This is a genomic window from Nocardioides sp. URHA0032 (assembly GCF_000620645.1).
In the GTDB taxonomy this organism is placed as follows: domain Bacteria; phylum Actinomycetota; class Actinomycetes; order Propionibacteriales; family Nocardioidaceae; genus Nocardioides.
Window position 1 is genome coordinate 111,503 of the sequence record NZ_KK211159.1, and the last position, 114,559, is coordinate 226,061.

The 114,559-nt window shown below is 71.8% G+C and carries 110 protein-coding genes, 3 tRNA genes and 2 pseudogenes (2 of these 115 cut by a window edge); 56 read left to right on the plus strand and 59 right to left on the minus strand.

Annotated features, from left to right (window positions below; translation table 11 throughout):
- From N538_RS0114235 to N538_RS0114265, 7 genes are all read left to right on the plus strand, one after another.
- On the plus strand, positions 1-77 hold the 3' portion of the coding sequence (locus N538_RS0114235) for a CoA-acylating methylmalonate-semialdehyde dehydrogenase (RefSeq protein ID WP_028637840.1). 1,417 nt of this gene lie to the left of the window's left edge; 77 of the gene's 1,494 nt are visible here — the last part of the coding sequence; the start codon falls outside the window, past its left edge; the stop codon is at positions 75-77.
- Positions 78-88: 11 nt separating this feature from the next.
- Positions 89-1,396, plus strand: coding sequence for an aspartate aminotransferase family protein (locus N538_RS0114240; protein ID WP_028637841.1), 1,308 nt, complete (start codon positions 89-91; stop codon positions 1,394-1,396).
- Positions 1,383-2,786, plus strand: coding sequence for an NAD(P)/FAD-dependent oxidoreductase (locus tag N538_RS0114245; RefSeq protein ID WP_028637842.1), 1,404 nt, complete (start codon positions 1,383-1,385; stop codon positions 2,784-2,786). Before N538_RS0114240 ends, N538_RS0114245 begins: the two co-directional genes overlap by 14 nt.
- A 102-nt stretch (positions 2,787-2,888) precedes the next feature.
- Complete coding sequence (locus N538_RS0114250) at positions 2,889-3,689, plus strand: family 16 glycosylhydrolase (RefSeq protein WP_028637843.1); 801 nt, start codon at positions 2,889-2,891, stop codon at positions 3,687-3,689.
- A 13-nt stretch (positions 3,690-3,702) separates the two neighbouring features.
- Entirely contained in the window at positions 3,703-4,278 is a 576-nt protein-coding gene (locus tag N538_RS0114255; protein ID WP_028637844.1) for a GNAT family N-acetyltransferase, read from the plus strand.
- Complete coding sequence (locus tag N538_RS0114260; RefSeq protein ID WP_028637845.1) at positions 4,265-4,900, plus strand: MBL fold metallo-hydrolase; 636 nt, start codon at positions 4,265-4,267, stop codon at positions 4,898-4,900. Before N538_RS0114255 ends, N538_RS0114260 begins: the two co-directional genes overlap by 14 nt.
- A complete protein-coding gene (locus tag N538_RS0114265; RefSeq protein WP_231496225.1) occupies positions 4,897-5,643 on the plus strand; it encodes a DinB family protein in 747 nt (248 codons plus the stop codon). Before N538_RS0114260 ends, N538_RS0114265 begins: the two co-directional genes overlap by 4 nt.
- Here the strand turns inward: N538_RS0114265 and N538_RS27505 are convergent.
- Together N538_RS27505 and N538_RS0114275 are read right to left on the minus strand one after the other, a co-directional pair.
- Complete coding sequence (locus tag N538_RS27505) at positions 5,544-6,068, minus strand: GNAT family N-acetyltransferase (protein ID WP_051549299.1); 525 nt, start codon at positions 6,066-6,068, stop codon at positions 5,544-5,546. The two genes, N538_RS0114265 and N538_RS27505, sit on opposite strands and share 100 nt — an antisense overlap.
- A complete protein-coding gene (locus tag N538_RS0114275; protein WP_051549300.1) occupies positions 6,065-6,913 on the minus strand; it encodes an alpha/beta fold hydrolase in 849 nt (282 codons plus the stop codon). The genes N538_RS27505 and N538_RS0114275 overlap by 4 nt, the downstream gene beginning before the upstream one ends.
- Positions 6,914-6,977: 64 nt before the next feature.
- Here N538_RS0114275 and N538_RS25520 point away from each other — a divergent pair, with 64 nt between their 5' ends.
- Both N538_RS25520 and N538_RS0114285 read left to right on the plus strand, forming a co-directional pair.
- Entirely contained in the window at positions 6,978-7,631 is a 654-nt protein-coding gene (locus tag N538_RS25520; RefSeq protein ID WP_051549301.1) for a TetR/AcrR family transcriptional regulator, read from the plus strand.
- Complete coding sequence (locus tag N538_RS0114285; protein WP_028637848.1) at positions 7,628-8,254, plus strand: class I SAM-dependent methyltransferase; 627 nt, start codon at positions 7,628-7,630, stop codon at positions 8,252-8,254. The genes N538_RS25520 and N538_RS0114285 overlap by 4 nt, the downstream gene beginning before the upstream one ends.
- Here the strand turns inward: N538_RS0114285 and N538_RS0114290 are convergent, their stop codons facing one another.
- Both N538_RS0114290 and dnaB read right to left on the minus strand, forming a co-directional pair.
- Positions 8,255-8,650, minus strand: coding sequence for a VOC family protein (locus tag N538_RS0114290; RefSeq protein ID WP_028637849.1), 396 nt, complete (start codon positions 8,648-8,650; stop codon positions 8,255-8,257).
- Complete coding sequence (gene dnaB / locus N538_RS0114295; protein ID WP_028637850.1) at positions 8,650-10,065, minus strand: replicative DNA helicase; 1,416 nt, start codon at positions 10,063-10,065, stop codon at positions 8,650-8,652. Before dnaB ends, N538_RS0114290 begins: the two co-directional genes overlap by 1 nt.
- A gap of 466 nt (positions 10,066-10,531) precedes the next feature.
- Here dnaB and N538_RS0114300 point away from each other — a divergent pair, with 466 nt between their 5' ends.
- The 3 genes from N538_RS0114300 (at position 10,532) to N538_RS0114310 (ending at position 13,650) form a co-directional block, all read left to right on the plus strand.
- On the plus strand, positions 10,532-11,878 hold the full coding sequence (locus N538_RS0114300) for an MATE family efflux transporter (protein WP_028637851.1): 1,347 nt from the start codon (positions 10,532-10,534) through the stop codon (positions 11,876-11,878).
- A complete protein-coding gene (locus N538_RS0114305; RefSeq protein ID WP_028637852.1) occupies positions 11,875-12,411 on the plus strand; it encodes a hypothetical protein in 537 nt (178 codons plus the stop codon). Before N538_RS0114300 ends, N538_RS0114305 begins: the two co-directional genes overlap by 4 nt.
- Before the next feature lie 78 nt (positions 12,412-12,489).
- Positions 12,490-13,650 (plus strand): hypothetical protein, encoded by a 1,161-nt coding sequence (locus N538_RS0114310; RefSeq protein WP_028637853.1) that lies wholly within the window; start codon positions 12,490-12,492, stop codon positions 13,648-13,650.
- A gap of 206 nt (positions 13,651-13,856) precedes the next feature.
- On the opposite strand, the gene rplI is transcribed toward N538_RS0114310, so the two are convergent.
- The 4 genes from rplI to rpsF form a co-directional block, all read right to left on the minus strand.
- A complete protein-coding gene (gene rplI, locus N538_RS0114315) occupies positions 13,857-14,303 on the minus strand; it encodes a 50S ribosomal protein L9 (RefSeq protein ID WP_028637854.1) in 447 nt (148 codons plus the stop codon).
- Positions 14,304-14,317: 14 nt separating this feature from the next.
- Entirely contained in the window at positions 14,318-14,554 is a 237-nt protein-coding gene (gene rpsR / locus N538_RS0114320) for a 30S ribosomal protein S18 (protein WP_028637855.1), read from the minus strand.
- A gap of 205 nt (positions 14,555-14,759) precedes the next feature.
- The gene (locus N538_RS0114325; RefSeq protein WP_028637856.1) at positions 14,760-15,311 is read right to left on the minus strand and encodes a single-stranded DNA-binding protein; all 552 of its coding nucleotides are present in this window, start codon (positions 15,309-15,311) and stop codon (positions 14,760-14,762) included.
- 111 nt (positions 15,312-15,422) lie between these two features.
- Entirely contained in the window at positions 15,423-15,713 is a 291-nt protein-coding gene (gene rpsF, locus N538_RS0114330) for a 30S ribosomal protein S6 (RefSeq protein WP_028637857.1), read from the minus strand.
- Between the two features lie 235 nt (positions 15,714-15,948).
- On the opposite strand from rpsF, the gene N538_RS0114335 reads away from it, so the two are divergent.
- Both N538_RS0114335 and N538_RS0114340 read left to right on the plus strand, forming a co-directional pair.
- Positions 15,949-16,746, plus strand: coding sequence for a deoxyribonuclease IV (locus N538_RS0114335; RefSeq protein WP_028637858.1), 798 nt, complete (start codon positions 15,949-15,951; stop codon positions 16,744-16,746).
- A complete protein-coding gene (locus tag N538_RS0114340; protein ID WP_028637859.1) occupies positions 16,743-17,156 on the plus strand; it encodes a VOC family protein in 414 nt (137 codons plus the stop codon). The genes N538_RS0114335 and N538_RS0114340 overlap by 4 nt, the downstream gene beginning before the upstream one ends.
- 17 nt (positions 17,157-17,173) lie before the next feature.
- Here the strand turns inward: N538_RS0114340 and N538_RS0114345 are convergent, their stop codons facing one another.
- The 5 genes from N538_RS0114345 to N538_RS25535 all read right to left on the minus strand — a co-directional run bounded on the left by N538_RS0114345 (position 17,174) and on the right by N538_RS25535 (position 22,623).
- Positions 17,174-17,470 carry a hypothetical protein gene (locus tag N538_RS0114345; RefSeq protein WP_028637860.1) on the minus strand — a complete coding sequence of 99 codons (297 nt, stop codon included), beginning with the start codon at positions 17,468-17,470 and terminating at the stop codon, positions 17,174-17,176.
- Positions 17,471-17,507: 37 nt separating this feature from the next.
- Entirely contained in the window at positions 17,508-19,949 is a 2,442-nt protein-coding gene (locus N538_RS25525) for a CHAT domain-containing protein (RefSeq protein WP_155992109.1), read from the minus strand.
- Positions 19,950-19,956: 7 nt separating this feature from the next.
- Positions 19,957-21,300: a S8 family peptidase gene (locus tag N538_RS25530; RefSeq protein ID WP_197025350.1), complete on the minus strand. Its 1,344-nt coding sequence runs from the start codon at positions 21,298-21,300 to the stop codon at positions 19,957-19,959.
- A 235-nt stretch (positions 21,301-21,535) separates the two neighbouring features.
- Complete coding sequence (locus N538_RS0114360; protein ID WP_028637861.1) at positions 21,536-21,997, minus strand: hypothetical protein; 462 nt, start codon at positions 21,995-21,997, stop codon at positions 21,536-21,538.
- Complete coding sequence (locus N538_RS25535; protein WP_231496226.1) at positions 21,994-22,623, minus strand: RNA polymerase sigma factor; 630 nt, start codon at positions 22,621-22,623, stop codon at positions 21,994-21,996. Before N538_RS25535 ends, N538_RS0114360 begins: the two co-directional genes overlap by 4 nt.
- A gap of 166 nt (positions 22,624-22,789) precedes the next feature.
- Between N538_RS25535 and N538_RS0114370 the strand changes: the two genes are divergently transcribed.
- Together N538_RS0114370 and N538_RS0114375 are read left to right on the plus strand one after the other, a co-directional pair.
- Positions 22,790-23,926, plus strand: coding sequence for a lipid II:glycine glycyltransferase FemX (locus N538_RS0114370; protein ID WP_028637862.1), 1,137 nt, complete (start codon positions 22,790-22,792; stop codon positions 23,924-23,926).
- Positions 23,923-24,978, plus strand: coding sequence for an alanine racemase (locus tag N538_RS0114375; RefSeq protein WP_028637863.1), 1,056 nt, complete (start codon positions 23,923-23,925; stop codon positions 24,976-24,978). Before N538_RS0114370 ends, N538_RS0114375 begins: the two co-directional genes overlap by 4 nt.
- Here N538_RS0114375 and N538_RS0114380 read toward each other — a convergent pair.
- Together N538_RS0114380 and N538_RS0114385 are read right to left on the minus strand one after the other, a co-directional pair.
- Positions 24,939-26,384, minus strand: a complete 1,446-nt coding sequence (locus tag N538_RS0114380; RefSeq protein WP_028637864.1) for a glycosyltransferase family 87 protein — start codon at positions 26,382-26,384, stop codon at positions 24,939-24,941. The two genes, N538_RS0114375 and N538_RS0114380, sit on opposite strands and share 40 nt — an antisense overlap.
- Positions 26,385-28,691, minus strand: a complete 2,307-nt coding sequence (locus tag N538_RS0114385; RefSeq protein WP_028637865.1) for a transglycosylase domain-containing protein — start codon at positions 28,689-28,691, stop codon at positions 26,385-26,387.
- Between the two features lie 160 nt (positions 28,692-28,851).
- On the opposite strand from N538_RS0114385, the gene N538_RS25540 reads away from it, so the two are divergent.
- Together N538_RS25540 and N538_RS0114395 are read left to right on the plus strand one after the other, a co-directional pair.
- Positions 28,852-29,478: a PadR family transcriptional regulator gene (locus N538_RS25540; protein ID WP_036570650.1), complete on the plus strand. Its 627-nt coding sequence runs from the start codon at positions 28,852-28,854 to the stop codon at positions 29,476-29,478.
- Between the two features lie 27 nt (positions 29,479-29,505).
- Positions 29,506-30,597 carry an inositol-3-phosphate synthase gene (locus tag N538_RS0114395; RefSeq protein WP_028637866.1) on the plus strand — a complete coding sequence of 364 codons (1,092 nt, stop codon included), beginning with the start codon at positions 29,506-29,508 and terminating at the stop codon, positions 30,595-30,597.
- A gap of 65 nt (positions 30,598-30,662) precedes the next feature.
- On the opposite strand, the gene N538_RS0114400 is transcribed toward N538_RS0114395, so the two are convergent.
- A complete protein-coding gene (locus tag N538_RS0114400) occupies positions 30,663-31,892 on the minus strand; it encodes a phospholipase D-like domain-containing protein (RefSeq protein WP_028637867.1) in 1,230 nt (409 codons plus the stop codon).
- Between the two features lie 1,878 nt (positions 31,893-33,770).
- On the opposite strand from N538_RS0114400, the pseudogene N538_RS29705 reads away from it, so the two are divergent.
- The 3 genes and pseudogenes from N538_RS29705 to N538_RS0114410 form a co-directional block, all read left to right on the plus strand.
- Positions 33,771-34,487, plus strand: a pseudogene (locus tag N538_RS29705) (immune inhibitor A domain-containing protein); the annotation flags it as partial.
- 909 nt (positions 34,488-35,396) lie between these two features.
- Positions 35,397-36,032, plus strand: a pseudogene (locus N538_RS29710) (PKD domain-containing protein); the annotation flags it as partial.
- 149 nt (positions 36,033-36,181) lie between these two features.
- The gene (locus tag N538_RS0114410) at positions 36,182-37,183 is read left to right on the plus strand and encodes a hypothetical protein (protein WP_028637869.1); all 1,002 of its coding nucleotides are present in this window, start codon (positions 36,182-36,184) and stop codon (positions 37,181-37,183) included.
- A gap of 62 nt (positions 37,184-37,245) precedes the next feature.
- Here the strand turns inward: N538_RS0114410 and N538_RS0114415 are convergent, their stop codons facing one another.
- Entirely contained in the window at positions 37,246-38,664 is a 1,419-nt protein-coding gene (locus N538_RS0114415; RefSeq protein ID WP_036570653.1) for a CCA tRNA nucleotidyltransferase, read from the minus strand.
- A gap of 100 nt (positions 38,665-38,764) precedes the next feature.
- On the opposite strand from N538_RS0114415, the gene N538_RS0114420 reads away from it, so the two are divergent.
- From N538_RS0114420 to trxA, 7 genes are all read left to right on the plus strand, one after another.
- Positions 38,765-40,897 carry a DUF6049 family protein gene (locus N538_RS0114420; protein WP_155992110.1) on the plus strand — a complete coding sequence of 711 codons (2,133 nt, stop codon included), beginning with the start codon at positions 38,765-38,767 and terminating at the stop codon, positions 40,895-40,897.
- Positions 40,894-42,558: a murein biosynthesis integral membrane protein MurJ gene (murJ, locus tag N538_RS25545; protein ID WP_036570657.1), complete on the plus strand. Its 1,665-nt coding sequence runs from the start codon at positions 40,894-40,896 to the stop codon at positions 42,556-42,558. The genes N538_RS0114420 and murJ overlap by 4 nt, the downstream gene beginning before the upstream one ends.
- Positions 42,559-42,604: 46 nt before the next feature.
- Positions 42,605-44,446 (plus strand): protein kinase family protein, encoded by a 1,842-nt coding sequence (locus N538_RS0114430; protein WP_028637872.1) that lies wholly within the window; start codon positions 42,605-42,607, stop codon positions 44,444-44,446.
- Positions 44,447-44,456: 10 nt separating this feature from the next.
- A complete protein-coding gene (gene sigM, locus N538_RS25550) occupies positions 44,457-45,137 on the plus strand; it encodes an RNA polymerase sigma factor SigM (protein ID WP_036570659.1) in 681 nt (226 codons plus the stop codon).
- Positions 45,138-45,200: 63 nt separating this feature from the next.
- Positions 45,201-45,893 (plus strand): hypothetical protein, encoded by a 693-nt coding sequence (locus tag N538_RS0114440; RefSeq protein WP_155992111.1) that lies wholly within the window; start codon positions 45,201-45,203, stop codon positions 45,891-45,893.
- Between the two features lie 82 nt (positions 45,894-45,975).
- Positions 45,976-46,986 carry a thioredoxin-disulfide reductase gene (gene trxB, locus N538_RS25555; RefSeq protein ID WP_036570662.1) on the plus strand — a complete coding sequence of 337 codons (1,011 nt, stop codon included), beginning with the start codon at positions 45,976-45,978 and terminating at the stop codon, positions 46,984-46,986.
- Positions 46,987-47,086: 100 nt separating this feature from the next.
- Positions 47,087-47,413 (plus strand): thioredoxin, encoded by a 327-nt coding sequence (trxA, locus tag N538_RS0114450; protein ID WP_028637874.1) that lies wholly within the window; start codon positions 47,087-47,089, stop codon positions 47,411-47,413.
- A gap of 96 nt (positions 47,414-47,509) precedes the next feature.
- On the opposite strand, the gene N538_RS0114455 is transcribed toward trxA, so the two are convergent.
- Positions 47,510-48,163, minus strand: a complete 654-nt coding sequence (locus N538_RS0114455; protein WP_028637875.1) for a GNAT family N-acetyltransferase — start codon at positions 48,161-48,163, stop codon at positions 47,510-47,512.
- Between the two features lie 61 nt (positions 48,164-48,224).
- On the opposite strand from N538_RS0114455, the gene N538_RS0114460 reads away from it, so the two are divergent.
- Both N538_RS0114460 and N538_RS0114465 read left to right on the plus strand, forming a co-directional pair.
- Positions 48,225-49,439: a pyridoxal phosphate-dependent aminotransferase gene (locus tag N538_RS0114460; protein ID WP_028637876.1), complete on the plus strand. Its 1,215-nt coding sequence runs from the start codon at positions 48,225-48,227 to the stop codon at positions 49,437-49,439.
- A gap of 11 nt (positions 49,440-49,450) precedes the next feature.
- A complete protein-coding gene (locus N538_RS0114465) occupies positions 49,451-50,191 on the plus strand; it encodes a lysophospholipid acyltransferase family protein (protein WP_028637877.1) in 741 nt (246 codons plus the stop codon).
- A 61-nt stretch (positions 50,192-50,252) separates the two neighbouring features.
- Here N538_RS0114465 and N538_RS0114470 read toward each other — a convergent pair whose 3' ends face one another.
- From N538_RS0114470 to rpmH, 8 genes are read right to left on the minus strand one after another with little or no spacing between them, the layout of a single operon-like run.
- Positions 50,253-51,191 carry a ParB/RepB/Spo0J family partition protein gene (locus N538_RS0114470; RefSeq protein ID WP_028637878.1) on the minus strand — a complete coding sequence of 313 codons (939 nt, stop codon included), beginning with the start codon at positions 51,189-51,191 and terminating at the stop codon, positions 50,253-50,255.
- Complete coding sequence (locus N538_RS25560) at positions 51,188-52,291, minus strand: ParA family protein (RefSeq protein ID WP_036570665.1); 1,104 nt, start codon at positions 52,289-52,291, stop codon at positions 51,188-51,190. The genes N538_RS0114470 and N538_RS25560 overlap by 4 nt, the downstream gene beginning before the upstream one ends.
- The gene (gene rsmG, locus N538_RS0114480) at positions 52,288-53,004 is read right to left on the minus strand and encodes a 16S rRNA (guanine(527)-N(7))-methyltransferase RsmG (RefSeq protein ID WP_028637879.1); all 717 of its coding nucleotides are present in this window, start codon (positions 53,002-53,004) and stop codon (positions 52,288-52,290) included. The genes N538_RS25560 and rsmG overlap by 4 nt, the downstream gene beginning before the upstream one ends.
- 4 nt (positions 53,005-53,008) lie before the next feature.
- Positions 53,009-53,569 (minus strand): Jag family protein, encoded by a 561-nt coding sequence (locus tag N538_RS0114485; RefSeq protein ID WP_081790494.1) that lies wholly within the window; start codon positions 53,567-53,569, stop codon positions 53,009-53,011.
- Positions 53,562-54,527 carry a membrane protein insertase YidC gene (gene yidC / locus N538_RS0114490; RefSeq protein WP_231496260.1) on the minus strand — a complete coding sequence of 322 codons (966 nt, stop codon included), beginning with the start codon at positions 54,525-54,527 and terminating at the stop codon, positions 53,562-53,564. The genes N538_RS0114485 and yidC overlap by 8 nt, the downstream gene beginning before the upstream one ends.
- Before the next feature lie 37 nt (positions 54,528-54,564).
- Entirely contained in the window at positions 54,565-54,858 is a 294-nt protein-coding gene (gene yidD, locus N538_RS0114495) for a membrane protein insertion efficiency factor YidD (RefSeq protein WP_028637882.1), read from the minus strand.
- Positions 54,855-55,214, minus strand: a complete 360-nt coding sequence (rnpA, locus tag N538_RS0114500; RefSeq protein WP_028637883.1) for a ribonuclease P protein component — start codon at positions 55,212-55,214, stop codon at positions 54,855-54,857. The genes yidD and rnpA overlap by 4 nt, the downstream gene beginning before the upstream one ends.
- Before the next feature lie 32 nt (positions 55,215-55,246).
- Positions 55,247-55,384, minus strand: a complete 138-nt coding sequence (rpmH, locus tag N538_RS0114505) for a 50S ribosomal protein L34 (protein WP_028637884.1) — start codon at positions 55,382-55,384, stop codon at positions 55,247-55,249.
- Positions 55,385-55,908: 524 nt separating this feature from the next.
- Between rpmH and dnaA the strand changes: the two genes are divergently transcribed.
- The 11 genes from dnaA (at position 55,909) to N538_RS0114560 (ending at position 67,738) form a co-directional block, all read left to right on the plus strand.
- Positions 55,909-57,441, plus strand: a complete 1,533-nt coding sequence (gene dnaA / locus N538_RS0114510; protein ID WP_231496227.1) for a chromosomal replication initiator protein DnaA — start codon at positions 55,909-55,911, stop codon at positions 57,439-57,441.
- A gap of 376 nt (positions 57,442-57,817) precedes the next feature.
- Positions 57,818-58,957, plus strand: coding sequence for a DNA polymerase III subunit beta (dnaN, locus tag N538_RS0114515; protein WP_028637886.1), 1,140 nt, complete (start codon positions 57,818-57,820; stop codon positions 58,955-58,957).
- A 29-nt stretch (positions 58,958-58,986) separates the two neighbouring features.
- On the plus strand, positions 58,987-59,889 hold the full coding sequence (gene gnd, locus N538_RS0114520; protein WP_028637887.1) for a phosphogluconate dehydrogenase (NAD(+)-dependent, decarboxylating): 903 nt from the start codon (positions 58,987-58,989) through the stop codon (positions 59,887-59,889).
- Positions 59,890-59,903: 14 nt separating this feature from the next.
- On the plus strand, positions 59,904-61,019 hold the full coding sequence (gene recF, locus N538_RS0114525; protein ID WP_028637888.1) for a DNA replication/repair protein RecF: 1,116 nt from the start codon (positions 59,904-59,906) through the stop codon (positions 61,017-61,019).
- Positions 61,009-61,536 carry a DUF721 domain-containing protein gene (locus N538_RS25565; protein ID WP_231496228.1) on the plus strand — a complete coding sequence of 176 codons (528 nt, stop codon included), beginning with the start codon at positions 61,009-61,011 and terminating at the stop codon, positions 61,534-61,536. Before recF ends, N538_RS25565 begins: the two co-directional genes overlap by 11 nt.
- Positions 61,537-61,795: 259 nt before the next feature.
- A complete protein-coding gene (gene gyrB, locus N538_RS0114535) occupies positions 61,796-63,922 on the plus strand; it encodes a DNA topoisomerase (ATP-hydrolyzing) subunit B (RefSeq protein WP_028637889.1) in 2,127 nt (708 codons plus the stop codon).
- Positions 63,923-64,069: 147 nt separating this feature from the next.
- A complete protein-coding gene (gene gyrA, locus N538_RS25570; RefSeq protein WP_231496261.1) occupies positions 64,070-66,727 on the plus strand; it encodes a DNA gyrase subunit A in 2,658 nt (885 codons plus the stop codon).
- Positions 66,727-67,245 (plus strand): DUF3566 domain-containing protein, encoded by a 519-nt coding sequence (locus N538_RS0114545; RefSeq protein WP_028637890.1) that lies wholly within the window; start codon positions 66,727-66,729, stop codon positions 67,243-67,245. The genes gyrA and N538_RS0114545 overlap by 1 nt, the downstream gene beginning before the upstream one ends.
- Positions 67,246-67,384: 139 nt before the next feature.
- Positions 67,385-67,461: transfer RNA gene (locus tag N538_RS0114550), tRNA-Ile, on the plus strand.
- Positions 67,462-67,508: 47 nt separating this feature from the next.
- Complete coding sequence (locus tag N538_RS29345; protein WP_231496229.1) at positions 67,509-67,634, plus strand: DLW-39 family protein; 126 nt, start codon at positions 67,509-67,511, stop codon at positions 67,632-67,634.
- A 28-nt stretch (positions 67,635-67,662) separates the two neighbouring features.
- Positions 67,663-67,738, plus strand: a tRNA-Ala gene (locus tag N538_RS0114560).
- A gap of 75 nt (positions 67,739-67,813) precedes the next feature.
- Here the strand turns inward: N538_RS0114560 and N538_RS0114565 are convergent.
- The 3 genes from N538_RS0114565 to N538_RS0114575 are packed head-to-tail and all read right to left on the minus strand — an operon-like array spanning position 67,814 to position 70,095.
- On the minus strand, positions 67,814-68,590 hold the full coding sequence (locus N538_RS0114565; protein ID WP_028637891.1) for an MBL fold metallo-hydrolase: 777 nt from the start codon (positions 68,588-68,590) through the stop codon (positions 67,814-67,816).
- Positions 68,591-68,629: 39 nt separating this feature from the next.
- A complete protein-coding gene (locus N538_RS0114570; RefSeq protein ID WP_028637892.1) occupies positions 68,630-69,379 on the minus strand; it encodes a sterol desaturase family protein in 750 nt (249 codons plus the stop codon).
- Positions 69,376-70,095: a FadR/GntR family transcriptional regulator gene (locus tag N538_RS0114575; RefSeq protein ID WP_028637893.1), complete on the minus strand. Its 720-nt coding sequence runs from the start codon at positions 70,093-70,095 to the stop codon at positions 69,376-69,378. Before N538_RS0114575 ends, N538_RS0114570 begins: the two co-directional genes overlap by 4 nt.
- Before the next feature lie 74 nt (positions 70,096-70,169).
- Between N538_RS0114575 and N538_RS0114580 the strand changes: the two genes are divergently transcribed.
- Genes N538_RS0114580 through N538_RS0114595 form a run of 4 tightly spaced genes read left to right on the plus strand, consistent with a single transcriptional unit; the run spans position 70,170 to position 73,078 of the window.
- Positions 70,170-70,913: an SURF1 family protein gene (locus N538_RS0114580; protein WP_028637894.1), complete on the plus strand. Its 744-nt coding sequence runs from the start codon at positions 70,170-70,172 to the stop codon at positions 70,911-70,913.
- Positions 70,914-70,917: 4 nt separating this feature from the next.
- Entirely contained in the window at positions 70,918-71,262 is a 345-nt protein-coding gene (locus tag N538_RS0114585; protein ID WP_028637895.1) for a DUF3817 domain-containing protein, read from the plus strand.
- On the plus strand, positions 71,259-72,086 hold the full coding sequence (locus N538_RS0114590) for a patatin-like phospholipase family protein (RefSeq protein WP_028637896.1): 828 nt from the start codon (positions 71,259-71,261) through the stop codon (positions 72,084-72,086). Before N538_RS0114585 ends, N538_RS0114590 begins: the two co-directional genes overlap by 4 nt.
- On the plus strand, positions 72,083-73,078 hold the full coding sequence (locus tag N538_RS0114595) for a 1-acyl-sn-glycerol-3-phosphate acyltransferase (protein ID WP_028637897.1): 996 nt from the start codon (positions 72,083-72,085) through the stop codon (positions 73,076-73,078). The genes N538_RS0114590 and N538_RS0114595 overlap by 4 nt, the downstream gene beginning before the upstream one ends.
- A gap of 12 nt (positions 73,079-73,090) precedes the next feature.
- On the opposite strand, the gene N538_RS0114600 is transcribed toward N538_RS0114595, so the two are convergent.
- Positions 73,091-73,708 carry a hypothetical protein gene (locus N538_RS0114600; RefSeq protein ID WP_028637898.1) on the minus strand — a complete coding sequence of 206 codons (618 nt, stop codon included), beginning with the start codon at positions 73,706-73,708 and terminating at the stop codon, positions 73,091-73,093.
- A gap of 163 nt (positions 73,709-73,871) precedes the next feature.
- Between N538_RS0114600 and N538_RS0114605 the strand changes: the two genes are divergently transcribed.
- A complete protein-coding gene (locus N538_RS0114605) occupies positions 73,872-74,381 on the plus strand; it encodes a peptidylprolyl isomerase (protein WP_028637899.1) in 510 nt (169 codons plus the stop codon).
- Between the two features lie 2 nt (positions 74,382-74,383).
- A complete protein-coding gene (locus N538_RS0114610; protein ID WP_028637900.1) occupies positions 74,384-75,313 on the plus strand; it encodes a rhomboid family intramembrane serine protease in 930 nt (309 codons plus the stop codon).
- Between the two features lie 368 nt (positions 75,314-75,681).
- Here the strand turns inward: N538_RS0114610 and N538_RS0114615 are convergent, their stop codons facing one another.
- Positions 75,682-76,140: a cell division protein CrgA gene (locus N538_RS0114615; protein WP_028637901.1), complete on the minus strand. Its 459-nt coding sequence runs from the start codon at positions 76,138-76,140 to the stop codon at positions 75,682-75,684.
- 51 nt (positions 76,141-76,191) lie between these two features.
- Between N538_RS0114615 and N538_RS25575 the strand changes: the two genes are divergently transcribed.
- A complete protein-coding gene (locus N538_RS25575) occupies positions 76,192-77,013 on the plus strand; it encodes a DUF881 domain-containing protein (protein ID WP_051549307.1) in 822 nt (273 codons plus the stop codon).
- On the opposite strand, the gene pknB is transcribed toward N538_RS25575, so the two are convergent.
- From pknB to N538_RS0114655, 7 genes are read right to left on the minus strand one after another with little or no spacing between them, the layout of a single operon-like run.
- Positions 76,973-78,757, minus strand: coding sequence for a Stk1 family PASTA domain-containing Ser/Thr kinase (gene pknB, locus N538_RS0114625; RefSeq protein WP_028637902.1), 1,785 nt, complete (start codon positions 78,755-78,757; stop codon positions 76,973-76,975). The two genes, N538_RS25575 and pknB, sit on opposite strands and share 41 nt — an antisense overlap.
- Positions 78,754-80,088 carry a serine/threonine-protein kinase gene (locus N538_RS25580; protein WP_051549308.1) on the minus strand — a complete coding sequence of 445 codons (1,335 nt, stop codon included), beginning with the start codon at positions 80,086-80,088 and terminating at the stop codon, positions 78,754-78,756. The genes pknB and N538_RS25580 overlap by 4 nt, the downstream gene beginning before the upstream one ends.
- Positions 80,085-81,557 carry a peptidoglycan D,D-transpeptidase FtsI family protein gene (locus tag N538_RS0114635; protein WP_028637903.1) on the minus strand — a complete coding sequence of 491 codons (1,473 nt, stop codon included), beginning with the start codon at positions 81,555-81,557 and terminating at the stop codon, positions 80,085-80,087. Before N538_RS0114635 ends, N538_RS25580 begins: the two co-directional genes overlap by 4 nt.
- Before the next feature lie 19 nt (positions 81,558-81,576).
- A complete protein-coding gene (locus N538_RS0114640) occupies positions 81,577-82,980 on the minus strand; it encodes an FtsW/RodA/SpoVE family cell cycle protein (RefSeq protein ID WP_028637904.1) in 1,404 nt (467 codons plus the stop codon).
- Complete coding sequence (locus N538_RS0114645; RefSeq protein ID WP_051549309.1) at positions 82,980-84,317, minus strand: PP2C family protein-serine/threonine phosphatase; 1,338 nt, start codon at positions 84,315-84,317, stop codon at positions 82,980-82,982. The genes N538_RS0114640 and N538_RS0114645 overlap by 1 nt, the downstream gene beginning before the upstream one ends.
- A 6-nt stretch (positions 84,318-84,323) precedes the next feature.
- Entirely contained in the window at positions 84,324-84,803 is a 480-nt protein-coding gene (locus N538_RS0114650) for an FHA domain-containing protein FhaB/FipA (protein WP_028637906.1), read from the minus strand.
- Positions 84,804-84,805: 2 nt separating this feature from the next.
- Complete coding sequence (locus tag N538_RS0114655) at positions 84,806-85,510, minus strand: FhaA domain-containing protein (RefSeq protein ID WP_028637907.1); 705 nt, start codon at positions 85,508-85,510, stop codon at positions 84,806-84,808.
- A 200-nt stretch (positions 85,511-85,710) separates the two neighbouring features.
- Between N538_RS0114655 and N538_RS0114660 the strand changes: the two genes are divergently transcribed.
- A tRNA-Leu gene (locus N538_RS0114660) sits at positions 85,711-85,794 on the plus strand.
- A gap of 400 nt (positions 85,795-86,194) precedes the next feature.
- Here N538_RS0114660 and rfbA read toward each other — a convergent pair.
- Entirely contained in the window at positions 86,195-87,100 is a 906-nt protein-coding gene (gene rfbA, locus N538_RS25585; RefSeq protein ID WP_051549310.1) for a glucose-1-phosphate thymidylyltransferase RfbA, read from the minus strand.
- A 39-nt stretch (positions 87,101-87,139) separates the two neighbouring features.
- Positions 87,140-88,138: a dTDP-glucose 4,6-dehydratase gene (gene rfbB, locus N538_RS0114670; RefSeq protein WP_028637908.1), complete on the minus strand. Its 999-nt coding sequence runs from the start codon at positions 88,136-88,138 to the stop codon at positions 87,140-87,142.
- A 66-nt stretch (positions 88,139-88,204) separates the two neighbouring features.
- On the opposite strand from rfbB, the gene N538_RS0114675 reads away from it, so the two are divergent.
- Positions 88,205-89,494: a lipopolysaccharide biosynthesis protein gene (locus N538_RS0114675; RefSeq protein ID WP_028637909.1), complete on the plus strand. Its 1,290-nt coding sequence runs from the start codon at positions 88,205-88,207 to the stop codon at positions 89,492-89,494.
- Here N538_RS0114675 and rffA read toward each other — a convergent pair.
- The 7 genes from rffA to N538_RS29055 form a co-directional block, all read right to left on the minus strand.
- Positions 89,436-90,581, minus strand: coding sequence for a dTDP-4-amino-4,6-dideoxygalactose transaminase (gene rffA, locus N538_RS25590; protein ID WP_036570679.1), 1,146 nt, complete (start codon positions 90,579-90,581; stop codon positions 89,436-89,438). The genes N538_RS0114675 and rffA overlap by 59 nt on opposite strands.
- Complete coding sequence (locus N538_RS0114685) at positions 90,574-91,329, minus strand: hypothetical protein (RefSeq protein ID WP_028637910.1); 756 nt, start codon at positions 91,327-91,329, stop codon at positions 90,574-90,576. The genes rffA and N538_RS0114685 overlap by 8 nt, the downstream gene beginning before the upstream one ends.
- Complete coding sequence (locus tag N538_RS0114690; RefSeq protein ID WP_028637911.1) at positions 91,326-92,327, minus strand: glycosyltransferase family 2 protein; 1,002 nt, start codon at positions 92,325-92,327, stop codon at positions 91,326-91,328. The genes N538_RS0114685 and N538_RS0114690 overlap by 4 nt, the downstream gene beginning before the upstream one ends.
- A gap of 28 nt (positions 92,328-92,355) precedes the next feature.
- Positions 92,356-93,882, minus strand: coding sequence for a glycosyltransferase family 39 protein (locus tag N538_RS0114695; protein WP_155992113.1), 1,527 nt, complete (start codon positions 93,880-93,882; stop codon positions 92,356-92,358).
- A gap of 281 nt (positions 93,883-94,163) precedes the next feature.
- Positions 94,164-94,610 (minus strand): PTS sugar transporter subunit IIA, encoded by a 447-nt coding sequence (locus N538_RS25595; RefSeq protein ID WP_036570683.1) that lies wholly within the window; start codon positions 94,608-94,610, stop codon positions 94,164-94,166.
- Between the two features lie 13 nt (positions 94,611-94,623).
- Positions 94,624-94,962 carry a hypothetical protein gene (locus N538_RS29050; protein WP_028637913.1) on the minus strand — a complete coding sequence of 113 codons (339 nt, stop codon included), beginning with the start codon at positions 94,960-94,962 and terminating at the stop codon, positions 94,624-94,626.
- A 71-nt stretch (positions 94,963-95,033) separates the two neighbouring features.
- Complete coding sequence (locus tag N538_RS29055; protein ID WP_051549311.1) at positions 95,034-95,420, minus strand: ATP-binding protein; 387 nt, start codon at positions 95,418-95,420, stop codon at positions 95,034-95,036.
- Between the two features lie 79 nt (positions 95,421-95,499).
- Here N538_RS29055 and N538_RS29060 point away from each other — a divergent pair, with 79 nt between their 5' ends.
- Genes N538_RS29060 through N538_RS0114725 form a run of 3 tightly spaced genes read left to right on the plus strand, consistent with a single transcriptional unit; the run spans position 95,500 to position 99,293 of the window.
- A complete protein-coding gene (locus N538_RS29060; RefSeq protein WP_197025351.1) occupies positions 95,500-95,811 on the plus strand; it encodes an STAS domain-containing protein in 312 nt (103 codons plus the stop codon).
- 10 nt (positions 95,812-95,821) lie between these two features.
- Positions 95,822-98,050 (plus strand): SpoIIE family protein phosphatase, encoded by a 2,229-nt coding sequence (locus tag N538_RS0114720; RefSeq protein ID WP_028637914.1) that lies wholly within the window; start codon positions 95,822-95,824, stop codon positions 98,048-98,050.
- A 10-nt stretch (positions 98,051-98,060) separates the two neighbouring features.
- Complete coding sequence (locus N538_RS0114725; RefSeq protein ID WP_028637915.1) at positions 98,061-99,293, plus strand: FAD-binding protein; 1,233 nt, start codon at positions 98,061-98,063, stop codon at positions 99,291-99,293.
- 129 nt (positions 99,294-99,422) lie between these two features.
- On the opposite strand, the gene N538_RS0114730 is transcribed toward N538_RS0114725, so the two are convergent.
- Together N538_RS0114730 and N538_RS27515 are read right to left on the minus strand one after the other, a co-directional pair.
- The gene (locus N538_RS0114730) at positions 99,423-100,832 is read right to left on the minus strand and encodes a phospholipase D-like domain-containing protein (protein ID WP_028637916.1); all 1,410 of its coding nucleotides are present in this window, start codon (positions 100,830-100,832) and stop codon (positions 99,423-99,425) included.
- A 71-nt stretch (positions 100,833-100,903) separates the two neighbouring features.
- Positions 100,904-101,845: a class I SAM-dependent methyltransferase gene (locus N538_RS27515; RefSeq protein WP_051549312.1), complete on the minus strand. Its 942-nt coding sequence runs from the start codon at positions 101,843-101,845 to the stop codon at positions 100,904-100,906.
- Positions 101,846-101,954: 109 nt separating this feature from the next.
- Here N538_RS27515 and N538_RS29715 point away from each other — a divergent pair, with 109 nt between their 5' ends.
- Entirely contained in the window at positions 101,955-102,077 is a 123-nt protein-coding gene (locus tag N538_RS29715) for an SUMF1/EgtB/PvdO family nonheme iron enzyme (RefSeq protein WP_155992203.1), read from the plus strand.
- Between the two features lie 32 nt (positions 102,078-102,109).
- On the opposite strand, the gene N538_RS25615 is transcribed toward N538_RS29715, so the two are convergent.
- From N538_RS25615 to N538_RS25630, 9 genes are all read right to left on the minus strand, one after another.
- Positions 102,110-102,664: a potassium channel family protein gene (locus N538_RS25615; RefSeq protein WP_155992115.1), complete on the minus strand. Its 555-nt coding sequence runs from the start codon at positions 102,662-102,664 to the stop codon at positions 102,110-102,112.
- Between the two features lie 178 nt (positions 102,665-102,842).
- On the minus strand, positions 102,843-104,183 hold the full coding sequence (locus N538_RS25620) for a hypothetical protein (protein WP_155992116.1): 1,341 nt from the start codon (positions 104,181-104,183) through the stop codon (positions 102,843-102,845).
- Between the two features lie 22 nt (positions 104,184-104,205).
- On the minus strand, positions 104,206-104,799 hold the full coding sequence (locus N538_RS25625; protein WP_051549315.1) for an HdeD family acid-resistance protein: 594 nt from the start codon (positions 104,797-104,799) through the stop codon (positions 104,206-104,208).
- A 54-nt stretch (positions 104,800-104,853) separates the two neighbouring features.
- Positions 104,854-107,403 (minus strand): LuxR C-terminal-related transcriptional regulator, encoded by a 2,550-nt coding sequence (locus tag N538_RS29535; RefSeq protein ID WP_269320358.1) that lies wholly within the window; start codon positions 107,401-107,403, stop codon positions 104,854-104,856.
- Positions 107,404-107,515: 112 nt separating this feature from the next.
- On the minus strand, positions 107,516-107,929 hold the full coding sequence (locus tag N538_RS0114765; protein ID WP_028637918.1) for a DUF7144 family membrane protein: 414 nt from the start codon (positions 107,927-107,929) through the stop codon (positions 107,516-107,518).
- A gap of 48 nt (positions 107,930-107,977) precedes the next feature.
- Positions 107,978-110,623 (minus strand): helix-turn-helix transcriptional regulator, encoded by a 2,646-nt coding sequence (locus N538_RS0114770; protein ID WP_081790497.1) that lies wholly within the window; start codon positions 110,621-110,623, stop codon positions 107,978-107,980.
- 103 nt (positions 110,624-110,726) lie between these two features.
- Positions 110,727-111,212, minus strand: coding sequence for a DUF1269 domain-containing protein (locus tag N538_RS0114775; RefSeq protein ID WP_028637920.1), 486 nt, complete (start codon positions 111,210-111,212; stop codon positions 110,727-110,729).
- 2 nt (positions 111,213-111,214) lie between these two features.
- The gene (locus N538_RS0114780; RefSeq protein ID WP_028637921.1) at positions 111,215-111,709 is read right to left on the minus strand and encodes a DUF1269 domain-containing protein; all 495 of its coding nucleotides are present in this window, start codon (positions 111,707-111,709) and stop codon (positions 111,215-111,217) included.
- A 53-nt stretch (positions 111,710-111,762) separates the two neighbouring features.
- Positions 111,763-112,314, minus strand: coding sequence for a TM7S3/TM198-like domain-containing protein (locus tag N538_RS25630; RefSeq protein WP_051549316.1), 552 nt, complete (start codon positions 112,312-112,314; stop codon positions 111,763-111,765).
- Between the two features lie 29 nt (positions 112,315-112,343).
- On the opposite strand from N538_RS25630, the gene N538_RS0114790 reads away from it, so the two are divergent.
- Entirely contained in the window at positions 112,344-112,634 is a 291-nt protein-coding gene (locus N538_RS0114790) for a hypothetical protein (RefSeq protein ID WP_028637922.1), read from the plus strand.
- Here N538_RS0114790 and N538_RS0114795 read toward each other — a convergent pair.
- Positions 112,618-113,700, minus strand: a complete 1,083-nt coding sequence (locus tag N538_RS0114795; RefSeq protein WP_028637923.1) for an AI-2E family transporter — start codon at positions 113,698-113,700, stop codon at positions 112,618-112,620. The two genes, N538_RS0114790 and N538_RS0114795, sit on opposite strands and share 17 nt — an antisense overlap.
- 86 nt (positions 113,701-113,786) lie before the next feature.
- On the opposite strand from N538_RS0114795, the gene cls reads away from it, so the two are divergent.
- Positions 113,787-114,559, plus strand: partial view of a cardiolipin synthase gene (gene cls / locus N538_RS0114800; RefSeq protein WP_036570691.1) — the 5' portion only. It continues 718 nt past the right edge of the window; the window shows 773 of its 1,491 coding nt (coding positions 1-773); it begins with the start codon at positions 113,787-113,789; its stop codon lies beyond the right edge, outside the window.

Genomic DNA, 114,559 nt, shown 5'->3' on the forward strand with positions numbered 1-114,559 from the left:
GCAAGGTCGTCACCACCCGGTGGCCCGACCCCGCCACCGCCGGCGGCCTCGAGCTCGCCTTCCCCAAGAACCACTGACAGGAGCCGACATGAGCACCGCCTTCGAGCTGGACCGCAAGCACGTCTTCCACTCCTGGTCCGCGCAGGCCGAGATCACGCCGATGGTGATCACGGCCGCCCGCGGCTCGTACGTGTGGGACGACGAGGACCGCCGCTACCTCGACTTCTCCAGCCAGCTGGTGTTCACCAACATCGGCCACCAGCACCCGCGCGTGGTCGCCGCGATCAAGGAGCAGGCCGACCGGCTCTGCACGATCGCGCCCCAGTTCGCGAACGACCAGCGCTCCGAGGCCGCCCGGCTGATCAGCGAGGTCGCGCCGGACGGCTTCGAGAAGGTGTTCTTCACCAACGGCGGGGCCGACGCCAACGAGCACGCCGTCCGGATGGCCCGGCTGCACACCGGCCGCTTCAAGGTGATGTCGACGTACCGGAGCTACCACGGCGGCACCCAGACCGCGATCAACATGACCGGCGACCCGCGCCGCTGGGCGAACGACACCGCGACCGCCGGGACGGTGCACTTCTTCGGGCCGTTCCTCTACCGCTCGGAGTTCCACGCGACCACCGAGGCCGAGGAGTGCGAGCGCGCGCTCGCCCACCTCGCGCGCACCATCGAGGCCGAGGGACCGGACACGATCGCGGCGATCATCCTCGAGACGATCCCGGGCACGGCCGGCATCTTCGAGCCGCCGCCGGGCTACCTCCCGGGCGTCCGCGAGCTGTGCGACCGGCACGGCATCATGCTGGTCCTCGACGAGGTGATGGCCGGCTTCGGCCGCGCCGGGTCCTGGCTGGCGCTCGACCGGTACGACGTCGTACCGGACCTGATCACGTTCGCCAAGGGCGTGAACTCCGGCTACGTGCCGCTCGGCGGCGTGATCATCAGCGACCCGGTCGCGGAGACGTTCGCGCACCGCCCCTACCCCGGCGGCCTGACCTACTCCGGTCACCCGCTCGCCACCGCCGCGGCGGTCGCGACGATCAACACGATGCGCGACGAGGCCATCGTGGAGAACGCGGATCGCCTCGGCCGTGAGGTCCTCGGGCCCGGGCTGGCCGAGATCGCGGCGCGACACGCGTGCGTCGGCGAGGTCCGTGGAGTCGGTGCGTTCTGGGCGATCGACCTGGTGACCTCGCAGGAGACGAAGGCGATGCTGTCGCCCGGCGCCCTCAACGAGGTGGTCGCCGCCTGCAAGTCGGCCGGGGTGCTGCCGTTCTCGAACACCAACCGGATCCACCTGGTCCCGCCGTGCACGATGAGCGACGAGGAGGCCCGCGAGGGCCTGGCCATCCTCGACGACGCGCTCAAGGCCGGCGACCAGCATGCGCAGTCGTAGCACCGTCTACGAGCGACTCGCCCCTCCCGCCGCCGTCGTCGACGCCGCGCTGGCACCGAGCCGGCACGCGGTGTTCTGGCTGGAGGACGCACCCGGCACGTCCTACCCGGCGCTGACCGGCGACGGCAGCGCCGACCTGACCGTGGTGGGAGGCGGCTACTGCGGGCTGTGGACCGCGCTGCTCGCCCAGCGGCGCAACCCCGGCGCGCGGGTGGTGCTGCTCGAGGCGCAGTCCGTGGGCTGGGCGGCGTCGGGGCGCAACGGCGGCTTCTGCGAGGCGAGCCTCACGCACGGCGAGGACAACGGCCGGTGCCGCTGGCCCGCGGAGTACGACGTCCTCGACCGGCTCGGCCGGGAGAACCTGGACGCGTTCGAGGCCGATGTCTCCTCGCTCGGCCTCGACTGCCAGTTCGAGCGCACGGGCGCGCTGTCGGTCGCGGTCGAGGAGCACCAGGTCGAGTGGCTGCGCGAGTCGCCGGACTTCCTGGACGCGGCCGCCGTACGACGGGAGATCGACAGCCCGCTCTTCCTCGCCGGGGAGTGGGACCGCGAGGGCTGCGCGCTGGTGCACCCGGCCCGGCTGGCCCGCGAGCTCGCCCGGGTCGCCGCCGGCCTGGGCGTCGAGATCCACGAGCGGACGACGGTCACCTCGCTGGAGACGCCTGCGCGCGGGCCGGTCCGCGTCGGCACGCCGGGTGGCACCGTCACCAGCGAGCGGGTGGCGCTGGCGACCAACGTCTTCCCGTCGCTGCTGCGCCGGACCAGGCTGCTCACGGTGCCCGTCTACGACTACGTCCTGATGACCGAGCCGCTCACGTCCGCGCAGCTCGCCTCGGTCGGGTGGGCGAACCGGCAGGGCCTCGGCGACCTGGCCAACCAGTTCCACTACTCCCGGCTGACCGCCGACGACCGGATCCTCTGGGGCGGGTACGACGCCATCCACCACCGCCGCGTCGACGGCGCGCACGAGGAGCGGCCCGCGACGTACCGTCGCCTGGCGTCGCACTTCCTCACGGTCTTCCCGCAGCTCGAGGACGTGCGGTTCAGCCACCGCTGGGCCGGCGCGATCGACACCTCGACGCGGTTCGCGGCGTTCCACGGGCTGACGGCCAAGGGGCGGGTGGCGTACGCCGCGGGCTTCACGGGTCTCGGCGTGGGCGCGACCCGGTTCGCCGCCGAGGTGATGCTGGACCGGCTGTCCGGCCTCACCACCGAGCGCACCTCGCTGGAGATGGTCCGCCGCAAGCCGCTGCCGTTCCCGCCCTCGCCGGTCGCGGACCTGGGCATCGAGCTGACCCGCCGGTCCCTTGACCGGGCCGACCACCGCCAGGGTCGCCGCAACCTGTTCCTCAAGACCCTCGACCGCGCCGGCCTCGGCTTCGACTCCTGACGGGTCGTCCGCCTCTCGCGCGTGAATACGCCACCCTCAGGCGGACGACCCGAGATCGCCGGTTTGACTGACCCGCGGTGCCTCGACGTACCTTGGGCGACCATGAGCTCGACGCACCGCCTCCGCCGTACCCTCGCGACCCTCGGCACCGCCGCCCTCGTGGCCACGCTCGCCGCTCCGGCCCAGGCGCAGCCCGCACCGGGCCCGGTGCACGCCGGCAGCGTGTACGGCTGGGGCAAGGCGCCGGTCGACTACCGGTTCGTGGGCCCGCTCAAGCACAGCCAGTGGCACGTCTCCGGGCCGGGCGCGGTCCGCAACCAGCACGGCATGCTGACGCTGAACACCGCGAAGCGCGGCACCGTGAGCGCCACCCAGGTCACCAAGGGCCACGAGGTCGGTCGCTGGGAGATCCGGCTGCGATCGCGCCAGTACGGCCACGGCCACCAGAACTACCGCGTGATGACCGAGCTGGTGCCCGCCGGCAAGCGCCCGGAGTACTGCGGCGCGAACAACATCGCGCTCGAGGCCTACACGCCGAACAAGACGATCGTCAGCCACTACATCCGGACCCGCCCGCACAACCGCTACATCATGCGCAAGGGCCTGGGGCTGCACAACGACCAGTGGCACACCTTCGCCGTCGAGGTGACCCGCAAGCGGATCTCGTGGTTCGTCGACGCCCACGTGGTCAGCACCGAGAAGCGTCAGGACGCGCTCTCCGGGGTCCCGTTCGCGGTGCGGTTCACGATGCTCGCCGAGGACGGCAAGCGGATGAACCAGGCCCGCATGCAGATGGACTGGCTGCGCTACTGGACGCTCCGCAAGCCGAACCAGCGGTCGACCACCGCTCCGCACCCCGCTCTCGGCACCTACAAGGACACCTGCGCCGCACGCCACAAGTGAGCACAATGGCGCGGTGACCCAGGACCTCAGCGCCGTACCCTGGCCGATCCGCACCGCCCGCCTCACCCTTCGCCCGGCCACGCCCGACGACGTCGACGCGACCTGGGCGTTCCGCCAGGATCCGGCGGTGTGGGAGTGGCTGACGCACCGGGTCGAGGACCGCGAGGAGTACGCCGGGGTGTTCCTCGCCGAGGACCGGCTCGCGTCCACGCTCGTCATCGAGCTGGACGGGGAGGTGGTCGGCGACCTGATGATCCGGATCGAGGACCCCTGGGCCCAGGCCGAGGTCGTCGAGGAGGCGAAGCGGACGCAGGCCGAGCTCGGCTGGGTCGTCGCGCCGCCGTACGCCGGCCGGGGCGTCGGCACCGAGGCGGTGGAGGCTGTGCTGGAGATCTGCTTCGCCCACCTCGGCCTGCGCCGGGTGACGGCGCTCTGCTTCGCCGACAACACCGCGTCGTGGCGGCTGATGGAGCGGGTCGGCATGCGTCGCGAGGCCTACAACGTCCGCGACTCCCTGCACCGCGACCGCGGCTGGCTCGACGGCATGGGCTACGCCCTGCTGGCGGAGGAGTGGCGTGCGCGTCGATGACGTACGCCGGGTGCCCCTCGGCACCTTCACCCGGCCCGCCGAGGAGACCGGCGGCGCGCCCCGGGTCGAGGTCGTCAACGGCTACCTGGTCCGGCACGACGCCGGCCTGGTGCTGCTCGACACCGGCATGGGACGCGGCGACGACGAGACCGAGGCGTGGTACCAGCCGCGGCGCACCGACCTGCGCGACGCGCTGTCCCGCGCGGGTGTCTCGCTCGACGAGCTCGTGCTGGTCGCCAACTGCCACCTGCACTTCGACCACTGCGGCGGCAACCCGCTGCTCGGCCCGACGCCGGTGCTGGCGCAGCGGCGCGAGCTCGCCACCGCGCGAGCAGGTGGCTACACGTTCGAGCACCTCCTCGAGGGGGTGACCTACGAGCTGCTCGACGGCGAGGCATCCCCCCTCCCTGGACTGCACGTCGTCCCGACGCCGGGCCACGTCGACGGCCACCAGTCGCTGGTGGTCGAGTGCGACGACGGGTCCGTCGTGCTCGCCGGGCAGTCGCACGAGCACGCGGTCGACTGGACCGCGCCGGACCAGCCCGGGTGGATGGCCCGGCTGCTCGAGTTCGACCCGAGGCGCGTGGTGTTCGCGCACGACGACGAGGAGTGGTGCCCGTGACCGAGGAGTTCTACCGCAGGGACCTGACCGGAGCGCGCGTCGAGGAGGTGGACCTCAGCGACTCGTGGTGGCGCAACGTCTACCTGCGCAACGTCGTGATGCGCGGCCTGTGGCTCGAGAACGTCGACATCGACGCGGGCATCCAGAACGTGACGATCAACGGCGTCGACATCGGCCCCCTGATCGAGGCAGAGCTGGACCGGCGGGACCCCGACCGGGTGCTGGTCCGCGCGGAGACCGCCGACGGTTTCCGCGCCGGCTGGGAGATGACCGAGCGTCGCTGGGCGGCCACCATCGAGCGCGCCCGCGGCGTACCGGAGGAGATGCTCCACGAGCGGGTGCGGGACGAGTGGTCGTTCATCGAGACGCTGCGGCACCTGGTGTTCGCGACCGACGCCTGGGTGCTGCGTGCCTACCTCGGCGACCCCTGGCCCTACGATCCGCTCGGCCTGCCGTTCACCGAGATGGAGGACATCCCCGGGATCCCGAACGACCCGGATGCGCGGCCGAGCCTGGACGAGATCCTGGCCGTCCGGGAGTCCCGCTTCGCGGTCGTCCGGGAGGTGCTGGCCGGCCTCACCGACGAGCGGCTCGCCGGGACGACCCAGCCGGTCGAGGGTCCCGGCTACCCGGCGCCCGAGCGCTACCCGGTCACCCGCGTGCTCGGCGCGATCCTGACCGAGGAGTGGCTGCACCGGGAGTACGCCGAGCGCGACCTCGCCGTGCTCGTCGCGAACGTGTAGGTCACGGACGGTCCGTCCAGCACCCGCAGGGCGTTCGGCGCCTGGTGGGCCACCAGCCGCGCGACCGCCTCGTTGCCGGCGCCGCTGTACGCCTCGATCCGGGTGATCCCGTGGGCGGCCGCGTCGTCGACCAGGGCCTGCGCGAGCGCCGTACCGATGCCGGTGCGCTGGTGGGCGTCCGCGACGACCAGCGCGACCTCGGCGGCCCGGCCGGCGCGGACCCAGAGCCCGTGCGCGACCACCTCGTCGCCGGCGAAGGCCAGCAGTGCGCCCTCCGGGGGCAGCAGGGCGCGGACCAGGCTCGGGCTCGGCTCGCCGATGCCGGTCTGGAAGCGCTGGTACGCCGAGTCGCGCGACAGGCCGCGCAGCAGCCCGTCCAGGAGCGCGAAGTCCCCGGGGCCGGCCGCGCGCACGTCGGGGGTCACCGCGGGCTCCCGTCGAGGAACGCGACCACCTCGGCGACGACGCCCGGGTCGCCCAGGATCCGGGAGTGGCCGAGCCCGCTAGTGCGGACCAGCTCGCCACCCGCGGCGACGAGCACCTCGGCCTGACGGACGTCGACGACCCGGTCCTCGGCGTCGTGCACCACCAGCAGCTCGCGTCCCGGCACCGGTGCGACCGAGAAGCGCGCCCAGATGCCGTCGTCCCCGTCGAAGTACCGGCGCTCGATCGCCCGCCGCAGCTCCCGGTTCACCGCCTCGCCGGCCCCGAGCTCGGCGCAGAACCCGTCGGTCAGGTAGCCGAAGTCGCCCATCCCGCTGATCGCGGCCACCCGGCCCGCCGAGACCGCGTGCAGCGCCACCGGGACGCCGAAGGAGTGGGCGACCACGCCCGCGAACCCGCCGTACCGCCCGGCGAGGGCGCCGATCACGACCTGGTGGTCGAGGATCGTGCGGACCGGGCCGGGGCTCGCGCCGTGCGCCCACGCGTCGTACGACACCGGGCTGTAGCCGTGGTCCAGGAGCGCGGCGACGAGGCCGGCGAACCGCGAGGCGCGAGACCCCCAGCCGTGCACGAGGAGCACCGGCCGCTCGCCATCGCCCCAGGAGTACGCCGTGACCCGGCCGCGGTGGTCGACGTACGAGATCGTCGCCGCGTCGTGGACGGGGCGCTCGGACGTGCGCACCGACCCGGGCCGGCCCGGGCGGCGCCAGAGCTCGAGGGCGACCCGCCCGGCGAGCCGCGGGGAGACGCGGGCGGTGGCGTCGAGCAGGGCACCCGCCCGGGCGTGCGCGGCGGGCCGGGCCGGACGCGTCTCAATCTGTGTCATAATACGAACGATCGTACTATTTGTTTGTCCTGTCAAGACGATGCCGCTCACTAGGCTGGGGACGATGACCGACCAGCTCGCCGACGCCGCCGGCACCACCGCCGACCCCGCCGACACCGACGGCCGGGTCCGCCGCGGGGACCGCACCCGACGGCTGGTGCTGGGCCGCGCGGTCGACGTGGCCTCGGTCGACGGGCTCGAGGGGCTCTCGATCGGGCGGCTCGCGACGGAGCTGTCGATGAGCAAGAGCGGCCTGATCGCGCACTTCGGCAGCAAGGAGCAGCTCCAGCTGGCCACGATCCGGGCCGCCCGCGCGATCTTCGCCACCGCCGTCGTCGAGCCGGCGCTCCGGGAGCCCCCCGGCCTGGGCCGGGTGCGCGCGCTGCTGGACGCCTGGCTGGACTACTCCAGCGACCGCCGCTTCCCCGGTGGCTGCTTCTTCGCGCGCGCCACGCACGAGTTCGCCGCCCGCCCGGGCCCGGTGCACGACGCGCTGGCCGCGGCGGACACCGAGTGGCTCGCCCTGATCGCCAGGACGATCGCGGAGGCCCAGGCGGCCGGCGAGATCCGCGCCGACGTCGACGCCGACCAGCTCGCGTTCGACCTGGCGGCGTACCTCGACTCGGCCAACCTGCGCTCGCTGCTGCTCGGCAGCTTCGCGGTCTACGACCAGGCGCGCGCGGCCCTGGACCGACGGCTCACCGAGTCGGCCTCGTGACCGGCGAGTCGCCCACCGAGCGGCAGCGGCGCGTCTGGGACAAGGCGGCGCCGGCGTACGACCGGCAGATCGCGTTCTTCGAGCGGATCTGGTTCGGCGGCGGCCGGGACTGGCTGGCCACCCGAGCGCAGGGCCGGCTGCTCGAGGTCGCCGTCGGCACCGGCCGGAACCTCGGGCTCTACCCGCCCGGGGTCGCGGTCACCGGCGTCGAGCTCAGTCCGGAGATGCTGGCGATCGCCCGGCGGCACGCCGCCTCGCTCCGGTTGGACCTCGACCTCCGCGAGGGCGACGCCCAGCGGCTGCCGTTCGACGACGCGTCGTTCGACACGGTGGTCTGCTGCCTCGGGCTCTGCACGATCCCCGACCCGCGCCGCGCGCTGGCGGAGATGCACCGCGTCCTCGTCCCCGGCGGCCGGCTGCTGCTGCTCGACCACGTCCGCAGCACCTGGCCTCCGGTGTACGCCGGGCAGTGGCTGCTCGAGCAGGTCACCGGCCGGACCGCGGGCGAGTACTTCACCCGCCGCCAGCTCCCGCTCGTGGCGGAGGCCGGCTTCGAGCTCGTCGAGTCCGAGCGGCTCAAGGCCGGGTCGATCGAGCGGGTCCACGCGACGAAGCCGGCGTGATCACAGCTCCTGGAACAGCGTGAGCTGCAGGTCGGCCGGCGCCTCGAGCCGTGCGTTGAGGGAGTCCCACGGCGTGCGGGTCGGCGGCGCGACCAGCTCCGCGCCGCCGTCCACGAGCCGCTCGGTCGCGGTCGCCACGTCGGCGACCTCGAACGCGACCCGCAGTCGCGGTGCGACCCGGCTGCCGACCTCGACGTCGTCGATCATCTCGACCTGCTCGCGGTTGGACAGCTCGAGCGTGGCCCGGCCGACGTCGAGGATCGTGACCTTCTCGCCGCCCTCGCCGTGCACCTGCAGCTCCTCGGTCGCGCCGAGCACGTCGCGGTAGAACCGCACGGCCTCGTCGTAGTCGTCGACCTCGACGACCAGGCGCATCTGGAGCGGACGTCCGGCCATCAGTGCGCCATGTCCACGAACCGGGAGTAGTGGCCCTGGAAGGCCACGGTGATGTCGCGGGTGGGTCCGTTGCGGTGCTTGGCGACGATCAGGTCGGCCTCGCCGGGGCGGGTCGACTCCTTCTCGTAGACGTCGTCGCGGTGCAGCAGGATCACCATGTCGGCGTCCTGCTCGATCGAACCGGACTCGCGCAGGTCGCTCATCATCGGGCGCTTGTCGCCGCGCTGCTCGGGGCCACGGTTGAGCTGGGACAGTGCGATGATCGGGATGCCGAGCTCCTTGGCCAGCAGCTTGATCTGGCGGGAGAACTCCGAGACCTCGAGCTGGCGGGACTCGACCTTCTTGCCCGACGTCATCAGCTGGAGGTAGTCGATGACCATCAGCCGCAGGTCGTGCTTCTGCTTCAGCCGCCGCGCCTTCGCGCGGATCTCCATCATCGTCATGTTCGGCGAGTCGTCGATGAACATCGGAGCCGACGACACCTCGCCCATCTTGCGGGCCAGCTTGGCCCAGTCGTCGTCGTTCATGTTGCCGTTGCGGATGTGGTTCAGCGGCACCTTCGCCTCGGCCGAGAGCAGCCGCATGGTGATCTCCGAGCGCGTCATCTCGAGGCTGAAGAACGCCGAGGTCAGGTTGTTCGCGATCGACGCCGCCCGGCAGAAGTCGAGCGCGACGGTCGACTTGCCCATGGCCGGACGCGCGGCGACGATGATCATCTGGCCGGCGTGCAGCCCGTTGGTCAGGTCGTCGAGGTCGGCGAAGCCGGTCGGCACGCCGTACAGCCCGGCCTCGCGGTTGGAGATCGCCTCGATCTCGTCGAGGACGCCGTCCATGATGTCGCTCAGCGGCGCGTAGTCCTCCGACGACCGCTTGTCGGTGATCTTGTAGACCTCGGCCTGCGCCTCGTCGACGATGTCGTCGACCTGGCCCTCGCCGGCGTACCCGATCTGCACGATCTTGGTGCCCGCGTCGACCAGCCGGCGCAGGATCGCCTTCTCGCGAACGATCTCGGCGTAGTAGCCGGCGTTCGCGGCGATCGGCACGTTCGCCGAGAGCGTGTGGAGGTACGGCGCGCCGCCGATCCGCTGGAGCTCGCCACGGCGCTGGAGCTCGGCGGCCACGGTGACCATGTCGACCGGCTCGCCGCGGCCGTAGAGGTCGAGGATCGCGTCGTAGACGGTCTCGTGCGCGGGCCGATAGAAGTCGACGCCGCGGATCGTCTCCGTGACGTCGGCGATCGCGTCCTTGGAGATGAGCATCGCGCCGAGCACGGACTGCTCCGCGGCCATGTCCTGCGGCGGCGTGCGGTCGCCCGGGCGGGTGGGGCGCTCGCCGGGGGCGTACGCCGCCGGCCCGTCCCCCCAGTCGTCGTACGACGCCTCGGGACCGCCCCGTGCATCCTGCTCGACGCTCAACCTGGCCCCCTCGACCGACCTGCTCGATCATGTGTTCGACTACGGCAGCGCCGAGGCTAGAGACGACCACCGACACCCGACCGACGACGGGCCGGACGCTACGTGGGCCGGGCCCGTGTGCGACAGTGCCGTATCCACACCCCCCTGGGTGCCTTGGGGATAACCCGCGGATCGGCGTGGAGGACACGCCGACAGCTGTGCACAGCTTGGGGAGCGCTCTGTGGACAGAGCCCCCACGCACGGGTCTCGCACCGCCCTGACCTGCGGAAACGCTCGCTCACAGGTGTGGACCGAAAATACCCGGGCAGGAATTCGCGTTCAGGTGCTGGTCACCTGGCGGCCATCTGGCAGTTTGTCGACTTACCGTGGACAACCGAGTTTTCCCAGCGTTGTCCACAGATGTTGATAACTAGTCCTGTATCGACCATGGACGCTTGAACACTGCTTACCATGACTAGGAGGGTCCGTGGCCGACGCCCGGGACCGGGAGATCGTCCGGCTCGCCGTCCCGGCGTTCCTGGCGCTGGTGGCCGAGCCGCTGTTCCTGCTCGCGGACGCGGCCATCGTCGGTCACCTGGGCACGGCCCCGCTGGCCGGCCTCGGCATCGCCGCCGCCGTGCTGCAGACCGCGATCGGGGTGTGCATCTTCCTCGCCTACGGGACCACGGCGAGCGTGGCGCGGTTCCTCGGGGCCGGCGACCTGCGCGGCGCCCTCGCCCACGGGATCGACGGGCTCTGGCTGGCGGTCGGCATCGGCACGGCGGTGACCGTCCTCGGAGTGCCGCTGGCCGAGCCGCTCGTGCAGCTGTTCGGGGCGTCCGAGCAGGTGACCGGCCCGGCCGCGACGTACCTGCGGATCGCGTTCCTCGGCACCGTCCCGCTGCTGCTGATGCTCGCCGCGACCGGCGTGCTCCGCGGCCTGCAGGACACCCGTACGCCGCTCGCGGTCGCGGTCGGCGGCAACGCCCTGAACGTCGTCCTGAACCTGGTGCTCGTCTACCCCGCGGGCCTCGGCATCGCCGGCTCCGCGCTCGGCTCGGTGATCGCCCAGGTCGCCAGCGCGACCGTCTTCGTGGTCGTCGTGGTCCGGGCCGCGCGGCGGCACGGTGCGCCGCTCCGGCCCGACCTGCCCGGCATCCGGGCCGCCGGGCGCTCGGGCGTCCCGCTCGTGGTCCGCACCATGACCCTCCGGGCCGCGCTGCTCGTGACGACGTACGCCGTCACCCTCGGCGCGACGGGCACGCGGGAGCAGGAGGTCGACCTCGCGACGCACCAGCTCGCGATGACGATCTGGACGTTCCTCGCCTTCGTGCTCGACGCGATCGCGATCGCCGCACAGGCGATCACCGGCCGGGCGCTGGGCGCCGGCGACGTCACCGGGACCCGCGAGCTCACCACCCGGATGGTCCGCTGGGGCGCGGTGAGCGGCGTGGTCACCGGGCTGCTCCTGGCGGCCGCGAGCCCGGTGCTGGGGCGCCTGTTCACCGGTGACCCCGACGTCTCCGACCTGCTCGTCCCAGTGCTGCTCGTCGCGGCCCTGGGGCAGCCGGTCGCGGGCGTCGTGTTCGTCCTCGACGGCGTGCTGATCGGTGCCGGCGACGGACGCTACCTCGCGATGGCCGGCCTGGTGACCCTGCTCGCCTACGCTCCGGTGGCCCTCGCCTGCGGCGCCGCCGACGCGGGCCTGGTCGCGGTCTGGGTGTCGTTCTGCGCGGTGTTCATGGGCGCCCGGCTCCTCGTGCTCCTGCACCGCCAGCGCGGGGACGCGTGGCTGGTCACCGGTGCCGGCCCCGCCCGTAGGGTGACGCCGTGAAGCCGCTCCAGTCCGTCGCGATGGGCCTGGTGATCGTGGCCCTCGTCGCCCGGCTCGACGGTTACGACCTGCTGCCGGACCCGGTCGGGTGGGCCCTGGTCCTGCACGGCGTACGCCGGCTGCCGAACCTGCCCTGGCCCGGGGCCGTGCGGTTCCTGTGCTGGCTGGCGCTCGTCGTCTCGGTCTTCCTGTGGTTCCCGGCCGTCCCGGACGCGCTCGCCGACACCGACGCGTCGCTGGAGTGGGCGGGCTCGCTGCCGCAGGTCGCGGCGGTCGGCACCGTCTGCGCGGCCCTCGCCCGGCTCGCGGAGGAGGCCGGGGACCGCCGGGCGCGCGCCTGGCTGCGCACCGCGTGCACCCTCGTCGTCCTCACCGGGATCGCCCCGGCCGTCGTGCTCGCCGCCGAGCCCGGCGCCGTCGGCGCGATGCTCACGCTCGGCGTGGTCACGATCGTGCTGGTCATCGTGCTGCTGTTCCGCTACGCCGCCCGCCCGTGGGCCGTTCCGCTGGTGGACCAGACCAGCACGGGCTGACCGGGTTGGCCGACGTACCCCGCGGGCAGACGGTCCGTTGGGCGGGTGGGAGCACCGTCTGAGATCCAGGGAGGGTCCATGCCTGCGTACCGTCGTGCCGCCGCGATCGGCACCGTCGTCCTCGCCATCGCCGCCGGACTGGTGGCCGTCTCGCCCGCGGCCGACGCGGCCGACCCGTGCTACAGCGAGAGACAGCCGACCGGTCCGCTCGGGCTGCCGAGCGGGGCCGGCTGCGACGACACCGTCCCGCCCGAGACGACGATCGACAGCCCGACGCTCAGCACGCCCTGGCTCCGCTCGACCAGCGTGACGATCGCCTTCCACGGCGCCCACCCGGACGCCGACACCGACGCGATCGGCTACGAGTGCCAGTTCTACGACTCCGTCAGCGCTCCGACGACCTGGCAGTCGTGCACCTCGCCGTTCACCCAGGAGGGGCTCACCGAGAACGGCGCGACGCCGTACACCTTCCGGGTGCGGGCGGTCGACACCCTGGACGACGCGCACGACCTGACCACCGACGCGTGGCCCTACACGGGCAGCACCGACGCCCCCGACCACGACCAGACGCCCGCCCAGCTCATGTTCACCGTCGACGCGACGGCCCCGAACACCTTCGGCTTCCTGCGTACGTCGTACCCCGACGAGTCCGGCTTCGACGGGCCCATGCTGGTCGAGCCGAGCGCGCAGCTACGGCTGCAGAGCACGCAGGGCACGTCGTATCGCTGCAGCCTCAATGGCAAAGCGGTCGCGTGCAACGACGGGCTGACCACGCTCCGCAACCTCACGCCGGGCGGCAAGCGGTTCAGCGCGGCGGCCGTCGACCCGGCCGGGAACGTCGACCCGTCACCGTTCGTGCAGGAGTTCTTCGTGCCCCGCAACCTGGCCCTCGGTGACGCCGACCGTGCGTCCCGCGGCGACTGGCGGCGGTTCCGGGACCCGGGCGGGTTCGGGGGCGACTACCTCGAGACCTCGACGTACGGCGCGGTGCTGAGCTTCCCGGTCCGCAACGTCCGCGAGATCCAGCTGCTGGCCCCTGCCGGCCCGCAGCTCGGGCGGGTGGAGATCCGCGTGGGCCGGGGCCGGTGGTACCCGGTCGACCTGCACAGCAAGGACCCCGCGAAGCTGAAGGTCTACGCGGTGCGCGATGCGATCAGCGGGCTGCTGGCCGGCACCCTCCAGGTGCGGGTCGCCTCGCACGGCAAGCCGGTCCGGGTGGACGCCGTCTCCGCGCGCTAGGTGTACCCGGTACGGCGCGGTACGGCGCGGCACGCAGCTGCAACGCGGGGTCATGGACGCTGCACACGGCTCATGCGGGCGCTACAGCGAGGGTAACCCCGCGTGACAGCGATCGTGGCGCCACCGGAAATGGCGACGACCCGCCCGACGGGGTCGGGCGGGTCGACGGCCTGGTGCCGCTGCGCTGCAGGAGCCGATGCTCCGGGTCAGGCCGGGATGACGTTGAGGGCCACCGTGGCCGACACGTCGTCGTGCAGCTTGACCGACACCTCGTGGGCGCCGAGCGACCTGATCGGGTTCTCGACCACGATCGTGCGCTTGTCGACCTGCTCGCCCGAGGCGTCGGCGAGGGCGCCGGCGATCTCGGTGACCGTGACGGCGCCGAAGAGGCGGCCGCCGGAGCCGGCGCGCACCTTCACGCTGACCGGCTGGGCCTCGAGCTTGGTCTTGATCTGCTCCGCGTGGTCGAGGTCGCGGACCGCGCGCGAGGCGCGGGCGGACTTGATCGACTCCACGGTCTTCTCCGCGCCACGCGTCCAGCGCAGCGCGAGGCCACGCGGGACGAGGTAGTTACGGCCGTAGCCGTCCTTCACCTCGACGACGTCGCCGGGAGCACCGAGACCGGTGACCTCCTGGGTCAGGATGAGCTTCATCTCCGTGCCTCCTCTCAGCGACCGGTCGACGTGTAGGGCAGCAGGGCCACCTCGCGGGCGTTCTTGACGGCGGTCGCCACGTCGCGCTGGTGCTGGACGCAGTTGCCGGTCACCCGACGCGCGCGGATCTTGCCGCGGTCGGAGATGAACTTGCGGAGCAGGGCGGTGTCCTTGTAGTCGACACCGGTCGCCTTCTCCTTGCAGAACTGGCAAACCTTCTTCTTCGGCTTGCGAATCACTGCCTTGGCCATTGTGGTGCTTCCTCTCTAGAAGCCCGGCCCCACGAGTGGGTTGAGTGCCGGAATGGTTGAGGGTGTTCGGATTTCTTGGTGGTGGATCAGAACCGAGCTGGTCTCGATACGCGCGTCCGGACTTCGCTTCGCTCAGTCGGCGCTACTCGAGCTGGCCGCCGATCCGTCGCTCGCCTCGCGCCTTCGGCGCGAGCCGGCGGGCGACTCAGAACGGCGGCTCGTCCGAGCCGGCGCCCGGGGCGCCCCACGGGTCGTTGCCCGCGGGAGCCTGGCCGCCGGACGGTGCGCCGCCACCTTGGGAGGCAGCGGGCGTCGCCCACGGGTCGTTGCCGCCACCGGACTGCGGACGGGACTGCCCGCCGCCGCCGGAGTAGCCACCGCCGCCGCCCGAGCGGGAGGCGCGGGTGACCTTGGCGGTCGCGAACGCGAGCGCGGGACCGACCTCGTCGACCTCGAGCTCGATGACCGTGCGCTTCTCGCCCTCGCGGGTCTCGTAGGAGCGCTGCTTGAGGCGGCCCTGCACGATCACGCGCATGCCGCGCTGCAGGGACTCGGCGACGTTCTCCGCGGCCTGCCGCCACACCGAGCAGGAGAGGAACAGCGCGTCGCCGTCCTTCCACTCGTTGGTCTGACGGTCGAAGGTGCGCGGCGTCGACGCGATCCGGAAGTTCGCCACGGCTGCACCCGACGGGGTGAAGCGCAGCTCCGGGTCGTCGACGAGGTTGCCGACCACCGTGATGACGGTCTCGCCTGCCATGAAGAGCTCCTAAGGCTTGGTTCTGATCAGAGTCGTCCGACCACGTCCGCACATCGTTGCGTCTCGCACCGACAGGCGGAAGGGCCGATCCACAGGACGGAGTCCTGGGGCTCAGTGCACGTCGGGCCGGATGACCTTGGTGCGCAGGATCGACTCGTTGAGGGTGAGCTGGCGGTCGAACTCCTTGACCGTGGCCGGCTCGGCGTTCAGCGTGATGACGGCGTAGATGCCCTCGGCGTTCTTCTTGACCTCGTAGGCCAGGCGACGCCGGCCCCACACGTCGACGGACTCGACGGTGCCGCCGTCGGTACGGATGACGTTGAGGTACTTGTCGAGAGAGCTCTCGACGGTCCGCTCTTCGATGCTGGGATCGAGGATGACCATCACTTCGTAGGCACGCACAGCGGTCTCCACCTCCTCTGGACTCGGGCGGCCACGGACTCTCCGTGGCAGGAGGGCGATGCGATTCCGTACGGCGAGCCGCACGGGTCCCCTGCGAGCACCCGTCGGTGGGCGCGGAAACAGAGAACGCCCAAGATTAACAGCGCCACGACGCGCCCACACAATCGCTGCCACGCAGGCGTGGACAGCGTCCCGCGGGTCGGGACCACGTCGAGGCGGCGCCTAGGCTGGCCGCATGAGCATCGCGATCGGCGCCCATGTCGACCAGACCGACCCGATCGCCGAGGCGCAGGCGCGCGGGATGTCCCACGTGCAGTTCTTCCTCGGCGACCCGCAGGGGTACAAGGGCCCCGAGTTCCGGTACGCCGGCGGCGCGGACGGCCTGCGTGCCGACGCCGAGGCCGCCGGGATCGGGCTGTACGTGCACGCGCCGTACATCGTGAACGTCGCGACCACGAACAACCGGATCCGGATCCCGAGCCGCAAGCTGCTCCAGCAGCACGTGGACGCCGCCGCCGCGATCGGCGCCCGCGGCCTGATCGTGCACGGCGGCCACGTGAACAAGGACGACGACCCTGCGGTGGGCTTCGACAACTGGCGCAAGGCGATCGAGGCGGTCGACCTCAAGCTGCCGCTGCTGATCGAGAACACCGCCGGCGGCGACAACGCGATGACCCGCCACCTGGACCGGATCGGGCGGGTGTTCGACGCGATCTCCTCGACCGAGCAGTTCGACCTGGTCGGCTTCTGCCTGGACACCTGCCACGCGCACGCCGGCGGCAACGCGCTGGAGACCGTGGTCGAGGACGTCCGCAGCCTCACCGGGCGGATCGACCTGGTGCACTGCAACGACAGCCGCGACGAGTTCGACTCCGGCGCCGACCGGCACGCGAACCTCGGCGCCGGCAAGGTCGACCCCGACCTGCTGGCCGCCGTCGTGCGGGACGCCGGGGCGCCGGTCGTGCTCGAGACGCCGGGCGGTGCCGGAGAGCACGGCGCCGACGCCGACTGGCTCGAGGAGCGGATCGGATGACGTCCCGGATCACCGAGCTCAGCGTCGACTGCGCCGACCCGGCCGCGCTCGCGCGGTTCTGGGCCGCGGTCCTCGACTACGTCGTGCTCGACGAGGACCGCGACCTCGTGGAGATCGGACCGGCCGGCCGCGAGGACGCGCGGCTGCTCGCCGAGGTCCGCTCCGGGCCGGTCCCGCCGACGATCTTCTTCGCGCGGGTGCCCGAGGAGAAGGTCGTGAAGAACCGGGTGCACCTCGACATCTCCCCCGTCGACACCGACCGCGACGCCGAGGTGGCGCGGCTCGAGGCACTCGGCGCCCGGCGTACCGACCTCGCGCCGCCGGAGAAGAGCTGGGTCGTGATGCTCGACCCGGAGGGCAACGAGTTCTGCGTCCTGCGCAGTCTCGCGCCCGAGCACTTCTCCTTGTAGGCCTCGGGACCGGCAGCTCAGCCGACGAGCACCAGCAGGTGCCTGACCTCGCCCGAGCCGGGCCGGTCGACCCGACTGCGGACCAGGCGGAGCGGCTGCGGCCCCTCGCCCTCCCCGTGGAACACGAGGAAGTGGAAGCCGTGGTCCCCCACGTCGAGGGGCACCAGGTGGGCAGGCCGGTCCTCGACCTGCCAGCGGCTCAGGCCGAGTCCCCGGCGGCGGAACCGGACCTCGAGGCGACTGCCGGCCGGCAGGCGCACGATCTCGCCGGGCTTCGGGTCACGCAGGATGCGGTGCTGGATCGTGATGGGCATGTCTTCGAGGAGCGACCCCGACCCGCCCTGATACCGGTCAGCCGAAGCACACGAGCGGCACCGGGGCGGTGTCGGCCGAGACCGCGGGCACCGCCGCGGCGAGTGCGACCGCAGGGTCCACCCCGGCGACGAGCTGCTGGTGGACCGTCACGAGGACGTCGTACGCCGCCCGGTCGTTGACGGCTGCCGCCGAGGCGATGACGCGGCGCGCACCCGCGTGCAGCCAGGCGGTCGTCATGCCGATCAGCTCGTCCCCCCACCGGACCGTGGAGCGACCGACCTCGCACGCGGACAGCAGGACGACGTCGGGCACCTGGCGGAGCTGGTCGATGTCGTAGCCGAACCACGGGCCGTCGGCGAGCTGGAGGCCGGAGAACATCGCGTTCTCGGAGCTGTGCCGGCCGTGCGCGGCGACGTGGAGGACGTCTACCGTCGACGCGAGCTCCGAGACGGCGCCGGCGGTCGCGACCTCCCCGGTCAGGAGCCGCGCGCCGTCCCACTCCTTCGCGGCTGCGGTGACCTCGTCCTCGGCACGGGCGACCCGCGGACCGGCGACGAGGCCGGCCGTGGCCGAGCGCAGCGGCGTCGTTCGCCGGGCCAGCCAGCTGGTCGCCGACTGCGCGACCGTGACGGGACGACCGGTGAACCCGGGCAGCAGCGTCCACGGCACCCCTGCGAGCACCCCGGACGGCGTGAGGACCACCGCTCGCTCCCCGACCGCTGCCAGCAGCGGCTCGACGAGGGTGGCCGCGATCCCGGCGAGCCGACCGGCCAGCTCCGCTCGCACGAACCCGGCCATGGCCTCGGGCAGCTCGGCGGCCGCCATGTCGAGGTCCGGCAGGAGGCCCCCCAGGAGCGCGTCGACCTGTGCCCGCCCGCCGAGGTCGAGCCGGGTCACGTCGTCGGACGTGGCGACCAGCGCGACCACGCGGTCCGCCGCGACGACGTACGCCACGAGCGCCTCGCCGTCGAGGGCCGGCCGCAGGGCGTCGAGGGTCACCGGGTCCGCGACCTCGCCGGAGCCCCGGTGCTGCCAGGCCCGCTCCCGCACCCGTTGCCGCAGCTCGGCCTCCCGCGCCGGGTCGCGCTGCCCGCCCTCGGCGACCATCCCCCGCAGCTCCGTCAGGTCCGCGACGATCTGCTCGTCCTCCGGCGCGCGCACCGGCTGCACCCGGCTGGCGAGCATCCGCGCCCGCTCGGACCACTCGAAGAGCACCTCCGGCCGCCGTGACTCCACGGCCAGCGCGAGTCCACGCGCCGCGAGACGTACGCCGTGCCCGGCCACGCCGGTCTGCAGGTCGAGGGATCCGAACGAGCTCTGCCAGGAGTGAAGAGCCGTCAGCCCCGTCCGGAGGTGCTCGAGAGCCCGTGTCGGGCGGCCCCGCGCGACGTCGACCTCCGCGCGGACGTCGCAGTCGTCGATGCGCAGCGCCAGGGGCGCCGCTGTCCCCATCGGAGCGCCCAGTCGGACCGCTGCTCCGTCAAGGTCTGCGCGTCGGGCGAGCACCCGAATCGCGTCGAGCTCCGCCGACCGGACCCGCCACGGCAGTCCCAGCCCGCTCAGCTCCTCGGCGACAGCATCTGCGGTCGCAACCAGCCGAGGAGCGGTGCCTCCCAGCGATACCTCCGCCGCCACCACCTGTGCCTCGGCGCGCGCCCTCCACACGTCCGACGACAACGCCCGGAATCGCCGGCGGGCGCTCCTGGCCGCGGTGAGGGCGACCCGGGCGTCGAATGGCTGGACATTGATCGCCAGCGCGAGCTCTGCCTCCGCCTGACGTTGTCGCATCCGTCGCCGACCGTAGTCCGCAGCCGCTCGATGCAGGAGACGAACCCCTTCGCTGACCAGCCCCGCGGCGAGCAGGACCTCGGCACGATCCTGCTCACAGGTGGCCTTGACGACGGGGCTCACCGGTTCGAGCACCACGTGCGCCTGCTCCATCGCCCTGAGGGCGCCGACGAGGTCCCCGGCGAGGAAGCGGGCGTAGCCGAGGTTGTGCTCGGCCTTCGCGCGCGCGATCGCGTCGCCCGTCAGGTTGTAGTTCGCCGCCGCGGACTCGAAGTCGCTCGCAGCAGACTGCGGGTCACCACGATCCAGGTGGACGGTCCCTCGATTCAGCTGAGCCTTCGCGAGATCCAGAGGCGCCTCGGCCAACAGCTCGATGGCCTGACCGAACGCGTCCAGAGCGCTGATCGCGTTGCCGGTCCGCCGCAGGATGAGGGCGCGCTGGCACAGCAGCACCCCTCGATGCTGACCCCGCAACTGCTCCTCGTTCAGAGCTCGGTCCAGGAGCCGCAGGGCGACGTCGGGATCTTGCGTGTCAGCGGCGACGTAGGCCGCCGTCGCATCGATACGAGCGAGCAGGGCGGGATCCATCGTGCGCTCCCGGGCAGTCGCGAGCAGGCGCTGTGCCTGACCGAGCCGCCCGGCGTTGACCGCGACCATCCCTTGAAGGTGCAGCTCCTCCGCCGATCGCACCCGCTCACTATGGCGTGATGTCGGTCAACTCCGCGACGCACGCCCAGGCGCGACCGATGACGGTGGCCAGATCCTCGTCGTCCTGAGCCGTCTCGAGAAGTCGCGCGGCGATGGCGCCGGCCAGGAGCGGCGCCGCGAACGACGTCCCACTCCAGACCCCGAAGCCACCGCGGAAGTCGTCCGGGTCGATCGACTCGCGCAACCGGCCGAACGCGTGTGTCCTCGCCACCGGAAGGAGCCCCCCTTGGAACGCCGGCATCGTGCTCATCACTGCGGCGCCCGGAACGTACGCGCGAACCCACGGCCCAGCGTTGCTGAACAAGGCGTCGGAGCAGCCGTTGGGGTTCGTGGCTCCGACGGAGACGATGGGCGGACGTGCGGCCTCGACGGGCACCGGACCGCTCCCGTCGGCCCACGGTGCGAACGCGGCCGGAAAGCTCGGTCGGCTCGTCGCGTCATTTCCGGCCGAGCACACGACGACGGTCCCGTTCGCGGACAGGTCGGCGAGAATGGCGTACAGCGTCGGATCGAACAGCAGGTCTTCCGGGGTCTCGTGGTAGTAGCCGAGCGAGAGGCTGAGTACGTCGATCCGTCGCCCGCCGGCCTCGCCTGCCCGGTCGCGGCGCACGAGCTCCGCGATCTGCGACAGCGCAACGATCCAGTCAGACTCCGCGATCGGGCCCGCGGACGGCACGATCCGCCACGACAGGATGTCGGCATCAGGGCACGCTTGGTGCACGATGCCCGCGATGAAGGTGCCGTGCCCCGACAACGGATCGATCATCCCGTCGAGGTCGCCCACGAGGTCACCGTGAAGATCCGGATCGGTCGCCGGATCGTCGAACCCGATGGAGTGCCCATCGAGGGTGACGTCGGTCTGGACGACGTCGTCGAGCCACGGATGTGGAGCGCAGCCCGTGTCGAGGAGCGCCACGACCGGTCGACGTCCCGGTAGCGCAGCGGCCTTGCGTCGCCGGGGTGGTGGTCCGACGTAGGCGACCGGCTGTCGACCTCCGCTCCCCGGGATGCCGTAGGTACTCATGGGCCGGTAGCCGCCCTCAGCCGGGTGGCTCTCGTTGAAAGGGTGCGATTCGTTGAACGGATGGCTCTCGTTGAAGGGGTGGGACTCGTTGAACGGGCTCACGAACACGACGTGGTCGAGCCCGACGCCGCGAACCGACTCCACCCCGAACTGGGCGCGCGTCTGCTGAAGGAGGGTCCAGCCGTCGGGGGCGATGGTGGCGCGGTCGGAGGCCACGACCAGGCGGACCGGCCGGACGCCGAACCTCAGGCTCACCGTTCGCGGATCCTCCGGCTCCGGCTCGACGTCCCAGCCGAGCGGTGCGGCCACGGCGCGGAGAACCCGCATCGCGCCCTCGAAGTCGACGGACTTCGAGATCACGAGCCGCGGACCGACGTACACGGTCGGTCGCGGGGTGACGCCCTTGACCGTGATCGCGGTGGCCGGGTCCAGGATCCGTCCCTCGACGGTGGCGATGGCGGACGGCCGCGGCGGCGAGGGGTCGCGGTCGAGGGGCTTGCGGGCAGGACGCTTGGGCTCGGGCTGCTGCTGGACCATGGCTCCTCTAGATCTCGAACGTCGGCGTCGCGAACGCCGGACGGGTGGTGTCGTGCGGTTCGAGCCTCAGCCGCAGCAGTCCGAGCGGCAGGTCGGTGAGCTCGAAGCGTCCGGTGTCGGTGACGACCGACGACCAGTCGGTCGGATCGTCGCCGGGCAGCGCCCGGACCGTCATCGGCTCGGGCGGGACCACCCAGCCGTCGACGCGGGACCGGTCGCCGTCGACCGCGACGCGCAGCAGCAGGTCGGTGTCGCCGTGCACGAAGCGGAGCGTGTACGACGTGGAGCCGCGCGCGCCGACCAGCTCGGTCGCCCGCTCCACGAGCTCCATCAGCTCCACGTCCAGGTCGGAGGCGGCGATCGCGGCGGCGGCCTGCATGGCCGCCACCAGGTGGTCGGGCACCGGGTCGTGCCGCTCCCACACGTCACGGACGATGCCCAGGAGGGCGTCCCTGCTCAGCTCGCTCACTTGAACTCCCCCGTCTGCATCAGGGCGACCCGCAGCTTCGCCAGGCACCGGCCCCGGGTGGGGCCGATGCTGCCGACCGGCATGCCCAGGTCGGACGCCAGCTCACGGTAGTCCGGCCGGTTCTCGAACGCGACGATCCGCAGCAGCCGGCGGCACCGCTCGGGCAGGCCGTCCACGGCCGCCCAGATCCGGTCGCCCTCGTCGTGCTGCACCGCGGCCTCCTCGGCGGACCGCGCCGCCGGGATGCGTGGCTCGAGGTCCTGGTCGGCGACGGGGGTGGTGCGGCCGTCACCCTGCGCCACCCGCCACGCCTCGCGACGCGCGGTCGTGGTCAGCCAGCCGCCGATCGCGACGGAGTCGACGATCGAGGACCGCCGGCGCACCAGCGCGAGCCAGGTCGACTGCACGACGTCCTCGGCCGCCGACTCCGAGAGCCGGTAGGACCGCACCACGTGCCACAGCACCGGCGTCATCACGGCCACCAGGTCGTCGAGCCCGGCAGGGTCGCCCGCGACCCAAAGGTTGAAGCCGGCGGTCGCCTGGCCCCAGACCTCGCCGGCGCGCGCCGAGACGCCGTCGGGGCGATCGCCGCCACCCACCGGCCGGGCCGAGCCTGCTCTGCTCACGTGTCGCGCCGCTCCCCGATGCTGGACATGTCTCTCGATCAGGATCACGGCATGGAGGAGGTCCCGGGGGCCGATCCTGATACCTGGTCACCGGAATCTTCCGCCGACCGGTCTGGACCGGCATCGCCCGGTCCGGGTGAGACCGGCCATTGGATAACCTCGGACGGTGCCCCGGCCAGAGCTCAGCGTCCGCGAGATCTCCGCGAGCGACCACCTGGAGCACATCCGGGCCAGGCGCTCGGTCAGCTTCCTCCAGACCCCGGCCTGGGGCCGGGTGAAGTCGGAGTGGCGGCACGAGTCGATCGGCTTCTTCCGCGGCGGCGAGCTCACCGGCGTCGGCCTGGTCCTCTACCGGCAGCTGCCCCGCCTGAAGCGCTACCTCGCCTACCTCCCCGAGGGCCCGGACCTGGACTGGGACGACGAGGACCTCGCCGCCTGGCTGGCCCCGATGGCGGCGTACCTCAAGGAGCGCGGGGCGTTCGGCGTCCGGATGGGCCCGCCGGTGGTGACCCGCCGGTGGGACGCCGCGACGGTCAAGGAGGGCATCGCCGACGACGCCGTACGCCGGCTCGGCGAGCTGGCGCCCACGGAGCGCTCCAGTGCCGGCGCCCGGGTGGTCTCCCAGCTCACCGAGCTGGGCTGGCGACCGCAGGCGGCCGAGGGCGGGTTCGCGGCGGGCCAGCCGCAGTACGTCTTCCAGGTCCCGCTCTCCGGCCGCACCGAGGACGACGTGCTGGCGGGCATGAACCAGCAGTGGCGCCGCAACATCAAGAAGGCCGCCAAGGAGGGCGTCGAGACCGCGGCGTACGCCGGCGTCGCGATCGAGCCTGAGCTCAAGTCCTTCCACGACCTCTACGTGCACACCGCCGAGCGCGACCACTTCACGCCTCGGCCGCTGTCGTACTTCACCACCATGGTCAAGGCGCTGGCCGCCGAGGACCCCGACCGGATCGTCCTGCACACCGCCCGGCACGAGGGCACCCTCGTCGCCGCGACGATCGCGATCCGGGTCGGTGCGCACGCGTGGTACTCCTACGGCGCCTCCTCCACCGAGAAGCGGGAGGTCCGCGGCTCGAACGCCGTGCAGTGGGCGATGATCCGGGCCGCGATCGCCGCGGGCGCGGACGTCTACGACCTCCGCGGGATCACCGACACCCTGGCCTCCGACGACCCGCACCTGGGCCTGATCCAGTTCAAGGTCGGCACCGGCGGCGAGGCGGTCGAGTACGTCGGGGAGTGGGACCTGCCGCTCAGCAAGCCGCTCTACCGGGCCTTCGACCTCTACATGCGGCGGCGCGGATGAGCCTCACCCTGACGGTCGACGGCGACCGCTGGCGCCGCCACCTGCGCGCCTGCGCCGACGCGACTCCCGGCCTGGTCCCGGTCGCGAAGGGCAACGGCTACGGCTTCGGCCTCGGCCGGCTGGCCCGCAAGGCCGGGTGGCTGGGTCTCGACACCCTCGCCGTCGGCACCTACGACGAGCTCCCGGAGGTCGCCGGGCGGTACGACCGCAGCCTGCTGGTGCTCACGCCGTGGCGGCCGTTCGGCGCCGCTCTCGACGTCGACCCCGCGATCGCCAGGCGGGTCGTCCACACCGTCAGCCGCACCGAGGACGTCACCGACCTGCTCGACCGGCAGCCCGACGCCCGGTTCGTCCTCGAGCGCGAGACCAGCATGCTCCGCCACGGCATGACCGCGCGCGGTCTCTGGGCCGCGGCCCGCGAGGTCGCCGCGCGCCCGGGCGCGAAGGTCGAGGGCGTCGCGCTGCACCTGCCCCTCGCCCACGGGGCGCACCTGACCGAGGTGCGCCGGCTGGTCAACGACGTGGTCGCCGCCGAGCTGCCGCTCGAGACCATCTGGGTCAGCCACCTCAGCGCGGCCGAGCTCGGGGAGCTGCGCTCGGCGTACCCCGACCTGACCTTCCGGCCGCGGGTCGGCACGGACCTCTGGCTCGGGGACCGTGGGGCGCTGCGGGTGACCGCGACCGTGCTCGACGTGCACGAGGTCGAGCGCGGCGACTCCTACGGCTACCGGCACCGCACCGCGCCCAAGGCCGGGCACATCCTCGTCGTCAGCGGCGGCACGGCGCACGGCATCGGCCTCGAGGCGCCCACCGGCGACGCCTCGATCAAGGCCCGTGCCGCGACGCTCGCGCGCGGTGGCCTGGACGCGGCCGGCTTCGTGCGCTCGCCGTTCTCGATCGACGGCAAGCAACGGCTGTTCGCGGAGCCCCCGCACATGCAGGCCTCCATGCTGTTCCTCCCGCACGGCGCGCGGGTGCCCGCGGTCGGCGACGAGGTGGACGTGCGGGTGCGCTACACCGCCACGGCGTTCGACCGCGTCGTCCTGAGCTGAGGCTCCCACTCCGCCGCCCGGACCGGGTCGTGACGGGGTCGCCAGATGTCGCGGACCACCATCGCCACCAGCCACAGCTCGCAGGCGACCCGGATCAGGATCGCGGCCCAGTAGAAGCCGGAGTCGCCGCCGGACGCGGGTGCGAGGAAGCCGCCGAGGTACCACCAGACCGCCGCGAAGTAGAGCACCTCACCGGCCTGCCAGATGATCAGGTCCCGCCAGCGCGGCCGCGCCAGGACCGCGAGCGGCAGCAGCCACAGCACGTACTGCGGCGAGTACACCTTGTTCACGACCAGGAAGCCGGCCACCACGAGGAACCCGAGCTGGGCCAGCCGCGGCGTCGACGGCGAGGTGAGCCCGAGGACCAGCACGCCGATGCACCACGCCCCGAAGAACAGCCAGGACCCGACGTTGATCGTGTGCGGCTCGAACGCGAACGGGTCGCCGGTGCGCTCCATCGCCTGCTGGACCACGAGCCACACCGAGCCGAGGTCCGCACCGCGGTCGGAGTTGAAGGTCCAGAAGACCTTCCACTCCGCCGGCCCGGAGAGGTACGCCGGCGCGTTGGCCAGCACCCAGGCCGCGGCCGCCCCGAGCGTGGCGAGCCCGAGCTCGCGCATCCGGCGCTGGCGCAGGCAGATGACCAGGATCCCGCCGAGCAGGAACAGCGGGTAGAGCTTGGCCGCCGTACCGAGCCCGATCAGCACGCCGGTGAGCAGTGGTTTCTCCCGACGCCACGCCCAGAGCGCGCCGGCGACGAACACGACCGCGACCAGGTCCCAGTTCACGAGGCCCGTCAGCAGCAGCGCCGGTGACAGCGCGAAGGCGGCCGCGTCCCACGGCCGCCGGCGGTTGACGCCCGCGAGCAGCCATGCCGCGAGCAGCGTCAGCGCGGCGAACCCGAGCGCGTTCACGATCACGAAGATCCGCATCTCGCGCAGCACCGGCGCCGTCCCCGACAGGTCGCCGACCGACTGGGAGTACCGCGGCTCGATGTCGGGCGAGCCGTTGAGCCAGTGCGTCACCCACGCGGCGCCGTACGCCCAGTAGGCGATGCCGACGGGGTACTCCATCACCTCGTAGCGCGCCCGCGTCTGCGCGTCGTCGCTGTAGGGCCAGCTGAGCTCCGCGAAGCCGCGGCCGGTGTAGAGGTACGGCAGGTCCGAGTAGCACATGTGGGTGTAGCGGGCGTTGCCGTCCTGCCACGTGTCGTCGTAGCAGTTCGTCTTCTGCCACATCCCGAGCGCCATGACGACCGCGGTCATCGCCAGCACCACCCGCACCGGCGTCCACCACGGGTGCCGCGCGGCGCGTGGGCCGGCCGGGCCGCCCACCCCCTCGCTCAGCGCACCGACGACGGGATCGTCCGACGTGGGATCGACCCAGTCACCCCGCGCCGGCGACACTCAGGCCACCGGGGTACGCCGCCGGCCGCGCCGGCCCCTGGTGTGTCCGCCCCCGGGCCCCGACGGGCTGCCCGTGGGCGAGCTCGCGGTGTCGGAGGGCGACGGGGTGCTCGACGACGAGCCGCAGCCGAGCAGGCCACAGCTGTCCGACGGCGACTCGGTCGGCGACTCGCTCGGGCTCTGCGAGGACGGCGGCGCCGACGACGTCTGGGTGGACGGCGTGCTGGACGGCTGCACGGTCCTGGTCCTCGTCGGCGGCGGCGGAGCCGGCTCGTGCCCGGTGTCCGGCGCCTCGCCGTCGAGGTTCGCCGCCAGCGGGAACTCCTCCACGGGCAGCCCCTCCATGTCCGCGCGCATCACGGCGGTCCAGGTGCGGGTCGGGTAGTCGGCGCCGAAGTACGACGGCAGCCATCCGTCGAGCTGCTCGTTGCCCTTGCCCCGGACGTACATGACCGCGGTCGCCAGCTGCGGCGTGTACCCCACGAACCACGAGGACGAGACCTCGTCGTCGCCGTTGGTCGCCGTGCCGGTCTTGCCCGCCGCCGGACGGCCCAGCGCGAGGGCGTTCTGGCCGGTGCCGCTCTTCACCACCTGCTGCAGCGCGTAGGAGGTGTCCGCGGCGATGTCGCTGTTCATCTGCTCGTCGTCCGCGTCGAACGCCGGGGTGGTGTGCTGCTTCCACGTGTAGTTGTGGCCGCCCTGCTCGTCGACGACCTTCTCGATCACGTGCACGTCGGCCGCCTCGCCGCCGTTCGCGATCGTGGCGTAGGCGTTGGCCATGTTGACGGGCGCGACGGTGGCCGATCCGAGGGCGATGCCGGAGATCGGCTCGAGGCCGGGGCTGGTGTGCAGGTGGTTGAAGCCGGACTGGGACTTGTCCCACTTCGGGATGCCCGCCGCGTTCGCCGTGTCGAGGATCTTCTGCGGGCCGTCCGGGATCGACATGGTCAGGTCGGCGTACGCGGTGTTGATGGACTCCTCGGTGGCGTACAGGAGGCTGACGGCGGAGCCGTAGTCGGTGCCGAGGCCGTCCGGTCCCGAGCCCTCGTTGCGAACCCGGTCACCGGTGCCCTCGCCGTTGTAGTAGTACGGCGAGTCCCCGTCGAAGGTGTCCTTGAGCGAGAAGCCCGCCTTCAGACCGGTCGCGAGCGCGAACGGCTTGAAGGAGGAGCCCGGCGAGCCACCGGTCACCGCCCAGTCGATCTGGGAGTCGAGGTAGTCCTGGCCGCCGTAGAATCCGCGCAGTGCGCCGGTGCCGGGCTCGACGCTCGCCACCGCGATGTGCAGCTGCTTGTCGCCGAAGCCCTCGGGGCGCTCCTCCACGACACCCTGCTTGGCGGCGTCCATCGCCTTGGGGGTGAAGGTCGTGGTGACCCGCAGGCCTCCGCCGTCGATCTGCTCGTCGCTGTAGCCGAGGTGGTGCAGCTCGTCGCGGACCATCGTGAGCATGTGGCCGCGCTGGCCACCGAGCCGGCTGTCGGCCTTGACGGGCGGGAACTTCGGCAGGTGCTTCTTCGCCTTGTCCGCCTCGTCCTGGGTGATGTTGCCCGCGTCCGCCATGCCGTCGAGCACGTAGTCGTAGCGCTCGTGCAGGTCGTGCTTGGACTGCTTGCCGTTGGCCGGGTCGAAGTGGGTCGGGTTGTTCAGGACGCTGGCGAGGACCGCCGACTCCTTGAGGTCCAGGTCCTTGGCGTCCTTGTCGAAGTACGCCTGGGCGGCGGCCTGCACGCCGTACGCACCCCGGCCGAAGTAGATGGTGTTGAGGTAGCCCCGGAGGATCTCGGACTTGCTCTGCTCGCGCTGGACCTTCAGCGACAGGATCGCTTCCTTGACCTTGCGCTTGTAGGACCGCTCCTGGCTCAGGTACAGGATCTTCACGTACTGCTGGGTGATCGTGGACGCACCCTGGGTCGAGTTGCCGGACGCGTTGCTGAACGCGGCCCGGATGATGCCCTTGGGGTCGATGCCCTTGTCGGTCCAGAAGGTCCGGTTCTCGGCCGCGACGACGGCGTCCTGCAGGTCCTCCGGCATCTCCTCGAGCGTGATCGAGTCGCGGTTCTGGACCGCGAAGTCGCCGAGCTCGGTCTTGCCGTCGGCGTAGTAGATCTTCGAGGTCTGGGTGAGGAAGTCCTGGTTCGGGTCCGGGATGTCGATCATCTTGTAGAGGACGACGAACCCGCCCACCGCGACCAGCGCGAAGGCGAGGAACGCGATCCCGAGCCACTTGGCGAGCCGGAGCACCTTCTGCTTGCGCGTGCGGGGTCGCTTCGCCGCGGACTTGCTGGGCGCGCTGCGCTTACCACTCACTGTCGCTGGCTCCGCGGGTCGAGGTCGAGATCCACGTCAGGGTACGGGGACCCGGCAACCGGGCCCAACACGGCGCACGGGTGCGCTGCGACACGTCCGTCAGGTCATCTGGACCGGTACCCGGTTCGCACCGCGCGGATATATCGCTACGATAGGTCGCATGGCACGTCGGGCAGAGACCATCGAGCTGGCAGTCCTCGGACTGCTGCACGAGGGACCCATGCACGGCTACGAGCTCCGCAAGAGGCTGAACCTCATGCTCGGATGGGGTCGCGTGCTCTCCTACGGGTCGCTCTATCCCACCTTGAAGAAGATGCTCCGCGGCAACCTGATCGAGGAGGCGGCCACCACGGTCACCCCCGTGACCCGGCGGCCGCGGATCGTCTACCAGCTCACCGAGGCCGGGCAGGACGAGTTCGAGCGCCTGATGATGGAGGTCGGTCCCACGGCGTGGGAGGACGACAACTTCGACATCCGGTTCGCATTCTTCAGCCGCACCGACATGGAGATCCGCCTGCGGGTCCTCGAGGGTCGTCGGACCCGCCTCCAGGAGCGCCTCGAGCGGGTGCAGAGCCAGCTGTCGATGACCCAGAAGGAGGTCGACAGGTACGCCATGGAGCTCCAGCGCCACGGCGTCGAGTCGGTCGAGCGTGAGGTGCGGTGGCTCTCGGACCTCATCAACGCCGAGCGCAGCGGAGAGCAGAACCGTGTCGACACCTCCGCGATCACGGACCCCGGTGCCGACACCACCAGCAACGGCCAGCAGGCCACCTCAGAAGTGAAGTGACGTGAAGTGACAAGGAAGGAATCCCCGATGGGTTCGGTTCGAGTGGCAATCGTGGGGGTTGGCAACTGCGCCACCTCCCTGATCCAGGGCGTGCACTACTACGAGGACGCCGACCCCGCGGGCTCCGTCCCGGGTCTGATGCACGTGACGTTCGGCGAGTACCACGTCGCCGACGTGGAGTTCGTCGCGGCGTTCGACGTCGACGACAAGAAGGTCGGCAAGGACCTCTCCGAGGCGATCAACGCCTCCGAGAACAACACGATCAAGATCTGCGACGTCCCCACCCTCGGCATCGAGGTGCAGCGCGGCCACACCCTCGACGGCCTCGGCAAGTACTACCGCGAGACCATCGAGGAGTCGGCGGCCGAGCCGGTCGACATCGTCCAGGTCCTCAAGGACACCCAGGCCGACGTGCTCGTCTCCTACCTCCCGGTGGGCTCCGAGGAGGCCGACAAGTTCTACGCGCAGTGCGCGATCGACGCCGGCGTGGCGTTCGTGAACGCGCTCCCCGTCTTCATCGCCTCGGACCCCGTGTGGGCCAAGAAGTTCGAGGACGCGGGCGTCCCGATCGTGGGCGACGACATCAAGTCCCAGGTCGGCGCGACCATCACCCACCGCGTGATGGCGAAGCTGTTCGAGGACCGCGGCGTCACGCTGGACCGCACCTACCAGCTCAACGTCGGCGGCAACATGGACTTCAAGAACATGCTCGAGCGCGAGCGCCTGGAGTCCAAGAAGGTCTCCAAGACCCAGGCCGTCACCTCGAACCTCACCGGCGAGCTGGCCGGCAAGAAGTACGACCGCAACGTGCACATCGGTCCGTCGGACTACGTCGCGTGGCTCGACGACCGCAAGTGGGCCTACGTGCGCCTCGAGGGTCGCGCGTTCGGCGACGTCCCGCTGAACCTCGAGTACAAGCTCGAGGTCTGGGACTCCCCGAACTCCGCCGGCATCATCATCGACGCGATCCGCGCCGCGAAGATCGCGAAGGACCGCGGCATCGGCGGCCCGCTCATCTCCGCGTCGTCGTACCTGATGAAGTCCCCGCCGGTGCAGCTGCCGGACGACGAGGGCCGCGCTCGCGTCGAGGCGTTCATCAAGGGCGACGTCAGCCACTGATCCACAGCACCACAGAGCACCGCACACCGCCCCGCCAGGACCCCGTCCCGGCGGGGCGGCGTCGTTCACTGGCTGTAGTGCGCCCAGATGGTCTGGAAGTGGCGGCTGTACGCCACGAGCGCCGAGGCGAACGGGACCCGCACGGTGACCTCGTCGTTGAACCGCGAGACGTTGGACCAGTTCTCCGAACCGGTCCACACCCCCTTGAACGGGTGCCCGGCCCAGGTCCCGGACAGCGACATCCACTTCTCGTGGGAGAAGACCTCCCAGCCCGTGTCGTCGAAGCCCGTGAGGGGGTCGTCGTCGAGGTCGAGTGCGGACCTCCGGATGGCGACGCCGGACCTGTGCAGCACGGCGTGCACCCTGCGCCCGGCACCGCTGACCAGCACCAGGACCCGGCACCCGGCCCGCGAGAGCGCCGCGACCTTGCGCGCGAGCATCAGGCCGCGCGCACCCACCCAGCCGTACATCATGATCCGGATCGTGGTGTGACCGTGGTCGCCGTACCCGGCCGGGGCTCGGCAGCCCACCCGGTCGAGGCGCTGGTGGACGTGGTCCCTGGACCCGGTGGCGTGTGGGTCCGATCCGAACTCGACGGCGTACTGGCCGTCCTGGACCGCCACGTAGGGATGCTTCCGCCACCGGTCCTGCGCCATCTGCGCGAAGATCGTGCTGAAGTCGTCGAACATCTTCTGGTTGCCGAGCACCGTGTAGAGGTCGTTCCAGTGCACGTCGGCGGCGAAGCTCATGAGGTTGTTCGAGCCGAACATGACGACCGGCTTCCCGTTGCCGGTCGCGGAGAACAGGTAGAACTTGCTGTGCTGGTTCGACCGCTCGCTGCCCAGCCGGCAGGCGCCCTGGCAGACCTTGAAGAAGCTCGGCACCGGGTACGGCTTGCGCCTCGGGCCGTACTTCCTCGGGTGACACCGGTCCCGGAACCTCGGGCGCGTGTCCCGGCCGAGGTACCGGATCATGCGGTTGGCCTCGGCGCCGATCGCGTTGTCGTTCAGCACCAGCTGGACCGACACGTGCCGTCGGCACGCGCGGATCAGGGCGTCACCGATGTCGCGGCGGTTGTAGGAGTAGACCGCGATCCTGATCACGCCGTTGCGCGGCACGCTGTCGATCGTGTTCCGCACCTTGGCCATGTTGACGTTGCGCGCCGTGTAGTCGCCCCGGGGGTTGTTCCACGTGGGTCCGGGGCGTGGCGTGAACGACGTCGCCGCGGCCACCGGACCCGTCGACAGGCACCCGAGAACGACCGCCAGCACGACCACCGCAACACGCTTGAGCACCCGATTCCCCCTGCCTGCACCCGCACGACTCCTGGATCGTAGGCGCGCGACGGCGGCGCCGGTGGGAGAAACGTCGGGGCTGCGGCATCCCTGCGGTCCAGACCGGTCCCGGGACGCGGTCTGGCTGCTGCGGGACACGGGTACGCCGGTCGTAACCCGCTCGACCGACCCGTCGTTGGGGTGGCACCGCGTCGCCACCCGCGACCCATCCCGAGATTGCGTCCGCCCATGAGCAAGCACTCCCTGCGGCGTGCCGCCGCGGTCACCACCGCACTGGCCGCCTGCCTCGCCACCGGGTTCACGACCCTGACCCTCCCGGCCACCGCCGCGCCGCGGGTCCCGGCGGCACCCGCGCTGTCCGTCGCCTTCGACGGCCAGGCTGCGACGATCGTGCGCGGGGCCCAGTTCCCGGTCTCCGGGACCGTCGTCACCGCCGCGGAGAAGGGCGTGCCCGCGAGCTTCACGCTCGCGGTCACCGACGCGAGCGGACAGGTCCTCGCCACGCAGGAGGTCACCGCCGCCGGCGACGGCTCGTTCGCGACGACCGTCCCGGGCAAGGTCACCAGCGCGCTGCCGCGCACCGGCGAGGCCACGCACCTCGCCGTACGCGCCCTCGACGCGGAGTACGCCGACCGCCGGGTCGCGGACGCGGGGGCGGGCGACGTCGCGGTGCAGGCCTCGAGCGACGACCTCCAGGTCGAGGACAGCTTCGTGTCCTCGGTCGGCTGGGTGAAGCCGGGCGAGACGTACCCGTCGCGGATCATCGTGCGGAACCCGGCCGCCCTGCCGGTCACCGGCGCCTCGGTCACGGTGACCGCGCCGGAGGGCACCTCGTTCGTCGACGCCAGCGGCCCGGGCACGCACCCGGTCTCGCCGCGGTCGGTCACCTGGACGCTGCCGCCGGTGCCCGCCGCGAGCGGCACCTCCCCGGGCACCCTCACGCTCGTGCTGCAGAGCCGCGCCGACACGGTCGCCGCGGAGCCGACGGTCGTGTGGCGCGACCTCTCCACCACCGCGCGGCTCACCGCGCCCGGCACCAGCCAGACCGTCAGCTCCCACGGCCCCAAGGTGATCCCGCCGGGCGAGGCCTACGACACCGCGCGGTACGGCGATCGGCCGTTCCCGGTCATCCCCGTCGAGTACACCGACCGCTCCTACCTCGCCGACCACACCGGCGAGCAGCTCGAAGAGGTCATCGATTCACCGGCCAGGCCCGGGTCGACGTACAACCTGTACCAGGAGATGTCGCTGGGCCAGCTGTTCCCCGACGGCAACGTGCCGTCGGCCGGGATCGCGACCGCCGGCTTCGACTACGCGCCCGGCTTCCCGTTCACGAAGACCGACCCGACCACGGTGTCGACGTGCGTCGGCGGCCTGACGTACGGCGACCTGCCCCAGCTGGCGGGCACTCCGGCGTACCCGGAGCGGATCACCAACGGCGTCTACAACCTGCCCGGCACCACCGGCTACTACGGGTCCGACGGCGCGGGCTCGGCGGTCGTCGGGTCCCTGACCGGCGTGGCCGCGCTGATGCAGATCGACAGCGGCTGCGGGCCGACCGGCAAGGTCGTGGCCGACGCCGCGGCGCTCGCCGACCCGGAGATCGACTACTCCGACTATGACACCGACAAGGACGGCGTGGTCGACTTCTTCATGGCCGTGTTCGCCGGCTGCGGCGGCAACGGCGCCTCCCAGCTGGGCGCGTGCACCAGCGACCCGCAGGACGCGCTGCCCTACGACAACATCTGGCCGCACAGCTCCTCGCTCGAGTACACCTACAGCGACCCGACGACCGGCCTGCCCGGCTTCGTCACCGACGACCAGCTCAAGGACCTCGAGGGCAGGCCGCTGTGGTGGGCCGACGACACCTACAAGGACATGACGACCACCGACAAGGGCGATGCGCTCAAGGTCTTCGTCCGCGTCGGGCCCTACAACCTCAACCCCGAGACGGCGATCGACAAGGCGAGCGTGATCTCGCACGAGTACGGCCACTCCCTCGGCCTGCCCGACTTCTACTCCCTGGGCAGCCGTGAGACGTACGGCGACTGGAACCTGATGGCCACCGACAAGTCGCAGGACATGGACGCGTACTCGCGCCAGGAGCTCGGCTGGGTCGTCCCGCGGGTGCTCGGCCCGGGCACGCAGACGGTCAACGACTGGACCGACTCCAAGGAGGACACCGGCGAGATCCGCTGGCGGACCAAGGACGGCACGCCGTACACCCTGGTGAACGGGCGCGACGGCACCGTGCACAACTCCGAGATGTACGTCGCGAAGCTGCCCGGCCGCCAGCTGCTCGATCCCGCCAAGTTCGACACCGGTGACAAGGCGAGCAAGTCCCACGCGTGGTACTCCGGGTCGGGCAACGACTTCGGCTGTGCGACCGACGGCGGCGGGCACAACCTCGACGTCGCGATCCCCGGCATCAAGGACCTGCCGGCCGGTTCGACGCTCCAGCTCGACCTGAAGTCGATGTTCGACACCGAGTGGGACTTCGACTACGGGTTCGTGCTGACGTCGAAGGACGGCGGCAAGACGTTCGCGTCGCACGCCTCGGAGCGCAGCACCCCGACGACCACGGCCGGTACGTCCAACCCGAACCAGAACGCCTGCCAGTCGGCGTACGGCAACGGCATCACCGGCTCGAGCGGGTCCTACACCGACCCGGTCACCGTCCAGCTGGACCGGACGACCGGCAACTACCCGGCGTCGGAGTTCCTGGCCGACACCTTCGACATCTCCGACCTGGTCGGCGCGGCCACCCCGGTGCTGCGGTTCAGCTACTCGACGGACCCGGGCGTCGCGCGGCCGGGCTGGTTCATCGACGACCTGAAGGTCACCGCGACCACGCCGAGCGGCCAGCAGGTGCTGCTGCAGACCGACCTCGAGAAGGACGGCGGGCCGAACGACCCGCGGATCTTCAACGGCGGCTGCCAGGCCGACAACCCGGGCGGCGACTGCACCAAGGGCTGGCAGTACGTCGCAGCCGGTGAGCAGGCGAGCTTCGACCACGCCTACTACCTGGAGATGCGGGACCGCTCCGGCTTCGACCTCGACGGGCACGGCCAGATCGACCGCGACCCGATCGGCTTCGAGCCCGGCCTCTACCTCTCCTACACCGACGAGGCGCACGGGTACGGCAACGCCGGCACCGACGACCCGCCGGCCCAGTCGCCTCTCGACTCGACGCCCGAGCCCGGCAACGACACCCCGGACCTGAACGACGCCGCGTTCACGGCGGCGGCCGCCAGGTCGTCGTACTCGGACGCGAGGTCGGCCCCCCACGTCGACAACTACACCGACCCGTCGTCGGCGTCCGGGAACTGGGAGTTCGGCTACGACTGCCTGGCCTTCAAGGTGCTGTCGATGACCGGCAACGCCAACGGCCCGGCGACGTCGAACGGCGACCTCACCGGCTCGGTGCGGTTCACGATGAGCGACGGCTGCGGCGACTTCGACTACGGCTACGCGCCCGTGGTCGCGCCCGCGAACACCGCGCCGGTCGCCCACGCGGCGGCCGACCGGTCGACGGCCGGCACCGGCCAGCAGGTGACGTTCACCGGCAGCGGCAGCCGTGACGCCGAGACGCCGGACGACCTCGACTACAGCTGGGACTTCGGCGACGGCGGCTCCACCAAGGACGCCACCGGCGAGGTCGTGAGGCACGCCTTCTCCCGGGCCGGCACGTACGACGTGACGCTGCTCGTCACCGACCCGTCCGGCGCGACCGACACCGACGCCGTCCGGGTGGTCGTCACCCAGGGCCCGCCACCGAAGCAGACGGTCGTGCAGTGCGGCTCCAAGCAGGTCACGCGGACCGGCAGCTGGCGCAACGTCCGGTCGCCCTCGGCACCGGGCGGCCGCTACTGCGACAACCTCGGCACGGGCAAGGGTCGCGACACCATGACGCTCACCAGCGTCGGCGGTGCCCTGGACGTCCTCTTCGGCAAGGCGACCGGCGGCGGCCGCGCCAAGCTGCTGGTCGACGGCACCGAGGTCACGACCTTCCGCTTCCGCGGCGCATCCAGGAAGCCGGCGTTCGTCCACCGGAAGCTCACCGGCCTCGGCTCCGGCCCGCACCGGGTCAAGCTGGTCGTGACGAAGGGACACGCCTACCTGAAGTCCTTCCGCTTCTAGCGGGCCCTCCGCTGCGCGTAGACCGTCGAGTGACGTGAACTGGCTGTGAATCTGCCCCGATCACAGCCAGTTCGCGTCACTCGACGGGGAATCCACAGGCCCGCGGGACCCCGGTTTCCTCCACAACCGGACCCGGGCATCGGCTCCGCATGCCGCACCGCTGGGATCCCGTCGCGCCGCCCGTCCCGACCTTGGTGCGCCCGGTCCGCATCGATCCCGCCGGACGGACCGGCCCGACCCGAGGACAGGCTCGCGGGCCGGCGTGGCAGTCCGTCGGTCCCGGGCTCGTGGTGGCCGCGACCGCCGGGCACAGCTTCGAGCAGCGGATCGTGGAGGCGCACGCCCGGGTCGGGGACCGCGCGGTCATCACCGGCGCCGCGGCCCTGCGGCTGCACGGCGCCGGCTTCTTCGACGGCCTGGCTCGCGACGGTCGCACCCGGCTGCCGGTGCAGGTGGCGGCGAACGGCGAACGCCTCGGATCCGACGACGCCATCACGGCGCTCAGGTACACGGTCCCGCCGGACGAGGTGGTCCTGCTCCACGGGGTCCCGTGCACGACCGTCGAGCGCGCGCTGTTCGACGAGATGCGGCGGATCGGCCACGTGCGCGAGATGGCCGTCGCCGTCGGCGCGGTGTGCGCCGCGCGGCTGACGTCGGTGAAGCGGATGCGGTTGTACGCCGCCACCCGGCGCTGGTACCGCGACGTCAGGGTCGTCCGCGAGGCCGTCGAGATGGCGGTCGAGGGCTGTCGGTCACCCCAGGAGGACCGGTTCCGGATGATCTGGGAGTACGACGCCGGCTGGGGCCGGCCGCTCCTCAACCGGTCGATCCTGGACCGGCATGGTCACCTGGTCGCCGTACCGGACCTGCTCGACGCGAAGCGCGGCGTGGTCGGCGAGTACGCCGGCGCCGACCACCGCGACATCGACCGGCACGAAGCGGACATCGAACGGGAGGCCGCAATCCGCGGCGTCGGCCTCGAGTACGTCGAGGTCGTCGCCGGGGACCTCCGCTCCAGTGCCCGCGTGGTCGGACGGATGGAGGACGCGTTGGCCCGCACCGGGCGGCTGCCCCAGCTCTGGACGTTGGGCCCGGCTCCCTCACCCACCCTCGACGAGCTCCTCGACCGGCGTGACGGGCTCGTCGAGTGACGCGAGATGGCTGGAATCCGGGCCGAATGACAGCCAGTTCGCGTCACTCGACAGGGAATGACCTAGCGCGCGGCCCACCAGGCGAGCAGCGCAGCGGCGGCGTCCTCCTCGGACATCGGGCCGTGGTCCATCCGCAGCTCCAGCAGGAAGGAGTACGCCGCGCCGACGTCGCGCCCCGGACCGATGTCGAGGATCGACATGATCTGGTTGCCGTCCAGGTCCGGGCGGATCGAGGCGAGCTCCTCCTGCTCCGACAGCCGCGCGATCCGCTCCTCGAGGTCGTCGTAGGTGCGCTGGAGCAGCTCGGCCTTGCGCCGGTTCCGGGTGGTGGAGTCGGCGCGCGTGAGGATGTGCAGCCGCTCGAGCTGGTCCCCGGCGTCCCGCACGTAGCGGCGTACGGCGGAGTCGGTCCACTCACCGGAGCCGTAGCCGTGGAACCGCAGGTGCAGCTCGACCAGCTTGCTGACCGCGTCGGTGTCGTCGTTGGAGAACCGCAGCGCCTTCATCCGCTTCCGCGTCATCTTCGCGCCGACCACGTCGTGGTGGTGGAAGGTCACGGTGCCGTCGTCGAGGAACCGCCGGGTGCGCGGCTTGCCGACGTCGTGCATCAGGGCAGCGAAGCGCGCCACGAAGTCCGGGCCGCCACCGGGCAGCCGCGACTCGAGGTCGATCGCCTGCTCCAGCACCGTGAGCGTGTGCTCGTAGACGTCCTTGTGCCGGTGGTGCTCGTCTCGCTCGAGCTTCAGCGCGGGCAGCTCCGGCAGCACCAGCTCGGCCAGCCCGGTGTCGACCAGCAGCGCCAGCCCGAGCCGGGGGTACGGCGCGGTGACCAGCTTCACCAGCTCGTCGCGGACCCGCTCGGCCGAGATGATCTCGATCCGCCCCGCCATCTCGGTCATCGCCGTCACCACGGGCGGGTCGACGGAGAACCCGAGCTGCGCCGCGAACCGCGCGGCCCGCATCATCCGCAGCGGGTCGTCGGAGAAGGAGTCCTCCGGTCGCCCCGGCGTCCGGAGCACCTGGTTCGCGAGGTCGACCACGCCGCCGTACGGGTCCTCGAGCTCGCGACCGGGCACCAGCACGGCCATCGCGTTCACCGTGAAGTCGCGGCGGCCGAGGTCACCGGCCAGCGTGTGGCCGAAGTCGACCTCCGGCTTGCGCGAGGAGGGGTCGTACGCCTCGGACCGGTAGGTCGTGATCTCCACCTGCCACGGCCCGCGCCGGCAGCCGATGGTGCCGAACGCACGCCCCATGTCCCAGATCGCGTCCGCCCAGCCCTTGAGCAGCCGCTCGGTCTCGTCGGGCCGCGCGGAGGTCGCGAGGTCGAGGTCGTTGTGCTGCCGCCCGAGCATCGCGTCGCGCACCGGACCGCCGACCAGCGCCAGCTCGTGACCGGCGGCGGCGAACCGTCGGCCGAGGTCGTCGATGACCGGCGCGATCCGGTCCAGCTCGACCGCGACGGCGCGCTGGACGTCGGCCATCTGGGGCGGAGGAGGCGGGGCGTCGGGCACGGGCCAGCAGTCTAGTGGCGACGGGGTGGGCCGCCGATTCGGCACAGGCCGGGCCAGTAGAGTCGCGGGCGTGCTTCGCCCGGTGTCGCTGCTTCCTGCCCTCGTGGTGGTGGCGACCCTCCTCGGCTTCGGCACGGGCACCGCGGAGGCCTCGGCACCCCGGCAGGCCCGGCAGGAGGCCGTCCGTACGCCGCTCGCGGTCAGCATCGACAGCCTCGCGCCGTCGGTGATCCCGAAGCGGGGGCCGGTCACGGTCACCGGCACGGTCACGAACCGCGACGACGAGACGTGGACCGACATCAGCGTCTACGCGTTCGTCTCCGCCACGCCGATGACGACGGCGTCCGAGCTCGCCGACGCCGCCGCGATCGGGCCGAGCCAGCCCGTGGGCGACCGGATCCTGGACACCGGCAGCTACGACGACACGATCGGCGAGCTGGCCCCCGGTGAGAGCCGGCAGTACTCCCTCGAGGTCTCGCACGCGGTGCTGGCCAGCCACATCTCCGGCGGCCCGGGCGTCTACTGGTTCGGCGCCCACGCCCTGGGCTTCAACGCCGAGGGCGGCGACTCCAACGCCGACGGCCGGGCCCGCACCTTCCTGCCGCTGGTGCCGCCGACCGACAAGTCCGTCGACACCGCGCTCGTCATCCCGGTCCGCGGGCTGGTCACGCACGCGCCGGACGGGTCGATCGGCAGCCTGGACCGCTGGAACGAGCAGCTGGCCCCGGGTGGCTCGCTCCGCTCGCTCGTCGACCTGGGGGTCGCCGCCGGCTCCCGCCCGGTCAGCTGGCTGGTCGACCCGTCGGTCGTCGACGCCGCCCGTCGGCTCGCCGCCGGCAACCCCGGTCGCTCCCTCGAACCGACCGTGGGCGAGGCCCCGGACGAGGGCGGCGCCAGCGGGTCGCCGTCGCCCAGCCCGTCGCCGTCGAGCGACACCGGGGGTGACGACAGCGACCTGAGCGCCAGCGCGGCAGCCGCCGCCGGCGCGGCGACGGACTGGCTGGAGCGCCTGCACGAGGGCCTCCAGGGCGGCGAGATCCTGAGCCTGCCGTACGGCGACGTGGACGTCGCGGCGTCGGCCGCCCACGACCGGCGGGTCTACCGGCAGGCGCGCAAGCGATCGGCCGGCGACCTGCAGCCGTGGGGCCTGCCCACCACGCCGGCCGTGTCCTCGCCCACCGGGTACCTCGACACGGCCGGCATCCGCTCGGTCGAGTCGGCCGCGACGCTGCTGCTCACCGACCGGATGTTCGGCCCGCACGCGCCCGCGGTCGCGCACGCCGCCGGCCACACGGTCGGCGTCACGTCGTCCGGCGCGGTGGCCGGCGGGCCCGGTCCCGACGACCGGCTGGCGCCGCTCGCGGTCCGGCAGCGCATCCTCAGCGAGGCCGCGATCCGGGTGCTCACCCCGGGGCGGAAGCCGCTGATCGTGGTCTTCCCGCCCACCTGGTCGCCGGACGAGGTGTCCGGCTTCTGGGAGGGCCTCGACGTCGACTGGCTGAACCTCACCACGGTCGCCGACGCGATGCAGCGGGAGGGGACCGACGTCCCCGCGGACCGGCTCGACTACCCCGAGAACCAGGCGAAGCTCGAGCTGGACCCCGCGTCGTTCGCCGCCGCCGACGACCTCGTGCAGGCCGGCGACTCCCTCCAGAACCTCTTGACCCGCAACGACCAGGTCGCCACCGAGGTCCGCGACGAGGCGATGACCGACCTCTCGTACTCGAGCCGGCTGCGGCCGGACAGCGCCCGCGCGTCCGCCGACCAGTCCCGCACCTGGATCGAGAGCAAGCTCCGCTCCGTGACGGTGGACGCGCCCAAGGCGGTGATCCTCTCCAGCGGCAGCGGCCGGTTCGCGGCCACCGTCACCAACAAGCTCGACCAGCCCGTCAGCGTCAAGATCCAGGCCATCTCCGACGCGCCGCTGCGGATCTCGGTGCCGGGCGAGACCATCGACCTCGGTCCCGAGCGGAGCACGACCGTGCTCCTCAACGCGTCCTCCTCGGCGATCGGCATCCGGAACGTGACGCTGCTGCTCACCGACACCGACGGCGTACCCCTCGGCTCGTCCGACGACGTCCCGATCCGGTCCAACCGGGTGAGCAACGTGATCTGGCTGATCCTCGGCACCGGCGTCGCGCTGCTCTTCGGTGCGATCGTCGTCCGGCTCTTCCGCCGGGTCAGGGCGGCGAGGGGCGCATGAGCGACGAGCAGCAGACCGAGCAGCAGCGGGTCCTCGCCAACAGTGCGGTGATGGCCGCCGGCACGATCGTGTCGCGGATGAGCGGCTTCGTCCGGTCCGCGCTGCTCGCCGCGGCGCTCGGCGCCAAGCTGCACGCCGACCTCTTCACGATCGCGAACACGATCCCGAACATGCTCTACATCCTGCTCGCGGGCGGGGTGGTCAACGCGGTGCTCGTCCCCCAGCTGGTGCGGTCCATGCGCCACGACCCCGACGGGGGTACGGCGTACACGAGCCGGATCATCACGCTGGCCGGTCTCTTCCTCGGCGCGGTCACGGTGCTCCTGGTCGTGGCCGCTCCGTGGGTGATGGACCTGTTCCTGTCCAGCAGGTACGACGAGCCGGCGCTCGCCGGGCAGCGCGAGTCGATCGTCGCGTTCGCGCGGTTCTGCCTGCCGCAGGTGTTCTTCTACGGCATGTACGTGCTGGTCGGGCAGATCCTGAACGCCCGCGGCCGGTTCGGCCCGATGATGTGGGCGCCGATCGCGAACAACGTCATCTCGGTGGGCGTGCTGGTCGTCTACCTGTTCGTGTTCGGGCCGGCGCAGGGCAGCGAGGTCTTCGGCGCGTTCAGCCACCAGCAGGAGCTGCTGCTCGGGCTCGGGGCGACCGCCGGCATCGTCGCGCAGTTCGTGGTGCTGGTGCCGTACCTCCGCGCGTCCGGCTACCGCTACCGGCCGCGCTTCGACTTCCGGCACACGGGCCTCGCCCACACCCTCCGGCTGGGTGTCTGGACGGTGCTGTTCGTGATCGTCAACCAGGTCGCCTACACGGTCGTGGTCCGGCTGGCCGGCGGCGGCACGGCCTCGTCGGGCGACGGCACCGGCTACACGGTCTACTCCTCGACGTTCCTCATCATGATGGTGCCGCACTCGGTGGTGACCGTCTCGCTGGCGACCGCGATCCTCCCGCGGCTGTCGGCACGCGCCGCCGCGGACGACCGCGACGGCCTGGTCCACACGCTCACCGACACCCTGCGCACCGCGCTCGCGGTGGTGATCCCGTTCGCGCTGCTGCTGCCGGTGATCGCGCCCGACCTGGCCCGGGTGATCTGGGGGTACGGCGCCGCCGCGAGCTCGACCGGCCTGTACGCCGCGTCGCTCGCGCTGTTCGGTGGGGGGCTGGTCTTCTTCACCGTGCACTACCTGATGCTCCGCGGCTTCTACGCCCTCGAGCTGAACCGCACCGTGTTCTGGATCCAGTGCGCGGTGGCCGCGACCAACATCGTCGCCGCGGTCTGGCTGGTGCACTCGGTCGACGCCGAGCACACCTCGCCCGCGCTGGTGGTCGCCTACTCCGCGTCGTACCTCGTCGGCTCGGTCGTCTCGTACGCCGTGCTCCGCCGCCGGCTCGGCGGCCTCCGCACCCCGACCCAGGTGCGGTTCCTGGCCCGGCTCGCGATCGCCGTGCTGGTCGCCACCGCTGCCGCGGCGCTGGCGGCGTACCTCCTCCACCGGCTGCAGGACGATCCGAACTGGGCCGTGGCCGGCGTCTGGGTGCTCCTCGTCGGCACCGTCGACGTCGTGGTGCTGGTGCTGATGGCGCGCGTGCTGCGGCTGCGCGAGGTGACGACCGTGGTCGACACGCTCACCAGCCGTGTCCCCCTGCTCCGCCGACCCTGACCCGCCTTACGATGGGCCCTGTCCGGGACTCGACGAGGGGAGCTGCGTGCCGAGCTCGATCCGGCCCGGCGAGGTGCTCGCCGACCGGTACCGCCTGATCGACCTGCTGACCGAGAGCAGCAGCGGCCGGTTCTGGCGAGCCCACGACAAGGTGCTGGAGCGCTACGTCACCCTGCACGTGATGGCGGAGGACGACCCGCACGCCGGGCCGCTGCTCGAGGCGGCCCGCCGGTCGGCCACGGTCCACGACCGCCGGCTGCTGCGGGTCCTGGACGCCGACCGCGCCGACGGCCTCGTGTACGTCGTCAACGAGTGGGGCTCCGGCGACTCCCTCGACATCATGCTGGCGGCCGAGGGTCCCCTGGACGCGCGCCGGGCCGCGTGGCTGGTCTCCGAGGTCGCGTCCTCGATCGCGGCCGGGCACGAGGCCGGTGTCTGCCACGGCCGGCTCGTGCCCGAGAACGTCCTCGTCGACCACGCGGGCGCGGTGCGGCTGATCGGCTTCGCCGTCGACGCCGCGATGTTCGACATCACCGCACGGCCCTCCACCGACGTCGCCGACCTCGGCGGGCTGCTGTACGCCGCGCTCACCGGCAAGTGGCCCGGTCCCTCGCGGTCGCAGGTGCCGCCGGCGCCCGTGGTGCAGGGCCGGGTGCTCCGGCCGCGGCAGGTCCGGGCCGGCATCCCCCGGCCGCTCGACGTCCTCTGCGACGAGGTCGTGAACCCGTACGCCGGCCACGACGGCTCGCGGCTGCGCGAGACCTACGACCTGGCCAGCGCCCAAGGCATCGCGGACTACCTGGCGACCTTCGTCGGCGACCCGACCGGGCTGGCCGAGGCCGAGGCCGCGCTCGGCCACCGCGACACGACCGAGACGATCTCGCTCCCGGCCATCAAGGACCCGCCGCCCCGGGCGCCGGAACCCGAGCCCGCACCGGAGCCGGACCCGGAGCCCGCCCCGGTGTCGACCGAGCTGCCGACCGAGGCCGGGCTGCCGATCTTCGACGACGAGAACGACGACGTCTCCTGGGTGATGGCCCGCTCCGACCCGGCCCCGCCCCCGCCGCCGTTCGAGGACCCGCCCGAGCGTCCGCTCTTCGCCCCCGAGCCGGCCGAGGGCCCGGCCCGACGGCCGCGGCGACCCCTGCCGGCGGCGGCAAGCGCGGGGAGCGCGGCGTACTGGCCCTGGGACACCGGCTCCGGCCAGCCCACCGGCACCGGTACCGGTCTCACTCCAGCGGTCGAGGAGCCCGGGGACGACGAGGTCCCCGGCCGCAGCTGGCTGCGCCTGGCCGCGGCCATCGCGGCCGGCCTCCTGCTGCTCCTCGCGATCGTGGTCGCCTACAACCTGGGCCAGGGCCGCAGCCCGCTGGCCGTCCCGGTCGGCGGCGGCGACGGGGACCCGACCGCGACCAGCCAACCCGCCACCCAGCCGGCGGCACCGATCAGCGGGATCACGGCGCGGGACTTCGACCCCCAGGGCTCGCCGCCGTTCGACGAGCACCCCGAGCTCACCGGGCTCGCGGTCGACGGCAAGCCGGGCACCGCCTGGTCGACGATGACCTACGACCAGAACTTCGGTCCCGCCGGCCTCAAGACCGGGGTCGGCCTGGTCCTCGACCTCGGCAAGGCCCACGACGTCAGCGCGGTCGACCTGACCTTCCTCGGCGGCCCGACGGGCTACTCGCTGTACGTGACCGACCAGCCGCCGACCGCGGTCAAGGGGCTGACGCCGGTGGCGACCGGCACCTCGGCCGACGACGGCCACGCCCGGTCGGACCTGGACTCGCCCGTGAGCGGACGCTTCGTGACCGTGTGGCTCACCTCGATCCCGGCAGTCGACGGTGGCTTCCGCGGGCAGGTCGCCGAGGTGACGGTCCGCGGATGACCCCCTCCGGATGACCCCCCAGGAGCTCGAGGACGCGAGCGACCACGAGCTGCTGCGCGCCCACGTGGACGGGGACCCGTTCGCGTTCGGGGCGCTGTTCCAGCGGCACCGTGACCGTCTCTGGGCGGTCGCAGTCCGGACCATGGGCAACCGGGAGGACGCCGCGGACGGGCTCCAGGACGGGCTCGTGGCGGCGTACCGCCGGGCCGGCACGTTCCGCGGCGACTCCGCGGTCACCACCTGGCTGCACCGGGTCGTCGTGAACGCCTGCCTGGACCGGCTCCGGGCGGCGAAGGTACGCCGGGCCGAGCCGCTGCCGGACGACCTCGAGGAGTACCGCGGCCGGGGCTCGATCGCCTCCGCCTCCGACGAGGACCCCGCGGACCGCTCGGTCGGTGCCGAGCGCAGCCGCCTGGTGCTGACGGCCCTGCAGCAGCTGCCCGACGAGCAGCGTGCTGCGCTGGTGCTCGTCGACATGGAGGGCTATCCGGTCGCCGAGGCGGCCGCGATGCTCGACTGCGCGGTCGGGACCGTCAAGTCCCGCTGCTCCCGGGGCCGGGGCCGGCTCGCCGAGCTGCTCGCGCCCCTGCTCGAGGAGGGCGAGGGTGAGGCGGACCACGCGCTCCCACGGAACCCCGACCCGGCCGGGCCCGTCGAATCCGACGATGCCCCACGTGGCCCCCCGGCCTGACCCGGGACCGCCCGCACCACCGGCACCACAGCTCACATCAGACATCAGGAGGAGGTGAACCCCGTGTCCGAGCACGACGACCGGATCCGCCGGCTGCTGGCCGAGGCCAGGCACGACGGACCGATCCCGCCCGACGTCGCCCGACGGATGGACGGGGCGATCGCCGACCTCCAGGCCGACCGCCCGGTCCGGTCGACCGTCGCCGATCTGGCCGCCGCCCGGCGGCGGCGCCGCGCGCGTGGCCTCCTCGTCGCGGCCGCCGCGGTCGTGGTCGCGGGCATCGGGATCGACCAGCTCCGCGGCGCCGACCTGGGCGGCGGCGGCGCCGACGGTGGCAGCAGCTCGTCCGTCGCCGGCGACCAGGCGGACCCCGGGGCCGAGTCGGGAGCCGGCGGAGGCGCCGGCCAGCAGCCGGCGTCCGAGCCCTCGTCCCGGGCGTTCGACGGCGAGCCCGCCCGGCTCGACGCCCGCAGCTTCGCGCGAGAGGCCGCGAAGCTGCGGGAGTCCGTGGCCGCCCGGAACCAGACGGACTACGGGTCCCACCAGTCCCTCGACGCCACCGACGGGCTGATGGCGGCCCCGGCCCCGACCTGCTCGTTGCCCGCCGTCGGTCGCGGGCGGGTCGTCGCGGTCCGGTACGACGGCGCCCCCGGTGCGCTGGTCTTCCGGCGGCCGACCGGCGACAGCCAGGTCGTCGACCTCTACCTGTGCGGACGCGGCGAGCCGGTCCGGTCGGTCACGCTGCCCGCGCCGTAGCCCGGGAAGATTCCTCACCTACGATCGGTTCTACTGGACGCGCCACCGCGCCAGCACCGACCTCCGAGGAGACCCGCACTCCATGACCGACGTCCGCGATGTCATCGTCATCGGCTCCGGCCCGTCCGGCTACACCGCCGCCCTCTACACGGCCCGGGCGAACCTGAAGCCCCTGGTCTTCGAGGGCTCGGTCACCGCAGGCGGAGCGCTGATGAACACCACCGAGGTCGAGAACTTCCCCGGTTTCCGCGACGGCATCATGGGCCCGGCCCTGATGGACGAGATGCGCGCCCAGGCGGAGCGGTTCGGCGCCGAGCTGGTCGCCGACGACGTGGTCGAGGTCGACCTGACCGGCGACGTGAAGGTCGTGAAGACCTCGACCGACACCTTCCACGCCCGCTCGGTGATCCTCGCGATGGGCTCCGGCTACCGCAAGCTCGGCCTGCCGCGCGAGGAGGAGCTCTCCGGCCGCGGCGTCTCCTGGTGTGCGACCTGTGACGGCTTCTTCTTCCGGGACCAGCACATCGCCGTGGTCGGCGGTGGCGACTCCGCGATCGAGGAGGCGACGTTCCTCACCCGCTTCGGGTCCAAGGTCTCGCTGATCGTGCGCCGCGACGAGCTGCGCGCCTCCAAGATCATGCAGGAGCGCGCGTTCGCCGACCCGAAGCTCGAGATCATCTGGAACGCCAAGGTGCGGGAGATCAACGGCGCCGACCGGCTCGAGTCCCTGACGCTGGAGGACACGGTCACCGGCGAGACGAGCAACCTGCCGGCCACCGGCCTGTTCATCGCGATCGGCCACGACCCGCGATCGGAGCTGCTGCACGGGCAGGTCGACCTCGACGAGAACGGGTACGTCGTCGCCAGCCACCCCTCGACCGGCACCAACCTGCCGGGCGTGTTCGCGGCGGGCGACCTGGTCGACCACCACTACCGCCAGGCGATCACCGCCGCCGGCACCGGTTGTGCCGCGGCGCTCGACGCCGAGCGCTACCTCGCCGAGCTGGACCACGCGGCGACCTCCCCGCGCGACGCCCAGGACCGGGCGGACGCCGAGATGGTGACCGAGGCCGTCCAGACCGCGGGTGCCTGAGGTCGCCATCCGGCTGCCCGGGCGCGGCGGGGAACATCCGTCCCCGCCCTGCTGTTGAGTGTGATCAGACCTCAGTGTTCATCGAAGAAGGGAATCATCCGTGGGCAACATCAGTGCCGTGACCGACGCCGAGTTCGACGCGCAGGTCCTCAAGTCCGACAAGCCGGTCCTCGTGGACTTCTGGGCGGAGTGGTGCGGTCCGTGCCGCCAGGTCGCGCCGATCCTCGACGAGATCGCCTCGAGCCACGGTGACAAGATCACCTTCTACAAGATGAACGTGGACGAGAACCCGGTCACGCCGTCCAACTACCGGGTCACCGGGATCCCGACGATCAACGTCTACCAGGGCGGCGAGGTCGTGAGGACCATCGTCGGCGCCCGGCCGAAGGCCGCGCTCCTCAACGAGCTCGCGGACTTCATCGCCTGAGCTGCCCTGGCCTGAGCCTGCGAAGGCCAGGATCCAGCAGCCAGGTCGAGTAGCGACGGGCGTATCGAGACCCGTTCAGCACACCCTGACGATCACCTAGCTCAGCTTCGTTCGCGAGGCCCGGGTCGCCTTCGGCGCCGGGCCTCGCGCCGATTTCGGGGCCGGGCGCATGACGCCGACCAGTCGCTCGATCGCGGCCTCGACCTCGTCCCGCCACGTGACCGCGGTGCTCAGGTCCATCCGCAGCCGGGGCCTCGCCGGGTGCGCCCGGTGGGTCTTGAAGCCGACGCCGCCGAGGAAGTCGACCGGGACGACGCAGTGCCCCGCGCGTCCCTTCGGGTCGCCGAACGCCTCGACCGCTCCCACGCCCCCGCGGCGGATCAGGTCCCGGGCCATGCCCTGCACCAGCATCCGGCCCAGTCCGCCGCCCCGGTGCGCTGGCTCGACGTACGCCATGGTGAGGAGCACGGCGTCCGGCGACACCGGCGCGGTGGGGAAGCCGGCGGCACCGGGGACGAACGCCTCGGGCGCGTAGACGAGGTAGCCCACCGGGCGGTCGTCGACGAGGGCCACCCGGCCGCAGGACCCCCACTCGCGCAGCACCTGGGAGACCCAGGCGTCCTTCTCCGCACACGGGTCGGCGACCCGCTCCCGCCGGACCGGGTCCAGCTCCCAGAACAGGCAGGACCGGCAGGGCGCGCGGAACGTCTCGAGGTGGTCGAGCGTCAGCCGGACGATCTTGCGCGACATCACATCTCCGTCCCGTGGTCCTTGTCAGCCATGGTAGGCCCGCGCCTGCGAGGATGACCGCGTGCGCAAGATCCGACAGAGCCGGAAGCTGCAGAACGTCCGCTACGACGTACGCGGGCCGATCCTCGTCGAGGCGCAGCGGCTGGAGGCCGAGGGCCACCACATCCTGAAGCTGAACATCGGCAACACCGCGCCGTTCGGCTTCGACGCCCCGGAGGCGATCGTCGCCGACATCGTCCACCACCTGCCGGACTCGCAGGGCTACAGCGACAGCCAGGGCATCTACCCGGCACGCACCGCCGTCGCGCAGTACTACCAGAGCCACGGCCTGCGCGACGTCACCGTCGAGGACGTCTTCATCGGCAACGGCGTCTCCGAGCTGATCGGGATGGTGCTGCAGGCGTTCCTGGACGACGGCAACGAGATCCTGGTGCCGGCGCCCGACTATCCGCTGTGGACCGGCGCGATCACGCTCTCGGGCGGCACCGCCGTGCACTACGACTGCGACGAGGCGAACGGCTGGGACCCCGACCTCGCGGAGGTGGAGTCGAAGATCACCGAGAACACCCACGGCCTGGTGATCATCAACCCGAACAACCCGACCGGGGCCGTCTACAGCGAGGACACGGTCAAGGGGCTCATCGACATCGCCCGGCGGCACCAGCTCGTGGTCTTCGCGGACGAGATCTACGAGAAGATCATCTTCGACGACGCGGTGCACCACCACGCCGCGACGTACGCCGGCGACGACGTGCTCTGCCTGACGTTCAGCGGCCTCTCGAAGGCCTACCGGGTCTGCGGCTACCGCGCCGGCTGGGTGATGATCTCCGGGCCGAAGGAGCTCGCCGAGGACTTCCTCGAGGGGCTGACGCTGATCGCGAACATGCGGATGTGCGCGAACGTGCCGGCCCAGCACGCGATCCAGACGGCACTCGGCGGCTACCAGTCGATCCAGGAGCTGATCGTGCCGGGTGGCCGGTTCTACGAGCAGAACAAGCTCGCGGACCGGTTGCTGAACGAGATCCCGGGCGTCAGCAACGTCGCCCCGCGCGGCGCGCTCTACTGCTTCCCGCGGCTGGACCCGGAGGTCTACCCGATCCAGGACGACGAGACGTTCGTGATCGACCTCCTCCGGGCCAAGAAGATCCTGGTCACCCACGGCACCGGCTTCAACTGGCCACGTCCCGACCACTTCCGGCTGGTGACCCTGCCGGACGTCCACGTGCTGGAGGAAGCGATCGGCCGGATCGCGGACTACCTCGAGACCCGCTACTGATGGCCGCCGGCATGCGTGACCTCACCTATCCCCCGGTCATCGTCGCGGCGAAGACCGCGTTCCGCGCCCTCGGGCAGCGGTTCCAGATGAGCGGCACCGAGCACGTGCCGCGATCCGGGGGCGTGCTGCTCGCCTGCAACCACATCGGGTACGTCGACTTCGTCTACGGCGGCCTGGCGGCCGACCCGGCCGGGCGGCTGGTGCGGTTCATGGCCAAGCGCGAGCTGTTCACCCACCGGTGGGTCGGCCCCCTGATGCGGTCGCTGCACCACATCGAGGTTGACCGCGGGGCCGGCGAGACGTCGTACCGGACCGCCGTGGAGTACCTGCAGGCCGGCGAGGCCGTGGGCATCTTCCCGGAGGCCACGATCTCGCGGTCGATGGAGCTGAAGGAGTTCAAGACCGGCGCCGTCCGGATCGCCGCCGAAGCCGGCGTCCCGCTGGTGCCGGTGATCCTCTGGGGAACCCAGCGGATGATGACCAAGGACCGTCCGCGCGACTTCTCGCGCGGCAAGACCATCGCGATCCGGGTCGGTGCGCCCCTGCACCCGACCGGCGCGGACCCGGTCGCCGAGACGGCCGAGCTCCGCGCCGCGATGACCGATCTGCTGGACGAGGCGATCCGGGAGTACCCCGCCGACGAGCAGCCGCCGGGCTGCTGGTGGCTGCCGGCGTCGTACGGCGGGACGGCTCCGACCCCGGAGGAGGCGCTCCTCCTGGATGCCGAGGAGAAGGCGCGCCGCGCTCGCTAGACATGGAGTCGTCAGGTCGACGAGTCGTTTTGTCGACTTATCGCTTTAGCGATGGATCGAGTCAGATCGGGCGGTCGGTCCGGTTCCGCGGATCCATGATGTCGACGATGCGCTGGAGGTCGTCGAGCGAGGCGAACTCGACGGTGATCTTGCCCTTGCTGCGGCCCAGGTCGACCTTGACCCGGGTCTCGAACCGGTCCGAGAGCCGCTCGGACAGGTCCACCAGGCCGGGTGCGACCGGCTTCCGGCGGGCCACCCGCTGCGTAGGTGCGTCGGTGTCGCGCACGGCGACGATCTCCTCGAGTCCCCGGACGCTGATGCCCTCGGCCACCACCCGCTGCGCCAGCCGGTCCTGCAGGTCCGGGTCCTCGACGGCGAGCAGGGCACGGGCGTGTCCGGCCGAGAGCACGCCGGCAGCGACCCGGCGCTGGACGGCGGGGGTGAGCCTGAGCAGCCGGAGCGTGTTGCTGATCTGCGGACGGGAGCGCCCGATCCGGGAGGCGAGCTCCTCGTGGGTGCACCCGAAGTCCTCGAGCATCTGCTGGTAGGCCGCGGCCTCCTCCAGCGGGTTCAGCTCCGACCGGTGCAGGTTCTCCAGCAGCGCGTCGCGCAGCATGTCGATGTCATCGGTCTCCCGGACGATGGCGGGCACGGTCTCGAGGCCGGCCTCCTGGGTGGCGCGCCAGCGCCGCTCGCCCATGACCAGCTCGTAGTCCTCCGGCCCGTGCCGGCGCACGACGACGGGCTGGAGCACTCCGATCTCGCGGATCGAGTGCACGAGCTCGGCCATCGCCTCCTCGTCGAAGACCTGGCGGGGCTGGACCCGGTTCGGCGTGATCTGGCCGACCGGGACCTCCGCGAAGTAGGCACCCGCGACCGTGGCGAGGTCGTCGGTCGCCCCGGCCGCCGTGGGGGCGTCCTCGGCCGGCGCGGTGGGGATCAGGGAGCCCAGTCCGCGACCGAGTCCGCGGCGCTGCGGCGGGCGTTGGGCGGCGTTCATGCGGGTGCTCCCTTGATCGCGATCTCGCGCGCCGCCTCGAGGTAGGACAGCGCGCCCGGCGATCCGGGATCGTAGGTCATCACGGTCTGTCCGTACGACGGCGCCTCCGAGACCCGGACCGAGCGCGGAATCGTGGTCTTGAGGACCTGGTCGCCGAAGTGCTCGCGCACCTCGTCCGCGACACCGGCGGCCAGCCGGGTGCGGGCGTCGTACATGGTGACGAGGATCGTCGAGACGTCCAGTGACGGGTTCAGGTGCGCCTTGACCATCTCCACCGTCTCGAGGAGCTGTCCCAATCCCTCGAGGGCGTAGTACTCGGCCTGGATCGGGATCATCATCTCGTTGCCGGCGACGAGCGCGTTGAGCGTCAGCAGTCCCAGTGAGGGCGGGCAGTCGATCAACACGTAGTCGAAGCGGTCCTCACCGACGTCCTCCGCGGAGCCGACCAGCGGGTGCCCGTGGATCGCCTTGCGCAGCCGGCCCTCGCGGGCGACCACCGACACCAGCTCGATCTCGGCGCCGGCCAGGTCGATGGTCGCCGGGACGACCATCAGGGTGTCGACCTCGGGACTCGGGCTCGCCACGTCCGCGAGCGGGACCCCGTCGACCAGCGCGTCGTACGTCGACGGCGCCCCGCGCCGGTGCTCCACGCCCAGCGCCGTCGAGGCATTGCCCTGCGGGTCCAGGTCCACGACCAGCACCCGCTGGCCGAGCTGGGCCAGCGCCGCGGCCACGTTCACCGTCGAGGTGGTCTTCCCGACCCCGCCCTTCTGGTTCGCGACCACGAAGACGCGGGTCGCACCGGGGCGCTCCAGCGGTGGCCGCATCCGGGCGCCGTGCCGGGCCAGGACGACGTGCTCGGCGGCACGGGCCAAGGGCGTCGAGTGGTCGCCCCCGAGGTCGGTGCCCGGGAAGTCCGGTGCGGCGACCGCGATGTCCGCCGCGGTCCGGACCGGGATGCCCGTCGCGGGTCGGGTCGCGTCGGTTTCACGTGAAACATCGGCATCCGACGAATGGCCGCCCGCCTGTGGATGACCGGGCCCGACCTGTGGATAACCACGCTCAGGGGGTGCGCCGTCGCCGGTGGAAAACTCGCTCACGCCCGACGCCTCCGGTTCGACTTGGTCTTCGCTCTGGGTGCCGCAAGCGGCCAAGATACCCGTCCCGGATCCGCCCAGGCCACCCGGACCGCAACGGTGGTGGACGACACGAGACCCGCACCGAGCACGCGTACCTCCGGCTCGGCGCATCCCCACCGGTCCAGCACCGGCCGAGCGGCCTCGATCTCGTCGGTGATCGTGGACCCCTTCATCGCGACCAGTGCTCCCTCCGGGTCCACCAGTGGCATCGACCAGCCGAGCAACCGGTCCAGCGGTGCGACCGCGCGCGAGGTGACGACGGCGAACCGACGCTCCCCGTGCAGGGAGTCCGCACGACCCCGCACGACCTCGACGCCACTCAGCGCGAGGTCGGCGACCACCTCGTCCAGGAACGTCGTGCGGCGCAGCAACGGCTCGACCAGCGTGAGCCGGAGATCCGGGCGGGCGATGGCCAGCACCAGGCCCGGCAGGCCGGCGCCGGAGCCGATGTCGCAGACCGTCGCGTTCTCGGGCACCAGGTCGGCGAGCAACGCACAGTTCACCAGATGCCGCTCCCACAGCCGGGGGGCCTCGCGCGGGCCGATCAGCCCGCGGACCACCCCGTCGGTGGCCAGCAGCTCGGCGTACCGCTCCGCCAGCGGCAGCCGCGCAGACGGGAACACCCTCCGCGCCACCTCGGGCGCGGAGGGTGTTTCACGTGAAACCTCGCTCATGTGGTCACGCGGGGAGGACCACCACATGGCGTCGCGGCTCGACACCCTCGGACTCCGAGGTGAGGCCGGCGGCTGCCACGGTGTCGTGCACGACCTTGCGCTCGAAGGGCGACATCGGGTCGAGCGAGACGGGGGCGCCGGTCTCCTTGACGTGGGCCACGGTCTCCTCGGCCAGCTTGACCAGCTCGGTCCGCTTCTCGGCCCGGTAGCCCGAGATGTCGAGCATCAGCCGGGACCGCTCGCCGGTCTCGCGGTAGACCGCCAGCCGGGTGAGCTCCTGGAGGGCGTCGAGCACCTCGCCGTTGGCACCCACCAGCTGGGACAGGTCCGCGCCGACGATCGAGACGGCCGCCCGGTCGCCCTCGACGTCCATGTCCAGGTCGCCGTCGAGGTCCGCGATGTCGAGCAGCTCCTCGAGGTAGTCGGCGGCGATGTCGCCCTCCTGCTCGAGCCGCTGGATGCGGGATCCCTCCCGGAGCGGGGCCTCGGTCCCGGTCTCGCCGTCCACCTCGGTCCCGGTGTCGGTGTCCGCCCCGGGCTCGGTCTCGTTCGCGGCGTCAGTCATGGGTGCCTCCCTCGGGCTTCGGCTTCGGGGCGGGCTGCGGCCCGCTGGTCTTCTTGCGCTTCTCGCGCGACTGCTTCTTGGGCTGCTGGCGCTGCTGGGGGCGCCGCTCGGGCTCCGGCTCCTCGACCACGGTCTCGACCACCGTCCCGTGCTTGAGCGCCTTCTCCCGGTCGCGGTCCTCCTTGGCCTTCGCGGCCGCGGTGCCCGGCGCCGGGTTGTTCCGGATCACGTAGAACTGCTGGCCCATGGTCCACAGGTTCGACGTGGTCCAGTAGAAGAGGACACCGATCGGGAACGCGATGCCGCCGACGGCGAACACCACGGGCAGCACGTAGAGCAGCAGCTTCTGCTGCTGGGCGTACGGACCGCTGAGCGCGTCCGGCGGCATGTTCTTGCTCATCAGCTGCCGCTGGGTGGTGAACGTGGTCGCGGTCATCGCGACCACCAGCACCGCGGCCAGCACCTGCACCGCGAGGACACCGCCGGAGTGCAGGAAGCTCGCGGTGATCGGGATGGTGCCGAACAGCTTGGCCTCGCCGAAGCTGCGCGCCAGCTCATCGGTCAGGAACGCGATCCCGGAGCTCTTCGCGGCGTGGTGGTCCAGCAGCCGGAACAGGGCCAGGAAGATCGGCATCTGGATCAGGATCGGCAGGCACGAGGCGAACGGGTTGGTGCCGCTCTCGCGGTACAGCTTCATCGTCTCCTGGGCGAGCCGCTCCCGGTCGTGGCCGTACTTCTTCTGCAGCTCCTTGACCTTCGGCTGGATCAGCTGCATGTTCCGGCTCGACTTGATCTGCTTGACGAACAGCGGGATCAGGGCGGCCCGGACGGTCAGGGTCAGGCCGATGATGGACAGCACCCAGGTGGCGCCGCCGGCCGAGTCCATCTGCAGGATGTTGACGAACATCCAGTGCCAGGCCACCAGGATGGCCGAGATGGCGTAGTACAGCGGCGTCATGATGAAGTGGCCGATGTCGCCGAGGGGTCCCACGCGATCAGGCTCCTTGCTGGGGTGAGGGGGATGAGCCCGCGCTCAGGCGGGAAGTCTCTGCGGGGTGACCGCGACGCGGCACCGGGTCGTAGCCCCCGGCCGCCCAGGGGTGGCAGCGGCCCAGCCGGCGGACCGTCAGCCAGCTGCCCACCAGGCTGCCCCGCACCGTGACCGCCTCGAGGGCGTACGCCGAGCAGGACGGGTGGTACCGGCAGACCTGACCGTACAGCGGGCTGATCAGCAGCCGGTAGAGGCGCAGGAAACCGATCAGCAGCCAGCGCAGCGGGTCGTACCTCATCCGCCCACCTCCTGCGCCAGGGCCCTCTGGAGGCAACGTGCGAGATCGGCGCCGAGTTCCGCTGACGACGCGGTCGCCGCGGCCGGCAGCGCCCGGACCACGAGCACAGCAGAGCCCGGGAGCGACGTGACGTGCTCCCGGGCCTGGTGTCGGAGTCGGCGCTTCACGCGGTTGCGGGTGACGGCATCGCCCACGGCCTTGCTGACCACGAAGCCCACCCGCGGGGGTCGGTCCGCCTCGGACGACTGCTTCGTCGCCAGATGCACGACGACGGTGCGTGCTCCGCAGCGGCGGCCCGTGCGGACCGCCTCGCGGAACGAGGCACCGTCGCTGAGGCGGTGAGCCGAGGACAGCACGCGGCTGACCCGGGTCTCGGCCGGCTCGGCCGTCAGACGGCGAGGTCCTTGCGGCCCTTGCGGCGGCGCGAGGACAAGATGGCGCGGCCGGCGCGGGTACGCATGCGCAGGCGGAACCCGTGCACCTTGTGGCGGCGGCGGTTGTTCGGCTGGTACGTACGCTTGCTCACGAGCTTCTCTCCATGGTGTTGTCAGGACAGCCACGCCGGGCCGGAGCGGCAGTGCTCAGTCGGACCTCTGCGGGCCTTCGGCTGGCACCGCGCACCCACGAATGACCGCTCGTGCGGCTGCTCTGTCGTGGACATGCGGCACCGGTCGACACCGGGTGACCGAGCAACGGTACGCGCTGGCAATCCACAGGGTCAAACCGGCGCCGGGTCCCCGCCAGACTACCTGTGGATGACGGCTTGCCCGCGCCCGCGCGGGCTTGTTACGTTCGCTGCCAACGAGGTTCCCCGCCACCTGTGCACCGGCCCAGATCGGCAGCAGCTGTGACGCCCGCCACAATCGGGACGACAGGCTCCTGACCTGCAGAAACACCGCATCGGACCGGCCGTCGGGTGGTCTCGGACCGAGGCTCTCCACAGCGGAGGGCCCGGGTTCACAACCTGTGGACAAAGTTGTGGATGCAGAACGGAGCCCCGGCGTCCCGGTTCTCGCGGTTCTCCTGCGGGAGCGAGCGGCGTCACCGACGATGGTCGGCATCGACCGGGAGCCGACCGGGCCCCGGCCGACCAGCACTGACCAGAAAGCGGGAACGGTGGAGCAGAGCACCTCGGACCTCAGCCCGGACCTCAGGACCGCCTGGCGCGGTGTGGTCGACGACCTCCAGCCCAACCAGCGCGCCTGGCTGCGCGCGAGCGAGCCGGTGACCCTCCACGAGAGCACCGCGATCGTCGCGGTCCCCAACGACTTCACCCGCAACCAGCTCGAGGGCCGGCTCCGGGCCCAGCTCGAGGACGCGCTCACGGTCCGGTTCGGGCGCGAGATCCGGATCGCGGTCACCGTGAACCCGGCCCTGGAGGAGACGGCCGCGGCCGAGCCCACCGCACCCGGGCCGCAGGAATCGGCAAGTCGACATGTTGATATGTCGATAAACATCCCCACCGAGGCGCCGCCCACCCCGGTGCCGTCGAGTCCCGTCGAGCCGGCGCTCGAGCCGGGCACGACCGGCCGGCCGACGGCCCTGGAGACCCGGCTGAACCCGAAGTACACCTTCGAGACCTTCGTCATCGGGTCGTCCAACCGGTTCCCCCACGCCGCGGCGGTGGCCGTGGCCGAGGCGCCGGGCAAGGCCTACAACCCGCTGCTGGTGTACGGCGACTCCGGCCTGGGCAAGACGCACCTGCTCCACGCGATCGGCCACTACGTGCGCTCCCTCTACACCGGCGCGAAGGTGCGCTACGTGTCCAGTGAGGAGTTCACAAACGAGTTCATCAACGCGATCCGTGATGACCGCCAGGACCGGTTCAAGCGGCGGTACCGCGACGTCGACGTGCTCCTGATCGACGACATCCAGTTCCTGGAGGGGAAGACCCAGACCCAGGAGGAGTTCTTCCACACCTTCAACACCCTCCACAACGCCAACAAGCAGATCGTGCTGACCTCCGACCGCGCGCCCAAGCGCCTCGAGGCCCTCGAGGACCGGCTGCGCAACCGGTTCGAGTGGGGCCTGATCACCGACGTCCAGCCGCCGGACCTCGAGACCCGCATCGCGATCCTGCGCAAGAAGGCCGCGATGGACCGGCTGACCGCTCCGCCGGACGTCCTGGAGTTCATCGCCTCGAAGATCCAGACCAACATCCGGGAGCTGGAGGGCGCGCTGATCCGGGTGACGGCATTCGCGAACCTGAACCGCCAGGAGGTCGACATGACCCTGGCCGAGATCGTGCTCAAGGACCTGATCCCCGAGGGCGGGGAGCCCGAGATCACCGCTGCGCTGATCATCGCGCAGACCGCGGCGTACTTCGGCCTCTCGATCGACGAGCTGACGGGACCGAGCCGCGGCCGGCACCTGGTGCTGGCGCGCCAGATCGCGATGTACCTGTGCCGGGAGCTCACCGACCTGTCGCTGCCGAAGATCGGCGCCCAGTTCGGCAACCGGGACCACACGACGGTCATGTACGCCGACCGCAAGATCAACCAGCTGCTGGCCGAGCGTCGCGCCGTCTTCAACCAGGTCTCCGAGCTCACCAACCGCGTCAAGATGCAGGCCCGCCAGGTCTGACCCGGCGACAACCTGTCGCCCCCACGCCTGTGGAACCACATGTGCGCCACGCCGACGGGAGCCGGGAGAGCCTGTGGACGGAACACGACATCCCCACGCGGTCCCGGCGGCGCTGCACACCCACCACCAGGTCGTCCCCGCTTCATCCACAGGGCCTGTGCACCATAAAAACCCGGTCTGACCTGCGCGAACGCTGGTTCTCCACAGTCTCCACCGTTGCTATGACTCCCACGTACCTCCAGACAGATCGATCATCCGTGAACATCCATCCGGGCCCCTTCCTGGGGACAACTCCCGCTGGTCGGTCCTGCATGGCAGGATTCGCATCCCCACGCACGTGTGATCCACCGACCTCCATCGACCCGAAGGAACCATCGTGAAGTTCCGCGTCGAGCGCGACGTGCTCGCCGATGCCGTCGCCTGGGCTGCCCGCAGCCTGCCCGTCCGTCCCAGCGTTCCGGTGCTGGCCGGCCTCCTGATCGAGGCCACCGACGACGGCCTGGTGCTCTCCACCTTCGACTACGAGACCTCGGCCCGGGCCACGCTGAGCGCCCAGGTCAACGACGAGGGCAAGGCGCTGGTCAGCGGCCGGCTGCTCGCGGACATCTGCCGCAGCCTGCCCGACAAGCCGGTCGACATGGTGCTCGACGGATCCCGCGTGTCGCTCACCTGCGGCTCGGCGCGCTTCAGCCTCCAGACCATGCCGGTCGAGGACTACCCGTCGCTCCCGGACATGCCGAGCGCGACCGGCACCGTCGCGGCCGAGGCCTTCGCGCACGCGGTCGCACAGGCCGTGACCGCGGCCGGCCGCGACGACATGCTCCCGGTCCTCACCGGGGTCCGGATCGAGATCGACGGCAGCACCATCTCCCTGCTGGCCACCGACCGGTTCCGCCTCTCGCACCGGGAGCTGGACTGGAACCCGCGCACCCCTGACGAGTCGGCGGCGGCGCTCGTCCCGGCCCGCGTCCTCGGTGACACGGCCAAGTCCCTGACCGCCGGGGGCGAGGTGACCATCGCGCTCGCGACCACCGGCACCGGCGAGGGGATCATCGGCTTCGAGGGCCAGGCGCCGGGCGGCGTACGCCGGACCACCACGCGGCTCCTGGACGGAGAGTTCCCCAAGGTGCGGAGCCTGTTCCCCAGCGAGCACCAGACGACCGCCCTGGTCGACAAGGCCGCGCTGGTGGAGTCGGTCAAGCGGGTCGCGCTGGTCGCCGAGCGCAACACGGCGGTGCAGCTCGCGTTCAGCGACGGCGTGCTCACCCTCGATGCCGGCTCGGGCGACGAGGCCCAGGCCTCGGAGTCGATCGAGGCGACCATCAACGGCGAGGACATCACCACCGGGTTCAACCCGCAGTTCCTCCTCGACGGCCTCACCGCGATCGACCAGCCGGTCGTCGAGCTGGCCTTCACCCAGTCCTCCAAGCCGGTGGTGCTCAGCGGTCGGGCCGGGGACGGCGGCGGCGACGCCCCGTTCCGGTACCTCCTGATGCCCCGGCGTCTCCTTTCCTGACCTTCGGTCACGCGGCCTAGGCTGAGCGCATGGACATCGGACTCGTCGGACTCGGCAAGATGGGCGGCAACATGCGCACCCGGCTGCGCGATGCCGGGCACACCGTGGTCGGCTACGACCGCAACCCGGATCTCGCGGACGCGGACAGCCTGGCCGCGATGGTGGAGAAGCTGCCCTCCCCCAAGGTGGTCTGGGTGATGGTCCCCTCCGGGGACCCGACCCGCGAGACCATCCGCGAGCTCGGGGGGCTGCTCGGCGAGGGCGACCTGGTCGTCGACGGCGGCAACTCGAAGTGGACCGACGACCAGCGGAACGCCGAGATGCTCGCCGAGAAGGGCATCGGCTTCGTCGACTGCGGCGTCTCCGGTGGGGTGTGGGGCCTGAAGAACGGCTACGCACTGATGTGCGGGGGCACCGACGAGGACGTCGCGAAGGTGCAGCCCGCCTTCGACGCGCTCAAGCCTGACGAGGGCGGGTTCGTCCACGCCGGCCGGCAGCCCGGCGCCGGCCACTTCGCGAAGATGGTCCACAACGGGATCGAGTACGCCATGATGCAGGCGTACGCCGAGGGTTGGGAGCTGCTCGAGAAGGTCGACCTGGTCGACAACGTCCCCGAGGTCTTCGACTCCTGGCGCTCCGGCACCGTGATCCGCTCCTGGCTGCTCGACCTGCTGGTCGCCGCGCTGGAGGACGACGAGCACCTCGCCAAGATCGCCGGCTACGCCGAGGACTCCGGCGAGGGCCGCTGGACCGTCGAGGCCGCGATCGACAACGCCGTACCCATGCACGTCATCGCCGCCTCGCTCTTCGCCCGGTTCACCTCGCGCCAGGACGAAAGCCCGGCGATGAAGGCGATCGCCGCGATGCGCAACCAGTTCGGTGGCCACGCGACCCGCACCGAGCCGCCGGTGGGCGGGGACGCCAAGCCCTAGGGCCTGGCCCAGCCGTGTACGTCTCGCACCTGACCCTCCACGACTTCCGCTCGTACGCGTCCGCTGACGTCGCGCTCGAGCCCGGCGTCACGGCGTTCATCGGGCGCAACGGGCAGGGGAAGACGAACCTCGTCGAGGCGATCGACTACCTCTCCCGGCTCGCGTCGCACCGGGTCGCGAGCGACACCCCGCTCGTGCGGGCGGGCGCCGACCAGGCCGTGATCCGGGCGGCCGTGGTCAGGGACGGGAGGACCGCGGTCCTCGAGATCGAGCTGAACCCCGGGAAGTCCAACCGGGCGCGGATCAACCGCTCGCCGCTCCCGCGGTCGCGGGAACTGATCGGCCTGGTGCGGACCGTGGTCTTCTCGCCCGAGGACCTCACGCTGGTCAAGGGTGACCCGAGCGACCGGCGCAGGTTCCTCGACGACCTGCTCGTGCTCCGCACCCCGCGGCTCGCAGGCGTCAGGTCCGACTACGACCGGGTCCTGCGGCAGCGCAACTCGCTGCTCAAGACCTCGCGGATGAGCAAGGGCAGCCTCGAGACGCTCGGGGTGTGGGACGCGCACCTCGCCCGCACCGGCGCGGAGCTGCTCGCCGAGCGGCTCGCGCTCGTCGAGGGGCTGCGCCCGTACGTCGGCAAGGCGTACGAGACCGTCGCCCGCGGCGCGACCCGCGACGACGCCGACATCGAGTACAAGCCGTCGTTCGACCTGGCGGGCCGCACGGAGCGTGACGACCTGACCGAGGCGTTGCTCGCCGAGGTCGAGCGCCGGCGCGGCGACGAGCTGGACCGGGGCCTCTCCCTGGTCGGCCCGCACCGCGACGAGCTGCTGCTGCGGCTGGGCGAGCTGCCGGTGAAGGGCTACGCCTCGCACGGGGAGTCGTGGTCGTTCGCGCTCGCGCTCCGGCTGGCGTCCTACGACCTGCTCCGCGCCGACGGCGACGACCCGATCCTGATCCTCGACGACGTGTTCGCCGAGCTGGACACCGAGCGACGCGCCCAGCTCGCCGACCTGGTGGCCGGCGCCGAGCAGGTGCTGGTCACCGCGGCGGTCGCGGCCGACGTGCCGGCGGCGCTGGCCGGCACCCGGTACACCGTCGGGAACGGTGAGGTCGTCCGTGAGCAGTGACGGGCCCGGGCCCGGCGAGCAGGGCCATCGCGACGATGGCCTCGACCTGGCCCGCGCGCTGACCCGGGCCACCGCCAAGACCACGCCGGCCGCGCGCAAGAGGCTGCGCAAGAAGGACTCCCCCGCCCGCGGCCGGGTCTCCGGCGCGCACCCCGACGACCGGGACCCCCAGCTGCTCGACGCGACGCTCAGCCGGCTGGTCGACGACCACGGGTGGGGCCTCGACCTGCGCGTGCACGGCGTGTTCGGCCGCTGGGAGGAGCTGGTCGGGGCCGACGTCGCGCAGCACTGCACGCCCGAGTCGTTCGCCGACGGCCGCCTCGTGGTGCGCACCGACTCCACCGCTTGGGCCACCCAGCTCCGGCTGCTCGCGCCCACCGTCGTCCGGCGCCTGAACGAGGAGCTCGGCCACGGGACCGTCACCGCGATCGACGTCCAGGGCCCGCACCTGCCGACCTGGAAGAAGGGCCCGCGCTCGGTCCGCGACGGCCGCGGCCCCCGGGACACCTACGGCTGAGCCGACGGTGCCCGGCTGGGGTCGCCGCAGACGATCTGGCGGGCGTTCCGGCGTACCGGGCCCTGTCCGCACCCCTGTTCGGCCGTGCGATCGGGCCCCACGAGCCGCTCAGGCCCCTTTTTCATCCGCAGACACCCCCCGTGACGGAGGGGGCACGTGGAATGCGGCCTTCTGACGGGTAACATGGACGATGGCCGCCCAGCCCCAGCGCAGCGGCCATCTCCATGTTCGACCCGTGTTCGGTCCCCTGTTCAGCCCCATGTCCATAACGCCGTCAGAAGAGGTGCGCGTGAGCGACGAGATCACCGACGAGACCCCCGCCGCACCGACTCGCCCCGCCACGGGTGAGGTCGAGTACGACGCCTCCGCGATCCAGGTGCTCGAGGGCCTCGAGGCGGTCCGCAAGCGGCCGGGCATGTACATCGGCTCCACCGGCGAGCGTGGCCTCCACCACCTGATCTGGGAGATCGTCGACAACTCGGTCGACGAGTCCCTCGCGGGCTACTGCGACCGGATCGTGCTGACCCTCCAGGAGGACGGCGGCGTCCGGGTCGAGGACAACGGCCGCGGCATCCCCACCGACACCGCGCCCGGGCAGGAGGTGCCGGCGTTGACCCTCGCGCTGACCGTGCTGCACGCCGGCGGCAAGTTCGGCGGCGGCGGGTACAAGGTCTCGGGTGGTCTGCACGGGGTCGGCGTCTCGGTCGTGAACGCGCTCTCCAGCCGGCTCATCGCCGAGGTCAAGAACCGTGGCCACCTCTGGCGCCAGACCTTCACGGTCGGCGTCCCCGACGGTGAACTCGAGCAGGTCCGGCCGCTGGAGCCGGGCGAGGGCACCGGCACCACCATCACCTACTACGCCTCGCCCGACATCTTCGAGACGACGTCGTACAGCCTGGAGACGATCAGCTCGCGGATCCGCGAGATGGCCTTCCTCAACAAGGGCCTGACGATCGTCGTCCGCGACGAGCGCCCGGCCGCGTCCGAGATCGTCGACGCGGTGGAGGACGACACCGTCGCCGCCGACGTCGACTCCTCGCGCGACGACGCGATCAAGCGCGGCGACACCGGCGGCATCGAGCAGACCTTCTGCTACCAGCGTGGCCTGGTCGACTACGTCGAGTACCTGAACCGGCGCAAGCAGGTCGCGAACCCGACCGTCATCTCGTTCGAGGCCGAGACCCCGGACGGCACCGCGAACCACATGAGCCTCGAGGTCGCGATGCAGTGGAACACGACCTTCTCGGAGTCGGTCCACACCTTCGCCAACACCATCAACACCCACGAGGGCGGCACCCACGAGGAGGGCTTCCGTGCGGCGCTCACCTCGCTGGTCAACAACTGGGGCTTCGAGTGGGGCCTGATGAAGAAGCCCGAGGACCGGGTGTCCGGTGACGACATCCGCGAGGGCCTGACCGCGATCATCTCGATCAAGATGGGCGAGCCGCAGTTCGAGGGCCAGACGAAGACGAAGCTCGGGAACACCGAGGCGAAGGGCTTCGTCCAGCGGATCATGAACGACCAGCTCGGGGCGTGGCTGGAGCAGAACCCCGCCGAGGGCCGCGACATCATCCGCAAGTCGCAGGCCGCGGCCCAGGCGCGGATCGCCGCGCGCAAGGCGCGCGACCTGGCCCGCTCCCGCAAGGGGCTGCTCGGCAGCGGCAGCCTGCCGGGCAAGCTCTCGGACTGCCAGTCGACGAATCCCGCCGAGTGCGAGGTGTTCATCGTCGAGGGTGACTCCGCGGGCGGCTCCGCCCGCCAGGGCCGTGATCCCCGGATCCAGGCGATCCTCCCGATCCGCGGCAAGATCCTGAACGTCGAGAAGGCGCGCATCGACAAGGTCCTGGGCAATCAGGAGGTCCAGTCGATCATCTCGGCGCTCGGCACCGGCATCCAGGAAGAGTTCAACATCGAGAAGCTGCGCTACCACAAGGTGGTGCTGATGGCCGACGCCGATGTCGACGGCCACCACATCAACACGCTGCTGCTGACGCTGCTGTTCCGGTTCATGCGCCCGCTGATCGAGGGCGGCTTCGTCTACATGGCCCAGCCGCCGCTGTACCGGCTGCGCTGGAACAAGCCGCACGAGCACGAGTTCGTCTACTCCGACTCCGAGCGCGACGCGCTGCTGCGGGCCGGCCAGGAGGCCGGCAAGAAGCTGCCGAAGGAGAACCCGGTCCAGCGGTACAAGGGGCTGGGCGAGATGAACGCCAAGGAGCTGTGGGAGACGACGATGGACCCCGAGCAGCGGCTGATGCTCCAGGTCACGCTCGACGACGCCGCGCACGCGGACGAGATCTTCTCGATCCTGATGGGCGAGGACGTCGAGCAGCGTCGTTCCTTCATCCAGCGCAACGCCAAGGACGTCCGATTCCTGGATATCTAGGACTCTAGCCAGATCCCTAGATTCCGGTAGAAACGACCAGAGAGAGCAAGAACCTTGACTGAGACCCCCACCGACGGCGGCACCACTCCCCCGTCTGACGGCGGCGGCCCGGGCGGCCGGATCGAGCCCGTCGAGCTGCAGACCTCGATGCAGCGCGCCTACATCGACTACGCGATGGCGGTCATCGTGGGCCGCGCGCTGCCCGACGTCCGGGACGGCCTCAAGCCGGTGCACCGCCGGGTGCTCTACGCGATGTACGACGGCGGCTACCGGCCCGACCGGGGCTTCTCGAAGTGCTCGCGCGTCGTCGGTGACGTGATGGGTCAGTACCACCCGCACGGCGACACCGCGATCTACGACACCCTGGTCCGGCTCGCGCAGCCGTGGGTGATGCGCGCACCGCTGGTCAACGGCCAGGGCAACTTCGGCTCGCCGGGCAACGACTCCGCGGCCGCGATGCGGTACACCGAGTGCCGGATGGCGCCGCTGGCCATGGAGATGGTCCGCGACATCGACGAGGAGACCGTCGACTTCCAGCCCAACTACGACGGCCGCTCCGAGGAGCCCGTCGTACTCCCCGCCCGGTTCCCCAACCTGCTGGTCAACGGCTCGGCCGGCATCGCGGTCGGCATGGCCACCAGCATCCCGCCGCACAACCTCGGCGAGGTCGCGGACGGCGCCCGCTGGGCGCTGGAGCACCCCGACGCCACCCGTGAGGAGCTGCAGGAGGCGCTGCTCGAGCGGATCAAGGGCCCCGACTTCCCGAACGGCGCGCTCATCGTCGGCCACCAGGGCATCGAGCAGGCCTACCGGACCGGCCGCGGCTCGATCACGCAGCGCGCGGTGATCGAGGTGGACGAGGACGCCCGGGGCCGCACCTGCCTGGTCGTCACCGAGCTGCCGTACATGGTCAACCCGGACAACCTGGCGCTGAAGATCGCCGAGCTCGCCGACTCCGGCAAGGTGCAGGGCATCTCCGACGTCCGCGACGACACCTCCGACCGGACCGGCCAGCGGCTCGTGGTCGTGCTCAAGCGCGACGCCGTCGCCCGCGTGGTCCTGAACAACCTGCTCAAGCACACCGAGCTGCAGACGAACTTCAGCGCCAACATGCTCGCGCTCGTCGACGGCGTGCCGCGGACGCTGTCGATCGACCAGTTCATCAGCAACTGGGTCACCCACCAGATCGACGTGATCCGCCGCCGTACCGAGTTCCGGCTGCGCAAGGCCGAGGCCGACGCCCACATCTGGCGCGGCCTGGTCAAGGCGCTCGACATGCTCGACGAGGTCATCTCCCTGATCCGCAGCTCCCCGGAGGTCGACGACGCCCGGCAGGGGCTGATCGAGCTGCTCGACATCGACGAGCTCCAGGCCAACGCGATCCTCGACATGCAGCTGCGCCGGCTCGCGGCCCTCGAGCGGCAGAAGATCGTCGACCGGCTCGCCGAGCTCGAGGTCATCATCGCCGACCTCCAGGACATCCTGGCCAACGTCGCCCGCCAGCGGCAGATCGTCTCCGACGAGCTCACCGAGATCGTCGAGAAGTACGGCAACGAGCGGCGCACCCAGATCATCGCGGCCGACGGGGACCTCTCCATGGAGGACCTGATCCCGGACGAGGACCTGGTCGTCTCCATCACCCGCGGCGGGTACGCCAAGCGCACCCGCGCGGACCAGTACCGCACCCAGAAGCGCGGCGGCAAGGGCGTCCGTGGCGCGACGCTGCGCGGCGACGACGTCGTCGAGCACTTCATCGCGACCACCAACCACCACTGGCTGCTGTTCTTCACGACGGCCGGCCGGGTCTACCGCACCAAGGCGTACAACCTCCCGGAGGCGTCGCGCGACGCCAAGGGCGGGCACGTCGCCGGCCTGCTGTCGTTCCAGCCGGACGAGAACATCGCCCAGGTGCTGGCGATCCGCGACTACGACCAGGCGCCGTACCTCGTCCTGGCCACCCGCAACGGGCTGGTGAAGAAGACCCGGCTGGGGGACTACAACAGCCCGCGGCAGGCCGGTGTCATCGCGATCAACTTCCGCGAGGACGACGACGAGCTGATCGGCGCCGAGCTCGTGAACGCCGAGGACGACATCCTGCTGGTGTCCCGCAAGGGCTCGGCGATCCGCTTCAAGGCCGAGGACAGCCAGCTGCGTCCGATGGGGCGCGCGACGTCCGGCGTCACCGGCATGAAGTTCCGCACCGCCGAGGACTCGGTCCTGTCGATGTCGGTGATCCGGGCCGAGCAGGTCGCGGCCGAGGAGGCCGCGGAGGCGAAGGCCGAGGCGGCCGGTGAGTCCACCGAGGCCGGCGACCTGCCGGGCGTGAAGGAGCAGTACGTCTTCACGATCACCGACGGTGGCTACGCCAAGCGGACCCGGATCTCGGAGTACCGCACCACGAACCGCGGTGGCCTCGGGATCAAGGCGATGACCCTCACGAACGAGGAGCGCGGCCAGCTGGTCGGCGGCTTCATCGTGGAGGAGGGCGACGAGATCCTCTCGATCACCCAGAACGGCCAGGTCGTGCGCAGCCCGATCAACGCCGACTTCCGCCCGACGGGACGGTCCACGCAGGGCGTGAAGTTCGTGACGCCGAAGTCCGGCGACTCGGTCGCGGTCGTGGCCCGTTCCGTCGAGGCCCGCGAGGACGACGAGCTGGCCGACGAGCCGGAGGACGAGCTGGCCGACGAGCTGGTCGACGAGGCAACCGGTGACGCGGTGGAATCGTCGGATGAGGGTACGGATGCAACAATCGACGTGACCGAGCCCGACGGTGCCGACCCCGACGGCGAGAGTGAGGCCTGATGACCGACCGCCAGGAGACCGCCGTGCGCGCCCCCCTCGGCGAACGGATCTCGGCCAAGCTGTCGAACGCCGCCGACGAGCACCGCGCCAACGCCCAGCCGGAGTCGACCAGGGCCGCGAAGAAGGCCGCGCCGGGCCGGCGCCCGCCGCGGCGTGCGCGGCTGCGGCTGACCCGGATCGACCCGTGGTCGGTGATGAAGACGTCGTTCCTGCTGGCGATCGCGTTCGCCGTGGTCACCGTGGTGTCGGTGTTCATCATCTGGTCGGTCCTCGCGGCCGCCGGCGTCTGGGACTCGATCAACCAGACCGTGCAGGACGTGGTCGGTGGCCAGGACGCCGCCGGCTGGGACGTCGAGAAGTACGTCGGCATGTCCCGGGTCATGGGCTTCACCATCCTGGTGAGCGTCGTCGACGTCATCCTGATCACCGCGATCGCCACCCTCGGCGCGTTCCTCTACAACATGGCCGCCGCGCTGCTCGGCGGCGTCGAGCTGACGCTCGCCGAGGACGAGCACTGAGGCGGCGGGTTTCTCCGGCTGACCGGAGAAACCCGCGCGACACGCCGGTCCGCATCGGCGTGTCGAGCGGGTTTCCCCCGACAACCCTCCCGTTTTGTCCCCGTCCTGCGCGGTCGGGTAGTGTTCCCCCTCGGTTCGAGGGCCTATAGCTCAGACGGTTAGAGCGCTTCCCTGATAAGGAAGAGGTCACAGGTTCAAGTCCTGTTAGGCCCACCATCCCGGCCCAGTTCGGCAGTCATCCCGCCCGCCACGAGGGAGCCACCATGAAGAAGATCCTGTTCCTCCTGCTCCTCGTCGGCGGCGCCGTCGTCGTCAAGCGGAAGCTGGACGAAGGCAAGAAGGAGCAGGCGCTCTGGGCCGAGGCGACCGACCCGGTCGAGCGCTCCTGACGCTCGTCCCTGGGGCCTGGCCCCGCACGGGGCCTTGGCGCAATTGGTAGCGCACCTGCTTTGCAAGCAGGGGGTTAGGGGTTCGAGTCCCCTAGGCTCCACCACTCCCGTGGCCGGCTGATCTCCCGTCGAGCGACGCCAATTGGCTGCTCAGCGGCCCGATTCACGACCAGTTCGCGTCACTCGACGGCAAAGACCGCGAGCTCCGACGCGTCGTGGGCGCAGAAGACCGTGACCTCGTCGGAGTGCGACCGCTGGAGCTCGCGGAGGCGCTCCTGGTTCGCGACCCGGCGTTTGTTGTCGACGCCCATCAGGACCTGGAAGGCCCGCAGCGAGTACGGCGCGGCCGGCTCGGACTGCTTCTCGGAGGCGTGGAAGTACGAGTCGCCGGCGTGCAGCAGCCATCCACCGTCGGGCCGGCGTACGGCGACGCCGCAGTGCCCGCGGGTGTGGCCCTGGAGCGGGATGAGGAGCACGTCGTCGGCGAGCGCGGTGACGGAGCCGAAGCCGAACCACTCGTCACCCGGGACGTCGTGGGTGACCCAGCGCGGCCCGTGCGCCCGCTGCACGTCGAGGTAGCGGCCCTTCTCGCGCAGGGTCGGATGCAGCGCGGCGTCCAGCTCGTCGGCGAACACGTGCACCCGCGCCGCCGGGAAGTCGGCGAGCCCGCCGACGTGGTCGAGGTCGAGGTGGGTCAGGGCGATGTCGGTGACGTCGGCGGGGTCGTGGCCCAGCGCCCGGACCTGGGCCACAGCCGTCTCGGCGGGGTCGAGCACCGGGCGGACCAGGGCGCGGAACGGTCGGCCGAGCCGCTTCGGGTCGGCACAGTCGGCGGCGCCGAAGCCGGTGTCGACGAGCAGCAGGCCCTCGGGCCGCTCCACCAGCAGGCAGTGCGCGACCATGCGTGTCGCAGCGAGCGGGTTCATGCTCGCGCAGTTGAGGTGCCGGATCGTCATGGCTGCATCCTGCCCGCCTCGGACCCGGGACGCTGACGGTCACGAGGAAGGAGCGCCCTCCCGGGCGTGCAGGTCGCGCACCGTGGGGGAGGTCGTCACCGACGCCGGGTCGGGGTAGGTGCCGAACAGGCGGTCCGCCGTACCGGCCGTGGTGACGGTGAACCAGTAGTGCTCGTTCTTGTAGTGGTGCAGCCGGTGGTTGCGCCACACCGACCGGAACCAGCGGGACCGCGGCCGGTAGTCGCCGTGCACCAGGTAGTGGGTCCACTCGTAGCCGAGCTTGATGCCGTAGACCGCGACCAGCAGGGTGAGCATGCTGGTCCTGGTGGGCATGGCCAGCCAGGCGACGACGACGTACGCCGGGAGCAGCCAGGCCAGGACGGGCCACGGGATGAACACCAGCGGGAGGTCGCGCGGGTCGGCGTGGTGGGCGCGGTGCTTGCGCGCGAGGAGCGAGTCGACCTGGACCGGCCCGAGCCGGCGGGGGCGCCAGTGCAGGATGCAGACGTGGATGACCCACTCGATCGCCGGGAACAGCGCGACGAGCCCGGCCGGGACGAGCACCTCCCACCAGGAGCCGGCGCCCGCGAGGACGCGGCCGACGACCGCGGCGAGGAGGAAGGTCCCGATCAGCCAGGGGCTCGGCGCCCGCCAGAACGAGCCCCACGCCGTACCCAGCGAGACGTTGGTACGCCGGGAGCCGGTGATGCGCTGCTCGTCGGCCGCCAGCCGCTCGGCCGCGAGCATCTCGATCTCGGCCGGCGACACCGGGTCGTGTCTCTCGGTCATGACTCCTCCAGCGCGGAGAGGGCGGACAGGATGCTGGTGGTGGCCGGCCGGAGCACCCGGTCGGCCGCGACCCGCGCGGTGTCGGGGTCGCCGGCGCCGATCGCAGCCGTCAGGACCCGGTAGGCGCCGACCTGGCCGACCTCCTCGGCCATCACCGGGGCCAGCGCCTCGAGGGCGGGCTCGTAGGCCGCCCGCAGGCTGTTGAACATCAGGCGGAACACGAGCGAGTCGGCGGCGTCGACCACGTGGTCCCAGAAGGCCAGCGCCCGGAGCTGCCGCTCGATGTCGTCGTCGGTCGCGGCCAGCGCGTCGAGGGTCTCGGTGAGGGTGGCCTCGAGCGCCGGTCCGCCGCGCCCGGCGGCCAGCGCCGCGACCCCGGGCCCGACGACGAGCCGCGCCTCGAGCACGCTGCGGACCACCGCGGTGTCCAGGTCGCCGCCCCGCACGAGCAGCCGGGGCAGCAGGTCGAGTCCGGCGTACCGCCGGAAGTCGCGGACCGTGGTCGCGCCGCCGTGCCGGACGTCGAGCAGCCGGGTCTGAGCCAGCCGCTGCAGCGCCTCGCGGACCGCTGGCCGGGAGACGCCGAGCACCTCCGCAAGGCGGCGCTCGCTGGGCAGCGGATCACCGGCGGCGATCCCGCCGTCGACGACCTCGGAGAGGACCTGGTCGAAGACCTCGTCGGGCACGGAGCGGCGGGTCACCGGCTGGAGTGGCATGTCCCGGACGGTAGGCAGGGTCGATGAGGTGGTCAAGTGGTCTGACCAGATGGTGGAGCCCGTAGGCTGGCGGCGTGTCCAGCAAGCTCGCCCCGCGGTACTGGGGCGCGCACCTGCTGGCCCTCGTCCTGGTCGCCGCCGCGGTGGCGCTCGGCCTGTGGCAGTACGGCGCGTGGCAGGCGCACCGCGACGCGCAGGCCGCGGACCTGACCAGCGCCGAGCCACTCCCGCTCGACCGGGTGCTCGGCCCGGACGACCCGTTCCCGGGGGACCGGGTCGGCCAGCCGGTGACGGTCTCCGGGACCTGGGTCCCCGACGGCACCGTCTACGTCTCCGGGCGCGAGCGCGACGGCGTCGAGGGGTACTGGGTCGTCACCCCGCTCGCCGTCGGCGGACCGGACGCGCCGGCGCTCCCGGTCGTGCGCGGCTGGGTCGCGCACCCTGACGACGCCCCGGCGCCGCCGACCGGCACGACCGCGCTCCGCGCGTGGCTCCAGCCGCCCGAGGGCACCGGCCAGGCCGACGACGACCCGAGCGACGACGTGCTGCCCCAGCTCCGGATCGCCGACATCATCCAGCACGTCGACCAGGACCTCTACGGCGCGTATGGCGTGGCCGAGGAGCCGGAGCGCGGCCTCGACGCGGCCAGCCTGGAGCAGCTGCCCGACGTGGGCGCACTGACCAGCATCCGCAACCTGCTCTACGCGATCGAGTGGTGGTTCTTCGGCGCGTTCGCGGTGTTCATCTGGTGGCGCTGGGTGACCGAGACCCCCGAGAAGGAGCGCGAGGAGGACTCCGGGGACGTCCCCGTAGGCTGAGTCCGTGAAGCTGTTCCAGACCTACCGCGTGCTCGCGTTCATCGTCGGCGTTCTGCTCGCGTTCTGCTCGTTCGTGGCGCTGCCGCTGCGCTACCTGCCCACCCAGGGCTCGAACCTGCAGCAGCTCGGCGAGACCCTGAGCCTGCTGTGGATCGCGCACGGCTGGGTGTTCATGGCGTACGTCGTGGTCACGTTCCTGCTCTCCCGCAAGCTGCGGTGGTCGATCGTCTTCACCCTGCTCAACCTCGCCGCCGGCCTGATCCCGCTGCTGATCTTCTGGATGGAGCACCAGGTCAACCTCAAGGTGCGTGCCGAGCACCCGGAGCTCGTGACACCCTCGGCTGTGTGACCACGGCGTTCGTCCTCGGCGGCGGTGGCGTCCTCGGCGCCGTCGAGGTCGGCATGCTCCGCGCCCTGCTCGAGCGCGGGGTCACCCCCGACGTGGTACTCGGCACCAGCGTCGGTGCGCTCAACGGCGCGATGGTCGCCCGCGAGCCCCGGATCTCGGTGATCGACAAGCTGACCGCGCTCTGGCAGGGCGTCGGCCAGGCACAGGGCCCGCAGGTGTACGGCGACTCCGCGCTGCGCACCGTCCGGCGGGCGATGGCCACCGGCACCCACCTCTGGTCCTCCAAGCCGCTGCGCCAGGCGCTCGACGACGAGTTCGGCGGGATCACGTTCGAGGAGCTGCCGGTGCGGTTCCAGGTCTGCGCGGCCAGCATCGAGCGGGCGGCGGAGCACTGGTTCGACAGCGGGCCGGTGGTGCCGGCGGTCGTCGCGAGCGCCGCCGTACCCGGACTGCTGCCGCCCGCGCGGGTCGACGGCGAGCACTACCTCGACGGCGGCATCGTGAACTCCATCCCGCTCGGCCGCGCGGTCCAGCTCGGTGCGACGCGGGTGTTCGTGCTCCAGGTCGGCCGCATCGACCGTCCGCTGACCGTGCCACGCCGGCCGTGGGAGGTGGCGCGGGTGTCGTTCGAGATCGCCCGCCGGCACCGCTTCAACCGCGAGCTCGAGGAGCTGCCCGCGAGCGTGGAGGCGCACGTGCTGCCGGCCCGCGGGACCTCGGGCAAGGACGACAGCCTCATGGGGAGCAGGGACTTCTCCGGCGTCCAGCAGCGGATCGACGAGACGTACGCCGCCTCCGTCGCGTACCTGGACCAGCACACATGAGGTGGGCCCTGCGACGGCTGGTGATCGCGCCGCTGGTCGTCGGGCTCACCGTGCTGCTGTGGGTGACGCTGCCGTTGTGGGCGATCGGCGCGGCAGCGCTCTCGCCCGTCCTGCCCGGGCGGCTGCGCCCGCTGCGCATCATGTGGGTCGCGATCGTCTACCTCACCTGTGAGGCGCTGCTGCTGCCGGTGATGCTCGGGCTGTGGATCGCGTCGGGTTTCGGCTGGCGGCTGCGCACGCCGTACTTCGAGGGCATCCACTACGACCTGGTGCAGGGCACGATGTGGGTGTTCTTCCGCGAGGCCCGGCGGGTGCTCCGGCTGAGCATCGAGACCGAGGGCCCGACGCCCGCGGCGTACCCCGGGCGCCCGATCCTGGTCTGCTGCCGGCACGCCGGGCCCGGTGACTCGTTCGTGCTGATCCACACGCTGATGGCGTGGTACGACCGCGAGCCCCGCGTCGTCCTCAAGGACACCCTCGCCTGGGACCCGGCCATCGACGTCCTGCTGAACCGGATCCCCGCCCGCTTCATCACCCCCGACCCGGGTCACGGCGACCGGCTCGAGGACCAGATCGCCTCGCTGGCCACCGGTCTGGACGGGAACGACGCGTTCGTGATCTTCCCCGAGGGCGGCAACTTCACCCCGCGCCGCCGCCAGAAGGCGATCGACCGGCTCCGCCGTCTGGGCCTCGAGCGGATGGCCCAGCGGGCCGAGCGGATGGTCCACGTGCTCCCACCGCGGCCCGGCGGCCTCCTCGCGGCGCTGGACGCCGCGCCGGAGGCGGACGTCGTGCTCGTCGCGCACACCGGCCTCGACCACCTCGTCACGGTCGGCGACATCTGGCGCGAGCTGCCGATGGACAAGCGCGTCGTGATGCGCTGGTGGCAGGTGCCGCGGGCCGAGATCCCGGCCGGCCGCGACGCGCGGATCGAGTGGCTGTTCGGGTGGTGGGAGCGGATCGACGACTGGATCGCCGAGAACCGCCCCTAGCCCTCGCTCGCGCTACTTCTGGTCGTCGACGTCCACGACGTCGGCCGGGTCGTCCGGCGTGGTCACCGGGTGCGGCGCCTCGGCCGAGTCGGCGATCGCCTCGTCGGGCGACGCACCGCCGGTGTCCTTCTCCGGCGCCGGGCGCGGCGCGGGCGTCGGCGTGTACGACGACTGCCAGTTGTCGCTCTGGCCCCTGCCCTGCAGCTTCTTGACGAGGAACGCAGCGGCGGCGGCGATGCCGGTGAAGATGAGCAGCTTCTTCAGCTTGCCGCCCTTCTTCTCCTTGGTCGTGGCAACGGCGTCGACCTTCTCGGCGGCGGCCTGGGCGCCGGCGGCCGCCTTCTCGGCGGCGATGCTCGCGCCGGCGGCGATCTTCTCCGCGGCGATCGCCGCTCCTGACGCCACGACCGGTGCGGCCTTCGCGCGGGCGTCCGCGATCACGGGCGCGGCCTTGGCCTTGGCGTCGGCGAGCGCCGGGCCGGCCTTGGCCTTCGCGTCGGCGAGCGCCGGGCCCGCCTTCTCCTTGGCGGTGGCGACAGCGGACTCCAGCTGCGGCTTCACCTGCTCGGCGTACTGGGAGACGGTGTCGGTCGCCTGGTCGAGGAGGGACTTGTTCTTGCGCGAACCCATCGTCGGCACTTCCTCTCGTCGTGTCTTGTCATTCGATCATGACACCCGGGAGCCAACCGCCGTCCGGCCACCACGTGGTCCGCTTGGCCGGCCGTGCGAGGATCAGGGACGCACATTGCCCGAGGTACGCCCAGGGTGTACCCACCAGATGCGAGAGGCACTCATGGCTGACCAGGCCGTTCTCAAGACCAACCGGGGCGACATCACGCTGAACCTGTTCCCCGACCACGCCCCCGAGACCGTCGCGAACTTCACCGGTCTCGCCGAGGGCACCAAGCCGTACGACGCCGGCAACGGCAGCACCGGACCGTTCTACGACGGCCTCACCTTCCACCGGGTGATCTCGGGCTTCATGATCCAGGGCGGCTGCCCGCTGGGCACCGGCACCGGCGGCCCCGGCTACACGTTCAAGGACGAGCCCCACCCGGAGCTGACCTTCGACAAGCCGTACCTGCTGGCCATGGCGAACGCCGGCCCGGGCACCAACGGCTCGCAGTTCTTCGTCACCGTGGGCGCCACCCCGTGGCTGAACTTCAAGCACACCATCTTCGGAGAGGTCGCCGACCAGGCCTCGCGCGACGTCGTGGACGCGATCGCGACGACCCCGACCGGTCCGGGCGACCGGCCGGCCGAGCCGGTCGTCATCGAGTCCGTCCAGATCGTCCGCGGCTGACCTTGGCCCAGCCGCCGACCCCCGAGACCGGGGTGCCGACCTGCTACCGGCACCCCGGCCGGGAGTCACACATCCGCTGCCAGCGCTGCAACCGGTCGATCTGCCCGGACTGCATGCGGGACGCCTCGGTCGGCTTCCAGTGCCCCGAGTGCGTCGCCGAGGGCAAGCGCGCGACCCGGGCCGGCCGCACCGCCTTCGGCGGGCTGCGGCCCACGAACGCCGCCATCACGTCGTTCGTCCTGATCGGCATCAACGCCGCCGTCTGGCTGGCGATCGTCGCGACCGGCGGCAGCGCGAGCCGGCTGCTGCGCCTGTTCGAGCTGCGCGCCAGGGGCTACTGCGACCTCGGGAACGGGCTGATGAGCGTCCGTGCCGACGAGGCCACCTGCACGGCCCACGGTGCCACCTGGGCCCCGGGGGTGTCGGACGGCGCCTACTGGCAGCTGCTCACCAGCACGTTCACCCACGTCGCCCTGCTGCACATCGCGTTCAACATGTTCGCCCTCTACATCCTCGGCCCCCAGCTCGAGATGGTGATCGGCCGCGCGCGGTTCCTCGCGCTGTACCTGCTCTCCGGACTGGCGGGGTCCGCGCTGGTCTACTGGGCGGCTCCGGAGTACCAGGCGACGGTCGGGGCCTCTGGCGCGATCTTCGGCCTGATGGGCGCGCTGCTCGTCGTCGCGCTGAAGCTGCGTGCGAACGTGCAGGGCATCCTCGTCTGGATCGGCATCAACTTCTTCCTGACGATCAGCGTCAGCGGCATCTCCTGGCAGGGCCACCTCGGCGGCTTCGCCGGGGGCATCGTGATCGCCGGGATCCTGGTCTACGCCCCCCGCGGACCCCGCCGTACCGCGTTCCAGGTGTCCGGCCTGGTCGCCGTCGGCGCGCTGACCGTGCTGGCGATCGTGCTGCGCACCGCCGCGCTCAGCTGAGGGCCGGGATGGATCCCCGGTGAGCCGGGGATCCCGTCGGTTATGGGGCATTGCAACGCCCGCCAAGCGTACGAAGTGCCTGGGCAGTACGCCGGGCAGCGAGACCGCCGGAAGTGCACACGTGCTGAGGGCGGGGATGGATCCCCGGTGAGCCGGGGATCCCGTCGGTTATGGGGCATTGCAACGCCCGCCAAGCGCACGAAGTGCCCGGGCAGTACGCCGGGCAGCGAGACCACCGGAAGTGCACAGCTGTGGAATGTCCTGTGGAGAACTACACGCATGTAGTTCTGCACAGGGATATCCCCAGCTGTGCAGAACGCCGGCCACCCGAGGGGTGACCGGCGTTCGACGAGGCGGAAGGGCGGGGCTCACTCCCACCGGGTGGCAAAGGTGAAGCCGACGGCCATGAAGCCGATGCCGACGACCAGGTTCTTCTGCCCGAGGTCGTTGAAGACCGGGATGTCGGAGATGTTGTTGCTGAACACGTAGTACGTGCAGATCCACAGCAGCCCGACGAGGAAGCACCCGAGCATCCCGACCACGACGCCGCGGCCGCGGCCGAGCGGGGTCGAGGGGTGCGCGGTGAGCGCGAGCCCGACGAGCAGCAGGCCGAAGCCGATCAGGTAGTTCCAGTTGCCGAGGTCGGCCATGAACGTCGGGCTGCCCGGGTCGGGCGCCGGGAACGCGGTCGGGTCGACGCGCACCGCGATGTAGTAGTAGGCGATCCAGGCGACGCCCAGCACCATCAGCACGATGGCGACCACGAAGCGCGGCGTGAGGATCGGGCCCCGGGCGGGGGCGAGGGGGTCGAGCTTGGCCTTGGCCACGGGTGCTCCTGGATCATGGTGGGTCGAGGACTCCGGGTTACCTTAGTCGTCGTGACCGGAGGATCCCACGTGCAGCCCCCGGAGTCGGCGGACTCCGGGCATCGGCGCCGTCGCTTCATCCCCGCACAGCCGCGCCGTCCGCGGGGCGTCTGGCGGATCGGTACGCCGGTGGTCGTGCTGCTGTGCGGCGGCCTCTTCGTCGTGAGCGCCGCGAACAGCGACGGCACCGACCTGCGCCCGGGGCGCTACACCGACCTCGCGTCGCTGGTGAAGGACGAGTCCGACCAGTACGACGGGCTCAAGCGGCAGGTCTCCGACCTCGACGCGCAGGTGCAGTCGCTGAGCGCCGGCATGAGCGACCGCGAGGTCAACCGGCTCCACCGGCGGGTCACCGAGCTCAAGGACCCCGCCGGCCTCGAGCCGCGCAGCGGCCCGGGCCTCACGGTCACCCTCTCGGACGCGCCCGAGGACGTCATCAACTCGACCACCGGCAACGTCAACCTCCTGCTGGTGCACCAGCAGGACATCCAGGCCGTGGTGAACGCGCTCTGGAAGGGTGGTGCCACCGCCGTCACGGTCGAGGGCCAGCGGATCGTGTCGACCACCGGCATCAAGTGCGAGGGCAACGCCGTCCAGCTGCAAGGCGTGCCGTACCCGCAGCCCTACGAGATCCAGGCGGTCGGCGACCAGGGGTCGCTGCTGATGGCGATCGAGGACGACCCCTACCTGCAGGCCTACCGCGAGCAGGCCGCCGACCCCGCGATCTCGGTCGGCTGGGACCTCCAGCTCGAGCCGACCGTCAGCGCGCCGGCGTACGACGGGCTGCTGGACCTCAGTTTCGCCGTACCGCTCGATGGTGGGACGGCGGGCTGACCCGGTGCCCGTCACCCGGCAGCAGCACGCTGGGGCTCTCGGTCGGTGACGACGGGGTCTCGCTCGGGGACGGCGACTCCGACGGCTCGAAGCTCGACACCACGATCGTCACCGTCGTCCCCTGGTCGGCGGTCTGGCCGCCCCGAGGCGACTGGCTGAGCACCGTGCCGGCCGGTTCGGTCGTGTTCGGGTTCTCGATGACCTCGACCTGGAAGCCGGCGTTGCGGATCTTGTTCTTCGCCTCCGGCTGCATCAGCCCGACGACGTCCGGGATCTGCTCCGGACCGTCGGAGTAGAAGACCGTGACCGTCGTGCCGTTCGCCACCGTCTCGCCCTGCGAGGGCTCGGTGCGGATCACGATGCCGGCGTCCTCGTCGGAGTCCTCCTCCTGGAGGCGGACGACCAGGCCCGCCTGCTCGAGGTGCGCCTTCGCCTCCTCCTTGGTCATGTCCACCACGAACGGCACCTGCACCTCGGGCTTCCCGAGCGAGACCACCAGGTCGACGGCGGTGTCCGGATCGACGTACTCGTCGGCGTCCGGGTCCTGGCTGATCACCTTGCCGGCCGGGACGGTGTCGCTGTTCTCGCGGTCGATGTTGCCGACCGCGAGCCCGGCGTCGCCGATCAGGGAGCGCGCCTGGTTCTCCGACTTGCCCGTCACGTTGGGCGTCGGCACCTGCTCCGGCGCCGACTCGAAGAGCCGGGGCATCAGGTATGCCGCGCCCGCGATCAGCACGATGAGCAGCAGCCCGAGGGCGATCAGCAGTCCCGTGCGCCCGCGGTTGTCGTCGTCCTCGTCGATCGCGGCGGCGGGGACGACGGCGGTCGCCGCGGTCGGGTAGGACGGCGTGGTCGGCGGCACCGGCGGCGGGATCGGTGCCTGCACGGGCCGCCCGGCGAGGTAGCGCTCGATGTCGCTGCGCATGGCGGCGGCCGACTGGTAGCGGTCCTCGACCCGCTTCGCGAGGGCCTTCATCACGACCGCGTCGATCTCGGGCGGGAGGTCGGTGTCGTGGTCCGACGGGGGCACGGCGGGCTCGCGGACGTGCTGGTAGGCGACCGCGACCGGGCTGTCGCCGACGAACGGCGGCCGCCCGGTGAGGAGCTCGTAGAGCAGGCAGCCGGCGGAGTAGACGTCGGAGCGCGAGTCGACGGTCTCGCCCCGGGCCTGCTCGGGGGAGAGGTACTGCGCGGTGCCGACCACGGCTGCGGTCTGCGTCATCGTCGACGAGGCGTCGCTGATCGCGCGGGCGATGCCGAAGTCCATCACCTTCACGTCGCCGGTCGGCGTGAGCATCACGTTGCCGGGCTTGATGTCGCGGTGGATGATCCCGGCGCGGTGGCTGTAGTCCAGCGCGGACAGCACGCCGCTGGTGATCTCGAGGGCACGCTCGGGCAGGATCTTGCGGCCCTCGCGGAGGATGTCGCGCAGGGTGCGACCCGCGACGTACTCCATCACGATGTAGGGCTGGGAGATGCCGGACCCGTCGGCCGCCGGCTCCTCGCCGGTGTCGTAGACCGCGACGATCGCGGGGTGGTTCAACGAGGCCGCGGACTGCGCCTCGCGGCGGAACCGCGCCTGGAACGTCGCGTCGCTGGCCAGGTCGGTGCGCAGCCGCTTGACCGCCACGACCCGACCGAGCCGGGTGTCGGTGCCCTTGCGCACCTCGGCCATGCCGCCGCGTCCCAGGAGCTCTCCGAGCTCGTAGCGCCCACCGATCAGGTGCGGCTCTTGGTTGCTCATCGAGGGGTGTCCTTTGCCTGACTGCTCGAGGTGGCGGAGGGTTCGACGGCCCCCGGTGACGCACTGGACGTCGTCGCGGTGTCCGACGGGGTCGAGGTGTCGCTCGGCGTGGGCGTAGGCGTGGGCGTGGGCGTGTCCGACTCGGTCGGCGTGGGCGTCGGCGTGTCCGATGGGGTCGGGGTGGGTGTGGGGGTGGAGGTCGGCGTCGGCGACGTGGTCGTCGGCTCCGAGGTGGGCGTCGTGTCGGACTTCGGGTGCGACGCGGTCGGGGAGTGCGTGGGCTCGTCGGTGGGCGCCTCGTCGTCCATCGCCTGGGCGATGAGCACGACCGCCAGGATGACGACCACCACCAGGGCGAGGACGGCGAGCACCGGCCAGAGCGCGGTCCGGTGCCGCACCCGCTCGTCGTCCTCGGGCAGGTGCCCCGCGGTCGGGCCGGGGACGACCGGTGCCATCACCATCGTCTCGCTCGCGGGTGGCGGGGCGGCCGCCTGGGTGACCGCGGTGTGCGGGTCCCGGAGAGCGGCGGCGAAGGCCGCCCCGTCGGCGAACCGGTCCTGGGGCAGCTTCGCCATCGACCGGCGTACGACGGCGGCCAGGTCGCCCGGCACCGTCTCGGGCAGCTCCGGCACCGGCTCCCGCAGGTGCGCGAGGGCGGTCGCCACGGCGGTGTCGGCCTGGAACGGCCGGTGGCCCGCGAGGCACTCGAACGCGACGACGCCGAGGGAGTACACGTCGGACGCCGGCGTCGCGGTCTGGCCCTGGGCCTGCTCGGGCGAGAGGTACTGCGGGGTCCCCATCACCTCGCCGGTCTGCGTCAGGCCCAGCCCCTCGGCCGCGCGCGCGATGCCGAAGTCGGTGACCTTGACCCGGCGGTCCGGGGTGACGAGGAGGTTCGCGGGCTTCACGTCGCGGTGCACGATCCCGGCGGCGTGCGCCGCGCCCAGCCCGTCGGCGGCCTGGGTGAGCAGCTCGCGGACGGCGTCCGGGTCCATCGGGGTGTCGGGGCGCAGCACCGCGGAGAGCGGCTGCCCGTCGACCAGCTCCATCACCAGGAACGGCCGGCCGCCGCCCGATCCGTAGTCGTAGACCGTGGCGATGTTCGGGTGGTGCAACGAGCCGGCGTGCTGGGCCTCGACCTCGAAGCGGGCCCGGAACGACGGGTCGTCGGCGTACTCGTTCTTGAGGACCTTGACCGCCACCTCGCGGCCCAGGTTGGTGTCCGTCGCGCGCCACACCTCGCCCATGCCGCCGGTCGCGATCCGGGCGTCGAGGCGGTACCGCCGGGCGTCGTCGGCGTACGTCGGAGGTGCGCCGGGTGTCTCCGTCACTTGATCACCGCCTCCATCACGGCCTTCGCGATCGGGCCGCCGAGCAGGCCGCCCGCGATCTCGTCGCGGGGGATGTCGGCGTTCTGGATCATCACGGCCACCGCGACCTGGGGGTTCTCGGCGGGTGCGAAGGAGATGAACCACGCGTACGGCGACTTGTCGGTCTGCCCGGTCTGGGCGGTCCCGGTCTTGCCGGCGACGTCGATGCCGGGGATCGCGGCCGGCGACGCGGTGCCGTTCTGGACCGTCGAGACCATCAGCTTGGTGACCTCGCTGGCCGTCGTCGACGACACCGCCTTCGAGAGCTCCTGCGGGTCGGTCTTGTCGAGCACGTCGAGGTCGGCGGAGAGCTCCTCGTCGACGAGGTAGGGCCGCATCACGGTGCCGCCGTTCGCGAGCCCGGCGGCGACCATCGCCATCTGCAGGGGCGTGGCCGAGACGTCGAACTGGCCGAAGCCGGTCTGTCCCAGCTGGGCCTCGTCGATGTCGGTCGGGAACACCGACTCGGCCTGCGGCGTCAGGTCGTCGAAGTAGTGGCTGTTGAAGCCGAAGCCCTCCGCGGTCTTGGCCATGTCGTCGGCGCCGACCTGCCCGGCGATCTGGGCGAACGAGGTGTTGCAGGACTGCTCCATCGCCTGCGTGAACGGGATCTTCGAGCCGTTCGCGCCGCAGGAGCGGCCCTCGTTGTCGATCAGGCCGGTGGGCCCGTGCGTCAGCGGGAGCTGGTAGGTCACGCCGCCGGGCACCGAGTCCTCGGCGGTGTACAGACCCTTGTCGATGGCCGCCGCCGCGGTGACGACCTTGAACGTCGAGCCCGGGGGGAGCCGGGTCTGGATGGCCCGGTTCAGCAGCGGCTGGGTCGGGTCGGCGTTCAGCGTCTTGAACTGCTGGGTGACCTGCGTGAGGTCGTGCGAGGCGAGCTTGTTGGGGTCGTAGGTCGGCAGCGAGACCATCGCCAGCACCTTGCCGGTGTTCGGCTCGAGGGCGACCACGGCGCCCTGGACGTTCGGGCCGAGCCCCTTGAGCCCGTTGTACGCCGCGTCCTGCGCCTTCGGGTCGACCGTGAGCAGCACGTTGCCGCCCTTCGGCGGGTTGTTGCTGAGCAGGTCCACCAGCTTGGTGACGAACAGCCGCGAGTCGTCGCCGGAGAGCACGTCGTTCTGGGTGCGCTCGATGCCGGTGGAGCTGTAGTAGGAGAACCAGCCGGTGATCGGGGCGTACTCCAGCGGCTTCGGGTAGGACCGCTGGAACTTGTACTCGTCGTCGGACGGCTTGCTCTGCGCGACCGCGCTCCGGCCGACCTGGATCGCCCCGCGCTCGCGGGAGTACGACGCCACCAGCACCCGCCGGTTGCGCGGGTCGTCGTTGAGCTTGCCCGCCTTCCAGTACTGGAGGTAGGTCGCGTTGACCATCAGCGCCAGGAACAGCAGGAGGCAGAAGATCGAGATGGTGCGGATCGGCTTGTTCATCGCGGCATCACGTCGCTCATCACAGCTTCACCACCTGAGTGGCGTCTGAGTCGATGGCGGTGGTGTCGTCGGAGAGCTGCGGGACCGGGCGCCGCGCCTGGTCGGAGATGCGCAGCAGCAGCGCGATGATCACCCAGTTCGCGATGAGCGACGAGCCGCCGTACGACAGGAACGGCGTGGTGAGGCCGGTGAGCGGGATCAGTCCGGTGACGCCGCCGACGACCACGAACACCTGGAGCGCGAACGCCGTGCCGAGGCCGGTCGCCAGCAGCTTCCCGAAGCCGTCGCGGCAGATCAGCGCCGTGCGCAGCGCCCGTTCGACGATCAGGCCGTACAGCATGATGACCGCGATGACGGCGGTCAGCCCGAGCTCCTCGCCGATCGCGGCGAGGATGAAGTCGGAGTTCGCGTACGGCACGCGGAACGGGTCGCCGTCGCCGAAGCCGCGGCCGATCAGGCCGCCCCACCCCATGCCGAACAGCGCCTCGACCGGCTGGTAGCTCTGGCCGCCCTGCTCGGCGGAGTAGTAGTCGAAGGGGTGCAGCCAGATGTCGAAGCGGATCCGCACGTGCGGGATCAGGGCGTACGCCGCGGCCGCGCCGGCCACGAACAGGACGCCGCCGACCACGAGCCACCCCGGCCGCTCGGTCGCGACGTACAGCATCACCAGGAAGAGGCCGAAGAACAGCAGGCTGGAGCCGAGGTCCTGCTGGAAGACCAGGATGCCGAGGCTGACCAGCCACATGGCGAGGATCGGGCCGAGGTCGCGGCCGCGGGGCAGGTCCACGAACAGCACCCGGCGGCCGGCCAGCGCGAGCGCGTCGCGGTGCAGCACGAGGTAGCCGGCGAACGCGATCACCAGCAGCACCTTGGCGATCTCGCCGGGCTGGAGGCTGAACGGCCCGAGGTGGACCCAGATGCGCGCGCCGTTGATGGTCCGCCCGATGCCGGGGAGCATCGGCAGCAGCAGCAGCACGATCGCGGCCAGCCCGCTGGTGTAGGTGAAGCGCTGGAGCACCCGGTGGTCGCGCAGCATCACCAGCGTGAACGCGAACAGCAGTACGCCGACGGTCATCCAGATCAGCTGCTGCTGGGCGAACGCGTGCGGGCGGTCGGCCGCCTCCGCCGCGAGGTCGAGGCGGTGGATCACCGCGAGGCCGAGGCCGTTCAGCGCGCCGACGACCGGCAGCAGCACCGGGTCGGCGTACGGCGCGACGACCCGGATCACCAGGTGCGACCCGATCAGCAGGGCGGCCAGCCACCCGCCGTACCCGAACAGGTTGGCGGGGACCTCCTGGTTCACGCCGAGGCCGACCGCGACGTACGCGCCGATGCCGACGAGCAGCGAGAGCACCAGCAGGAACAGCTCGGCGCCGCGGCGGCGCCGGTGCACGAAGCCCATCAGCGTGCTCTGCTGCGCCATCACGAGGCCGTCCCCGGGTCGGGCTCCTGGTGGGAGGCGAGGTCCTGGACCTTGGCGCGGGCGTCGTCGAGGTTGTCGTAGGCGATGCCCTCGCCGACGCGGTCGGACTCGATCTGGCTGAGCTTCTCGACCTGGACGTCGGTGGTCTCGTAGGGCTCGGAGAGCGCCAGCCCGGCCAGCTCGGTGTTGATGCCGCGGAAGATGACGACCACGCCGTCCTGCTCGCCGACGTAGAACTGGTCCTGGCTCCAGGAGTACGCCCAGGCCAGGGCCACCCAGACGACCCCCACGACGAGCACGAGGGCGAGCAGCCGCTTCAGCCAGACGAACCGCCGCGGGGGCCGCGGCGCGTACCGCGCGGCCTCGGGGTCGATCGGGTCGGCGGTGATCGCGTAGCCGGGCAGGTCGTCGGGGATGTCGGCCTGCACCGGCTCGAGCTCGCCGGTGTCGCCGGAGCGGTGGCCGCGGAACAGGCCGCCCATGCCGGCGCGCCCGCGGGTGCTGACCGGCCGGCGCTCGGCGGCGGCCCCGACGACGAGCGGCTCGTCCAGCGGGCTGCCGTCGTCGGCGACCACGTCGGCGACCAGGCAGGTGACGTTGTCGCTGCTGCCGGCCTCGAGGCTCGCGCGGACCAGCTCGGTGGCGGCGTACTCGGCGCTGCCGCCGGAGAGGATGTCGGCCAGCCGGCCGTCCGTGAGCACGCCGCTGGCACCGTCGCTGCAGAGCAGCAGCCGGTCCCCGGGGGTGAGCTCGAGGACGAAGAGGTCGGGCTCCGCCTCGTGCACGCCGTCGAGCGCCTTGAGGATCAGGTTGCGGTGCGGGTGGACCCGTGCCTCCTCCTCGGTGATCCGGCCCTCGTCGATCAGCGTCTGGACGAACGTGTGGTCGGACGTGATCTGGCTGATCTCGCCGTCGCGGAAGAGGTACCCGCGGCTGTCGCCGACGTGCCCGATGCCGGCCCGCGCGCCGTCGAAGAGGGCGACGGTCGCCGTGGTGCTGGTGCCGTTCAGGGCCGGGTCCTCGTCGACGAGCTCGCCGATCCGGTCGTGTGCCCGGTGCAGTGCCCCCGCGACCCGGGCGAGCAGGTCGTGGTCGGGGTCGTCGGTGGGCGGTACGTCGAGCTTGCGCAGCTGGGAGATCGCGGTCGCCGAGGCGACGTCACCGCGCGCCGCGCCGCCGACGCCGTCGCAGACGGCGACCAGCCACGGGCCGGCGTACCCGGAGTCCTGGTTGTCCTTGCGGACCCGGCCGACGTCGGAGACGGCGGCGAACCGCAGCCGCAGGCTCGATCCGGCCTCGGCTCCGGGTGCGGGAGTCCCCTCGGGGGTCGCGGTCATCCCGGCTTACTTCCTGAGCTCCAGGACCGTCTTCCCGATGCGGACCTGGGTGCCGAGGCTGATCGTGGTCGGCTGGGTGATGCGCACGGTCCCGACGTAAGTGCCGTTGGTCGAGCCGAGGTCCTCGACGAACCACTGGTCGCCGGAGGCCGCGATCCGCGCGTGCCGGGTGGAGACGTAGTCGTCGTCGAGCCGGATCGCGGCGTCGGAGCCACGGCCGATGAGGACGGGGGCCCGGTCGAGCTCGGCGCGCTCGCCGACGTTCGACCCGGCGGTGACGATCACGTGGGTCGGCGCGCCCTTGCGCTTGCTGGGCTGCTTGGCGGGCTTGGGCGCCTTGCCGGTGCGGGCCCCGCCGCCGCGGGCCGCCTCCGGGACGCGCGCGCCGAACATGTCGGAGCGGATCACCGAGATCGCCGAGAGCACGAAGATCCAGAGGATCGCCAGGTAGGCGATCCGGATGAGGAACAGCGTCAGCTCGGACAAGCTCAGCCCTCCTCGAGGACCCGGACGGTCATCGTGGTGTTGCCGATCTTCACCTGGGACCCGTCGCGGAGGCCCGTGGAGGAGATCCGGTGGCCGTCGACGAGCATGCCGTTGGTCGAGCCCAGGTCCACGACCTTGATCCGCAGGTCGTTGCCGCCACCCTCGACCACGAACTCCACGTGCCGGCGGCTGACGCCGGGATCGTTGATCCGGACGTCGGCCTCGGTGCCGCGCCCGATGACGAGGCCCGGCGGCTGCAGGGGGTGCCGCGTGCCGTTGACCTCGAGCACGGCCCGCGCGCGGCCCACCTGGGTCTGGGTGGCCTGGCTGGTGACCTTGGCCTGGGCGCGGCTGCGGATCCGGAACCGGCCGGTCGTCAGGTCCTCGGCCGGCTCGAACGCGATCGAGATCGGTCCGGGGAACGCGTAGCCCTGCTGGTCGGCGTGCGCCCGGAGCTGCTGCGACATCTCGTCGGCCAGCGCGGCGTTGTACGCCGAGAGCCGGTCCAGGTCGGTCGCCGCGAGCTCGACGTGGAAGTCGTTGGGCACCAGGCGGCGGTCGCGGGAGAGGATCTGGGCGTTGTTGTCGCACTCGCGCTGGAGCGCGGCCGAGATCTCCACGGGCTGGACCGCGGAGCGGAAGGCCTTGGCGAAGGCGCCCGAGATCATCTGCTCGAGCCTGTGCTCGAGGCGTTGGAGTCCGCCCACTACCGCTCCTTCCGCAGTCCCGGTGGTCGTGCCCGCTGGCGGGCCGGTCAAACCGGACGAGGAGGTCCCCCGACTCTCGACCTCGTCACGGCAAGCAGAGCAGCCCGGCACCGCCGGGTTGCGTCGATCGTAACGGGGACAGGGCTGGCGCCCCGGTTTGGGCCAGACCGACGCGCTGGGATAGCCTTGGCCCGCTTCACGCGCGAGTGGCGGAATAGGCAGACGCGCACGGTTCAGGTCCGTGTGTCCGAAAGGACGTGGGGGTTCAACTCCCCCCTCGCGCACCGCAACCCGGGAGATCTCCCGGGCCCGAGGACCGGGCGACCAGGGGACTGGTCGCCCGGTCCTCGTCGTTCCTGGGGGAAGTCGACGCGAGCCACGGTCCGCGGGCGGCGCTTCGGCGCAACCATCGTCCGCGACATCCGGGACGTCCGGGACCCTGGCGGGTCCCGCGGGCTCGTCACCGCGCACCCAGGATGACCTCGGGACCCGAGTGCGCTCCCGGCCGAGGTCGGGACCGACGAGGCCATGACCCACCGACTCGCCACCAAGCACCACACCGATCACCGCCGCCGAAGCGCGACCCGCATCGGAGCGGTGGGCCGCCCGGACTCCGACAAGCGCGAGTCGGCTTCGACCAGTCGCACGAAGCACGGCGAGATGCGGTGCGAGGTGCTGATGCGGTCAGCCGATCGGATCGACGAGCGAAGCGTCGGTGGGCTCGTCGGACAACTCGAGCAGGCTCAGAAGATACTGGCCGTAGCCGCTCGCGGTCAGCGTCTCCGCCCGAGCCCGCAGCGCGTCGTCACTCAGCCAGCCCTGCCGCCAGGCGACCTCCTCCGGCGACCCGATCTTGGCACCTTGGCGCACCTCGATCGTCCGGACGAAGTTGCTGGCGTCATTGAGCGAGTCGAAGGTGCCGGTGTCGAGCCAGGCGGTTCCGCGGGGAAGGATCTCCACGCGCAGCCGCCCCTCCTCCAGGTAGCGGCGGTTGAGGTCGGTGATCTCCAACTCGCCGCGCGCACCGGGCTGGAGGTCGGCGGCTCGGTCGACGACGTCCGGGCCGTAGAAGTACAGACCGGGCACGGCGAGCCGGGATCTCGGGCGCTGAGGCTTCTCCTCCAGGGATACGGCGATCCCGTCGTCACCCATCTCCACGACGCCGTAGCCGCGCGGGTCGGCGACGCGGTAGCCGAAGATCAGCGCGCCGTCGATCGTGCGGAAGCGGTTGAGAGCCAGACCCATCCCGGCGCCGTAGAAGATGTTGTCACCGAGCACCAGCGCGCAGGAATGTCCGCGGACGTGGTCCGCGCAGATGTGGAACGCCTGCGCCAGGCCCCGGGGCTCCTCCTGCACCCTCCACGAGATGTCCAGGCCGAACTGGCTGCCGTCGCCCAGCAGGTGCTGGAAGGCGCCCTGGTCGTACGGTGTCGTGATGATCTGGATCTCCCGGATCTGCGCCAACATCAGCGTGGTGAGCGGGTAGTAGATCATCGGCTTGTCGTAGACCGGCATGAGTTGCTTGCTGAGCGCCAGCGTGATCGGCTGCAGCCGGGTGCCGGAGCCACCCGCCAGGATGATGCCTCGCATGGGGTCACCTTGGCACAGGCGGTCCGGGGCGGCTCGGCCCTACTGTCCGGTCTCGGCGTACGCCGATTCCACCCGCTGCTTGTCCGGCGCCCACCACGCTCGGTGGTCGGCGTACCAGGTGATCGTGTCGCGCAGGCCGGCATCGAAGTCGGCGAAGCGCGGCTCCCAGCCGAGCTCCGTGCGCAGCTTGGACGGGTCGATGGCGTACCGCAGATCGTGCCCCACGCGGTCGCTGACCCGGTCGAAATCGTCTTCGTCGTGCCCCAGGGACCGCAGGATCGCGCGGACCACCTCGGTGTTGGCCCGCTCGTTCTCCACGCCGATCAGATAGGTCTCGCCGATCTCGCCCCGGTCGAGGATCGCGAGCACGGCCGAGCTGTGGTCGTCGACGTGGATCCAGTCGCGGACGTTGAGCCCGGCGCCGTAGAGCTTGACCCGACGCCCCGACAGGAGGTTGGTGATCTGCCGCGGGATGAACTTCTCGATGTGCTGCCACGGGCCGTAGTTGTTGGAGCAGTTCGACAGGGTCGCCCGCACCCCCATGCTCCGCACCCACGCCCGCACCAGGTGATCGGCGGCGGCCTTGGACGCGGAGTAGGGGCTGCTCGGCCGATAGGGGCTGCCCTCCTCGAACCGACGCCGCTCGTCGAGCTCGAGGTCGCCGTACACCTCGTCGGTCGACACGTGGTGCAGGCGCACGTCGTGACGCCGGACGGCCTCCAGCACTACGGCGGTGCCGACGATGTTCGTCTGCACGAACGGCCACGGGTCGCGCAGGGAGTTGTCATTGTGCGACTCGGCCGCGAAGTGGACGACCACGTCGGTGCCGGCGACCAGCTCGTCGACGACCTCGGCGTCGGCGACATCACCCACGACGGTCCGCACCCGGTCCTCGGGGAGGTCGGCCAGTGCCTCGGGGCTCGCGGCGTAGGTCATCTTGTCGAGCACGACGACCGCGTCGTCGGTGTGGTCGACGACGTGGCGGACGAAGTTCGAGCCGATGAAGCCGGCGCCGCCAGTGACCAGGAGGTTCCTCACGCGCTGGAGTCTAGGAGCGCCGGCGAAGCGCGCCTGTAGGCTGACCCGGTCCACGAGGAGGGGTGTGTGACGTCAGCCGTACGACGCCGCTCCGTCGCCACGCTCGGCCTCGGCTCCGTGGGAGCCGGGATCCTCGCCTACGTCTTCTTCGTCACCGCCGCCCGCGCCCTCGGCCCGGAGGACGCCGCGTCCATCTCGGTGCTGTGGACCTGGTGGAGCTTCAGCGCCGCGGCGGTCACGTTCCCCCTGCAGCACTGGATCGCCCGCACCGTGAAGGCATCCGGCGGAGAGAGAGCCGTGCGGAACGGCCTGCCCCGGCTGGCCGTGCTGGTGACCGTCGTGGCCGTGTTCGCCGGGCTGGTCTCCTGGGTCTGGGGCGAGCGGCTCTTCCGGACCAGCGGCCCGGCCTTTCCCGCGCTCGTGGTCGCCGTGACCCTCGGCGCGGGCCTGCTGGGCGTCGTCCGTGGCCACCTGACCGGCCGGGGACGCTTCTCCGCGGTCGGCCTCAACCTGATCCTGGAGAACGCCGTTCGCAGTGTCGCGGCTCTCGCACTGGCGGCAGCGGGGTGGACCGAGCCATGGGCGTTCGGGCTCGCCCTCGTCGCCGGGTACTCCGTCGCGGCCGCCAACGGCCGCGCGCTCGTCTCGTGGGACGACAACGGGTCCGGCGAGGCCGGGAACCCGGTCGCGGCCGTGGGGTCGACCGGGCTGGGGCAGCTTCTCGCGCAGGCGGCGCTCACCGGCGCGCCCGTCGTCCTGGCGCTGTCGGGAGCACGACCCCAGGACGTGACGGCCGTCTTCGCGGGCCTCGCACTCTTCCGCGCGCCCTACACCGTCGTCAGCGCCATGATGGCCTCGGTGACCGGGCGCCTGACCCTGCTGTGGCTGAACGGGAGTGCGGCCGCCTGGCGACAGGTGGAGAAGGCGGTCGTGGCGGTCCTCGCCGTCGGCGGCACCCTCGTCGGCGCGCTCCTGGGGTGGTGGGTGGGACCCTGGCTGATCGCGCTCGTCTTCGGCAGCGACGTGGTGCTCCGGGCGGACGTCGCCGCCCTGCTCGCCGCCGGCACGGTGCTGGCGATGGCGAACCTCGTGGTCGTCGTGATGATCGTCGCCCAGGGGCGCAACGCAGCGCTCATGCGCGGGTGGACGACCGCTTTCCTCGCCGGACTCTGCTGGGCTCTGGTGTCGCCGCTCGAGCCAGTCCTCGGAGTGGCCTGGCTCTTCGTGGCCGTGCAGGGCGCGGCGCTCGTGTGGTTGGGAGTCGAGGAGGCCCTGGGCGCCCGACACCCCCGCGGGCTCAGCGCCGCAGCGCGCCGAGCAGCGCCTCCGCGACCCGCTCGGCCTCCGCGTCGGTGAGATTGTTGTGGAAGGGCAGCCGCAGCAGTCGGCTGCTGACGTCGGTCGTCACCGGGCACTCGGTCGGACGCGCTGCGAATCTGCGGCCACCCTCGGAGTCGTGCAGCGGGACGTAGTGGAACGTCGCCTGGACGCCCTGCGCACGCATCTCCGCCATCACGCGGTTGCGGGTGGCCGCATCCGGCAGCAGCAGGTGGAAGAGGTGGTACGCCGGATCGCTGGCGGCGGGCACGACCGGCAGCTGCACACCCAGGTCCGCGCACGGCTCCGCGAGCAGGTCGACGTACCTCTCGTGGACGTGGCGACGCTTCGCCTGGATGGTCTCGCGCACCTCGAGCTGGCCGAGGAGGTGAGCAGCGAGCGTGTCGGACAGTCCGAACGAGGAGCCGATGTCCCGCCAGGAGTACTTGTCGACCTGACCCTCCATGAACGCGCGGCGGTTGGTGCCCTTCTCGTAGAGCACCCAGGCCCGCTCGAGGTCCGCGGCGTCGTTCACGACGAGCGCCCCGCCCTCGCCACAGACGATGTTCTTGGTCTCGTGGAAGCTGAAGGTGGAGAGGCGGCCCAGGCTGCCGAGCGGATGATCCTTCCAGCGTCCGAACGGACCGTGGGCGACATCCTCCACCAGCGCCACCTCGGGCCGCGACGCCAGAACGTCCATGAGGCCGGACACGTCGCCGGCGATCCCGGCGTAGTGCACCAGCACGACTGCACGGACCGAGTCGTCCATGAGCTCCGCGACGTGGGCCGGATCGGCGGCGAGCGTCTCGGGCTCGACGTCGCAGAACAGCACGCGAGCACCCTGCCGGACGAAGGCCAGCGCGGTGGTCACGAAGGTGAACGACGGCACGATCACCGTGTCGCCCGGCTGGAGGTCGAGCACCATCGCGCTGAGCTCCAACGCCGAGGTGCACGAGGTCGTGAGGAGGACGCCCGCACCGCCGATCTCCTCGCGGATGACATCGCCGGCTCGGCTCGAGAACGAACCCCCTGACGAGCTGTGGCCGCTGCGCATGGCCTCCGCGACGTACTCCGTCTCGCGCCCTTCGAGGGAGGGGACGTTGAAGCGGATCTCCTGCTCAGCCATGTGCTTCCTCCTGTCGGTCCCCGCCCCAGGGCAGCGGGCGCCCGAGGAGCTCGATGAGTGCTTGGTCGTTGGGAGCGAAGTACTCACGGAGCCGGGCGACCAGACCGGCCTCGAGCGTGGGAGCCGGACCGGGGCTCACGTTGGTCGGCTCGGTCTCGACCCGGGCCTTCCCCAGGTCGAGCGAGGCGAAGAGGTCCTCCACGGCCTTCCCACTGACGACCTCGTCGAGGAACAACACCCGGAACCGGTCACCGAAGCGGTCCATCCACGGGATCAGGGCCTCGGCGTACCGACCGCGGCTGAGGTAGGCGAACGGCGAGGCGGAGTAGCGCGACCGGTCCCATGATCGCTCCTCGGTCAGGCTGTCGATCAAGGCAGACCCGAGGGGGCGGTCCTCCACGCCGTGCTCGGACGAGAAGCGCCAGTGCGAGATGGCGCGGGCCACGGGGTCTCTCAACTGGGCCAGGACCAGCGGACGCCCGAGCACTCGCTCGATCCGCTCCCCGGACGCCGGGTGGTCGAGGTAGCTGGTGCTCTTCTCCACCAGCAGCCTGGCGGCGCCCCGGTGGGGAAACCACGTCTCGACGTACCACTCGACTCCCCGTGCCACGACCTCGTCGTCGAGGAAGACCTTGGGCTCCGGCCGCCGCGGTGTCGCCAGGACGACGCCGGGCTGGGCGCCCAGTGCGTCCGCGAGGTACGTCGTCCCGCAGCGTTGGGCGCCCACCACCACCAGGTGCCGCGTCACCGGGCGCCATCCGCGCCGGCGGGGTCACCGGTGCCGTCGGCCGACACGCGCTCGACGACGTGGTAGGACCGCGGCACGGTCACCGCGTTGAGGATGCGCACGAGGTACTCACCCAGCATCGAGACCAGGGCGATGAGGAAGCCGTTGAACACGGCCAGCAGGACGACGAGCGACGTCCAGCCCGGCACGCGCGAGTCGGTGAGGATGCCTCGCAGAAAGAAGCCACCGCCCAACAGGATCGCCAGGCCGGCCACGGCGAAGCCCAGGCCGGCGGCGAGACGCAGCGGGAACAGCGAGTAGCTGAACAGGATCGTCAGCACCAGTCGCACGATGCGCAGCAGGCTGTAGTTGCTGGACCCGACCGTGCGGGCGTCGTGGCGTACGAGCACGTTGCCGGGTTCGTTGCTGTAGAGCAGCGCCTGCCCCGTGATGTAGGGAAAGGCGTTGTTGTCGTTGCAGATCCGGTCGACGACGTCGCGGCGCAGGATGCGGAAGTTCGACACCGCGAGCCCGGGCGGCTGCCCGAAGATCCGGCGGTTGATCAGGCCGATCATCTTGCTGCCGAGCCGGCGGTAGCCCGCGGCCTGCTTGGTCTCGAACTCACCGAAGACGACGTCGTGCCCGCCGGAGTGAGCGGCGTCGATGAGCTTGAGGGTCTCCTCCGGTGGGTTCTGCAGGTCGTCGTCGAGCGTGATCACCCAGTCGCCGCGCGTGGCGCGGAAGCCGGCCAGGTTGGCGTGGTGCTGGCCATAGTTCTTCAGCAGGTTGATCGCGAGCACGTGCGGCGTGTCGCGGGCGCGGGAGGAGATGACCTGCCAGCTGTCATCGGAGCTGCCGTCGTTGACCAGGACCAGCTCGAACCGCAGTCCCGCCTGCGTGAAGACCTCCACGACGCGATCAACGGTGTCACCGACGATGGGATCGGAGTTGAAGACGGGGATGACGAGCGAGTAGAGCGGAGTGGTCTCGACGGGCGCGACCGTCGCCGGCTGAACCATGCGCCGATGGTGCCACGTGCCGGGTGGCTCACCCGCGCAGGGCCCTCCTCGCGCGCGCCACCTCGTCCTGGGGAACCTCGTCGGAGACGAAGAAGCCGTACCGACCGACCGGGTCCATGCCGACGCGCACGTAGCCCTCGTCGATCACCTCCTGGACCCAGCTCGGACGAAAGCCGGACTCCACCACCAGGACGGTGGGTCGTCGATCGAGGACCCAGGTGACCAGGCCGTCGAGGCCGCCCGGCCAGACGTCGTCCACGTAGTCCTCGAGCCCCAGGCTGAACTGCTGGTGGACGATCGGGTTGCGCCTGCCGGTGAGCACGAGCGGCGCCGGCGCCTGGATCGACATCATCGTCGCATCCGGACCCAGGATCCGCATCAGCGTCACCGCCCGCGCTCGCTGCTCCGCGAGGTCGTCCGTCCGGTGCGAGACCGCGTACGTCGTGCCCAGGAGCACCGACAGCGTCGCCCATGCGGCGACCACCGCGAGAACGACCCTGGTCGATGCCCTGCGCAGGACGGCGCCCAGCAGCAGACCGACACCGAGGACGCCGAACGGGATCGCCAGGAAGGCATCCGGCCAGCCGTTGTAGGCGCGGACCGTCCAGACGACCGCGACGACGCCGCCGGCCAACAGCACGACGGCCTCTTCGTCCGCGCGTTCCCGCCCGCCGTCACCCCGGCTGCCGACGACGCGTGCGAGGCCGATGACGCCCCGGACCACCACCGTGAGCAGCCCGGCGACCAAGACGTAGAGCGACAGCCCGTAGGCCTGTCGCAGGTCGTCGACGTGGTGTCCGAACCCGGTGAGCATGCTCGGTTGCCGGGTGTACCGGACGTGGACGAGCACCAGGCCGTCCAGGAAGACTCTGAGGTGGCCGATGGCGGCGTACCAGATCAGGAATCCCAGCAGCGGGATCAGCCCGCCCACCACCACCCGGACGAGGCCACGAAGGCGGCGGCCGACCGGTTCCAGGAACAGTCCCGTCGCCGCCGCGGCCGCTGCGGCGAAGAACACCGGCTGCCACGTCAGGGTCGCCAGGGCGATCATCGCGCCCGCGAGACCCCAACGCCGTCGCACGATGGCGTGGAGGGCGAGGATGAGCAGGAGGACCATGAGGGTCTTCTCGCGGGGCCCCCGCGAGGCATAGTCGACGAACCCCTGCACCATCAGCAGGGTGAGCCCGGTGGCAGCCCCGATCGCCGTGGATCCGGTGAGCGACCGCGCCAGCCGGTACATGGCGACGACGGCGGCGACGCTGATCACGAGGAACAGGAGGCGTGCGCTGACGACGTCTCCGACGCCGACGATGCGACCCACCCAGATGCCGACGCCGGGGACGAGGTGGCTGAGTGGGCCCGCCCGGTTGAAGACCCCGAGATACGGCGGCGTCCCGTCGGCCACCGACTGACCTGCATAGGTGTAGATCGCGAGGTCGCGCTCGAGCCGCCCGTGGAGTCCGTGGGCGAGGAAGACCGCGGCGGCGGTCAGGCACAGCCCCACTCCCGTGAGGTCGACGTTCCGACCGCGATGGTGCCCGAGTTCTGCCGTCACCACCCGGAGTGTAGGAGTCGACGGGCACCGGATCGCCGCGGCCCGCCGATTGCGTCTGCCCAGCACATCACGCGGTGCCGCGTGAGGGCCCCTGCGCGACCAGGAGTCCTGCGGCTGGGTGAAGAACCCGTCCGGGTCGTACTGCTGGCGCGGCTGCCAGAGCGCAGAAGACCCACGCTCGGCGCCCGCTCCGCTGCACCTCGCGCTCGCATGTGAGCCCGGTCCTCGTGGCGACTCGCCGGGAGGCCACGTTTCAGGCCGGATGATCGAGTTCCAGGGGGTCAGGCGAACGCGTCGGCGGCGAGGATCGAGAGGCGCGCGGGGGAGTCGGCGGCCCGGCAGTCCGCACGGAAGCCGGGCTTGACCGCGGCGGTGGTGACGGTGCGGAGCAGCTGGAGGTAGGCGCCGGACTGGTCGTCGGGTACGGCGAGCAGGAAGACCAGGTCGAAGTCGTGGCCGTTGTCGGTGGCGATGGGCGTGGGCAGGGACGCGACGGCGACGGTGGGCTCGAGGACGGCGGCGCTCCGGGCGTGGGGGAGCGCGACCCCGCCCGGGAGGGCGGTCGAGCCCTTGGCCTCGCGCGTGAGCACGTCGGCGACGAAGGCGTCCACGTCGGAGAGCCGGCCGGTGCCGTCGAGCAGGGTGGCGAGGCTGCGGACGCACTCCTCGAGGGTGCTGCCGAGGTCCTGCTGCACGGAGACGGTCTGGAGGTCGACGAGCTCTGCCATGGTCGCGAGTCTGTCACGCCGCCGAGAGGACCCAGGCGGGGGCGAACGGCTTCACGGTGAACGAGGCGCCCTCCGCGAGGAGGATCCGCACCAACTGCACCCGGTCGGTGTCCAGCACGTCGTGCTCGACCTTGGCGACGACGCCGTGCTTCCACTCCCCGTGCTCGAGGACGTAGGCCCAGACGAAGACCAGGTCACCGGGGACCAGGTCGGCCGCCGTGCAGCGCCCGCCCTCGCCGGCGCGCTCGGCGACCCGGCGCCAGTGCCGCACCCGCACGACGCACCAGACGGCCATCCCCGCGACCAGCACACAGCCCGCCGCGAGAACGACCGTGCCGAGATCCACGGTCATCCCTCACCCCCGGCGGTCACCCCTGCCGCCTCACGGGTCACGGTACGTCCGCGCGGACCGCAGCGGAAGGGTCAGGCGAGGTCGAGCTCGAACCAGACGGTCTTCCCGCCCGTGGTCGGCCGCGCGCCCCACCGGGAGGCGAAGGCGGCCACCATCAGCAGGCCGCGTCCGCGCTCCGCCTCCAGGTCGATGGCCCGTGGGCCGGGAAGGGTGGCGTCACCGTCGGCGACGTCGACCCGCACGCAGCGGTCGTCGACGAACGCGTCGAGGACCGCCCGCCCACCGGCGTGCTCGTGGGCGTTGGTCACCAGCTCCGACGTCAGCAGCGCGGCGACGTCAGCGGTGCCGGCACCGGTCTCGGCGTCCACGCAGAGGCCGTGGACCGCGGCGCGTGCCGAGCGGGCCGATCGGCTCTGGGCGGAGACCACGAGGTGGGTCGTCAGCGGCGAGTGGCGCACGGGCCCTCCTTCGTCCCCCTGTCTCTACCCGCACTGTCGGGTGAGGAAACGGACGGCGGCCTCCCCTTACGATGTCGTGGTGGATGACACCCCCTACGCGGCGGCGTACGACGCCTCGGCTGCGTTGCTGACCGTCTCGGGCTCCGTGGACGAGCTCTCCGGCCCGACCTTCCGCTCCGACCTGGAGAAGCACAGCGACGGCTTCAGCCGCGACCTCGTCGTCGACCTGTCGGCGGTGGACTTCTTCCCCAGCCTGGCCATCGGCGTCCTCGCGGTCGCGGCGAAGAACGCCCGCAACGCGGGCCACCTCCTCGACGTGGTCGCGGCGCCCGGCTCGATCGTCGCCCGGGTGCTGACGATCTCGAACCTCCCGTTCCGGGAGCAGCCCTGACGGCCGTCGGGTGAGCGAGCCCACCGGCTCCCCGCACACCCCGTCATACGGCGAGGTCGACCTCTCCACCTGCGACCGCGAGCCGATCCACATCCCCGGCGCGATCCAGCCGCACGGCGTCCTGCTGGCCCTCGACGGCGACCACCAGGTCCGGATGGCGTCCGCGAACTCGGCGACGCTGCTCGGCGTCGGGCCCGACGACGCGCTCGGCCACCCGCTCGCCGACGTGGTCGGCGAGGCCGCGGCCGGGGCGATCATCGAGCGGGAGGCCGCCGGACTGCCCAAGACGCCGCTGGTGCTCCACCTCGACGAGGGGACCGAGGTCGACGTGCACGTGCACCGCTCCGGCGCCCGCTTGGTCATCGAGCTGGAGCCGCTCGCCGCGCCCGACCGCGCGGCGCTGTCGTACCACACCGCCCGCGGGGCGATGTCGCGGATGGCCGGGGCGGCGTCGGTCCACGAGCTCGCCGGACACCTGGCCCACGAGGTCCGCGAGATCACCGCCTTCGACCGGGTGATGGTCTACCGGTTCGACCCCGAGTGGAACGGCGAGGTCATCGCCGAGGAGCGGCGGGCCGACCTGAACCCGTTCCTCGGGCTGCACTACCCGTCGACCGACATCCCCGCCCAGGCGCGCCGCCTCTACACGGTGAACTGGACCCGCCTGATCGCGGACACCGGCTACGAGCCGGTGCCGCTGCACCCGGTCTTCGACCCCGGCACGGGTGCGCCCCTCGACCTGTCATTCGCCACGCTGCGGAGCGTGTCCCCGATCCACCTCGAGTACCTCTCCAACATGGGCGTCACCGCGTCGATGTCGGTCTCGATCGTGGTGGAGGACCGGCTCTGGGGCCTGGTCGCGTGCCACCACTACTCCGGCCCGCACCGGCCCAGCCACGACGCCCGGGCCGCCGCCGAGTTCCTCGGCCAGGTCGCGTCCCAGGTCGTCGTCGACCGGGAGCGCGCCGACGCGCGCGAGGCCGCCCTCGAGACCCAGTCGATGATGGCCGGGATCACCGCCCGCATCACGGCCGGAGCCCGGTCGCCGCTGGAGAGCCTCATCGAGGACCCCGAGCTGCTCTCCCTCATGGACGCCGAGGGCGCGGCGCTCTGCTACGACGGCGTGCTGACGGTCCGCGGCACGGTCGCCGACGAGACGACGCTGCGGCGGGTGGCGGCCGCGCTCGAGTCGCCGCTCAGCTACGCGACCCAGACCGACAACGTCGCCGCGCTGCTCCCCGACCTCGCCGGCGTGCCGGAGGTCGCCGGTGTGATGCGGGTCGGCTCCGCGGAGGACCGCTGGCTGCTCTGGCTGCGGCCGCAGCAGGAGCGGGTGGTGGACTGGGGCGGCGACCCCACCAACAAGCTGATCGCGGCCTCGGAGGGTCCCGAGGTGCGGCTGAGCCCGCGCAAGTCCTTCGAGAAGTGGCGGCAGGTGGTGAGCGGACGCAGCCTGCCGTGGACCCCGTGGCAGGTGGACGCAGCCGACGCCCTCGGCAAGCACATGCAGGGCCTGCTGCTGATGCGCTCGCGCGAGCAGATCGCGATGGCCGAGTCGGTCCAGCGCAGCGTCGTGCTCGACCGGGCGCCGGCGTTCCCGGGCCTCGAGGTCGCGGCCCGCTACCTGCCCGCGACGACCTACCAGCTGGGCGGCGACTGGTGGGACGCCTTCGAGCTCCCCGACGGCCGGATCGCGCTCGCGGTCGGTGACGTCGCGGGTCACGGCGTCTCGGCGGCGTCGGCGATGACCCAGATCCGCACGGCGCTGCGGGCCTACGTGTTCGAGGGCCACGACCCGGCCGCGTGCCTGGACCGTCTCGACCGGCTGATGGACGGCCTGCTCGACCAACGTGTCGCGACGGCCGCCGTCGCGGTCCTCGACCCCGCCACCGGCCGGATGCGGATCGCCGGCGCCGGGCACCCCCAGCCGCTGCTGGTCCGCGACGGTGACGCGGTCGAGGTGGGTGTCGTCTCGCGCCCGCTCCTCGGGGTCGGCTGGGGCACCTCGACCTCGACCGACCTCGTCCTCGAGCCGGGGACGACGCTGCTCGTCTACACCGACGGACTCGTGGAGGAGCGCGGCGTCGACATGGCCGAGCGGATGGACCACCTCCGCCGGCTCGCGGCCGACACCCATCCCGGCGTGGACATCGACCAGTGGATCGACGGCCTGCTCGCCGTCCAGGGCGACCGGCCGGACGACGACACCACCCTGCTCGCCGTCCGGGTCACACCGTGAGGTCCCGACCGTGAAGAACTGGGCGGGCAGCCACGAGTACGCCGCCGCGCGGATCCATCGCCCGACGTCGGTCGAGCAGCTCCAGGAGCTCGTGGCGGGGTCGCGCCGGGTCCGGGCCCTCGGAACCCGGCACTCGTTCACCGACCTCGCCGACACGACCGGCGACCTGGTCTCCACCCTCGACCTGCCGCCGACGGTCGACGTCGGTGACACGACCGTCCGCGTCGCCGCCGGGGTCCGGTACGGCGACCTCGCGCTCCGCCTCCACGAGCACAGGCTCGCGCTCGCGACGATGGCCTCGCTCCCGCACATCTCGGTCGGCGGCGCGGTCGCGACCGGCACGCACGGGTCCGGCGACCGCACCGGGTCGCTGGCCGCCGCCGTCGCCGCCCTCGATCACGTCGGCGCCGACGGTGAGCTGCACCGGGTCGCCAGGGGCGAGGAGGACTTCGCCGGGCACGTGGTCGCGCTCGGCGCCCTCGGGGTCACGACCCACGTCACCCTCGACGTCGAGCCGGCGTACGACGTCCGCCAGGACCTGTTCACCGACCTCGACTGGGACGCGGTCGACCTCGACGAGCTCACCGGGGCGGCGTACAGCGTCAGCCTGTTCACCGGCTGGACCAACGGCCGGATCGACCAGGCCTGGCTGAAGAGCCGCGGCACCGAGGCACCCGTCCTGGCCGCCGAGCCCGCCGCGACGACCCTGCACATGCTCGCGGGCGCCGATGTCGCGGCCGTCACCGAGCAGGGCGGCCGCCCCGGCCCGTGGCACGAGCGCCTCCCGCACTTCCGCCTGGAGTTCACGCCGAGCCGCGGCGAGGAGCTCCAGAGCGAGTACCTCCTGCCCCGGCGCCGCGCCGCCGAGGCGGTCGACGCATTGCGCCGGCTCGCGCCCGGCTTCGCGCACCTGCTCCAGGTCTCCGAGGTGCGCACCATCGCCGCCGACGACCTCTGGCTGTCCGGGGCGTACGCCGGCGACGCGGTCGGGCTCCACTTCACGTGGGTGCGCGACCGGCCCGCGGTGTACGCCGCGCTGCCGGCGATCGAGGCCGCGCTGCTGCCGCTCGGGGCACGTCCGCACTGGGGCAAGTGCTTCGTGGCGACCGCGGACCAGCTCGCGCCGGCGTACCCGCGCCTCGGGGACTTCCGGGACCTGGCCGGACGCCTGGACCCGGAGCGGAAGCTGCGCAACGAGTTCCTGGCGCGGCACGTCGGCCTGGAGTGGACGAACGAGCCGTGAGCGACGGCACGGTCCAGGTCCCCGCCGTGCGGTCCGACGCGCACGCCTCACGGTCGCCGAGATCGCTCCTGAGCCGGCCGCCTTCCCGGGCGCGGGCCCGGCGCTGTTCGAGCGCCGGCTCGCCGGTCTTCACCCAGACCGCCGGCCCGGTCCACCTCGGCGACCGGACCCAGTGCCGGTGCCTGGGAGGCGTGGCTCGGTTCGCGGCGCCAGCCACGCCAGCTCGGCGCGGGTGAGCCCACCACCGGTGGGAGGGGGCACGTAGTCGCTGCCGGCTGTCGGACTCCAGCGGACACTGTGGGACCGCTTCGTCCAGAGCCACCCGAAGTCGGCCCGGTAGGCCGGCAGGTCTCCGATGCTGCCCTCGATGACGGCGATCAGCTCGTCGCCGCGCAGTCCGCCCGGGGTCCAGTTGCTCGAGCCGGTCACGACGGTCCTAGCGGAGCGGTCGCCGTCGTAGTGGCCGGAGATGAACAGGTTCTTCTGGTGCGCGTAGAGGTCGAGCTCGCCGTCGTCGTTCGTGTCGTATCCGGTCGACCGGATCGGGACACGGCCGCGGCTCGTCGGACGGGCGAGCTCCCGTCGTACCCCTGCCCCGGCCATCCCGTACAGCAGGCGGACGTCACAGCCGTCGCCGTACAGGTCGCGCAGTCGGCGGGCCAGGTACACGCCCCGGTCTCCGACCCACGCGTGCATGACCACCCGGATCAGGGTCCGGCCGTTCGTGCCGGTGTTGCCGCCGGCTCCTCGGCATGCGACCTTGCGGAGCACCTTCATGATCGGGTCGTCCTCGCGGTCGGCGCCGGGCAACGGCGTCGCGTGGATCTGGATCGGGCCGATGTCCTGCACCCAGTACAGCGGCCGGTCGACCCGGTCCCGCTTCAGCCGTTCGAACAGCGCATGCACCGCGCCGAACAGGTCCTTGTCGTCGTTGATGGTCCACAGGTCGTTGTACTGGTTCTTGTGCCCGTTCAGCTTCATGTTGATCGAACCGATCATCACGACCGACCGCGCGGCGCCGGTGTGGGAGAACAGGTAGAACTTGTCGTGGAGGCTCTCGCCCGGCGACCGACAGCCGTTCTTGCACTGGTAGATCCAGCTCTTCCTGGTCCGGTCCGTCCCGAGCTTCTTGCGCAGATAGAGCTGAGCGCGGGTCACCTCGTGGTCATTGACGAGAACCTGCACGCTCACGCCTCGTTGCTTGGCCCTCGCGAGCGCTGTCGCGACCGGCAGGCGGTCGAACGAGAAGATCGAGAACCGGATCAGCGAGCCCCTGTAGGCGTGCCGAACGGCTCCGAGTACCTGCTGCTCGAGCCGGAACATGTTCCCGGGCCGGCCTCGGGGAACGTTGAACCTGGCGCCCTCCGTCGGCGTGTAGCGGACGCCGCGTGCTGTGGAGGCGGTCCTGGCCACCGCGCCCGCGACACCGGCCTGCATCCGTGCGGATGTCGGCACAGGTGCCGAGGCGACGGTCGCTGCCTCGTTCGCGAGCACCGCCAGGACCGTCGCCAGCGTCGCGACCACCAGACGTGCCGCCACGGCGTGGGCCCCACCCCGTTCGGCTCTGTCATCCCGGCGGCCTCGAGGCCGGTTGTCTGACGGGCACATCGTCAACGCCTGCTGTGGACCCGCCGCAGCTGATAGCCCGTCGTGCTGGCCAGCACGGAGTTGAGCCGCTCGCGCCACCCGCGGGCGGGCCGTGAAGGCGGTGCTGTCTGCGCGGCGGGCCCTTTCTGCGCGGGGGGCCCTGTCTGCGCGGGGGGCCCTGTCTGCGCGGGGGGCCCTGTGGTGGTCCGTTGACCCTGGAAGCGGCACCTCACGCTCACGCGGCCGCCGTGCGCGTAGATGGCGAGACCAGGAAGGGGCGGTCGGCCCGCCAGCCTGCCCTGCCAGTCGTAGTTGGACTCGACATCGAAACCGTACGACTGCAGCAGCAGCTCGAGCGAGGGCAGCGAGGGCCGCAACACCAGCACCCGCCCGACCGAATAGGGATCGGCAGCGGCACTGCGGAGGTCCTCGACGTTCTTCTCGCGGATCAGCTTGAGGGTCGGCTGGGTCTGGTGCGTGACCATCGTGTCCACGATCAGGTGCCGCGGCGCCACGTGGTGGAGGCGGTACATCAGCTCCGTGTGCCGGTACGTGTGGTAGAGGAACCCGAGGCACAGCACGACGTCGACGTCGAACTTCTCCCGGGCCAGCACCTCGAAGAGATCGCCGCACACGAAGCGATAGGTCTCCGGGGGCTGGCCGTAGAAGGCAAATGCCTCCTGAGCGTTGTCGATGAGGCTCTTCCTGGCCTCCACTCCGGTCACGTGCGCTGCTCCGGTCTTGAGCGCGGCGAACGAGTAGCGTCCGTCGTGGCTGGCCAGGTCGAGCACTCGGGCTCCGTCGAAGATGTCCCGGTTGCTCGCGAACAGCGCTTCGTAGCGCTCGTTCATCCGGTTCCGCTGCTCGAGCTCGCTGCGCCGGTCCGGCCGTCTGTTCGACCCGTCCTGCGTGAACTCGCTGAGCGCGCTGAGCTCGGCGAATCGTGGGTAGTCGTCGCCGAACATCTGACCCCCAGTAGGCTCAGGGATGTTCGCCTCATGAAAACCCACGGATGGTTGGGACACAAGGGTCCGGAACAGAAGAGGCGACTCCCGCCCGTCGGGCGGAGCGAAGATCGGGAGCCTCTGGACGAGACATTCCACGACCGGACGCCGCCGGTGGGGAGCTACCCCGGCCAACGGCTACGGGGTGCACGACATGATCGGGAACGTCCGGCAGTGGACCCGCACCCGGTAGTCGGCCGACCACGGCGTCGACGACAGCACCTCTCACCTCGGCTTCCGCTGCGTGCGACGGGACTGGGCCGGCTCACCGGACCCGCGCGCCGTACGCCGGGCGTCCGCTCGTTCCTCGGCGTGCATGCGGACCCGGTTGGACAGTGTCGTGACGGCCGTCGCGATGACGGCGACGTTGAAGACCATGGCGATCAGCACCACCACCCGAGCGGTCTGGCCGACGGCGTGGATGTCGCCGTACCCGATCGTGAGCAGCGTCGACATCGTGAAGTAGAGCGAGTCGACCCGGGTCTCGATGCCGGGTATCTGCCCCGGATAGCCGACCTCGAGGCGGAAGAAGGCGAGCGCGAACGCGAGCACGGCGACGACCAGCGCGATCAGCAGGCCGTCGACCTGCCGGCTCGGGTCCTCCACGTGCAGGACCACCTGCCAGATGACGGCGGCCGTCAGGAGGACCAGCGCGAGCAGGCTGATCAGCAGCCGCACGCCCACGGACTCGTCCTTCACGCCGACCGGGACGACGAAGTACGCGACCAGCGCGAGGGCCGTCATCACGAGCAGGCGCAACGCCCGCCTCCAGACCGTCACGCGCGCCTCCGTCTCGCGGTGTCACCCGCTGCGGGTGAGCGGCCGGGTGCACCGTCCGCCCACGCCGACTCCATCCTGCCGGAACGGACGGCGACGGGGGGCCAGGCACGCACGGACGTCCGGGCGCTCGGCGACCGGCCCCGGGAGCTCGTCGGCCGGACCACGGTGCCGCACCTGGTCAGGTCGGCGGGGCCGGTGGCGCGGTCGGGGCGGGCTCGACTGCGGCCGGGGGGCGGGACAGCAGCTCCACCACGAGCAGCACCACCGCTGCCACCACCACCAGGGTGATCGTGAAGCCCGGCGAGGGGTGGTCGGCCATCACGTAGCCGATCAGCGCCAGGCCGAGCACGACGCCGCGGATCACCGCCTTGTTCATGTGCAGGAAGACGCCGAAGCGGCCGGTGTCCAGGCCGGCCCGCTCGCCGCCGCCGCGGACCGCGCCGATCACGGTGCTGGTGCCGCTCCGCACCCGGCCCGCAGCTGCCCCGGGGCCCGACACCCAGGCCACGAAGGCCACCACGAGGGTGAGCACCAGGAGCGCGCGCAGGTTGACCCGGATGAACCAGACCAGGGTGTCGTAGATCGCGCCCGCCGCGTCGTGGTCGACGCCGGAGGGCAGCGCATCGAGGTAGACGACGCGGGACGCGTTGAGCAGGAAGCCCAGCACCAGCATCGACCCGGCGACGACCAGCATCGACGCGATCACCGTCGTACGCCGGTTGCGGGCCAGTCCGATCGCCACCGCGAGCAGGACGAGGATCAGGATCGGCAGCCAGGTGTTGAGGGCGCTGAGCAGCCGGAACGCGTTCTGGGCCTTGGTGATGTCGGCGGACTGGAAGATCGTGAACTGCGCGTCCACCGTCGGCAGCCGCTCGGCGAGGGTGAAGCCGCGGTCGACGAGGCGTTGCTTCACGGCCTCGATCACCGTCGCGAGGTTGACGCTCACCGCGTTGTTCGAGATCTCGACCAGGTCGGAGTCCTTGCCGGTGAGGACCGCGACCAGCTGGGTGTGCGCCTGCCGGTTCGCCTCCTCCCAGGCGGTCTGGAACTGGTCGGACTCCACGAGGTTCGCGACCTGGTCGTGGATGAACCCCTCGATCGCGTCGGACAGCGGTCCGCCGAGGGCCTTCAGGCTGGCGGCGGCCAGCGGCGGCAGCCCGCGCTCGGAGAGCGCCTGGATCGCTTGGCCGGTGACCGCCTCGACCTGGAGGCGCGTGATGAGCTCGGTGGTGATCCGGTTCGTGACCGCGGCCTGCACGGCGGGGTCGTCCGCGAGCGGCGCCACCGACTGGACGTACCGGTCGGTGTCGGCGACCTCGTTGTGTGCCCACCTCGCGACCACGCCCAGCGGGGTCAGGACCGCGATGAGGGCGACCAGGATCGTGACGACGACGGGACGCCACCAGCCCGGTCGCCGCGGCTCGCCCGGCTGCGCTGCCTGGGCTGCCTGGGCTGCCTGGGCCGCCTTGAGTCGCTCGACCTCGGCGCGGAGCTCCTCGACCTCGTTCACGTCGGTCACGCGGTTCACGTCGCTCACCGGGTCACCACGTGTCGATCCGGGCGTTGCGGAGCTTCAGCGCCGCGACGGTCGCGATCACACCCGCGACCACGAGCCAGAGGCCGGTCAGCACCACGAGGACCTTGAGCGAGATGTCGGTCCACTCGATGAGGATGGCACCGAAGGCGATGCTGAGGACACCCGCGAGCACGTCCCAGCCGCGACCCTCCCGCTCCACGCCCATGAAGGCACCGAGGATGTCGATGACGCCCGCGATGATCCAGAACGCCCCGAGGATCATCGTGACGACGAGCACGGACTGCAGCGGATCGCGCAGGATGAGCAGACCGACGATCAGCGCGAGCCCGCCGGACAGCCCGATCAGCGCGCCGGCGGCGCCCTGCCGCCGTTCCGCCGAGACGGCCCGCACGATCCGGACGACACCGGCGATCACCAGCTGGATCGCCAGCAGCACGGCGAAGACCGTGATCGAGGCGTTCGGCCAGACGAGCAGCGCGACGCCGAGACCCAGCGTGATGAGGCCGTAGGCGAGGACCAGGCCCCAGTGCTCCGCCAGGGCCCTGATCACGGGCGGCACCTGGACGTCGCGGGGACCCGCAGCGGCGTGGTTGCTCATGGGGTCATGGTCGTCCGGCTGCGGCGGGGCCGGGCTCGCCCGAATCGGGTGGACCTACAACAGGTGCATGGATCGCGCGGCGGCGAGGGCGGCGCTGCGCCTGTTGACCGAGAGCTTGCCGTAGAGGCTGGAGACGTGCGTCTTCACGGTGTTCTCGGACACGAACAGGTTGGCCGCGATGTCGGCGTACGTCGAGCCGCGAGCCAGCTCGTTCAGGACGTCCCGCTCGCGCGGGCTCAGGACGGGCGCGACCAGGCCGTCGGGGATCTCGACCTTCTCACCGGGAGCCGCGGTCGTCGGGCCGAAGTACGTTGCGATGCTGGCGAGCCCGCCGGTGGTGCCGACCAGCTCGTCGACCCACGCGGTCGGGTGCACCCGCTGCTGCCGGTCGAGGAGCTTCGCCACGGTGGTGCCGTGCCGGGTCCAGCCGAGGAACGGCACGGCGTTCCGGCGCACCTCCGTGGCGACCATGGCGCCATCCATCAGCTCCCGCGCGGTCTCGGGCTCGCCGAGCTCGTCGCGCAGCTGGGCGGCGCCGACCAGCGCCAGCGCCCGCACCGGAGGTTGCGGCAGGACGGCCGCCTCGGCGGCCCTCTCGAAGCGCGTGGCCGACCCGCGCCGGTCACCGCGCAGGTCGGCCCGGAGGGCCGCGACCAGCGAGGCCTCACCCGGGAACCCGCGTTCCTCGAGGCGCTCGTCCAGCTCGCCGAGCGGTGTCTGGTCGCCCGCCAGCGCGGCCAGGAAGCCGCGCTCCACCTGGAGCGCCGCCCAGAGGTGGTCGGGCAGGTCCGGGGTCTCGATGGGGAGCTCGAGGGCCCGCTCGGCGCCGCACAGCGACCCGGTCCGCAGCTCGGTCCGCGACCGGAGCATCCGGGCCCAGAACTTCGTGGGCAGGTCGGCGGCGTGCACGGGGAGGTCAGCAGCGTGCTGGACCGTGCGGCCGACGTCGGTCGCCGGCAGGTCCGTGAGCAGCGCCAGCTCGCGCACCAGCATCGCCCGACCGCGGGAGAACCGGGCCTTCCAGGGCTTTCCCTGCACCTGCGCGAGCACCTCGTCGGCGAGCTCGACGCAGGAGGCCTCGTTGCCCTGCATGAACTGGGTGAGCGCCAGGTGGGAGAGCGCGACGGCCGTCATCGCCGGGAGCGCGCGCGACCCGCTGAGCTGGAGCGAGGTGCTCAGGCCGGCGGCGGCCTCGTCAAGGCGGCCGAGCCAGTTCTGCGTGATCGCCAGCTCGCAGAGCAGCACGGGCACGACCGCGTCGTCCGCGTCGTGCTGCTGTCCTTCCAGCACCAGCTCGGCGTAGGCCACCGCGGCCGGGATGGACTCGAGACCCAGGCGCGACCGCATCAGCCGCGCGCACGCGAGCTGGAGGCGGGTCGCCTCGTCGTCGGGGAGCGGGTCGGTGACGATCCGGTCCAGCCAGTGCCGGGCGGAGCTCGTGGCGTCGGTGAACCAGCGGTCCAGCGCGATCGTGAACCACGAGCCGGGGGTGACGTCGACCGCCGAGGGGTGCGCGAGCGACCAGGCGTTGATCCCCTCGCCGTCGCCGCGCAGCAGCAGGGCCGGGCCGCTGGTCGCGAGCAGCTCGGCGACCCCCGCGTGGTCGCCGATCGCGACCAGCCGGGCGAAGGTGTCGTCGGTGGTTCCTGCGGCGACGTCGAGGCGGACGGACCGCTGGACCGTCGCGGCCGCGCGGAGCACGTCGACCCCGCCGGCCGCCGTACGCCGGCGCACCACCTCGGCGAGCAGGGGGTGGATCGCGTACCGGGCGCCGTCGGCGTCGGGGAGACGGGTGACGAGCAGGCCCATCCCCTCGAGCTCGGCGAGGACCTCGGCGGCGCGCGGGTCGTGGGTGAGGTGGACTGCCGACTCCGGAGTGACCACCGGTTCGGCGCCCACGCAGAGCAGCAGGTGCCGCTGCCGCGGCTGGAGGGTCGCGAACACCTCGGACGCGACGCGGTCTGCGACGGCGCCCCCTTCGTCGGCGTACCGGCGGGCGTGGGCGACGGGGTCGTCGGAGGCGGCGACGGCCCGGGCCGTCATGACGACCGCGGCGCACCAGCCCTGCGTACGACCGGCGATCGCCCGGGCGACGCCCGCGGAGTCGGTGGACACGTGGGCGGCGACCAGCGCCTCGGACTCCTCCTGGTCGAGGCGCAGCAGCTCGCCGCGCAGGACGGTGTACTGGCCGAGCAGCTCGGCCGAGAGCCGGGTGAACGCCAGGTCCCACCGGGAGAGCAGGAGCAGCCGGAGCGAGTCCGGGTCGGTGTCCAGCCGTGCGTCCAGCGCGCGGATCGTCGAGATGGGGAGCTCGTGCGCGTCGTCGACGACGACCAGCCGCTCGGCATCGAGCAGCGCCAGCAGCCGCTCCGGCGTCCACGTCGCGTCGGCGCGCACCCAGGTCGTGTCCTCGGTGCGGCCGGTCTCGCGCAGCCAGCCCGCGACGCCCAGGGTCTTGCCGGCACCGCCCGGCCCGACGAGCAGGGTGGCTGCGCCGTCCATTGCCTTGTCGAGGTGGGCCCAGAGTCGACGTCGGGGGACGTAGGCGCGCGGCAGGCGGGGCAGGTGATCGGTGTGGACCGCGACCCGTGGTGCTGAGGACATGGCGCCCCCTGTCTGCCGCGGACGACCCGGACTTTCCGCCCTCGGGAGTCGGAATCTAGGGCAACCCACGATACTCCTGCGTCACCCGTGAAGGGTGATCCCGCGGGTGAGATCAGGTGTTGACGACGAGTGAGCTGAGGGCCCAGATGACGAGGACGTCGATGGCGATCAGCAGGATCGCCCAGAACGGGTAGTACGGCAGGAAGGCGAAGTTCGCGACCGCCGACAGGACCGCGATCAGGATGCCGGCGGCGCGTGCCCAGGTCTGCCCGTACAGGACGCAGAGGCCGATGGCGATGCCGACCGCTCCGAGAGCCATGTGGATCCAGCCCCACGCCGAGAGGTCGATCGAGTAGACGTAGTCGGACGTCTTGACGAAGACGTCGTCCTTGAAGGCCGCGGACAGCCCCTGCAGGAACTGGAACAGTCCGAGCATGACAAGCACGACGCCGGCGAACGACGCGAGCCCGTAGGCCCAGGCGCCCTTCGTGGAGTGGTCGTAGTCCATGCGGGAAGAAGTGCTCATGCCGGCACCGTAGGAGCACCGGCTCGCCTCCGGATCACCCGAAACGCGCTAGATCAGGCCGCGTGCGCGGGCGACGCGCAGCGCGTCGACCCGGCGCTCCACGTCGAGCTTGCGGTAGATCGAGGCGAGGTGGGTCTTCACGGTGTTCTCGCTGACGAACAGCGAGCGGGCCAGGTCCGCGTTCGCCCCGCCGAGCGCCAGCTGCTCGAGCACCTCGAGCTCGCGGGGGGTCAGGAGGCTGCGTGCGTCCGCGTCCCGATCGCTGCCGGGCGTGCGGTGCGGCGTCAGGTCGGGGTAGGGCCGCTGGTACCCGGAGAGCACGTCGTAGGCCTCGGTCGCGAAGGGGTGTGCGGCCCCGCTGTCGCGGTGCTCGGCGATCAGGTCGACGAAGCCGGGGCTGATGATGGGGCCGAGCGAGAGCATGCAGAGCAGTCGCTGCGGGGCGGCGCGACTGAGCAGGTCCGGCAGCAGCTGTCGCGCGGTGTCGAGGGCGAGAGCCGAGCCGGCCCGGTGCAGGAGCGCCACCCGGGCGACCGCGGCGGTCAGCCCGACCACCTCGGGCTGGTCGACGGCGGACGGCACCAGCCCGTCGAGCAGCCGCACCGCCCGGTGCTCCTCGCCCCCCAGCCCGAGCACGAGGGCGTCGCAGATGGCGGCCCCCGTCGGCTGGCCTGCGGCCCGCATCCGGCTGGCGGTGCGCCCCAGGGCGGCGAGGTCCCCCATCGAGACCTCGATCAGCATCCGGATGAACAGGTCCGCGCCCTCGATCGCGACGGGCAACCGCGCGGGGACGTCGCCCTGGCCGTCGAGCAGCCTGCGGGCCTCGTCGCCCCGGCCGGTCGCGGTCAGCACGCAGGCCCGCAGCAGGCGGCCGTAGGTCAGGAGGAGCGGATCCATCTGGTCGCGCGGGGTGGCGTCCAGCGTCGCGATGGACTGCTCTGCGCCGGCGAGGTCGAGCTCCTGGAGGCGGGCCCAGCCGCGCGCCAGGTGGGCGCGGGCATCGGCGATGTCGGGTGGCCCCGGCACCCGGTCCCTCAGCGCGAGTGACGCGTCCGCGGACGCCAGCGAGCTCTGGTAGGCGCCGGCCACCATCTCGAGGGTCGCGCGCAGGGCGAGGACGGAGCGATCGAGCAGGGGCAGGTCGACCCGCCGGCAGTACATGTCCGCGTCCTGGAGGTGGATCGCGGCCCGGTGGAGGTCACCGAGCCAGACCTCGAACGACGCGAGCTCGATCATCAGCCAGTGCGCGCGGATCCCGGAGAGCCCGGCGAGGTCGTGGGCGCTGACCTCACCGTCGTGGCGGCAGCCGAGTACCCGTCGGGCCCGGGCCAGCGCGGGCTGGTACTCGCGCCAGCCGAACCTCGCCTGCCACAGGTCCAGGGCGGCCAGCTCGGCGTCGACGTCGCGGGAGACGCGGCCCGCGAAGTTGCGGGCGTCCGCGGCCAGGGCCCGGTCGGCCGCGGCCTTGGCACCCTCGATGTCCTGCTGCGCACGGAGCACGGTGGCGTGCAGGACGAGCAGGTCCTGGTGGTGGGACCGGATCTCGAGCGGGACGGCGGCCAGGGCCTCGGCCACGACCACGGACCGTCTCCTGGTGATCAGCTCGCCCGCGAACTCCCGCAGGACCGAGACCTGGAGGTCGAGGTCGCCGGTCAGTCGTGCGTGGAGGAGGGCGCGCTCGGCGTCGCGCCGGTCGGCGTACTCCGCGCACGCCCGGTGGTGGGCCGCCACGACCAGCGCCCAGTCCGGACCGGTCGGCGCCGTCCTCCGGCGGAGCAGGTCGAGGAGCAGCGGGTGGTAGCGCCAGCCGTGGGTGCCGTCGAGGTCGTCGCGGTAGCTGGTCACGAGCAGGCCGGCGGCCGAGGCCTCGCCGAGCAGGTCCGCCGCCGCGGGTACGCCCGAGAGGAGGAGAGCCTCCTCCGCGGTGACGTGGTCCTGCTGGCAGGTCGTCAGCAGCACCCGGACCAGGTCGGGAGGCAGTGACTCGAACACCTCGTGCAGCAGGTAGTCGAGCAACGGGCGCCGCGTCGCCGTGAGGGAGGCCCGGGCGTCGGCGGGATCGCCCGACGCACGCAGCGCGCGGGAACCGAGCACCAGCGCGGCGGCCCAGCCGTCGCCCTGTTCGAGCACGGCGGCAAGGTCGGCCTCGCTCGCGTCGGGGTGGTGCATCCGGACCAGGACGGCCGCCTCCGCGTCGGTGAACCGGAGGTCGTCCACGCGGATGCTGCGAGCCCGGTCGTCGAGGAGGGCGGACACCGGAATCCAGCCCAGGGCGCGTCGCGAGACCAGCACGAGCCGCACCGACTCGGGCGCGTTGACCAGGACGTCTACGAGTGCCGCGGCGCCGTCCTCGGGCAGCTGGTGGGCGTCGTCGACGACGAGCACGGGACGGGACGCGGCCTCGCGCGCCATGGCCAGCGCCTCGGTGAGCAGGTCGACGCGGTCGGGGCGGAACCAGTTGACGGTGATACCTGCGGCCCGGGCCCTCTCGGTGTACGCCGCCACGGCGGCGGTCTTGCCGGCGCCCGCCGGGGCGACGACGAGCGTCGCGGCGTAGTCGGGAACGGCGTCGAGGAAGTCGGTGACCCGTGGACGCACCACGAAGTGGTCGGGCGGCCTGGCCGTCGCCGGAGCGGCGCGCGGCGCGGGCAGGGCGGCACCCGGAGCCACCGTGACTGATCTGCGCGCTCCCATCGCGCCCCTTCCCTCCGGCCGCCCGTTTCCTGAGCGACCGGCCCTCACCACGAGTCTCGGCGCTCGGGGGCTGCGGAGCAACCATGTCCGAATCGCGGAGCGGTCACGGCTCCAGCAGCCGGCGCAGCTCCTCCGCCGTCTCGTCGTCCATCTCGGCGTGGATCAGGGTGCCCTCGCCGGCCGCCAGGGCCGGTCCGACGACCTCGGGACGGGCGTCGCTGGAGACGACGAACAGCGCGGAGGTGCCCGGCTCCAGCGCCCCGCGGAGCGCGTCCACGGTCTCGGCGGGTACGCCGGCGTGGCGGAGCCGGGAGACCACCGTGGCGGCGGTGGCGCCGACCGCCGCGCCGGCCACCGGTGCGAGGACCAGGGTGCCGACCAGCGCGCCCCAGAACGTGCCCTTGCCGGCCGCGCCGGCGGCGCGGTGCCGCACCCGACGCACCACGGGCTGCTCGGCGCCGGGCATCCAGAACACCGCGACCGCGTCGTGGACGGTGAGCGCGTCCTGCTCCTCGAGCCGCCGGAGCAGCAGCTCGCCCGCGTCCACGCCGAGCGGGGTGGGGTAGCGCCACACGGTCAGGCTCGGCACCGCTACCCCTGGTCCCCGAAGATCTCGCGGAGCGCCGCTTCCTGCTCGGCGCTCACGTCGGTGTGGATGAGCTCGCCCTGCGGGCCGTCCGCGAACGCGTCGTGGATGCGGTCCAGGACGGCGTCGGACGTCAGCACGAAGAGTGCCGAGGTGCCCGGGGTGACCTGGTCGCGGACCCGATTGATGAACCCGTCGTCGATCCCGACGTCCGTGAGCGAGCCGGCGATCGCGCCGCCGGCCGCTCCGATCGCGGCACCGAGCAGGGGGACGAAGAAGATCAGTCCGAACAGCAGTCCCCAGAAGCCACCGCTCAGGGCGCCGGCGCCGGCGGTGCTGGTCAGCTGGCGCGTGCGCGGCTTGCGCTTGCCGACCTCCCACGAGACGACGGCCGCATCCTGCACCACTACCTGGTGGGCGCGTTCGAGGTCGGCCAGGAGGTCGGCGGCCCGCTGGGCGTCGTCGACGGCGTCGAACCTCCACACGGTCAACGTCGCCACCGCACCAGCGTCCCGCCCGCCCGTGGCCCTGGGCTCACCCGTTCTGCGTGAAGTCAGCGGTCGGCGCCACGCCGGGCCTGGAACGACCGCCCGGCGAGGGCGAGGGCGACCCAGAGGACGGCCAGCACGACGCCGCCGGTCGCATCGTCGGGACGCCGCAGCCCGGAGGTCAGCCCGGTGTCGACACGGCCGATCCCGGTGAGCACCATCGCGGCGCCGGCGAGCGCGGTGGCCCACGGCAGGAACGCCTTCTTCCAGTGCTGGGCCAGGAAGCCGCCGAGCAGCGCGACCGACGGCACGAACACCAGGGCGAGCAGCCAGCTCGCGTCGCCGCGGTCGAGCACCTCGAACAGCTTCGCCCCGACCGCACCGCCGAGCACGAAGCCCGCCGCGAAGAGCGCGAAGCGCGCGAGCAGGATGCTGAGCACCAGCGCGCCGCCGGCACCGGCGAGGGCGACGAGGAACGTCGTCCCGGTGCTGGCGTCGAGCTCGTCCGCGATCAGCCAGGCACCGCAGAACCCTGCCACCAGGACGGCGACGCGGACCGAGGCCGAACCCAGGAAGCAGAGGAAAAGCCCGAGGAGGATGAACATCACGGCGGTCATCGCGACCAGCCTCGCGAAGGACCACCGCAGTGGCCTCGCCCGTTTCCGGTGAGGCGTCGCCCGACGCCGCCGCCTACCGTCGCCGCTACGGGACCGACGAGGCCGAGGGACCAGTGCCGATGACCAGGATGATGATCCGCGTGGACGCGGAGATCTCCGACGAGCTCTCGGGCGCGTTCCCCCACCTGACCGCCCGCACGCAGCGCGCGACGACCACCCTCACCGGCGAGATGGCCGACCAGGAGGAGCTCCAGGGCGTGCTCAACCTGCTGAACTCGCTGGGGATCTCGGTGGTCGAGGTCGTCACGATCCCGGACTGAGGTCCTCCGCGGGCAGGGCGTCGTCCTTGTTCGAGATGAGTGGTCTCAGCCAGCGGGTGTCCGGGTCGGCGTCGACCAGCAGTGCCTTCGCGAACAGCGTCAACGGGATCGCGAGCAGTGCGCCGAGCGGCCCGATCACCCAGGTCCAGAAGACCAGCGAGAAGAAGCTGAGGGTCGTCGACAGGCCCACGGCGTCGCCGACCACCTTGGGCTGGATCACCGACTGGATCACGACGTTCAGCACGCAGTACGCGGCGATCACCGCGAGCATCAGGCTCGGTCCGCCCTCGAGCAGCGCGAGGATCGCGGGCGGGATCAGGCCGATCACGAAGCCGATGTTGGGGATGTAGTTGGTGATGAAGGCCAGCAGGCCCCACGTGAGCGCCAGCGGTACGCCGAGCAGCGCGAGGGCGATGGTGTCGAGCACCGCGACGATCAGGCCGAACACGGTCGAGACGCCGAGGTAGCGACGGGTCCCGTGGGCGAACTCCTCGAGCGCCTCGACCACCTGCGGCTTCGATGCCCGCGCGCGCTGCAGCTGCCGGGGGAACGAGCTCCCGTCGACGGTCATGAACAGCACCAGCGACAGGATGAAGAAGAGGTTCGACACCAGCCCGAGCAGGTCACCGAGCAGGTCCCCCACGAACCCGCCGAGTGCCTCGAAGTCGAACGACGAGCCCAGCTCGTCGATCTGCGCCTGGTCGACGCCCAGGTCGCTGAGCCACCCGGTGAGGTCGTCGACGCGCTGGTGGAACGCGTCCGTGTACGACGGCAGGATCGCGGCGAACCGGGCGACGGACACCACCACCGCCACGGCCAGCGCCACGATCAGCAGGTACACGGCCGCGATGCAGATCGCGGACGCGACCCACGAGGGCATCCAGCGGTCGAGCCAGTAGCGGAGCGGGTGCGCGAGCACCGTGAGCACCAGCGCCAGGAAGGTCGGCGCCAGGATCGAGGAGATCCCGTGCATCCCCGCGACGACGACGACGCCCGCCGCCAGCCCGACCAGGACGAGCACGCCCCGGGGCAGTCCGGGCACGGCCCGGGCGGAGGAGGTCGCCACGTCCACATCGTGCGGGCGCGTTCCCTACGCCGGGCTCACCCGACTCGGGTGACCCTCCGGCGTACGCCCGTCCCTAGCGTGACGTCATGTCCGACTGGGCGGCCACCCTGGTCGCGATCCTGGGCGCCGCCCTCGTCGTGGCGAACATCGCGATCGTGGTCGCGGCGTTCGTCGTGATCCCCGGGGATCGCCGGCCGCAGACCGCCATGGCCTGGCTGGTGCTGATCCTCGCGCTGCCGTTCCTCGGCTTCCTCCTGTTCCTGCTGTTCGGCCGCACGACGGTCGGCCGCAAGCGGCGCGGACAGCAGGAGGAGGTGAACGCCGCGATCCTGGCGGCCGCACACCTCGAGGACATCGAGGACCACGCCGAGCGGCTGCGGCTGCCGCCCCTGGTGCAGAGCTTCGCGAAGCTCAACCGACGGCTCGGGGTGCTGCCGCTGAGCTTCGGGAACACCGTGGAGCTGGTCGAGGACTACCAGGCCCAGATCGACGCGATGACGCGCGAGGTCGCCACGGCCACCGACTACGTGCACGTCCAGTTCTACATCTCGGCCTGGGACGAGGTCACCGGGCCGTTCTTCGAGGAGCTGGTGCGCGCCACGGAGCGCGGGGTCACCGTGCGGTTCCTCTTCGACCACCTCGGCTCCCGCGGCATCCCCGGCTACCAGGACTTCGTGAAGAGGCTCGACGCCACGAAGATCCGGTGGACGCCGATGCTGCCGATCCGGCCGTTCAAGGGCGAGATCCGCAGGCCCGACCTGCGCAACCACCGCAAGATCCTGGTCGTCGACGGCCGGGTCGCCTTCAGCGGCTCGCAGAACCTCATCGAGGCCTGCTACGACAAGCCGAAGAACCAGCA

What these genes read in the sequence shown, in the direction of transcription:
- N538_RS29050 (WP_028637913.1), bottom strand. Translation starts at nt 94,962, where the DNA reads ATGACCGTGGATCTCGGCACGGTCGTTCTCGCGGCGGGCTGTGTGCTG.
- N538_RS25630 (WP_051549316.1), bottom strand. Translation starts at nt 112,314, where the DNA reads ATGACCGCCGTGATGTTCATCCTCCTCGGGCTTTTCCTCTGCTTCCTG.
- N538_RS25625 (WP_051549315.1), bottom strand. Translation starts at nt 104,799, where the DNA reads ATGAGCAACCACGCCGCTGCGGGTCCCCGCGACGTCCAGGTGCCGCCC.
- N538_RS0114395 (WP_028637866.1), top strand. Translation starts at nt 29,506, where the DNA reads ATGGGTTCGGTTCGAGTGGCAATCGTGGGGGTTGGCAACTGCGCCACC.
- rffA (WP_036570679.1), bottom strand. Translation starts at nt 90,581, where the DNA reads ATGGCTGAGCAGGAGATCCGCTTCAACGTCCCCTCCCTCGAAGGGCGC.
- yidC (WP_231496260.1), bottom strand. Translation starts at nt 54,527, where the DNA reads ATGACGCCGCTGTACTACGCCATCTCGGCCATCCTGGTGGCCTGGCAC.
- N538_RS0114570 (WP_028637892.1), bottom strand. Translation starts at nt 69,379, where the DNA reads ATGACCGAGAGACACGACCCGGTGTCGCCGGCCGAGATCGAGATGCTC.
- N538_RS0114455 (WP_028637875.1), bottom strand. Translation starts at nt 48,163, where the DNA reads ATGTCGCGCAAGATCGTCCGGCTGACGCTCGACCACCTCGAGACGTTC.
- N538_RS0114375 (WP_028637863.1), top strand. Translation starts at nt 23,923, where the DNA reads ATGAGCCTCACCCTGACGGTCGACGGCGACCGCTGGCGCCGCCACCTG.
- N538_RS0114605 (WP_028637899.1), top strand. Translation starts at nt 73,872, where the DNA reads ATGGCTGACCAGGCCGTTCTCAAGACCAACCGGGGCGACATCACGCTG.
- N538_RS0114275 (WP_051549300.1), bottom strand. Translation starts at nt 6,913, where the DNA reads ATGACACAGATTGAGACGCGTCCGGCCCGGCCCGCCGCGCACGCCCGG.
- gyrA (WP_231496261.1), top strand. Translation starts at nt 64,070, where the DNA reads ATGCAGCGCGCCTACATCGACTACGCGATGGCGGTCATCGTGGGCCGC.
- N538_RS0114575 (WP_028637893.1), bottom strand. Translation starts at nt 70,095, where the DNA reads ATGCCACTCCAGCCGGTGACCCGCCGCTCCGTGCCCGACGAGGTCTTC.
- N538_RS25595 (WP_036570683.1), bottom strand. Translation starts at nt 94,610, where the DNA reads ATGGCAGAGCTCGTCGACCTCCAGACCGTCTCCGTGCAGCAGGACCTC.
- N538_RS0114335 (WP_028637858.1), top strand. Translation starts at nt 15,949, where the DNA reads ATGAGCATCGCGATCGGCGCCCATGTCGACCAGACCGACCCGATCGCC.
- yidD (WP_028637882.1), bottom strand. Translation starts at nt 54,858, where the DNA reads ATGAGGTACGACCCGCTGCGCTGGCTGCTGATCGGTTTCCTGCGCCTC.
- N538_RS25540 (WP_036570650.1), top strand. Translation starts at nt 28,852, where the DNA reads ATGGCACGTCGGGCAGAGACCATCGAGCTGGCAGTCCTCGGACTGCTG.
- N538_RS27515 (WP_051549312.1), bottom strand. Translation starts at nt 101,845, where the DNA reads ATGTTCGGCGACGACTACCCACGATTCGCCGAGCTCAGCGCGCTCAGC.
- N538_RS0114290 (WP_028637849.1), bottom strand. Translation starts at nt 8,650, where the DNA reads ATGGCCGGACGTCCGCTCCAGATGCGCCTGGTCGTCGAGGTCGACGAC.
- N538_RS25520 (WP_051549301.1), top strand. Translation starts at nt 6,978, where the DNA reads ATGACCGACCAGCTCGCCGACGCCGCCGGCACCACCGCCGACCCCGCC.
- N538_RS0114640 (WP_028637904.1), bottom strand. Translation starts at nt 82,980, where the DNA reads ATGGCGCAGCAGAGCACGCTGATGGGCTTCGTGCACCGGCGCCGCCGC.
- gyrB (WP_028637889.1), top strand. Translation starts at nt 61,796, where the DNA reads ATGTCCATAACGCCGTCAGAAGAGGTGCGCGTGAGCGACGAGATCACC.
- N538_RS29345 (WP_231496229.1), top strand. Translation starts at nt 67,509, where the DNA reads ATGAAGAAGATCCTGTTCCTCCTGCTCCTCGTCGGCGGCGCCGTCGTC.
- rplI (WP_028637854.1), bottom strand. Translation starts at nt 14,303, where the DNA reads ATGAAGCTCATCCTGACCCAGGAGGTCACCGGTCTCGGTGCTCCCGGC.
- N538_RS0114690 (WP_028637911.1), bottom strand. Translation starts at nt 92,327, where the DNA reads ATGGTTCAGCCGGCGACGGTCGCGCCCGTCGAGACCACTCCGCTCTAC.
- N538_RS0114595 (WP_028637897.1), top strand. Translation starts at nt 72,083, where the DNA reads ATGAGGTGGGCCCTGCGACGGCTGGTGATCGCGCCGCTGGTCGTCGGG.
- N538_RS0114485 (WP_081790494.1), bottom strand. Translation starts at nt 53,569, where the DNA reads ATGACTGACGCCGCGAACGAGACCGAGCCCGGGGCGGACACCGACACC.
- N538_RS0114770 (WP_081790497.1), bottom strand. Translation starts at nt 110,623, where the DNA reads ATGGGAGCGCGCAGATCAGTCACGGTGGCTCCGGGTGCCGCCCTGCCC.
- N538_RS0114645 (WP_051549309.1), bottom strand. Translation starts at nt 84,317, where the DNA reads ATGACCGCGACCCCCGAGGGGACTCCCGCACCCGGAGCCGAGGCCGGA.
- trxB (WP_036570662.1), top strand. Translation starts at nt 45,976, where the DNA reads ATGACCGACGTCCGCGATGTCATCGTCATCGGCTCCGGCCCGTCCGGC.
- dnaA (WP_231496227.1), top strand. Translation starts at nt 55,909, where the DNA reads ATGGTCGGCATCGACCGGGAGCCGACCGGGCCCCGGCCGACCAGCACT.
- N538_RS0114545 (WP_028637890.1), top strand. Translation starts at nt 66,727, where the DNA reads ATGACCGACCGCCAGGAGACCGCCGTGCGCGCCCCCCTCGGCGAACGG.
- rfbA (WP_051549310.1), bottom strand. Translation starts at nt 87,100, where the DNA reads ATGCGAGGCATCATCCTGGCGGGTGGCTCCGGCACCCGGCTGCAGCCG.
- N538_RS0114410 (WP_028637869.1), top strand. Translation starts at nt 36,182, where the DNA reads ATGCCGCACCGCTGGGATCCCGTCGCGCCGCCCGTCCCGACCTTGGTG.
- rsmG (WP_028637879.1), bottom strand. Translation starts at nt 53,004, where the DNA reads ATGAGCGAGGTTTCACGTGAAACACCCTCCGCGCCCGAGGTGGCGCGG.
- N538_RS0114600 (WP_028637898.1), bottom strand. Translation starts at nt 73,708, where the DNA reads ATGGGTTCGCGCAAGAACAAGTCCCTCCTCGACCAGGCGACCGACACC.
- N538_RS0114340 (WP_028637859.1), top strand. Translation starts at nt 16,743, where the DNA reads ATGACGTCCCGGATCACCGAGCTCAGCGTCGACTGCGCCGACCCGGCC.
- N538_RS0114240 (WP_028637841.1), top strand. Translation starts at nt 89, where the DNA reads ATGAGCACCGCCTTCGAGCTGGACCGCAAGCACGTCTTCCACTCCTGG.
- N538_RS0114310 (WP_028637853.1), top strand. Translation starts at nt 12,490, where the DNA reads ATGCCTGCGTACCGTCGTGCCGCCGCGATCGGCACCGTCGTCCTCGCC.
- gnd (WP_028637887.1), top strand. Translation starts at nt 58,987, where the DNA reads ATGGACATCGGACTCGTCGGACTCGGCAAGATGGGCGGCAACATGCGC.
- N538_RS0114250 (WP_028637843.1), top strand. Translation starts at nt 2,889, where the DNA reads ATGAGCTCGACGCACCGCCTCCGCCGTACCCTCGCGACCCTCGGCACC.
- N538_RS0114470 (WP_028637878.1), bottom strand. Translation starts at nt 51,191, where the DNA reads ATGAACGCCGCCCAACGCCCGCCGCAGCGCCGCGGACTCGGTCGCGGA.
- N538_RS0114345 (WP_028637860.1), bottom strand. Translation starts at nt 17,470, where the DNA reads ATGCCCATCACGATCCAGCACCGCATCCTGCGTGACCCGAAGCCCGGC.
- pknB (WP_028637902.1), bottom strand. Translation starts at nt 78,757, where the DNA reads ATGAGCAACCAAGAGCCGCACCTGATCGGTGGGCGCTACGAGCTCGGA.
- rpsR (WP_028637855.1), bottom strand. Translation starts at nt 14,554, where the DNA reads ATGGCCAAGGCAGTGATTCGCAAGCCGAAGAAGAAGGTTTGCCAGTTC.
- N538_RS0114245 (WP_028637842.1), top strand. Translation starts at nt 1,383, where the DNA reads ATGCGCAGTCGTAGCACCGTCTACGAGCGACTCGCCCCTCCCGCCGCC.
- N538_RS0114415 (WP_036570653.1), bottom strand. Translation starts at nt 38,664, where the DNA reads ATGGCCGACGTCCAGCGCGCCGTCGCGGTCGAGCTGGACCGGATCGCG.
- N538_RS0114565 (WP_028637891.1), bottom strand. Translation starts at nt 68,590, where the DNA reads ATGACGATCCGGCACCTCAACTGCGCGAGCATGAACCCGCTCGCTGCG.
- N538_RS29535 (WP_269320358.1), bottom strand. Translation starts at nt 107,403, where the DNA reads ATGTCCTCAGCACCACGGGTCGCGGTCCACACCGATCACCTGCCCCGC.
- N538_RS0114325 (WP_028637856.1), bottom strand. Translation starts at nt 15,311, where the DNA reads ATGGCAGGCGAGACCGTCATCACGGTGGTCGGCAACCTCGTCGACGAC.
- N538_RS0114635 (WP_028637903.1), bottom strand. Translation starts at nt 81,557, where the DNA reads ATGAACAAGCCGATCCGCACCATCTCGATCTTCTGCCTCCTGCTGTTC.
- N538_RS0114765 (WP_028637918.1), bottom strand. Translation starts at nt 107,929, where the DNA reads ATGAGCACTTCTTCCCGCATGGACTACGACCACTCCACGAAGGGCGCC.
- murJ (WP_036570657.1), top strand. Translation starts at nt 40,894, where the DNA reads ATGAGCGACGAGCAGCAGACCGAGCAGCAGCGGGTCCTCGCCAACAGT.
- sigM (WP_036570659.1), top strand. Translation starts at nt 44,457, where the DNA reads ATGACCCCCCAGGAGCTCGAGGACGCGAGCGACCACGAGCTGCTGCGC.
- N538_RS0114465 (WP_028637877.1), top strand. Translation starts at nt 49,451, where the DNA reads ATGCGTGACCTCACCTATCCCCCGGTCATCGTCGCGGCGAAGACCGCG.